This window comes from Anaerococcus sp. NML200574 (genome assembly GCF_026131665.1).
Classification (GTDB): domain Bacteria; phylum Bacillota; class Clostridia; order Tissierellales; family Peptoniphilaceae; genus Anaerococcus; species Anaerococcus kampingae.
Genome location: NZ_JAMXSM010000005.1, coordinates 1 through 115,343 on the forward strand (window position 1 = coordinate 1; position 115,343 = coordinate 115,343).

At 37.1% G+C, this 115,343-nt stretch carries 96 protein-coding genes and 1 riboswitch (1 of these 97 running past the window's edge); of the genes, 30 read left to right on the top strand and 66 right to left on the bottom strand.

Annotated elements, in window-relative coordinates; genetic code table 11:
- Positions 1 to 420 precede the first annotated feature (420 nt).
- From NH286_RS03790 to NH286_RS03810, 5 genes are read right to left on the bottom strand one after another with little or no spacing between them, the layout of a single operon-like run.
- Complete coding sequence (locus NH286_RS03790) at positions 421 to 1,506, bottom strand: ABC transporter ATP-binding protein (protein WP_265236997.1); 1,086 nt, start codon at positions 1,504 to 1,506, stop codon at positions 421 to 423.
- Positions 1,507 to 1,515: 9 nt separating this feature from the next.
- A complete protein-coding gene (locus NH286_RS03795; protein ID WP_265236999.1) occupies positions 1,516 to 2,409 on the bottom strand; it encodes a sugar ABC transporter permease in 894 nt (297 codons plus the stop codon).
- Position 2,410: 1 nt separating this feature from the next.
- Positions 2,411 to 4,426 (bottom strand): carbohydrate ABC transporter permease, encoded by a 2,016-nt coding sequence (locus NH286_RS03800; protein WP_265237001.1) that lies wholly within the window; start codon positions 4,424 to 4,426, stop codon positions 2,411 to 2,413.
- Positions 4,427 to 4,432: 6 nt separating this feature from the next.
- Positions 4,433 to 4,837 (bottom strand): hypothetical protein, encoded by a 405-nt coding sequence (locus tag NH286_RS03805; RefSeq protein ID WP_265237003.1) that lies wholly within the window; start codon positions 4,835 to 4,837, stop codon positions 4,433 to 4,435.
- Positions 4,838 to 4,887: 50 nt separating this feature from the next.
- Positions 4,888 to 6,219 (bottom strand): sugar ABC transporter substrate-binding protein, encoded by a 1,332-nt coding sequence (locus NH286_RS03810; RefSeq protein ID WP_265237005.1) that lies wholly within the window; start codon positions 6,217 to 6,219, stop codon positions 4,888 to 4,890.
- A gap of 188 nt (positions 6,220 to 6,407) precedes the next feature.
- Here NH286_RS03810 and NH286_RS03815 point away from each other — a divergent pair, with 188 nt between their 5' ends.
- Entirely contained in the window at positions 6,408 to 7,052 is a 645-nt protein-coding gene (locus tag NH286_RS03815; protein ID WP_265237007.1) for a hypothetical protein, read from the top strand.
- Between the two features lie 94 nt (positions 7,053 to 7,146).
- On the top strand, positions 7,147 to 8,232 hold the full coding sequence (locus NH286_RS03820; protein ID WP_265237009.1) for a DUF4317 domain-containing protein: 1,086 nt from the start codon (positions 7,147 to 7,149) through the stop codon (positions 8,230 to 8,232).
- Between the two features lie 249 nt (positions 8,233 to 8,481).
- Here the strand turns inward: NH286_RS03820 and NH286_RS03825 are convergent, their stop codons facing one another.
- The 10 genes from NH286_RS03825 to NH286_RS03870 all read right to left on the bottom strand — a co-directional run bounded on the left by NH286_RS03825 (position 8,482) and on the right by NH286_RS03870 (position 22,083).
- Positions 8,482 to 9,585, bottom strand: a complete 1,104-nt coding sequence (locus NH286_RS03825) for an ABC transporter ATP-binding protein (protein ID WP_106461394.1) — start codon at positions 9,583 to 9,585, stop codon at positions 8,482 to 8,484.
- Between the two features lie 2 nt (positions 9,586 to 9,587).
- Positions 9,588 to 10,463 (bottom strand): ROK family protein, encoded by an 876-nt coding sequence (locus tag NH286_RS03830; RefSeq protein WP_106461393.1) that lies wholly within the window; start codon positions 10,461 to 10,463, stop codon positions 9,588 to 9,590.
- Entirely contained in the window at positions 10,448 to 11,905 is a 1,458-nt protein-coding gene (locus NH286_RS03835; protein WP_265237013.1) for a glycoside hydrolase family 32 protein, read from the bottom strand. Before NH286_RS03835 ends, NH286_RS03830 begins: the two co-directional genes overlap by 16 nt.
- An 8-nt stretch (positions 11,906 to 11,913) precedes the next feature.
- Positions 11,914 to 13,530: an extracellular solute-binding protein gene (locus NH286_RS03840; RefSeq protein ID WP_265237015.1), complete on the bottom strand. Its 1,617-nt coding sequence runs from the start codon at positions 13,528 to 13,530 to the stop codon at positions 11,914 to 11,916.
- A gap of 3 nt (positions 13,531 to 13,533) precedes the next feature.
- Positions 13,534 to 14,421, bottom strand: a complete 888-nt coding sequence (locus NH286_RS03845) for a carbohydrate ABC transporter permease (RefSeq protein WP_106461390.1) — start codon at positions 14,419 to 14,421, stop codon at positions 13,534 to 13,536.
- Positions 14,422 to 14,423: 2 nt separating this feature from the next.
- Positions 14,424 to 15,365: an ABC transporter permease gene (locus NH286_RS03850; protein ID WP_265237017.1), complete on the bottom strand. Its 942-nt coding sequence runs from the start codon at positions 15,363 to 15,365 to the stop codon at positions 14,424 to 14,426.
- 24 nt (positions 15,366 to 15,389) lie between these two features.
- Positions 15,390 to 16,355 carry a LacI family DNA-binding transcriptional regulator gene (locus NH286_RS03855; protein WP_106461389.1) on the bottom strand — a complete coding sequence of 322 codons (966 nt, stop codon included), beginning with the start codon at positions 16,353 to 16,355 and terminating at the stop codon, positions 15,390 to 15,392.
- 639 nt (positions 16,356 to 16,994) lie between these two features.
- Positions 16,995 to 18,605: a glycoside hydrolase family 13 protein gene (locus NH286_RS03860; protein WP_265237019.1), complete on the bottom strand. Its 1,611-nt coding sequence runs from the start codon at positions 18,603 to 18,605 to the stop codon at positions 16,995 to 16,997.
- A gap of 112 nt (positions 18,606 to 18,717) precedes the next feature.
- The gene (locus tag NH286_RS03865) at positions 18,718 to 19,686 is read right to left on the bottom strand and encodes a 3-hydroxyacyl-CoA dehydrogenase (RefSeq protein ID WP_265237022.1); all 969 of its coding nucleotides are present in this window, start codon (positions 19,684 to 19,686) and stop codon (positions 18,718 to 18,720) included.
- A gap of 132 nt (positions 19,687 to 19,818) precedes the next feature.
- Positions 19,819 to 22,083 carry a phospholipase D family protein gene (locus NH286_RS03870; protein ID WP_265237024.1) on the bottom strand — a complete coding sequence of 755 codons (2,265 nt, stop codon included), beginning with the start codon at positions 22,081 to 22,083 and terminating at the stop codon, positions 19,819 to 19,821.
- Between the two features lie 108 nt (positions 22,084 to 22,191).
- On the opposite strand from NH286_RS03870, the gene NH286_RS03875 reads away from it, so the two are divergent.
- Positions 22,192 to 23,676 (top strand): hypothetical protein, encoded by a 1,485-nt coding sequence (locus tag NH286_RS03875; RefSeq protein ID WP_106461385.1) that lies wholly within the window; start codon positions 22,192 to 22,194, stop codon positions 23,674 to 23,676.
- 82 nt (positions 23,677 to 23,758) lie between these two features.
- On the opposite strand, the gene NH286_RS03880 is transcribed toward NH286_RS03875, so the two are convergent.
- Positions 23,759 to 24,631, bottom strand: coding sequence for a LysR family transcriptional regulator (locus NH286_RS03880; RefSeq protein ID WP_265237027.1), 873 nt, complete (start codon positions 24,629 to 24,631; stop codon positions 23,759 to 23,761).
- 105 nt (positions 24,632 to 24,736) lie between these two features.
- Between NH286_RS03880 and NH286_RS03885 the strand changes: the two genes are divergently transcribed.
- The 5 genes from NH286_RS03885 to NH286_RS03905 all read left to right on the top strand — a co-directional run bounded on the left by NH286_RS03885 (position 24,737) and on the right by NH286_RS03905 (position 32,587).
- Positions 24,737 to 25,771, top strand: a complete 1,035-nt coding sequence (locus tag NH286_RS03885) for a YeiH family protein (protein ID WP_265237029.1) — start codon at positions 24,737 to 24,739, stop codon at positions 25,769 to 25,771.
- Between the two features lie 118 nt (positions 25,772 to 25,889).
- Positions 25,890 to 26,001: riboswitch (SAM riboswitch) on the top strand.
- 30 nt (positions 26,002 to 26,031) lie between these two features.
- On the top strand, positions 26,032 to 26,355 hold the full coding sequence (locus NH286_RS03890) for a hypothetical protein (protein WP_265237032.1): 324 nt from the start codon (positions 26,032 to 26,034) through the stop codon (positions 26,353 to 26,355).
- 345 nt (positions 26,356 to 26,700) lie between these two features.
- A complete protein-coding gene (locus NH286_RS03895) occupies positions 26,701 to 28,299 on the top strand; it encodes a type I restriction-modification system subunit M (RefSeq protein ID WP_265237034.1) in 1,599 nt (532 codons plus the stop codon).
- Entirely contained in the window at positions 28,286 to 29,416 is a 1,131-nt protein-coding gene (locus tag NH286_RS03900; protein ID WP_265237036.1) for a restriction endonuclease subunit S, read from the top strand. The genes NH286_RS03895 and NH286_RS03900 overlap by 14 nt, the downstream gene beginning before the upstream one ends.
- 3 nt (positions 29,417 to 29,419) lie before the next feature.
- Positions 29,420 to 32,587 carry a type I restriction endonuclease subunit R gene (locus tag NH286_RS03905; RefSeq protein ID WP_265237038.1) on the top strand — a complete coding sequence of 1,056 codons (3,168 nt, stop codon included), beginning with the start codon at positions 29,420 to 29,422 and terminating at the stop codon, positions 32,585 to 32,587.
- Between the two features lie 111 nt (positions 32,588 to 32,698).
- Here the strand turns inward: NH286_RS03905 and NH286_RS03910 are convergent, their stop codons facing one another.
- The 4 genes from NH286_RS03910 to NH286_RS03925 form a co-directional block, all read right to left on the bottom strand.
- Positions 32,699 to 33,580, bottom strand: a complete 882-nt coding sequence (locus NH286_RS03910; protein ID WP_265237041.1) for a hypothetical protein — start codon at positions 33,578 to 33,580, stop codon at positions 32,699 to 32,701.
- Positions 33,573 to 36,017: a hypothetical protein gene (locus NH286_RS03915; RefSeq protein ID WP_265237043.1), complete on the bottom strand. Its 2,445-nt coding sequence runs from the start codon at positions 36,015 to 36,017 to the stop codon at positions 33,573 to 33,575. The genes NH286_RS03910 and NH286_RS03915 overlap by 8 nt, the downstream gene beginning before the upstream one ends.
- A 593-nt stretch (positions 36,018 to 36,610) precedes the next feature.
- Positions 36,611 to 37,051, bottom strand: a complete 441-nt coding sequence (locus tag NH286_RS03920) for a S41 family peptidase (RefSeq protein WP_265237045.1) — start codon at positions 37,049 to 37,051, stop codon at positions 36,611 to 36,613.
- 187 nt (positions 37,052 to 37,238) lie between these two features.
- Positions 37,239 to 37,943 (bottom strand): DUF4145 domain-containing protein, encoded by a 705-nt coding sequence (locus tag NH286_RS03925; protein ID WP_265237047.1) that lies wholly within the window; start codon positions 37,941 to 37,943, stop codon positions 37,239 to 37,241.
- A 239-nt stretch (positions 37,944 to 38,182) separates the two neighbouring features.
- Here NH286_RS03925 and NH286_RS03930 point away from each other — a divergent pair, with 239 nt between their 5' ends.
- The 3 genes from NH286_RS03930 to NH286_RS03940 all read left to right on the top strand — a co-directional run bounded on the left by NH286_RS03930 (position 38,183) and on the right by NH286_RS03940 (position 41,544).
- Complete coding sequence (locus NH286_RS03930; RefSeq protein ID WP_265237049.1) at positions 38,183 to 38,962, top strand: helix-turn-helix domain-containing protein; 780 nt, start codon at positions 38,183 to 38,185, stop codon at positions 38,960 to 38,962.
- Positions 38,963 to 39,020: 58 nt separating this feature from the next.
- The gene (locus NH286_RS03935) at positions 39,021 to 40,082 is read left to right on the top strand and encodes a virulence RhuM family protein (RefSeq protein WP_265237051.1); all 1,062 of its coding nucleotides are present in this window, start codon (positions 39,021 to 39,023) and stop codon (positions 40,080 to 40,082) included.
- 160 nt (positions 40,083 to 40,242) lie between these two features.
- On the top strand, positions 40,243 to 41,544 hold the full coding sequence (locus tag NH286_RS03940) for a hypothetical protein (protein ID WP_265237053.1): 1,302 nt from the start codon (positions 40,243 to 40,245) through the stop codon (positions 41,542 to 41,544).
- An 851-nt stretch (positions 41,545 to 42,395) separates the two neighbouring features.
- On the opposite strand, the gene NH286_RS03945 is transcribed toward NH286_RS03940, so the two are convergent.
- The 13 genes from NH286_RS03945 to NH286_RS04005 all read right to left on the bottom strand — a co-directional run bounded on the left by NH286_RS03945 (position 42,396) and on the right by NH286_RS04005 (position 53,452).
- A complete protein-coding gene (locus NH286_RS03945; RefSeq protein ID WP_265237055.1) occupies positions 42,396 to 43,787 on the bottom strand; it encodes a S41 family peptidase in 1,392 nt (463 codons plus the stop codon).
- Positions 43,774 to 44,121 (bottom strand): hypothetical protein, encoded by a 348-nt coding sequence (locus NH286_RS03950; protein WP_106461376.1) that lies wholly within the window; start codon positions 44,119 to 44,121, stop codon positions 43,774 to 43,776. Before NH286_RS03950 ends, NH286_RS03945 begins: the two co-directional genes overlap by 14 nt.
- Before the next feature lies 1 nt (position 44,122).
- On the bottom strand, positions 44,123 to 45,133 hold the full coding sequence (gene tsaD / locus NH286_RS03955; RefSeq protein WP_106461375.1) for a tRNA (adenosine(37)-N6)-threonylcarbamoyltransferase complex transferase subunit TsaD: 1,011 nt from the start codon (positions 45,131 to 45,133) through the stop codon (positions 44,123 to 44,125).
- Complete coding sequence (gene rimI / locus NH286_RS03960) at positions 45,126 to 45,566, bottom strand: ribosomal protein S18-alanine N-acetyltransferase (protein WP_106461374.1); 441 nt, start codon at positions 45,564 to 45,566, stop codon at positions 45,126 to 45,128. The genes tsaD and rimI overlap by 8 nt, the downstream gene beginning before the upstream one ends.
- A complete protein-coding gene (tsaB, locus tag NH286_RS03965) occupies positions 45,541 to 46,224 on the bottom strand; it encodes a tRNA (adenosine(37)-N6)-threonylcarbamoyltransferase complex dimerization subunit type 1 TsaB (RefSeq protein ID WP_106461373.1) in 684 nt (227 codons plus the stop codon). The genes rimI and tsaB overlap by 26 nt, the downstream gene beginning before the upstream one ends.
- Positions 46,205 to 46,651: a tRNA (adenosine(37)-N6)-threonylcarbamoyltransferase complex ATPase subunit type 1 TsaE gene (tsaE, locus tag NH286_RS03970; RefSeq protein ID WP_106461372.1), complete on the bottom strand. Its 447-nt coding sequence runs from the start codon at positions 46,649 to 46,651 to the stop codon at positions 46,205 to 46,207. The genes tsaB and tsaE overlap by 20 nt, the downstream gene beginning before the upstream one ends.
- Before the next feature lie 113 nt (positions 46,652 to 46,764).
- A complete protein-coding gene (locus tag NH286_RS03975) occupies positions 46,765 to 49,203 on the bottom strand; it encodes an ATP-dependent Clp protease ATP-binding subunit (protein ID WP_106461371.1) in 2,439 nt (812 codons plus the stop codon).
- The gene (locus tag NH286_RS03980) at positions 49,190 to 50,170 is read right to left on the bottom strand and encodes an ATP--guanido phosphotransferase (RefSeq protein WP_106461370.1); all 981 of its coding nucleotides are present in this window, start codon (positions 50,168 to 50,170) and stop codon (positions 49,190 to 49,192) included. Before NH286_RS03980 ends, NH286_RS03975 begins: the two co-directional genes overlap by 14 nt.
- The gene (locus tag NH286_RS03985) at positions 50,167 to 50,751 is read right to left on the bottom strand and encodes a UvrB/UvrC motif-containing protein (RefSeq protein WP_106461369.1); all 585 of its coding nucleotides are present in this window, start codon (positions 50,749 to 50,751) and stop codon (positions 50,167 to 50,169) included. Before NH286_RS03985 ends, NH286_RS03980 begins: the two co-directional genes overlap by 4 nt.
- Before the next feature lie 2 nt (positions 50,752 to 50,753).
- Positions 50,754 to 51,215: a CtsR family transcriptional regulator gene (locus NH286_RS03990; protein ID WP_106461368.1), complete on the bottom strand. Its 462-nt coding sequence runs from the start codon at positions 51,213 to 51,215 to the stop codon at positions 50,754 to 50,756.
- A 170-nt stretch (positions 51,216 to 51,385) separates the two neighbouring features.
- Positions 51,386 to 51,583 (bottom strand): hypothetical protein, encoded by a 198-nt coding sequence (locus NH286_RS03995; RefSeq protein ID WP_106461367.1) that lies wholly within the window; start codon positions 51,581 to 51,583, stop codon positions 51,386 to 51,388.
- 834 nt (positions 51,584 to 52,417) lie between these two features.
- Positions 52,418 to 53,119: a zinc metallopeptidase gene (locus tag NH286_RS04000; RefSeq protein WP_265237064.1), complete on the bottom strand. Its 702-nt coding sequence runs from the start codon at positions 53,117 to 53,119 to the stop codon at positions 52,418 to 52,420.
- Between the two features lie 36 nt (positions 53,120 to 53,155).
- Positions 53,156 to 53,452 (bottom strand): type II toxin-antitoxin system RelB/DinJ family antitoxin, encoded by a 297-nt coding sequence (locus tag NH286_RS04005; RefSeq protein WP_265237066.1) that lies wholly within the window; start codon positions 53,450 to 53,452, stop codon positions 53,156 to 53,158.
- Positions 53,453 to 53,581: 129 nt separating this feature from the next.
- On the opposite strand from NH286_RS04005, the gene NH286_RS04010 reads away from it, so the two are divergent.
- Positions 53,582 to 54,457, top strand: coding sequence for an acetamidase/formamidase family protein (locus NH286_RS04010; RefSeq protein ID WP_265213463.1), 876 nt, complete (start codon positions 53,582 to 53,584; stop codon positions 54,455 to 54,457).
- Between the two features lie 46 nt (positions 54,458 to 54,503).
- Here NH286_RS04010 and NH286_RS04015 read toward each other — a convergent pair whose 3' ends face one another.
- The 15 genes from NH286_RS04015 to NH286_RS04085 all read right to left on the bottom strand — a co-directional run bounded on the left by NH286_RS04015 (position 54,504) and on the right by NH286_RS04085 (position 71,345).
- A complete protein-coding gene (locus NH286_RS04015) occupies positions 54,504 to 55,148 on the bottom strand; it encodes a hypothetical protein (protein ID WP_265237068.1) in 645 nt (214 codons plus the stop codon).
- Between the two features lie 52 nt (positions 55,149 to 55,200).
- Positions 55,201 to 56,595 carry a glycoside hydrolase family 32 protein gene (locus NH286_RS04020; RefSeq protein WP_265237070.1) on the bottom strand — a complete coding sequence of 465 codons (1,395 nt, stop codon included), beginning with the start codon at positions 56,593 to 56,595 and terminating at the stop codon, positions 55,201 to 55,203.
- The gene (locus NH286_RS04025) at positions 56,588 to 58,543 is read right to left on the bottom strand and encodes a sucrose-specific PTS transporter subunit IIBC (protein ID WP_265237072.1); all 1,956 of its coding nucleotides are present in this window, start codon (positions 58,541 to 58,543) and stop codon (positions 56,588 to 56,590) included. The genes NH286_RS04020 and NH286_RS04025 overlap by 8 nt, the downstream gene beginning before the upstream one ends.
- A 382-nt stretch (positions 58,544 to 58,925) precedes the next feature.
- A complete protein-coding gene (locus NH286_RS04030; RefSeq protein WP_106461361.1) occupies positions 58,926 to 60,020 on the bottom strand; it encodes a hypothetical protein in 1,095 nt (364 codons plus the stop codon).
- Positions 60,020 to 61,126: a hypothetical protein gene (locus NH286_RS04035; RefSeq protein ID WP_265237074.1), complete on the bottom strand. Its 1,107-nt coding sequence runs from the start codon at positions 61,124 to 61,126 to the stop codon at positions 60,020 to 60,022. Before NH286_RS04035 ends, NH286_RS04030 begins: the two co-directional genes overlap by 1 nt.
- A 37-nt stretch (positions 61,127 to 61,163) precedes the next feature.
- Positions 61,164 to 62,324: a hypothetical protein gene (locus tag NH286_RS04040; protein WP_106461360.1), complete on the bottom strand. Its 1,161-nt coding sequence runs from the start codon at positions 62,322 to 62,324 to the stop codon at positions 61,164 to 61,166.
- Between the two features lie 187 nt (positions 62,325 to 62,511).
- Positions 62,512 to 63,504, bottom strand: a complete 993-nt coding sequence (gene argF, locus NH286_RS04045) for an ornithine carbamoyltransferase (RefSeq protein WP_106461359.1) — start codon at positions 63,502 to 63,504, stop codon at positions 62,512 to 62,514.
- Positions 63,505 to 63,617: 113 nt separating this feature from the next.
- Complete coding sequence (locus NH286_RS04050; RefSeq protein WP_106461358.1) at positions 63,618 to 64,244, bottom strand: ABC transporter ATP-binding protein; 627 nt, start codon at positions 64,242 to 64,244, stop codon at positions 63,618 to 63,620.
- Entirely contained in the window at positions 64,237 to 65,028 is a 792-nt protein-coding gene (locus tag NH286_RS04055) for an ATP-binding cassette domain-containing protein (protein ID WP_265237078.1), read from the bottom strand. The genes NH286_RS04050 and NH286_RS04055 overlap by 8 nt, the downstream gene beginning before the upstream one ends.
- 4 nt (positions 65,029 to 65,032) lie before the next feature.
- Entirely contained in the window at positions 65,033 to 65,878 is an 846-nt protein-coding gene (locus tag NH286_RS04060; RefSeq protein ID WP_265237080.1) for an ABC transporter permease, read from the bottom strand.
- Positions 65,871 to 66,845 carry an ABC transporter permease gene (locus tag NH286_RS04065; protein WP_265237082.1) on the bottom strand — a complete coding sequence of 325 codons (975 nt, stop codon included), beginning with the start codon at positions 66,843 to 66,845 and terminating at the stop codon, positions 65,871 to 65,873. The genes NH286_RS04060 and NH286_RS04065 overlap by 8 nt, the downstream gene beginning before the upstream one ends.
- Before the next feature lies 1 nt (position 66,846).
- Positions 66,847 to 68,493, bottom strand: a complete 1,647-nt coding sequence (locus tag NH286_RS04070) for an ABC transporter substrate-binding protein (RefSeq protein ID WP_265237084.1) — start codon at positions 68,491 to 68,493, stop codon at positions 66,847 to 66,849.
- Positions 68,494 to 68,648: 155 nt separating this feature from the next.
- Entirely contained in the window at positions 68,649 to 69,053 is a 405-nt protein-coding gene (locus tag NH286_RS04075) for a DUF3842 family protein (protein WP_265237086.1), read from the bottom strand.
- Positions 69,054 to 69,334: 281 nt separating this feature from the next.
- A complete protein-coding gene (locus NH286_RS04080) occupies positions 69,335 to 69,988 on the bottom strand; it encodes a potassium channel family protein (RefSeq protein WP_265237088.1) in 654 nt (217 codons plus the stop codon).
- Positions 69,989 to 69,998: 10 nt separating this feature from the next.
- Positions 69,999 to 71,345, bottom strand: a complete 1,347-nt coding sequence (locus NH286_RS04085) for a TrkH family potassium uptake protein (RefSeq protein ID WP_265237090.1) — start codon at positions 71,343 to 71,345, stop codon at positions 69,999 to 70,001.
- A 162-nt stretch (positions 71,346 to 71,507) separates the two neighbouring features.
- Here NH286_RS04085 and NH286_RS04090 point away from each other — a divergent pair, with 162 nt between their 5' ends.
- The gene (locus NH286_RS04090; protein WP_265237116.1) at positions 71,508 to 73,211 is read left to right on the top strand and encodes a DUF2207 domain-containing protein; all 1,704 of its coding nucleotides are present in this window, start codon (positions 71,508 to 71,510) and stop codon (positions 73,209 to 73,211) included.
- 57 nt (positions 73,212 to 73,268) lie between these two features.
- Here the strand turns inward: NH286_RS04090 and NH286_RS04095 are convergent, their stop codons facing one another.
- Positions 73,269 to 73,724, bottom strand: a complete 456-nt coding sequence (locus tag NH286_RS04095) for a hypothetical protein (protein WP_265237118.1) — start codon at positions 73,722 to 73,724, stop codon at positions 73,269 to 73,271.
- 8 nt (positions 73,725 to 73,732) lie between these two features.
- Entirely contained in the window at positions 73,733 to 74,239 is a 507-nt protein-coding gene (locus NH286_RS04100) for an LURP-one-related/scramblase family protein (protein WP_265237120.1), read from the bottom strand.
- A 78-nt stretch (positions 74,240 to 74,317) separates the two neighbouring features.
- On the opposite strand from NH286_RS04100, the gene NH286_RS04105 reads away from it, so the two are divergent.
- Both NH286_RS04105 and lepB read left to right on the top strand, forming a co-directional pair.
- A complete protein-coding gene (locus NH286_RS04105; RefSeq protein ID WP_265237122.1) occupies positions 74,318 to 75,337 on the top strand; it encodes a M42 family metallopeptidase in 1,020 nt (339 codons plus the stop codon).
- A 9-nt stretch (positions 75,338 to 75,346) separates the two neighbouring features.
- Positions 75,347 to 75,901 carry a signal peptidase I gene (gene lepB / locus NH286_RS04110; protein WP_265237124.1) on the top strand — a complete coding sequence of 185 codons (555 nt, stop codon included), beginning with the start codon at positions 75,347 to 75,349 and terminating at the stop codon, positions 75,899 to 75,901.
- Between the two features lie 223 nt (positions 75,902 to 76,124).
- Here the strand turns inward: lepB and NH286_RS04115 are convergent, their stop codons facing one another.
- Positions 76,125 to 81,857: a G5 domain-containing protein gene (locus NH286_RS04115; protein WP_265237126.1), complete on the bottom strand. Its 5,733-nt coding sequence runs from the start codon at positions 81,855 to 81,857 to the stop codon at positions 76,125 to 76,127.
- A gap of 914 nt (positions 81,858 to 82,771) precedes the next feature.
- Positions 82,772 to 84,571, bottom strand: coding sequence for an oligoendopeptidase F (gene pepF, locus NH286_RS04120; protein ID WP_265237128.1), 1,800 nt, complete (start codon positions 84,569 to 84,571; stop codon positions 82,772 to 82,774).
- An 848-nt stretch (positions 84,572 to 85,419) separates the two neighbouring features.
- On the opposite strand from pepF, the gene NH286_RS04125 reads away from it, so the two are divergent.
- The 5 genes from NH286_RS04125 (at position 85,420) to NH286_RS04145 (ending at position 92,710) form a co-directional block, all read left to right on the top strand.
- Positions 85,420 to 86,649, top strand: coding sequence for an aminopeptidase (locus tag NH286_RS04125; protein ID WP_265237130.1), 1,230 nt, complete (start codon positions 85,420 to 85,422; stop codon positions 86,647 to 86,649).
- A gap of 348 nt (positions 86,650 to 86,997) precedes the next feature.
- Positions 86,998 to 87,498: a complex I 24 kDa subunit family protein gene (locus NH286_RS04130; RefSeq protein WP_106461342.1), complete on the top strand. Its 501-nt coding sequence runs from the start codon at positions 86,998 to 87,000 to the stop codon at positions 87,496 to 87,498.
- Entirely contained in the window at positions 87,488 to 89,065 is a 1,578-nt protein-coding gene (locus tag NH286_RS04135; protein ID WP_265237132.1) for an NADH-ubiquinone oxidoreductase-F iron-sulfur binding region domain-containing protein, read from the top strand. Before NH286_RS04130 ends, NH286_RS04135 begins: the two co-directional genes overlap by 11 nt.
- 8 nt (positions 89,066 to 89,073) lie before the next feature.
- Positions 89,074 to 90,816 (top strand): NADH-dependent [FeFe] hydrogenase, group A6, encoded by a 1,743-nt coding sequence (locus NH286_RS04140; RefSeq protein ID WP_265237134.1) that lies wholly within the window; start codon positions 89,074 to 89,076, stop codon positions 90,814 to 90,816.
- Between the two features lie 352 nt (positions 90,817 to 91,168).
- Positions 91,169 to 92,710: an AbgT family transporter gene (locus NH286_RS04145; protein WP_265237136.1), complete on the top strand. Its 1,542-nt coding sequence runs from the start codon at positions 91,169 to 91,171 to the stop codon at positions 92,708 to 92,710.
- Between the two features lie 32 nt (positions 92,711 to 92,742).
- Here the strand turns inward: NH286_RS04145 and NH286_RS04150 are convergent, their stop codons facing one another.
- Together NH286_RS04150 and NH286_RS04155 are read right to left on the bottom strand one after the other, a co-directional pair.
- On the bottom strand, positions 92,743 to 92,934 hold the full coding sequence (locus NH286_RS04150; RefSeq protein WP_265237139.1) for a 2-keto-3-deoxygluconate permease: 192 nt from the start codon (positions 92,932 to 92,934) through the stop codon (positions 92,743 to 92,745).
- Positions 92,935 to 92,964: 30 nt separating this feature from the next.
- Positions 92,965 to 93,282, bottom strand: coding sequence for a hypothetical protein (locus tag NH286_RS04155; protein WP_265237141.1), 318 nt, complete (start codon positions 93,280 to 93,282; stop codon positions 92,965 to 92,967).
- Positions 93,283 to 93,377: 95 nt separating this feature from the next.
- Between NH286_RS04155 and NH286_RS04160 the strand changes: the two genes are divergently transcribed.
- The 7 genes from NH286_RS04160 to NH286_RS04190 all read left to right on the top strand — a co-directional run bounded on the left by NH286_RS04160 (position 93,378) and on the right by NH286_RS04190 (position 101,927).
- Positions 93,378 to 94,385: a potassium channel family protein gene (locus NH286_RS04160; protein ID WP_265237143.1), complete on the top strand. Its 1,008-nt coding sequence runs from the start codon at positions 93,378 to 93,380 to the stop codon at positions 94,383 to 94,385.
- A 479-nt stretch (positions 94,386 to 94,864) separates the two neighbouring features.
- Complete coding sequence (locus NH286_RS04165) at positions 94,865 to 96,610, top strand: ABC transporter ATP-binding protein (protein WP_265237145.1); 1,746 nt, start codon at positions 94,865 to 94,867, stop codon at positions 96,608 to 96,610.
- Complete coding sequence (locus NH286_RS04170) at positions 96,610 to 98,331, top strand: ABC transporter ATP-binding protein (protein WP_265237147.1); 1,722 nt, start codon at positions 96,610 to 96,612, stop codon at positions 98,329 to 98,331. Before NH286_RS04165 ends, NH286_RS04170 begins: the two co-directional genes overlap by 1 nt.
- A gap of 9 nt (positions 98,332 to 98,340) precedes the next feature.
- Entirely contained in the window at positions 98,341 to 98,922 is a 582-nt protein-coding gene (locus NH286_RS04175; protein WP_106461333.1) for an MptD family putative ECF transporter S component, read from the top strand.
- Entirely contained in the window at positions 98,922 to 99,617 is a 696-nt protein-coding gene (locus NH286_RS04180) for an energy-coupling factor transporter transmembrane component T (RefSeq protein WP_265237150.1), read from the top strand. The genes NH286_RS04175 and NH286_RS04180 overlap by 1 nt, the downstream gene beginning before the upstream one ends.
- Positions 99,611 to 101,014: an ATP-binding cassette domain-containing protein gene (locus NH286_RS04185; RefSeq protein ID WP_265237152.1), complete on the top strand. Its 1,404-nt coding sequence runs from the start codon at positions 99,611 to 99,613 to the stop codon at positions 101,012 to 101,014. Before NH286_RS04180 ends, NH286_RS04185 begins: the two co-directional genes overlap by 7 nt.
- Positions 101,001 to 101,927 carry a helix-turn-helix domain-containing protein gene (locus NH286_RS04190; protein WP_106461330.1) on the top strand — a complete coding sequence of 309 codons (927 nt, stop codon included), beginning with the start codon at positions 101,001 to 101,003 and terminating at the stop codon, positions 101,925 to 101,927. Before NH286_RS04185 ends, NH286_RS04190 begins: the two co-directional genes overlap by 14 nt.
- Before the next feature lie 118 nt (positions 101,928 to 102,045).
- Here NH286_RS04190 and nagB read toward each other — a convergent pair whose 3' ends face one another.
- On the bottom strand, positions 102,046 to 102,768 hold the full coding sequence (gene nagB / locus NH286_RS04195; RefSeq protein ID WP_106461329.1) for a glucosamine-6-phosphate deaminase: 723 nt from the start codon (positions 102,766 to 102,768) through the stop codon (positions 102,046 to 102,048).
- Between the two features lie 608 nt (positions 102,769 to 103,376).
- The gene (gene rbr / locus NH286_RS04200) at positions 103,377 to 103,970 is read right to left on the bottom strand and encodes a rubrerythrin (protein WP_106461328.1); all 594 of its coding nucleotides are present in this window, start codon (positions 103,968 to 103,970) and stop codon (positions 103,377 to 103,379) included.
- Positions 103,971 to 104,330: 360 nt separating this feature from the next.
- On the opposite strand from rbr, the gene NH286_RS04205 reads away from it, so the two are divergent.
- Positions 104,331 to 105,602 (top strand): glucose-6-phosphate isomerase, encoded by a 1,272-nt coding sequence (locus NH286_RS04205; protein ID WP_265237155.1) that lies wholly within the window; start codon positions 104,331 to 104,333, stop codon positions 105,600 to 105,602.
- 213 nt (positions 105,603 to 105,815) lie between these two features.
- On the opposite strand, the gene NH286_RS04210 is transcribed toward NH286_RS04205, so the two are convergent.
- The 4 genes from NH286_RS04210 to NH286_RS04225 form a co-directional block, all read right to left on the bottom strand.
- On the bottom strand, positions 105,816 to 107,288 hold the full coding sequence (locus NH286_RS04210) for an ABC transporter ATP-binding protein (RefSeq protein ID WP_265237158.1): 1,473 nt from the start codon (positions 107,286 to 107,288) through the stop codon (positions 105,816 to 105,818).
- Between the two features lie 78 nt (positions 107,289 to 107,366).
- Entirely contained in the window at positions 107,367 to 108,245 is an 879-nt protein-coding gene (locus NH286_RS04215) for a helix-turn-helix domain-containing protein (protein WP_106461325.1), read from the bottom strand.
- Positions 108,246 to 108,497: 252 nt separating this feature from the next.
- The gene (locus NH286_RS04220) at positions 108,498 to 108,764 is read right to left on the bottom strand and encodes a hypothetical protein (RefSeq protein WP_106461324.1); all 267 of its coding nucleotides are present in this window, start codon (positions 108,762 to 108,764) and stop codon (positions 108,498 to 108,500) included.
- Positions 108,765 to 108,792: 28 nt separating this feature from the next.
- Complete coding sequence (locus tag NH286_RS04225) at positions 108,793 to 109,437, bottom strand: hypothetical protein (protein ID WP_106461323.1); 645 nt, start codon at positions 109,435 to 109,437, stop codon at positions 108,793 to 108,795.
- A 139-nt stretch (positions 109,438 to 109,576) separates the two neighbouring features.
- Here NH286_RS04225 and NH286_RS04230 point away from each other — a divergent pair, with 139 nt between their 5' ends.
- Complete coding sequence (locus NH286_RS04230) at positions 109,577 to 109,699, top strand: hypothetical protein (RefSeq protein ID WP_265213392.1); 123 nt, start codon at positions 109,577 to 109,579, stop codon at positions 109,697 to 109,699.
- A gap of 118 nt (positions 109,700 to 109,817) precedes the next feature.
- Here NH286_RS04230 and NH286_RS04235 read toward each other — a convergent pair whose 3' ends face one another.
- From NH286_RS04235 to NH286_RS04245, 3 genes are read right to left on the bottom strand one after another with little or no spacing between them, the layout of a single operon-like run.
- Positions 109,818 to 110,693 carry a helix-turn-helix domain-containing protein gene (locus tag NH286_RS04235; RefSeq protein ID WP_265237160.1) on the bottom strand — a complete coding sequence of 292 codons (876 nt, stop codon included), beginning with the start codon at positions 110,691 to 110,693 and terminating at the stop codon, positions 109,818 to 109,820.
- Positions 110,694 to 110,723: 30 nt separating this feature from the next.
- Positions 110,724 to 111,620 (bottom strand): CPBP family intramembrane glutamic endopeptidase, encoded by an 897-nt coding sequence (locus tag NH286_RS04240; RefSeq protein WP_265237162.1) that lies wholly within the window; start codon positions 111,618 to 111,620, stop codon positions 110,724 to 110,726.
- A complete protein-coding gene (locus tag NH286_RS04245) occupies positions 111,607 to 112,257 on the bottom strand; it encodes a hypothetical protein (protein WP_265237164.1) in 651 nt (216 codons plus the stop codon). The genes NH286_RS04240 and NH286_RS04245 overlap by 14 nt, the downstream gene beginning before the upstream one ends.
- A 57-nt stretch (positions 112,258 to 112,314) precedes the next feature.
- Here NH286_RS04245 and NH286_RS04250 point away from each other — a divergent pair, with 57 nt between their 5' ends.
- Entirely contained in the window at positions 112,315 to 113,172 is an 858-nt protein-coding gene (locus NH286_RS04250) for a hypothetical protein (RefSeq protein WP_265237166.1), read from the top strand.
- Positions 113,173 to 113,199: 27 nt separating this feature from the next.
- Here NH286_RS04250 and NH286_RS04255 read toward each other — a convergent pair whose 3' ends face one another.
- From NH286_RS04255 to NH286_RS04265, 3 genes are all read right to left on the bottom strand, one after another.
- Positions 113,200 to 114,480 carry a C39 family peptidase gene (locus NH286_RS04255; protein WP_265237168.1) on the bottom strand — a complete coding sequence of 427 codons (1,281 nt, stop codon included), beginning with the start codon at positions 114,478 to 114,480 and terminating at the stop codon, positions 113,200 to 113,202.
- Positions 114,481 to 114,629: 149 nt separating this feature from the next.
- A complete protein-coding gene (locus NH286_RS04260; RefSeq protein ID WP_106461317.1) occupies positions 114,630 to 115,304 on the bottom strand; it encodes a TlpA family protein disulfide reductase in 675 nt (224 codons plus the stop codon).
- A protein-coding gene (locus tag NH286_RS04265; protein ID WP_106461316.1) for a 4Fe-4S binding protein crosses the window boundary here: on the bottom strand, positions 115,294 to 115,343 show its 3' end. It continues 820 nt past the right edge of the window; only the last 50 of its 870 coding nucleotides appear in the window; its start codon lies off the right edge, out of view — the gene reads right to left on this strand; the stop codon is at positions 115,294 to 115,296. The genes NH286_RS04260 and NH286_RS04265 overlap by 11 nt, the downstream gene beginning before the upstream one ends.

Below are 115,343 nucleotides of genomic sequence, written 5' to 3' on the forward strand. Positions count from 1 at the left end.
TATTCTTTTATTACTTTTTTCTTTAATTCTAAACTATATTTTTTCATTGCAGCCTCTTTTCTAGCTACAACTTTTGGGGAGTCCTACAGACCATGCGGAAGGTCCCTTGGGGCTCCCCCTTGAGACGAAGATTCAATAGTATATAATTATAATTTATTAGAAGATAAAATTACGAAGAAAAATACTACATAATATTATTAATTCTGGTAATAAAGCAAATATTTTATCTTGGATAAAAAAAAGAGGGTTTTTGGGGGATGCCCCCTAAAACCTTCTTTCAAAAATTAATTATTTATCATATTTAGCCAACATAGCCTCTTTATACATTTTATCTTTTTACTTATCAGTTTCAAGTTATTTAACTTACTATCTATGTTTGATAAAAATATTACCGAGACTTATATCCCGGTAATATCTTTTCTAGTTTATTCTTTCTGTTGTTTCTCCATCGAAGAAATGTAGGGCTTCTGGATCTAGGGAGAATTTTGTGTCATCTCCTATATTGTATTCTAGGTGGCCTGGTTGGCTTATTACTAAGTTTGTGCCATCTGCCATCTTTGAATAGATTATTTGTTCTTTTCCTAGCATTTCTATTACTTCGATGTTGGATTCTACTGTATTGTAGTCTCTATCTTCTGCTATAAATCTCTCGCTTCTGATGCCGAGGTAGACTTTTTTGCCTTCGTAGTTTTTAAGGACTGCTGCATCTTTGTCGTTGGCTTTTATTTTCATTTGGCCAGAGTTATTTACGAACATTCCATTTTCTACTTTTCCTTCTATGATGTTCATGGTTGGAGAACCGATGAAGCCTGCTACGAAGAGGTTTTGTGGTCTTTCGTAGAATTCTACTGGGGCTCCTACTTGTTGGATGATTCCCTTATCTAGAAGGACGATTTTTGTGGCCATGGTCATGGCTTCTGTTTGGTCGTGGGTTACATAGACACTGGTTGTATCTAGTTGGTTATGGATTCTTACTATTTCTACCCTCATGTGCTCTCTTAGTTTGGCATCTAGGTTTGATAGGGGCTCATCCATTAGGAATACTGATGGTTTCCTTACTATAGCACGGCCTAGGGCTACCCTTTGTCTTTGACCACCTGAGATATCACTTGGTCTTGAGTAGAGGTAGTCTTTTAGCTGTAGGATTTCTGCAGCTTCTTGAACTCTCTTGTCAATTACTTCTTTTCTCTCATTTTTCATTTTTAATGAGAAGGCCATGTTATCATATACTGTCATGTGTGGATAAAGAGCATAAGATTGGAATACCATGGCTATGTCCCTATCTTTTGGCTCTACTGTGTTCATTATCTTATCGTTGAATGATAGGGTTCCTTCTGTTATTGAGTTTAGTCCTGCTATCATTCTGATTAAGGTTGATTTACCACAACCTGAAGGACCTAGGATTACACAAAAGTCCTTATCGTCTATTTCAAGATTTATATTTCTGATGGTAAATTTATCTCTACCTTCGTATTTTTTTCCTAAATTATCTAATGTTACGCGCATTTTTCTCTCCTATCCCTTAACTGCACCTGATGACAATCCACCTACTAGCTCATCTTGTAAGAACAAGAACAAGAGCATGACTGGTATAGCTGATAAGAATCCACCTGCTGCGAAGGCTGGCTGATTCATATTTCTCATATCGCTTATTAGTGTAAATAAGCCTGTTGCCAAGGTGTAGTCAGCTGGATTTGTTAGAAGTATCTTTGGCATCATGTAATCTAGGAATGGTCCTATGAAACATTGAAGGGCTATGATTGCAAGCATTGGTCTTGCAAGTGGCATGATTATTAGCCTGTAGACCTGGAAGTTTGAACAACCATCTATTCTTGCTGCCTCGTCTAGCTCTGGTGAAATTGAGTCTAGGTAGCCCTTTAGGATAAAGGTGTTACCTGCTATTGCTCCACCTGAATAAATCAATATCAGCATCATTGAGCGGGAGAATACTGGCACTATACCTGATATGATTGTGTGGATGGCATAGAAGGCAGTAATTCCTGCAAAGGCTGGGATTATTTGTACTAGCATGATTGTGATTAATGATGCCTTCTTACCCTTAAATCTGAATCTTGAGTAGGCATAGCCTGTAAAGGATACAAAGATTAGGGTTAAGGCTGTTGTTGCTGTTGCTATCTTTAGTGTATTTACTACCCATCTGACAAATTGAGTTTTTTCAAATAAATACTTAAAGTTGTCAAGTGAGAATACGAACTTACTAGTCATAGAAATATATTGGCCTTGGTTGCCGTTAAATGATGAAATTACCATTATGGCAAGGGGTACAAGAATGATGGCCGCCCATATAAATAAGACTAAATATGATATACCTAAGGCTAGCTTACCTGCAGCTGATAAGGGCTGGAGGTCAGATAAATATAGGTCTTTGTTTTTATTTTTCTTTGCCATATTAATACTCCTTAAAGGCTGATGATTTCATGTAACCTATGAAGGAAATAACTATAAGTAAGATTGAAATAAATACAGTTATGGCAGCACCTATAGCTTGGTACTGACTATTCATAGTTAAGTTATAAATGTATGAAATCAAAATATCACTTGATCCCGCTAAGTTACCATAAACCTGTGGATTGAAAGGTCCACCGCCGTTAAATAGGTAAATTATTGAGAAGTTGTTGAAGTTAAATGTATATTGGTTAATTAGCATTGGTGCTATTTGGAAGAGTACAAGTGGAATTGTAATCTTGGCTGTAGCTTGCCAACCTGTTGCTCCATCTATACTTGCAGCTTCGTAGAGGTCTTTTGGAATGGCTTGTAATACTCCTGTTGTGAGTAGGAAGATGTAGGAATGACCCAACCATCCTTGGAGGAGTATGAGGGCAGTTCTAGTTTGAACTGTGTTATTTTTGATATCTAAGCTTACATTAAAGACCGAGTTTATCGCCTCTGTTATTACACCACCACGGCTTGTCATGATTGAGAAGAACATGATTGTGATGAAGGCTGGTATTGCCCATGGCAATAGGTAAACTGTCCTAAATACCTTTTTAGCCTTAATTCTTTCGTTATTTACCATTAGAGCAAAGACAAAGCCTAGGACTATTGCTAGGGTTGATGCACCTAGTGTCCAAATTATTGTCCAAGCAAAGATATGCCAGAAGGCCTTTCCTGCTATACCTTGACCCTTTGCTATGGTTAGGTAGTTGTTTAGTCCTATCCATTCAAATTTGTTTTGGTGTTGTGGGTCCATGTTGGTAAAGGAAATTAGGATGGCTGTGATAATTGGCACCATTACTATAAATATTATTACTAGTAGGGCTGGTGTTGAAATCAAATATGGGAAGCCATCTGTTCTCATCATCTTCTTTGTTTCAAAAAATGAGTTTGGTCTGATACCCTTAAGCTGGTCTTTTTCTGTCTTGTGGGCATCTTTAAAAGAAAATACGTATATTGCCATAGCAAGTACTACAAATACTATAGCAAGTACACCCTCAATCATAAAGATGATTGACCTATCTAGTCTCTTTCCGCCTTGGGCTAAAGATACTAGACCTGCTATACCTTGACCTTGGTAGTTACCGAAGCCTAGGGCATATGGTAGGGCTATTAGATAGATAAATAAAGCTCCAAGGAAAAACATTATTGCCTTTTGCCATTGGCCGTTTAACAATTGGCCAAGCCCTGGAATAGGTGCTGATAGTATGGATTTGATTGCACTTTGGTTTTCTACTTCGACTGGTGTCCTACGTCTGATGTCAGACCTATCTTCTTCCAAAATCTTCATTGAGTGCTTGTAATCTTGTTTAATCTTGTACTTTAGAGAATCTATTTCTTCTTTGATAGATTTTTCTGGATTTCTGTAGTCAATTTTTAGATTTTGGTCTTTGAATTTTTGTTTTAATTGTTCTTTGGTTGCCTTGTAGGCTTTCTTTGAAATCAGACCTTCTTTGAAAGATTTTTCTAAATCTTTTAGGTCTTTGTCATATTTTTCCTTAAGGGTAGCTCTATCTTCTTCGATTAGTTTAGATTCAGCTTTGATCCTATCATCGGTTAGGTTTGCTAATCTTTCGTTAGCATTTGCTAGTTGGTCCTTTAGGTATGAATCATGTTTGATTATCTCTGGAATAGAAACAAGGTCTAGTTCATTTAATTTGTAATCAAGAAGTGAGTCATAAGAAAGTTCCTTATTTGCCTCATAGAAGTCTTTCATCTTACTAGCAATCTGACTTTTTTGATGAAGAACATTTAGGTATTTCTCCCCATGAGAACTATTATCTTTGACTGCTTCTTTGATAGCTGTATCTAAGAGTTTTTTCTTCTCTTCTTTATATTCCTTAACTTTTTTATTATAAGGGTGGTCAGCCTTTGAGTACTTATTATTGCCTTCGATTTGATCAATTATATATTGATTCTTTCTTGGATAAGTCTGGCCCCTCCTATCATAAAGGTTTTTTTCATAAGTCATATTCTTTTACCTTTCTTGCCTTGTGATTACTATTAATAGGGCTATATCGAGTATTAGGCCTATATAATAAAATACTGAGCCAAATGAGAATTGTAGGAGGTGATTAATTATTCCAATTAAAGTCATTCCTCCAAAAAATATCTTATAAAACATATTTATGCCGTATTTTTTAATAGTAAAAAAGGTGTATAGGGATATTACTATTGGATTGATTACCTTTATAAATAAGTTAAATATCAGTGCATTGAGGTAATCTCCATAAGTAAGCTCCTGCTTTACTTTTGCGATTGTACTATAAATATCTGGGTCTTTTGCCATCATCATTGTCTCAAACGAGAAGTTTAGAATCAAAAGAGCTGATATTATCAGTATCTGGTAGAGAAATCTTTCTCTTTTTTTTGCTATATCCATAATACTTGAATAAAGGGCAATCCCTAAGGATTACCCTCTATTTAATTTAATTATTTGTTAAAGTTAGCCATCATTGAATCAAATGAAGCTTTTATTTCTGCATATGCTGCCTTTTCGTCTGCTGGTTTTACAGAGTTCCAAGATAGGATTGCGTTTTTGTAGGTATCCCAAACATCGCCCCACTCTTTGAATAGTGGTCTAGCTGGAGCTTCTTTGTAAGAAGCGATTGCAGCTTCAATGATGTTCTTGTCTGTATCTGAAAGATCCATTTCTTTATATTTTTCTACTGGTACGTTTTCAAGAATCTTACCTGAAGCCTTGTATAGGTCTGCTGCAAATTCTGGGTTAACAATTTCTTTGATCATAGCTTCTGCAAGAGCTACCTTGTCAGCATCTTCTTCTATTCTAGCGTTCATTGCAAGTCCCCAACCACCTTGCCAGTGTGTTAGTGGTTTGCCTGCCAATGTTAGTTGACCGATTGGATGAATTTCTAGGTTGCCTTCGCCTGCTTGTTCGCCTATAGCAGCTGCATCCCATGGTCCACCAAGTCTAGCAACACCGCCGTTGCCTGGTTTGAATGTATCATCTATATAACCCCAACCTGCATCAGCATCAAATAATTGTGTGCCAGCTTCGTTGTGTTTTTTCCAATAATCGAAAAGTGCCTTAACTGTAGCTTGTTTTTCTGGTTCAAGCTCATCCCATTCTTTAGTAAAGTCTGAGTAAAGTGTTCCGTCTTCTTTTTTGCCAAGAAGTTCGATATTTGAAGAGTTAGTAGCAGCAACGCCGTACCAAGCATCAAATAATGGGAATAAAACTGTAGATTCATCTGCAACATCTTCAATTTCGATAGGTTTAGATAGGTCTACGTTCTTTTCTTTAGCATTTGCTGAGTTTACATAAGTGATAAGTGTTTCTATATTGAATGGGAAAGCAAAATATTCACCATCTATATTGAAGTTTCCACCTAATCCCTTATCAAAGTCATCCCAACCACCGATTTCTTCAGCAAGTTTTTTAGAATCAATTGCGCCAAGTACGTCATTACCATGTAAACCGTAAAGTCTATCTGCAGGAATTGCAAAAAGATCAGCAACGTCTTCATTTGTAGCATCTGTAGAATCGATAATATCTAAGTTGTCAAAAGAACCAACTGTTTTAATCTCGATATCTGCATTAGGGAATTGTTTTTTAACACGTTCTGCTGCAGCTTTGTAATAATCTACCCAACCTTCTTCAGCTTGAACTGTTAACTTTGTAGCAGCATCGGTATTAGCAGCTTCTTTAGTATCTGCTCCCTTGTCCGCTTCTTTAGCTCCACCACAAGCTGTAAGAACTACAGCTAAAGATAAAGCCATGAGTGACTTAAACTTATTTTTCATGTATTCCTCCTGTGATTTCAAGTGAAATCGTATTCTTTATATCCATATTATAGCTTATATTTTTTAAATTGTCAAAAATTTGTCTTAAGTATATTAGTTTGTTAACTCACTCAAAAAATAAATTCCGCTTGAATCTTTATAGATTCAAACTTATAATATAAAAGCAAAGAAAAATCAAAGGAGAAAATATGTCAAAAACACTCGGACCCATCCATTATATGATGTATGAAAAAATAAAATTCCAAGATAAAATTACAGACTACCTAATGGATGGTCAAATTCAAGATATAAAACCAGATCCAGTTTCAACAAAGCCCCTAGAAGAAATTCTAGATCAAGAAAATATCCACGGATATTTGCAAGAAAAAATAGATATAGTAGAAACAAGGCTAGCAAAGGCCTTAAAATTAGCCAAAGACCCTGATGAAAAATTATACAAATTAGGACAGGAGTGTGGCAAGGACAAAGACTTTTCAAGCTTTGAACAAGTATTTAAAGCCCTAAACACCTATCTCCTAGATGGGATGCCATGCGATCAGGGCCTAGCAGCCATGGTAGATGGAGAAAGCCTCTACCTAATCACAAATAACAACCTCCACTCTAAATACGATGAGGAAATAGACATGGAAAAATCAAAAGAAGCGACATGTGCGGGAGGCCACGGCCACGATCACCACGAATCATTCGAAATCCAAGAAGGAAATCTTAACCTAAAAGAAGAACAATCCACCTACCACACCCACCGCCTAGCCTTCCTTAAAGGCTACTTCAGCGATAGCCCTTATGAGGTAAGCCTTGTAAATGGTATAAATTACAAAATATCACCAAGATAGAAAAATCGCCCCTAAATTAAATTCTGGGGCGATTTTTCTTATTCCAGATGATCAGATCGGACTAGAAATAGTATAATTAATCCTGAGGTGAAACATGCAGAAAAAAGAAATAAACGAAATCAGAAAAATAATCAGGCCAGACCAGTCAAGGCTTGATACCATCTATACTTACTATATCAATGCAGAAGGCGAGATAATCTTTGAAGATGCCTTCGCTTATGGCCTTTTAACCATCAGAGAAAAAGACCTTTATGATGAAATCTTCAAAAAAACCCTGTCAGGATCCCTTGAGAAAAATCTCCTAAACCTAGAATTTACTGGCAAATACGAAACAAATTCCCAGCAAGAACTCTTCTACCAAATCTCAAAAAATAACGAAGAGACAGATATAAATAAACTCGTAGAAAAAATAAGAGGGACCTATCAGACAGATGGCAACTACGCCATAATCCTAGGCCACGGAGTCTATGATGTAATAGAAAAGGCCCAGGACGGATCTTATTCAGGCGATAGCGAAGAGACATATTCCTTCTTCATCCTAGCCATCTGCCCGACAGCAAATCCAAAAGCTAAGCTAATCTATGACCAAGAAGAAAAGAAATTTTCCGAAAGCGAAAACAAGTCTACAGTCAAGGCCCCAGACTTTGGCCTCCTATACCCATCCTTCACAGATAGGCAGGCCCACATCTACGAATGCCTCTACTATGTCAAAAACAACAGCAAAAGAGACGAGGCCTTCGAAGAGGAAATCCTAGCCTGTACTATGCCAAGCAAGGTAGACTACCAACAAGACTATTACAAAATCCTAGTCGAAGAATCCCTAGAAGATAAGAAAACCATCAAAAACCTGGTAATCCTCAATGACAAGCTCAAAGAAATGTCTGAAGAGGCCAAGGAAAGCGAGATAATCCCAACACTCGAAAAAGAGGAAATCAAAGAAATCCTAGAATCCCTAGGCGGCAAGGAAGTCGAAATAGAAGAAGACACCAAGCTGATAGTAGATAACATCCTAGCCAAGGACTACAAGCTAGTCTCAGATACAGGCATAAAAATCACCATCCCAGAAGATGAAATCACAACAATCAAAGAAGAAAAAATAGACGGCAAATCCTACATCCTAATACCAGCCACAGGCATGGATTTAAATGGGATAAGGCTATCTAAACCGTTAGAATTTTAATAATTTGAAAATAAAGCAAAAGCCTGCCTTAAGTATCTTTTAACCCCCTACAAAATCTTTAAGCTTCTCGACTAGGCTCGAAGCAAGGGAGTTTGGAAGCTTTTACGAGCTTTCTTCTTTACCCCTTATCGTAAACAAAGTTGTCATATCTATTACGTACACTCAAATACTATAAAGTTATCTAAATAAAAAAAATCCCCTTGAATCAATAATAAATCTTAGGGGATTTCGGGAGGGATACATATATTTTTATTCTTCTACTAGGTGTCTAATCAAAGAATGTCCGTCTTCCTTATCAAAATATTTTATTTTCTCAGCATTAAAACTGATATTTATAAAGCTATCCTTAGTATAGGATTCCTTATCGCCTTTTATGATGAATTCCTCATCTCCTATGCTTGCATAAAAGATTGTGTCAGAGCCTAAAAGTTCTGATAATTTCATATCAGCGTGGTACTTATTACCATAGTCAACTTCTGTGCTTATATCTTCTGGCCTAATTCCAAATATCAATTCTTTTCCATCATAACCAAGGTCTTTTAGTTTTTGATATTGATTTTCTGGAATCTTTATGGCTAAGTCTTCGCCTTTTCTTAAATAGCCATCTTCAAGCCTTGCTTCTACCAAGTTCATAGCAGGTGATCCTATAAAGCTTGCCACAAAGGTATTGGCCGGGTCATCATAAAGTTCTATTGGGCTTCCAATTTGCTGGATGAGTCCTTCATTCATTATGACTATCCTGTCAGCCATGGTCATGGCTTCTGTCTGATCGTGGGTTACATATATTGTTGTGGCATCTAATTGGTCATGGAGCTTTGATATTTCAGCCCTCATTTGCATACGAAGTTTTGCATCAAGGTTTGATAGGGGTTCATCCATTAAAAATACCTTGGCATCCCTTACTATAGCACGACCTAGGGCCACCCTTTGTCTTTGACCACCAGATAGGTCTGCAGGTTTCCTGTCTAAATATTCATCAAGACCTAGGACTGCACTTGCTCCCCTTACTTTCTTGTCTATCTCATCTTTTTTATATTTTCTTAGCTTTAAACCAAAGGCCATATTGTCATAGACATTCTTGTGTGGGTAGAGGGCGTAGGATTGAAATACCATTGCAATTCCACGGTCCTTTGAAGGAACCATATTCATAAGCTTGCCATCTATATATAATTTTCCCTTTGTAATATGCTCAAGTCCTGCAATCATCCTAAGTGTTGTAGACTTACCACATCCTGATGGACCTACAAAGACTATAAATTCCCCATCTTTTATGTCTAGATTAAAGTCTTTTACAGAATAATCAGTCGCCTTGTCGTATTTTTTATAAACATTTTCTAATTTTATATCTACCATAATTATCCAACCTTTTCTCTTGCCTTATCTCTTGCCAGGAGGAGTGCTCCGATTATTGCAGACTCGCCATTTCTATCAGGTTTCACGATGTATTTATCTACATTTTCAACTGAGATATAGTCATTCATTAGTTTTTTATAATTATCTCTAACCTTTTCTATTAGGCCTTCTTTTTGAATAACACCACCACCTAGGACTATCACGTCTGGGTTAAAGGCTAGGACTGTATTATAAACGCATTGACCTATATAGTAGGCTTCTATATCCCAAAACTTATCTTCTATAGGTAGGTCCTTGCCTGGGATTCCAAATCTCTTTTCGATGGATGGACCAGATGCAAGACCTTCAAGGCATGTCCCATGAGCATAACATATTCCTTCAAACTTATCATCTGGATGCTTATTTACAATCATGTGTCCAAGTTCTTGGTGGCCCCTTCCTCCTATAAAGTCCTTATTTTGTATAACTCCTCCGCCTACTCCTGTACCAAAGGTGTAATAGGCTAGAGAATTTTGTCCCTTGCCTGCACCTTCTTTTAGTTCACCATAGGCTGCTGCATTGACATCTGTTGTAAGATATACATCTATACCAAGTCCCTTTTCTAAGGAACCTACAAAATCAAAGTTTTGCCATCCTTTTTTTGGAGTGTTTAAGATGTAACCATAGGTCTTAGATTCTGGATTTATATCTACTGGACCAAAAGTTCCAAGGCCTATAGCTTTTAAAGCCTTATCATATTTGCCAAAGAAGTCTATCATTTCTTTGATATTTTCTTCAGGAAGTGTGGTAGGAAATTGAATTTTTTCTATAATATTAAAATTTTCATCACTTACGGCACAAATCATCTTTGTGCCGCCAGCTTCTATTGCTCCATACATTTATTCTCTCCCAGCAGGTCATAAATTCTTATCTCGTCAAGCAAATCTTTTTCTTCTATTATTATCCTATCCAATTCACTATCAGAATAATAGGTATTAGATATGGAATAATCATCATTGATATATACTTGAATTGATGACCTATCCACTATGATTTTAAATTTGTTCTCATCATTAAAGTCTAGATCAAAGGATTTTTTATTGATATCAAAACCATGTTCTGTCTTTATCTTATAGGCCATCTTTGACCTATCAAAACTTGCCTTATTATTTGCTAAGTCAAAGTTAAAATCAAAGGCTTCTTTATCATTTGCAAGGCTTAATTTTAAAAGCCCTCTTTGCTTTGTTTCAAACTCTATGAAATTGCCATTTTCTAAGCTAATTGGCCCTTCGCTTATTTTTTCTTTTTTAACTAGGGTCTTTTTTGCTAGGGCTTTTGGGTGGATGGTTCTTTTTATCTTGCCATCTTCTTCAAAAATTAATTGAGGAATTGTCATCTGTCCCATCCATTTATGGCCTTCTTCTCCTGGTATTAGGCTTGAGCCCCAGGCTTGGTTCCAAGCTATGGCAAAGTAGTCACCATCTTCCTTGGCACTTTGAGGAGCATAATAGTCAAAGCCAAAGTCCATCTCTCTAGTAGATTCTGCCAGGAATTTGTAATTATCCCAATCCATCCTTCCTTCTATTAACATCGTCTTATGTGGATGTTTTTTGCCTTGGTAATTGTAATTCATGGCACTTACTAAGAGGACCGCCTTATTATCTTCAAAGAGTAAAAGGTCTGGGCATTCTGCCATATCCCCTAGATAGGCTTCATCTGATATGAGTATAGACTTATAGGTCCAAGCTAGCATATCTTCTGATTCATAAAGGAGAACTGTACCTATTTTATCATCTGTCTTTGTTCCTATCACTGCATAATACTTGCCATCTTTCTTGAAGACTTTAGGGTCTCTGAAGTCTTCTTTTGAGATATTAGCTGGCAGATCTTTTTCATCAAGAACAGGATTATTGGCATATTTTTCAAAGTTTATATAATCTTTTGACTTAGCTATATTTTGATTTTGTCTTACCTGACCGTGGTCAGTTTCTGTAAGGTGGCCTGTATACATTAGGTAGAGCTCATCTTCTACAAAGATTGCAGATCCGGAAAATACTCCATTTTTGTCATAGGCCATATCAGGGGCTAGGGCTACTGGTAGGTTTTCCCATACTAGTCCATCCTTAGTCCTTGCATGACCCCAATGCATAGGGCCGTGGCAAGCATCATAAGGATAGTGTTGGTAGAATAAATGATAATATTCATCTTTTACACTGACCCCATTTGGATCATTAATCCAACCTATAGGTGCGGCGTAATTTATTTTTGGGAAAAACTTTTTATTAATGGACTCTTTATTCTTTTCTATAAATTCATTTGCGTTTTTCAAGTTAAATTCCATTATTACCCCTACTTTTTCTTGTAATCGTCGAAGTTTCTTTGTTTGATTTCTAGCCATTCTTCTAGGCCAAGTCGTTTTAATTCTTCCTTATAAGCATTCCAGCTTTCATCTGTTATTCCATTTTGGATAAACTCTGCACGACTTCTTTGGATGTATGGTTTAAGATCTGCTTCAATTTGAGCTAGTCTTTCTAGGTCCTCTTTGCTTGCAAATAATTTTGGATAAATTTCATCCTTTTCTGCATAAGGAGTATATTTTTCTTTTAATATATCTAGTCTCCATTTAGCATCATCTGGCATGGTTGTATATTTATCATAGTATTCATCTAGAATTGCAAGTGGGCCACCTACTTCTGTCTTTTGTCTTAATTCTCCAGGAGCTGTTCCATTTAGTGGAAGATGCTTAAGCATTGGCTCTCCTGCATCATTTTTAGACATTTCGAAGATGTTTTGTTGGTCTTCATCACCATAGGTTCCCCAGTTGTTTTGTACTGATTGAAGAGGCTCATACATTTTGTCAATCCATTTTGCTGTTAGCTCTAGATTTTTGTTTGCTGATGTAATTACTAGCCTATCTCTTGAAAAGCCCATGTTATTTGTCCTTGTTACTCTCTTTACTCCATCTGGACCTTCCATTACATCCATGGCATCGTAGGAATCATTCATTCCACTTACATTTCCCTTATCCCAGGTGAAATACATACCATATCTCATATCCTTACCCTTGGCTATATAGGTGTTCCAATCATGTTCAAAGGCTTCAGGGTCTATTAATCCTTCATTATATAGGTCATTCATATATTCAATTCCTGCCCTATATTCATCATCATCTGTTGTAAAGTTTAGCTTTCCATCATTGCCTACTACTAGGTGTTGGTCATTGTCCCCATCTCCTCCAAAGGCTGCCATGATAAATTTAAAGTCTTCATTGCCATCGGCATCTATAAAGGAGAATGGAATCTCATCTTTTTCGCCATTACCATTTGGATCTTTATCCCTAAAGGCTATGAGGGCTTCTTTAAGTTCTTGTGGATTTTTAGGCATTTCTAGACCTAATTTTTTTAGCCATTCTACATTTATCCATGGAATATCATTTACAGTATGGATTGATTCCTTATCATTACCTAATTCTTCTATCCATGGGAAGGAATACATCTTGCCATCAGGAGCTACCATCATGGCCTTATATTCTGGATATTTATCATAAATTTCCTTTAGATTTGGCATATATTTTTCAACAAGCTCATCAACTGGCACTATTACACCTGAATCTGCCCAAGTCATTAGGTCAGCATCACTTGCTTCTGAGTTCCAAATAAAGTCTGGCAAATCACCTGCAGCTATATCTAGATTTCTCTTTTCTGCAAAGTCACTGTTATAATTTGTCCAGTCTATGTGAACATTTGTATCTTCTTCTAATCTCTTATAAATTAGTTTTTCATTTGGGTCTTCTGGTGCTAGAGGTGAACTAGATGTGATACCTTTTAGGCTCACCTTATCTTTTAGCGGAAGGCTTACATCTGTAAGGCCGTAGTCTTCACTACTTGTTGTCTTAGATTCTTTAGATCCACAACCTACTAGTAAGGCTGGTATTGTTAAAGCTATAATACATTTTTTAATATTCATAATTTATCCTTTCACTGCTCCTACTGAAATTCCTTTTTCAAAATATTTTTGGAAGAATGGGAACATAACTATTAATGGTACACTGGAAACAACGATAGTAGAATACTTAACTAATTCTGCTATTTTCTTTAGTTCAGCCATAGCTGTTTGCTGGCCAATCATATTCATGTTTGGTTGGTTTTGAACCAAAATTTTTCTTAAAACTATTTGCAAAGGCTCTAATTCTGGTGATTTAATATAAATCATTGCATCAAAGTAACTATTCCACATTCCAACAAAGGAATATAAGAATATTACAAACATAATTGACTTAGATAAAGGCACTATAATTTTTGTAAAGACTTGGATCTCACTTGCTCCATCTACCTTAGCTGCCTCAATCATCTCTTTTGGCAAAGTTTTTATATAAACCTGAGCCAAAAACAAGTTAAAGACTGATAAGCATCCTGGCAAGATCAAAGCCCAAACAGTATCAAGCATGCCGAGATTTTTTACAAGCAAGTAGGTTGGAACGAGACCTCCACCAAAAAACATGGTTATTACAAAAAATACATAAATTCCCTTTTTAAAAACAAGGTCATCCCTGCTCATTGGATAAGCAGCCATCATTGTTACAACAACATTTAAGGTCGCAAAGCCAAATGAGTAGATTAAAGAGTTGAAAAATCCCCTTAAGATACTCTTATCACTAAAGACCCTCCTATAGCCTTCTACAGTCCAGTCTGCTGGATTAAGACTAACTCCCTTGCTAAGCAAGGTATCAGGTGCCATAAAACTTGCCAGCAAGACATAAATCATAGGCACAAGGATCAAAAGCAAGATGATTACTAAGCAGATAATATTTATTCTTCTGATATTCTTATCAACCCTAGTCATAGAATTAACATTCATATTTACCCCTTCTTCTTTTCAATCTTATTCACAAACAAGTAAGTAACTGCCAATAAAATCAAGTTAATAACTGAGTTAAAAAGTCCTACAGCTGTTGAATAAGAATAATTTCCTTGCTGTAAACCAATCTTATATACATAGGTAGAGATAATCTCTGAAGTAGGTAGGTTAAGAGAAGTCTGCATTAAGTAAGCCTTTTCATAGCCGATACCCATGATTCCACCCACAGCCAAAACAAAGTTTACAATCATAATTGGCTTTAAGGCAGGTAATTCTATATTTATAATCTTTTGGAAAAGATTTGCCCCATCAAGTTCAGCAGCCTCATACAAATCTGGTGGAATACTAATTAAGGCACTGGTATATAGGATAGATGCCCATCCCATGCCCTGCCAAATTCCAGAAGCAATATACAAGGACCTAAAAGACTCTGGATCAGTTAGAAATTGTGGTGGCGTAATCCCCATACTCGTAAGAATCCTAACAATAGGACCATTAGCTGAGAAGAACAAAAACACCATACCAACTATAATAACAGTAGAGATAAAGTTAGGTGTATAGAGGATAGTTTGAGCATATTGCTTAATCCTATCAGACATCAATTGATTTATCATCAAAGCTAAAATAATTGGAGGGAAAAATCCCCACAAGAGTCCATAAATAGAAAGCTTCAAAGTATTTACAAGCAATACATTAAAGTTTGGTGAAGTTAGGAAATTTCTAAAGTGTTCAAAGCCAATCCATTGACTTCCCAAAATCCCCTTCAATGGGTTATATTGCTTAAAGGCAATCAAGATTCCATACATAGGTATGTATTTAAAGATAAAAGTAATCAGCAAAGCCGGTAAAAGCAGCAAAAATAACTGATATTGATCTTTAAGTCGTTGCCAAATAGTCAGTTCTATTTCATCGTCTGCATTAATCATATTTTTATTTTTTTTCATAAAAGCCTCCTTCCATAAGTTTAATCATTTAGTCGTTCCACCCTCCTCGAACCTAACTTCTACATAAGAATTAGCGTAATAATTCTCATCTTCAATATTTTTAAGCAAGATATCCACACTCCTTGTCGCAATCTTTTCAACATCTTGGACAATAGTAGAAACCATATAAGATCTCTCTTCGCTAAGCTTGATTCCATCAAAACCAATCATCTGGTAATCGTCTAAAACTTCCTTACCAATCGCTTTTAAAATCTCAATAACATCCATGCCCACAAAGTCATTAATAGTAAAAATTCCATCAATATCAGGATTTTCCTTAAAAATTGCATAAATCTGATCATCAAGTCCCTCATAAGGCTCAAGCATATCAATAATGTGATAAGATATCTTATTATCCTTACAAAAATCTTCAAAACCTCTTCTTCTGTCCATGGTAGCATTCATAAATTTATTATGACTTCCCACATACAAAAGCTCTTTACACCCCTTACTATCCAAGGTTTTAGCAGCTAAAAGGCCACCCTCGTAGTTTTGACTAGCCACAAAATTAATATTCTTATCAAACTTTCTGTCGATACTTACGAAAGGTAAGTTGGAATTAATATAAACTTCAATATCAGAATAGGAAATCGCTATTATCCCATCGATCATATTCTTCCTAAGCATCTGCAAATATTGGATTTCACTATCTTCACATCCATTGCTATTGCACAAAAGAAGCTTATAACCCCTCTTTTGTAAAAGTTGTTCTACATGAAAAGTCATCTCTGAAAAAAACGGGTGCCAAATAGTAGGAATAATTAGACCAATAGTATTAGTTTTATTATTCTTAAGACCACTAGCTAGGTCATTTTTTTCATAATTAAGCTTCTCAATAGCATCCATCACCCTCCTATAAGTCTCAGGCTTAACCTCCCTTCCATTAATAACATTACTCACACTTCCTAAGCTAACCTTTGCCTCGTTAGCAACATCCTTCATAGTAGCCATCTTATAACTCCTTTATTTTATCTTGAATAAAATTTAATAATTGAAACGTTTCAATTATATCATAAAAAAATATATCTTGCACTTAAATTTTTAAAATAATAATTTGTAACGTTTCAAAATTTATCCAAAATAAAAATCCTAGCTTAAACTATATGAGAATTTATTTTTGTAACGTTTCATTTATTACAAGTCCATTATATGATAACATTTTCATCTTGTCAAGAGTTTTTTTGAAAAATCTTAAGTTTTATGGTGGGAAGCTTTTCAAGCTTCATTCTTTACCCCTTGTCTCGAGCCTAGCCGAGAGACCTATTACGGACACTCAAATTTCAAAATAAGCCTAAGAACGATAATTTGAAACATCCGAAGGCTTGTGAAAATTAAACAAAATCCTGCCCTAAGTATTTTTTAACACCTTGCAAAACTTTTAGGCTTGTCTCCTAGAGCCGACGGGCTTGTCACTGGGCTCGAAGCAAGGGTGTGGTGGTCGAAGATAAGGAAGTTTCCCTTGGAATGAAAATAGTGAGTAATTAAAAAATTTAACATTAAAAAATCTCTTCTATATATAGCCTACATATTGTCCCAAAATCTCCATCAAAAAAACTAGTCAAGATTTTACCTTGACTAGTCTTTTTTTGCTTATTTAATTTTCACACAGAAGGCGTCCCATGGGGCTAGGGTTTTTCTTTCTTTTACTTCTTCCACATCTGTGTTTGCTATTATTATTTCTTGGTAGGTATCCTTTAGTTCGAAGTTTTGCTCTTCTCCTGATAGGTTTACTACTACCAAATATTTCTCATTTTCTGTGCTTCTGTAGTAGGCAAATACCTTTTCTGCTGTTTCTATTAGATCAAAGTCAGCATCTATTAGCCAATCCTTGGTTTTTCTTAAATCTACTAGCTTTTTGTAAGTGTAGTAGATTGAATCCTTATCTGCTAGGGCTTTTTCTACGTTTATTTCCTTATAATTTGGATTTACTGCTAGCCAAGTCTTGTCTGCGCTTGAAAATCCAGCGTTTTTGCTAGCATCCCACTGCATTGGTGTTCTGGCGTTGTCCCTGCCTATTACTGATATCCTGTCAAGGATTGCCGCCATGTCCTCGCCCTTGTCTAGGCACTCATTGGCATAATTTATTGACTCTATGTCTTCAAAATCGCTTAAGCCCTTGAATGGGTAATTGGTCATGCCAATTTCTTCTCCCTGGTAAATGTAAGGAGTTCCTCTCATTAGGTGGAGGAGAATGGCGAAGGCCTTGGCTGATTTGACTCGGTTTACTCCCTCATCTCCCCATAGGGATAGGACTCTTGGTAGGTCGTGGTTTTCCCAAAATAGGGAGTTCCAGCCCTCACCTGGAGCTAGTTTATTCTGCCATTTGGCAAATATTTCCTTTAATTTCTTCACATCTAGGTCCTTTTTGTAGAACCATTTTGCTTTTCCCTCTTCGTGGGATAGGCCGATGTGTTCAAATTGGAAGACCATTGATAGTTCTTTATTGTCTGGATTTGAATATTGTTGGGCAATTTCTGGGCTTGCTCCCCAGGTTTCGCCTACTGTTAGCAAGTCGTACTTGCCAAAGGTAGATGCGTTCATTTCCTTTAGATAGGTGTGGAGCATTGGGCCATTTTCCCTGATTTCCTTATCAGGTACCTTTCCCAGAAGGTCGATTACATCCATCCTAAAGCCACCGATGCCCTTGTCTATCCAGAAATTCATCATGTCGTAGATTTCGTGGCGGAGGTCCTCATTTTCCCAGTTGAGGTCTGGTTGCTTTTTGGAGAATAAATGGAGGTAATATTGACCAGATTTTTCGTCATATTGCCAAGCTGATCCTGAAAAAGCTGATTCTAATGAGTTTGGCTCATCTCTCCATATATAGAAGTCTCTCTTTGGGCTGTCTGGATTATCCCTTGCTTCTATAAACCAAGCGTGCTCATCTGATGTGTGGTTTACAACTAGGTCCATGATTATCTTGATGTCCCTCTTGTTTGCCTCGGCTAGGAGGGTGTCCATGTCATCCATATTGCCAAAAATATCTGCTATATCCCTGTAGTCTGAAATATCATAGCCATTATCATCCATCGGGCTCTTGTAGACTGGAGATAGCCAGATTGCCCCGATGCCTAGGTCCTTGAGGTAGTCAAGCTTGGAGATTATTCCCTTAAGATCTCCCATGCCGTCCCCATTTGAATCCATGAAGGACCTTGGATATATTTGATAAATTGTAGTCTTATGCCACCAATGTTTTTTCATATTCATCTCCTTTGTTTTTTCTTTCCTTTTCATTGTAATCGATTCAGGGTCAAAGTTCTAGTTTTATATTTAGATTAAAAAACGAGGATAGAAATCCTCGCCTTTTAAGCTTTTATTTGATTTTTCTACCCTTTTCGTCATATTTGTAGAAGCCTTCGCCTGCTGCCACGCCAGTTTTACCTGCTTCTATCTTTTCCTCAAGCATTTTTACAATCTTGCCTGCCATTGTAGATGGGTCATCTGCCCCTTCCTTGTATTTTGCAAGGTTGTATGGTGTCATAAGGCCTATAATATCTAGGATTTCGAAAGGTCCTCTTGGGGCTCCTGCACCGACTTTCCAAGCCATGTCTACATCTTCAAAGCTCGCATATTCGCCTGCTACTAGCTCTTGGGCTGCACTTAATAGTGGTACTAGGAGGGAATTTAGAAGATAGCCTGGCCTTTCCTTTTTGATTACTACTGGAATCATGGTGATTTCTCCGGCATAGACTTCCACAGCTTCTCTTACCTTATCAGATGTTTCTGGTGTTACCATAATCTCTGCAAGGTTATTTCTCCAGATGTGGTTGGCAAAGTGGAAGTGAAGATAATTTTCAGGTCTGCCTGCATCATCCTTAAAGGTTGATGGGAGCATGGTTGATGAGTTGGATGCTAGGATTGTATCATCTCCCAAATAGTCCTTAATCTTTTTAAAGAAGTCGTGTTTTACATCTGCCACCTCAGCTATAGCCTCGATTACAAAGTCTGCCCCTTCCATGGCCTTTGCCAAGTCTGTTTCGTATTTGATTGATTCGTAGGCTTTTTTTACATCCTCTTTTAGCTTATCAATCTCTTCTGGGCTGATATTTTCAAAATCTTCTATCAAAGCCCTTGCATAATCTGGATTTTCCTTTCCAATTTGAGCCTTGGCATGGTCTAGCTCTGCCAGATAGGTCATATATAATTTTTCTATTTTTGGCTTAGCTCTACCGATTGATTCCTCGCTTCTTAGCCAAAAAGTAACATTTTTTCCTCTATAGGCTGATTGAAATCCGATTTGACTACCTAGGACTCCACCGCCTGCAATTACAATATTTTTCATCGTATCTCCTCTCTTTTCTCTTATAAAATTACCCCAGAATATTCCTTCTAAACACTTTTTGCCATAAAATAAATATCTATAAAAGCTTCTTGCTTTTAATTTTCATAATAATTTACAAGGCTCTTATAAAAGTCAAAGACGGAAGCTTTCCTGATTTCTAAATAACCTCTCAAAAAAGGACTTTTTCCTGGCAAATGGGTTTTCAACTTCAATCCAGGCCAAAAACTTAGCCGTATCAAGCTCTATATTTACAACTCCGTGCACGCTTCCCACACAGACTTCCTGAGGGAGGGCATCTGCATAAATTTGCCCTGTGGATGCCCCGTAGGTCCTGTAGGATTCGTTAAGTTGGCTGATATTGACAAAAAGATTGCCAGTTTCTTCATCGTAGACAAAAAGATCCCTAGAACCACGGTATAAATTCTTCCACTTTTCCTTATTAGCTTCTGTATCGTCGTTGTATTTCTTTTCTGGGAAATATCTAGGCAAGGGCAGGTCGGCCTCTTCGTAATATTCTTTTAAAATTTCCCTAGAATTGTATAAAAAGTCAAAATTATTGTCTTCATTATAGATGTCCCGCTTGTAGGCATCTTCACTTTCAAGCCTTAGGGCCATCCTATAGCAAAAATCCAAAAAGAGAGTGTTGTCAATGCTTTCGTAAATATTTTTATAAAGACTAGCCGATTCTTTTGATTTTTTGAGAACCCTATCAATTATCAAGTAATAAGACCTCCTCCTAGCCTCTTTAGGAAGGGCATAGGACTTTGTATTAGTAGTTCCAATCATAATCGGATAGGGGTTATTGTTCCTAATACATAGGTTAGAAGTTGTAACAATAAATTCCCTACCGTATTTTTCATTGGTAAAAAACTCATTGTCAATCTCATCAATTAGGATTGGATTGACATTTTCCCCGCTAATCCATCCTTGCAAAGTATTAATTCTATCTACTTTTTGGCCATTTTTCTTAATTCCTAAGAGGTCCTTCCACTGATAAAAGCCACCCTCATTAATTCCAGTAAGCTTAGACATTATCGCAAGCAGAGAAGATTTACCAGAACCAGCTTCCCCTCCAATAAAAATAAATTGGGGAATATCCAGCCTATTTTCAACGATTTCTATTTGATCTCTAAGCTCATAAATAAAAGGAGCAGTAAATATACAAAGAATACTTTCAAAAATCCTCTTTCCATAATCATCAGTATAAGAATTGGCATAAGATTCAAAGCCCTTCATATAATCATTTAAATATTTTAAGGACCTAGCAAGGTCCTCTGGGCTTGCCTTCTTGCCAAAGGATATAAATTTTTTGGAATTAATACTAGACCTTACAAGTAGTCCTGTTTTATCCTTTTTAGAATTTCTCAAATCCCTTTTGCTATAAAGCTCAACCCTTTCAATATCAGACCTTACCTCAGCTTCCTTAACACTAATCTTTTCCACCCTCTTTCTGACTTTTTTTCTAATATCCTCCTTAGAATAAAGAGTAGGTTTCTTCGTTCTCTTATTAATCAATTCCTTGCTAATTTCAAAAGCCTCTTGCTCTGCCTCGGCCTCTCTTTTTTCAGCCTTCTTTTTCATAGACCTATCACTTTCAATATCATCAAGCTCGCCAATGACAGAATCTTTACAAATACCTATGGCAATCTTATCTTTCACATCCTCGATTATATCAAGTACAGCTTTTTGTTTGATATTTGCAAGGTCTTCGTTAGAAATGATAAAGACCTCATCAGACGTAATCTCATCAATTGAAGAAATATTTTTAAAATTCCTTGCATTAATCTTTTTAATCTCTTTTGGAATATAATCAGTCAAAACCTTAGACAGACTTTCTCTATAATAAGCCATATAGGAATCAAAATAAGAAGAATCATCAAGGATAAGGATATTTTCAAATTGCATAGAATCCTTATCAAAGGCCCTATTAGAAAGATTAGCAGAACCAAGAATAAGCCTCTTATCGCCCTTATCATTCCACAAAAGATAAAATTTCGAATGGATTATATAACTTGGAGAAATCCAAACTTTAAGCGCACCCCTATTCAGATTAAACTTAGATCTAATATCCAAATCATCAAAAAATTTGATAGGATCACCCTGAATTTGCTTAAGGATATTTTCTTTCAGATGCTTGGCAAGTCTATTAATAGAATCCTTGATATAGTCATTATCAATGCCAATAACCAGCTCAGAAGACGTAAAATCTTTTAAATATTTATTAACAAAACCAGGAGAAATCGAATAAGTAACACCAATAAAATAATCAAATTTTTCCTTATCGAAAATATCCTCTATAGCAAAGTCCGCCTCCTTTCCATCCTTTAAAATATGTATAGTGTTAATTCTGTAATCATTGCTAAAATCATCTAAAAAGCTCAAATTCTTAGAATCCATGGTCCCTCCTTTTCACAACTTATATCTTAGTAAATAGATACCCCAATAAAAGTTTTTAAACAAAGTCGCAATATGATATAATAGAATAAAATAAACTAAGGAGCCACCATGAAAAAGAAAATATTTGGTATACTTGCCCTAGCCTTTATCCTGTCATCATGCAGTATGGTGAAAAATGACATAGATTTTCTCCTAAGACAAGGTAAAATCCGTGCAGGCAAGGCCAGCGAAGACTACGCCAAGGACATCCTAGGCGATGACTACTTTGATTATGAAAATGAAGATGAAGATATGCTCGAAGATGAAGACTTGGATGAAATTGATAATGACGAAGACATCCTAGAAAAGGATGAAAATGGCAATGCTACTATAAAAGATGGCCAAGATACTATCAAAAAGAACAACCAGTTCGACCTTTTTGCAGACCTTCAGGGTAAAATCCTCTACGATTGCCTGGTAGACAGCGGTGAAAAAATATATTTCCGCAAGGATGGCAATTTTGATGGTTCATGCTACTATGGCGATGGTCAAAATATGTCCTATGCCCTCTTTAAGGGCCAATTTGCTAACCCTAAAAAAATCGACGATAACACATACACGGTAAGGCTAACAAAATTCTCCTACCAAACCCCAAAATCAGGCAGCTTTGAAGAAAATGGCGTCACAACCAAATATGTGGATGCACACAACTTTAACCAAGGCATGCTAGGAGAAGAATTCACCTTCCATTTGCCAGCTTCAAAGATTACAGACCTAGAAAATAAAGGCTACACAGTAGATTTATACTACAAACCAGACTATCCAGATGGCAAGGCAGGAGCCTACATGCTATCCAAAAAGCACCACAAAGAATACACCGACATCAAAGACCTAGTATTCATGAAAGAATATCCAGATGTAAAAAAAGGAAACATAGACGAAAATAACTCAAACGTCTTTGAACTAGGCAAGCAATTCCCGAAAATAAGCAACGAAGAGCCAACAAGCCAGGCCAATGCCCCAAAGAAAACACAAGGCATAAACGACAAAACAGAAGTATTCTTCAGCCACTCTGACCAAATATGCATGTCAGAAATGATTCTAGAAAATTACAAAGAAGAGAAAAAACAAGCCATAGGCGGGGTCAAAGACCTAGAAGGAAGCCTAAAATTCCTAGACACCGGCTCACATGTCCTATACAACCTCGAGCAATCAAAAAACTTCAAAGATATGTTCGAAAATAAAACCCTATCAGACATAGATCTAGATAGCAAAGACAAACAGCCTATCATCAAGGTCTTAGGCAACATAAGAGACAAAAAAGAAATAAAACCAAAATCTGACACAGACATCAAAATCACAACCTACACCCTCCTAGCCTCCAAAAGAACAGGAGAGAAAATCCTAATCAGCCTAGACTTCTGCGGAGACATAGACACAGCCACCTTCATCCAAGAAGATGGAAGTGAACTAGTCAAAACCTGGGCCATCCCAATGGGAGTCTACAAAATAAAAGACAAAGACCTAGGAGAAGTCACAGTCTACAAATTCGCCGCCGGCGAAGGCACCCAACAAGCAGCCTATGAGATATACGGGGATACTTACGGGTTCTAAATTTATGCACTAAAAGAGGGAGCTTATTTAAGCTTCCCTTTTTTAATACTAATTACTCAAAACAAGAACACACATCTTTTTCTTACAATTTTTCAGCTATTTCTAAATACAAATCCAAAAATATGGAGTTCTTGCTGGCCACAATGGACATATCATGGGTCAGATTAAAATCCTCTAGATCTACAATCCTAAGCTCCTTTTCCCTTAATTCCTTTTCAACACAAGACTCAAACAAGAAGCTAATACCGCAGTCTGCCTTAAGAAGCTCAACAATAGCGTGCATATTATTAATCTCAATAATATTTGCAAAATCCTTTGTATCTATATTATCCATATAGAGGAAATTTTTGAGAATGGCAAGAGTACCAGACCCCTCTTCTCTTATAATAATCCTCTCATCTAGCAAATCAGTCAGCTTTGTGATAGGTCTTTGAAAAACATGGTCCCTGTGGCAAATACACTGGACCCTATCGCTCTTATATTTTTTGACAAAATAATCCTTGCCATCCAAAAACCCCTCAATAATTGCAAAATCAATCTTCCCACTATCAATATCCCTCAAAATCTCATCGGTATTTTCATAATAAATATGAAAATCACAAGCCGCCTTCTCCTTAATCAAGGCAATTAGTTTATCAAGGACTATATACTCACCAACCGACCTCGTAAAACCAAGAGAAATCTTCTCCCCCTGGGATTTTTTCTTGCCAAGAAGCTTCCTTAGCCTATGCTCATCATTTGACATAGAAAGGAGCGCCGCCCTTAAAATCTTACCCTGGTCAGTCAAAGATAAACTTTTCTTATTCCTAGAAAAAAGCTTACAATTATAATAATTTTCCAAATATTTAATATGCTGAGATATGGCAGGCTGGGTAATATTCAGACTCTCCGCCGCCTTAGTAAAATTAAGATACTCACACACCGCCAAGAAACTTTCAATTCTAAAATCCAACATAAAATCCTCCCTAATAATCATAACAAAAATTTATAATATAGTAAATAATTATAATTTTACATTATGATAATCCCCTGCTATAATAAAAAAACGGAAGGAGAAAACATGACAAAATCAATAGAAAAAAATATAAGGGGAATCATACTCTGCCTCATAATAGCAAGTATATCTCAATTCATAGGCAAAAAAGTGCCCCTAGTAGGACCAGCAGTATTTGCAATACTCATAGGCATGGTCCTCGGTCAAATAATCAAAAACAAAACACCCTACATGGACGGAGTAAGATTCACCTCCAAAAAAATCCTACAATACGCCGTAATCCTCCTAGGATTCGGACTAGATTTAGGCCTAGTATTAAAAACAGGAAGAGAATCACTACCAATCATCCTATCAACCATATCAAGCTCACTATTAGTAGCATTCATAGCCAGCAAAACAGGCCTCATCAAAGACCACATAGCAACACTAGTTGGAGTAGGTTCATCAATTTGTGGAGGATCCGCCATAGCAGCCGCCGCACCAGTAATAGATGCAGACGAAGATGAAATCGCCCAAGCCATATCAGTAATATTCTTTTTCAACATCCTAGCCGCTCTTCTTTTCCCAAGCCTAGGACAGCTAATCGGCTTTAGCCATGCCAACGGTCACGCCTTTGGAATATTTGCTGGATCAGCAGTAAACGACACATCATCAGTCACAGCCACAGCATCCACATGGGACACAATATTCAACCTAGGAAGTCAAACCCTAGATGAAGCAGTCACCGTCAAGCTAACCAGGACCCTCGCCATAATCCCAATATGCCTAGGCCTAGCCTTCATAAGAATGAAAAAAACAGACACAGATGATAGCAAAAAAATATCCATCAAACAAATATTTCCATTTTTCATAATATATTTCATAATAGCAAGCCTAATCACAACCATAGCCCTCGCCAAGGGAGTAGACATAGGATACTTCAAACCCTTCAAAGACCTATCCAAATTTTTCATAGTAATGGCAATGTCAGCCATAGGCTTCAACAGCGACATAGTAAAACTAGTAAAATCAGGCTCCAAACCCCTAGCCCTAGGAGGAACATGCTTCATAATCATCACATCAATAACCCTAATAGGAGAAAAACTCATCGGGCTGTTATAGAAAAAATATAGAAAGAAAAGCAAAACACCCACTCATATAAAAAATTGAGTAGGTGTTTTTGATTGTAGATTTGACAAAGAAATAATTTGAATATAAATAAACAAATAATATAATGAAACTACCATAAAGAGAAGGTTAGAGACAAGCTCGACGATCCTTCAGCAACCTGGTCATGACTAAGGTGCTAAAGCTTGAATGATGGGGCAGACTGCATCCATCGTCGATGGGTGTTTTTTTCTTCTCAAAAAAAGGAGGAAATTATGGAAAATAGAACAGTAAAAATAAGTTTCTTAGTAGCAGATGACGACCTAAAAAATGGAGACGCTAAATTAGTAGAATTCTTAGAAAAAGAAGGCTTCAGCCATCATAAACACACAGGCTATAGCCCTTATTGCCCACGGATCTTTATAGACCTAAACCAAAAACTCTACGGAAGAAGCAAGGTAGGAGTAGGCTTTGGAACCATAATAGGAAACCACGCCATCAGAGAAGAAGAATTCTACACCATCTACAAAATATACAAACAATACGAAGGCAAAGAACTCTTCACCTTCAAAAAAGAAAGATTTGACTATAATGATTAAAAAAAGTCCTAATTAATAAATTAAATAAAACCATCAAAAAAGCCAGGAGATGTATAAAATACTCTCCTGGCTTTTCTGTGGTGGGCAACCATCTTGTTGCCCCGGCATGTTTATATTTTATTTTTGTTTTTTAGTATTTCAAGTTTGGGGGGGGGATGTTCGCCCTATAAAAATTTAAGTTCATTTTATTAAGTTTAATTATCTTGTTAATTATCTTTCATTTAAATTCTAAAAATGATACAATAATAGTAATAATATGATTGCTTATTTAGTATTTTAACCTATAAAATGCTCTACTTATAATGAGTATTTATTTAGTATATAAAAAATTAGATTGGGGAAATTATGACTCTAAAAGTTAGCAAAAATACCAAAAAAGAAGAATTATCTTTAGAAACAGTTTTATTGAATTGTAGAGTAGCTCTTAGGGGCTATGGTAGTAGTGAAAAAAATAGGGATGCTGTAATTGGCCTTGTTTTTCTTAAGTTTGCTGGGGAAAAGTTTGAAGCTAGAAGAAAGGAAATCTTAGCTGAACAACCTGATATCCCTTTACTTATGGAGATGCCTGCTTCATATAATGCCAAAAACGTTTATTACCTTAAAGAAAATGCTAGATGGGACTATATTGTCAAAAATGCCGCATCAAATGATATAGCAGTAATCCTTGATACAGCCATGAAAGATATCGAAGAAGACAACGAATCCCTAAGAGGCGCCTTGCCACAAAACCTCTATGCTACTTTGGGTGCAAGTTCTAGCAAACTTAAAAGTCTAATTGATGAAATCAACAAGATAAACAAAGATAGATTTCACGAAGATGACCTAATCGGCAGGGTCTATGAATACTTTCTTCAAATCTATGCTGCATCAGGCACCAAGGAAGATGGAGAATTTTATACACCAGCTAGTGTTGTAAAGCTAATAGCTGAGTTAATCGAACCTTACGATGGCGTGGTATATGATCCTTGTTGTGGTTCAGGGGGAATGTTTGTCCAAAGTATGAAATTTATCGATAGGCACCAAGGAAACAGACAAAAAGTATCCATCATCGGCCAGGAGTCAGTACCTGATACACGGAAACTTTGCAAGATGAACCTATCTATAAGAGGTATAGCCCATGACCTAGGAGATAGAAACGCATCTACCTTCCAAAATGACCTATTTAAAAATAGGAAGGTTGACTATATCATGGCTAACCCACCCTTCAACCTCAAAAATTGGCGAGATGAAGACGAGCTCTTAGATGACCCTAGATTTGATGGTTATCCTATGCCACCAGTAGCCAATGCCAACTACGCATGGATTCTTCACATGATATCAAAACTAGACGAGACTGATGGTATAGCTGGATTCCTCCTTGCCAACGGTGCCCTAAACGCAGGCGGTGATGAAGGGAAAATCCGAAAAGAAATCCTCGAAAAAGACCTAGTTGAAGCCATCATAGTCCTACCAAGGGATATGTTTTATACAACAGACATCTCTGTCACCCTTTGGATAATAAATAAAAATAAAAAATCTAAGCTTGCTGACAACAGGACCTTAAGAGACAGGCAAAATCAAGTCTTATTTATGGACCTAAGGACCTGGAATAAAAATATAGAAACCATCAACTTAGACAAGGGCAAGAAAAAAAGAAAAGTCGCCTTCACAGACCATGACATAAAAAAGGTCAGAGAAATCTATCAAGCTTGGCAAAGTGAAGATGCATACTACACAGATATAGCAGAACTTTGCAAATCTGTCACCCTTGATGATATAAGGAAAGAAGACTACTCCCTTACCCCAAGCAAGTATATAGACTTTATAGACCACGACCTAGACATAGACTATGAGAAAGAAATGGCAAGAATCCAAGAGGAAATGCAAGAAGTACTCAAAAAAGAAAAAGAATCTCAAAAAATGCTAGAAGAAGCCTTCAGGGGGATAGGTTATGACCTTGACTAGATACAAACTTGGTGACCTAATAGAAAAATATGATAAAAAATGTGGAGAACCAAATTTAACCGTTCATGATGTATCAGGTATTAATAGGGATAAAGAATTTTTTGAACCAAGTAGACAAGTAGGAAAAAATACAAGCAATTATAAAAATGTACCTATTGGATTTTTTGCTACTAATCTAATGCACGTTGGTAGAGATGTTGTATTACCAGTAGCTTACAATCATTCTTCTAAAAATAAGATTGTGAGTCCAGCTTATACAGTTTTTAAAGTTAAGGATAATGTTGGTTTAATTGATCAATTTTTATTCATATATTTTAATTCAAAAGAAAGAGATAGATATTTCTGGTTTTCAACAGATGCATCTATAAGGGATGGATTGTCATGGGAGGATTTTTGTGACATCAAAATCGACCTCCCTCCCCTTGATATCCAAAAGAAATGTGTCGCCATCTACAAGGCCATGTTAGAAAACCAAGCAGCCTACGAAAAAGGCTTAGAAGATTTGAAATTAGCTTGTGATGCTAGCATGGATAAATTAAAAGAAAATTATAAACTAATCAGAATAAACGAAGTCCTAAAAATAGTAGATATCAGAAATAAGAATTTGGATATAAAAGAAATCAGTGGACTAAATATAGAAAAAAGATTTATAAAATCAAATTCAAATATTAATGAAAACGGATTGAAAAATTACAAAATAGTTAAGCAAGATGAACTTGTATTTAGTGGTATGCAAACCGGAAGAGATAAGTGTATAAGAATCGCTCTTAATACTACTAATAATAATTTGATTGTTTCACCTGCCTACAATGTTTTTAGTATTAATAAAAATATAATAAATCCTAAATACTTGATGTTATGGTTTTCTAGAGCCGAAGTAGATAGGTATGGATGGTTTATAAGTGATTCTAGTATTAGGTCTAACTTAGACTTAGATAGATTTTATGAAATAGAAATTCCAATACCACCAATTGAAGTACAAAATTCCATTGCCGACATCTACAAAGTTTACACAGAGCGCAAGGAAATAAACGAGAAACTCAAAGAAAGACTCAAGAATATCTGCCCTATCCTTATCAAGGGAGCTGTTGAGGAGGCAAAGCGAAAGGAGGCTTAAGGAATGGAAGATAAGGTTATGAATAAAAAGTTTACCGAAGCCCAGCTTGAAGAAGCTATAATTGAGCTTTTTATAGACCAAGGCTATGATTATGTGAATGGAGAAGAAATTCACAGAAAATATACAGATATACTTTTAGAAGATGATCTTAAATCATTTTTAGAAAGAAGGTATAGCAAAGATAATATTACCAGCCTTGAAATCCAAATGATTATTAACAAGCTTAAATTTATCCCGTCCTTTCCTCTTTATGAGGGAAATAAAGAAGCTTTTTCTCTTATAAATAATGGTTTTGACCTCCAAAGAGAGGATAAATCCAAGCTTGCCCTCCACATTTCCTATATAGATTTTGAAAATCCATATAATAATATTTTTAAGGTGGTAAACCAGTATGAAGTTATAGATAAAAAGCAAAGAAGGCCTGATGTTTTACTCTTTATCAATGGTATACCAATAGCCATCTTTGAGTTTAAGACTGCTATTGAAGAAGATACAACAATCTATGATGCCTGGGAGCAAATCCATAAGAGATACAGAAGGGATATAGCAGCTCTTTTGAAATATAATTTCTTATCTGTGATTTGTGATGGGGTTAATACTAGGCTTGCCAGCATCTTTACCCCTTATCCGTTCTACTATGCATGGAATAAAGTCAATGCTCACGAAGAAGCAAAGGACGGTATCTCTTCCCTTAATACAATGATAAAGGGTGCTTTTTCTAAGGAAAGAATTCTTGCAATCTTAAGAGATTTTATCTTTTATCCTGATGATAGCAAAGAAGAAAAAGTAATAGTTTGTAGGTATCCACAGTTTTTCGCAGCGACTCAAGTTTTTGATAATATTAAAAAAGAGATGAAGCCAAATGGTTCAGGCAAGGGCGGCACTTATTTTGGGGCAACAGGTTCTGGTAAGACCTATGCTATGTTATATCTTTGCCGCTTACTTATGAATAGAAATCAAGATATTTTATCTAACCCAACTATTTTAATTATTACAGACAGAGAAGATTTGGATACCCAATCTTCAGAACTTTTTGTAACTGCCAAAAATTTCTTCCATGACGATAATGTTAGGAGTATAGAATCTAGAAAAGACCTTAAAAATACCTTAGACAACAGACCTTCAGGTGGTATATATCTAACAACTATCCAAAAATTTAGTGAAGATATAGGGCTTTTGTCCCAAAGAGAAAATATTATTTGTATTTCTGATGAGGCACACAGGACCCAAACAGGTGTAGGTTCAAAACTTATAAAGAATGAAAAGGGCGTCTTTACCAGATATGGATTTGCTAAATATTTACGAGATTCCTTTCCTAATGCGACTTATGTAGGCTTTACTGGTACTCCTATCGATGAAACAATAGCTGTATTTGGTCCAGTTGTAGATGCCTATACTATGAAGGAAGCTACAGATGATGGGATTACCGAACAGATATCCTATGAACCAAGACTTGCTAGAGTTGTTCTTTCTGATGAGAAAACCAAGGAAATTGAAAAATATTACGACCAATGTCTAGAAGAAGGCTCTAACGAAGAACAGGTTGAAGCTAGCAAAAAGGCTATGTCTCAAATGTCTATCATCCTTGGTGATCCAGACAGACTTAAGATGATGGCCGCTGATATAGTAGACCATTACGAAAATTTAGTAAATGAAAAACCAAAAGTTGTCCAAAAGGCTATGATTGTTTGTTCCTCAAGAGAAATTGCCTTTAGACTACTTAAAGAGATTACAAAGTTAAGACCAGAATGGGCCGAAGCTAAAAAAGCTGATGATGAAAGTCTCCTTGATAAAAGCGAGCTTGATAAGCTTGTCAGTCTTCCAAATATAAACTTAGTTGCTACTAGGGGCGCCAACGACGATGAAGACTTGTACGAAGCTTGTGGCACAAAAGAATACCGCAAGATGCTAGATAGGCAATTTAAAAACAATAATTCCAACTTCAAGATAGCTGTAGTGGTAGATATGTGGATTACGGGATTTGATGTGCCTTCACTTGCTGTAATGTATATAGATAAGCCACTTCAAAAGCATACCCTAATCCAAACTATTTCTAGAGTTAATAGAGTCTTTGAAGGCAAAGACATGGGTCTCGTTGTCGATTATATAGGAATCAAGAAAAGCATGCTAGAGGCCTTAAAACAATATGGCAATGCAGGTGGAAATCCTATAGATGACATCGATGCAAGTATGAGAATTTTTAAAAACTATATGGATTTAATTAATAATTTATTTGTTGGTTTTAACATGAATGCCTACCTCTATGGCAAACCACTCGAAAGGCTGATGTGCCTTAACGAAGCAGCTGAATTCATCCAAAAAAGTAAGGATAAACTAAGTAATTTCATGGGATTTTCAAAGAGGCTTAAGGCTGCCTATAACATTGTATTTCCATCCGGTTTATTGACTGATGAAGAAATAAGTCTTGCTCAATTTTATTTGGCAGTGAGATCTATTATCTTTAAACAAACCAAGGGTCATGCTCCAGATGCTGAAACTATGAATATGATAGTAGAAAAAATGGTCGCAGATGCTATCCAGTGCACTGGGGTCGAAAACATAATTGATGCCGATAAGTCTTTGGATTTATTTGGAGATGAGGCTTTAGAAGAACTTGAAAAAGTTGAACTCCCAATAACTAAATATAATGCTCTTGTATTATTATTGGAAAAAACTATCAAAGAATATGGCCTAACCAATAAAATCAAAGCTATAGAATTTTCTGAAAGACTAAAGAAAGTAGTTGAAGAATATAACGATAGAGATAATCTAGCATTTGTAAATGAAGTTACAGAAGATTTTGTAAATGATCTTTCAGAAGAGCTAATAAAAATAATGAAGGACTTGGAAAAGGACAAGAAATCCTTTGAAGATATGGGCATATCTTATGAAGAAAAGGCCTTTTATGATATCTTAGTAAATATAAGAGATAAGCATAATTTCCCATATGAAGATGAAAAATGCATCATCCTAGCCCAAAAAATAAGAGAATTAGTAGACGATAAAGCCCAGTACACAGACTGGTCAAACAGAGCAGATATAAAAGCCCAACTAAACTACGACATAGTAATTCTCCTAAGTAAAAACGGCTATCCACCTCAATGGAATGAAGAAGTGTTCGAAAAGGTGATGGAACAGACTGAAAATTATAAAAAATATACAAGTGTATAAGATAGAATGTGCACTGATAAGAAAACCTGGCATTTAAGCTAGTATCCTTCAAGGATTACGAGACTGTGCCAGGTTTTTGTTTGATATTAAATTTTGATTATAGATTCATCCCTAAACAATTTTACTAAGCTCTGATTTTGTAATTTCTCCAGTTTGAAACTTACCCCGAGTATCCTCATAATTTAAATTATCTATTGATGCTTCTATTTTAAAATCCTTATTGTCTATATATTTATCTACCAATGCTTTATTAATTTTTTCAAGCACATAATTAAGCATTTTAATTTTAAATAATTTCATCTGTATTTGATTATACAATATATAGCTGTCAGAAAGTCCTTCCATTCTTAAACTCCAACCTAAGCCTTTTACTAATTTAAGAGTTGTATTTGTATTTTTCTCTAGATGTACATTAAAATCATATGTTGGTTCATTTTTAATTAATTCCCAAGATATAGATGTTAGATCATTTTCGCCAATTTTTTTTGCTATCTTTTTAAAAAAATTTCTTTTATAACCCATTTCCTTTAAATCAAATGTAATAAAAGTACCTTCGCTTATATTTATTTCATGTATCCCATCATCAAACGGCATATAATAAAATTTTTCTTTCTGGAGCACCCCTTTTACTTCATCCATTTTTAAAGCATTAACTACCTTATTAACATTCCCTTCCTCATCAATTTTTTCTATATATTCTGGTTTTATAAATATATATGACTTACCATGAACAGCCATACTATAAAGGACTCTGTCGATGATCTGTCCTAATTTATAAGAAAAATTATAAGTATCTTGATTTATAAATAATTCCAAAATTTCTTTATCATTTGGTATAATTTGAAAGAAATCTATTCTGTTATTCGAATCTTTGCTTAATGAATACGAGTAACCAGTAAATAAATCAGTTAAAAATCTACTTGAATAAATATTTTTAATCGGAGTTCCGTACAACTTTTTAATTTTTCTTTTTATACTTCTCATATTATTCATTAATGTAAGACTCCCATGAATATTTAGAATGGAATTTTTCTTTTTCAGAAAGCAATGGATTTACACAAATAACCCAAAACACTTCAGAAGGATCACTTGAAAAACCTATACTCAAAAAATTAGGGCAGAATGCTTTTATTAATTTGCTATCAGTTTTTATTCTAGACCCAAACTTTACATATTCAGTTTCTATGACATTAGCTTCCAGTATTGCATTTTGAACACTAAGATTCCAGCTTGTTTTTAAAATTCCTCTATTTCCGATACTAAATATAAATTTTTCTCTCTGTGATGCAAATTCAATCATCTGGGAAGCTAAGGATTTCGCTTTTTCTTCGCTTTTTTCTATATTAAATATTATTTTTGAGGCCCCCTTTACAATGCCGCTCCACTGTTTATCTTTAAAAAATTCTCCCCACAATATTCCAAGTCCACCTATTTGTGCCCATTCAACAATAGGAGATGTGAACGCATAAAACGCATGTTCTATTCTATATAAATCTTTATTTTTGATAAAATCAGATCTTATATATTCCTGATATAAAAGTATCATCCTAGTAAGATTATTATAAGTCTTTTCAAATTGTTCTATATCATTATTGATAATAGATTCAACTGTATTCTCTGCTATGTGATTATAACTCTCACCTAAAAAGTCTGGATATTCTTCCCTCCTGTCCCAATTTTTTATCGCAAAATAACTTGAGCATTTAACAAGTTTATCAGGTATTTCCTTTTTATAATATAAGAATTTTTCTTTCACCAATTCTAATCTACTATCATCCCACTTATCTTCATTATCCTTATGATATTTTTTTAAACTTTTCTCAATGTCACTAGAGCATATATAAAAATATGATAACTTTGATTCATATTCATAGAATCTTGTAAATAAAATACAAGCTTCATAATACATTTGATTGTCTACAAAAAATTCTCCCAATGAATATGCATGATCAATACTTTCCCTAACTACATCAAATAGTGAATTTACATAAATAAATTCTTCATTAGTTATAAATTGTTTCATTAACCAGTCTGGGGTAAGTCGATGTCCTTCAACTTGTACCTCTGTTAATATTTTTTTATAAATTTCTATGTTCTCTCGTCCTCTAATTGCACTTATAGAATCGTATGCTTTTCCAGTATCAATGCCTTTTATTACTGACTTAAATACTTCATCAATATTAAAATTTTTAAAATACTTGCTCGATTCTACTATTATATCTAGATATAATAAAGAAATTAGTTCAACTAATCCTGCGAATATTAAGTTATCATCTGAATTAATGTTATTTACCGAATTTTGGATTGTTGTCTTTAACCAATCTATTTCTTTTATATAATAATTAGCTTCTCTATTTGCAATTGCAGATTTACAAACTGACCTTAAGGTATCAAAATAATTATACAATGTGCCAAAGTCATTCTTCTTTATCAAATAATTAATACAATTATGATTTATAGACATTAACTCATCTTCAAGCCAATAATTATCTGGTTTTTCTTTACGTCTTAGTGCAGTCTTTGAGCTTAATGCCGTTAATGCTTCTTCATAATTTATAAAATGCCACTGTTGATATACTCCTTTTCTTTTAAACCAAAATGAATCTTTAATAAGCTCATTTTTTATTAACCAGTACTGTTCCATTAGTGCTAGATTAGAACACATAAATTCAAGCACAGAGGAACTGTTCACTAATTCAGGATTACATCCATATTTTTGAATAGATTTTAACAATTCAATTTTATCTGAAGTAATCTTCATAAAGTGATTCTGATAATTAGCATCAGAAATATATATTTCTTGTTTAAGTTGTTTAGAAACCACCCTATTTAGAATGACATAAGCATCATCTGCAACTCTAAATACATCCGATAATTGATAGATCCTATTTCCCGTTATACCTAAAGAAATTACAACAAGTATTGCCCAAACTATTAACAAACTCCCTGGTAATAAGCCAACTTTGTATCCTAGTAACAATCTAGACAGGATTATTGTTCCATAAATAATAAAATTAGTGATGAAGTTTAAACCTCTAACCGTTAACCCATCATATTGAAAAGCAATCGCGATTTTCTTAGGGGCACTAGCATATCTTGTAGAGTATATATTGGAAATATTAGAAGAATACAATCCTAAAATTACTCCAGCAACACCCAACTGTCCTATTATGACATTAATCAATATTTCACTACTAATATTCTTTGTAATACCATGTTTATAAAGAATGCTATCACCAAATTCTAAAATCCCAAATAATACTATTGCCTTAATAATTCTATAGACAAACTTTTCTAAAAGAAATTTAAGAAATGAACTATATTCTTTTGATGAATGTCTCCTAGTACTAACTTTATAAATCGTCTTTTTAATTATAAAAATCAGATTAAGTATCCTCTTTCGTATATTCCAGTATAATCTTGTTTTCAAATTTTACCGCCTATTTCAAATTATATATCAATTCTTTTGTACAACGTTATTATATAGTCTATTAAATTTCTATCATTCTTGACTTCATCTAATTTATTTTATAGCTTAAACCATTTATACTAGTATAGCTATTGTAATTATAACACAAAAGGATTGATTTGGGTAATAGCTGGGCTTGTAGGATTTCTTCGGCATGGTTGATCCTTGCTTTGTGAAATCCCCCTCTGCCTGCGGCATAGTTCGACGGCAGTTTACGGGCTCACTCTTATCCGTTCCAGATAAGAGTTCACCTCGAAAAGCCTCGATTAAGGGCTTCCATCAGTTCGCTTCGCTCACTGTGGCCAGACCCATTAGGGACGTCGCATGGAGATTCTTCGGTCATTCTGGTCACTGATTTTTGGGATTCCTCGCTTTGGTCTAAATGACATTTGTGATAAAGCGTAATCTTACATTTTTAAGCAGGCGGAATTTTTCCCCAAGCAAAAAAGCCCCATTCCTGGAGCTTTAGTTTTTTACCATATTTTCAATTATTTCTATAGACTTCCTATAGGAGGCGGATTCTATGTCGGGGTGGTTGGATTTTCTTCGTTGATTTAGCCTGTTGGGCCGTAGCCTAGGGTGTTGGTGTAGGTAAAAACTAGGCCTGAGTTTAGGAAAACTAAGTTTATTACTCCGAGGGTGATCCCGTCACCTCCGGTTTTAATTCCAACAATAGTTGCAAATTCAGTATTTTTGACAAAGTATGCAAAACCTTCTGCTGCAGAAAATACATCTTCGTCGACTAGGAGGAAGATTTTTCCCTCATAGCCATTGTCCCTTTTGGATTCGTCTGGATTTATAGTGATTGTATCCTTGATATAAAAGGCAAAGTCCTTCAAATCTTCGGCATGGTCAAGCCTTATCCCTGTAATATCAACATTTGACAGATTTTCCATGTTTAGAGTATCATCCTGGAGCAAAAGCCTAGTTTTTGGCGAATCCTTGAAAAACATGTAATTTACAACTTGTTTTGGGTTTTTGGATAATTTTGGCATGAGAAATCTCTGCCATTATTCCATATTTCCCCTAAGCTTATCTTCTGCAGCAAAAATTTCCTTTTCAAAACCAAGATTGGCTCCAGTAACATTATCCATTATGTGCTCCTATTTTTATTATCTTCTACTTATTATATCATAAAGTATTTTTCATACTTATAGCTTAATAATCATTTTAAAATAATATTTACTTTTCACTTCGTAATTTTTCTTTAGAATCTTTTATACTAACTATATCTTTAAATAATTTTTCTCTCTCGTACACATCTATATACCAAGACTTAATAAGTACCTCTATAAGTAATATTAATTTTTCAGCTTCCCAAGGCTCTATATCTATAATAAGGCTTGTATCCTTTTGCATATGAGCTCCAATATTTCCTATTTTACGCAAGGCATCTATGGCATTCCAAGTTTTGGTATCTACTTTATCACTTATAGCATCAATTTCCTTATATAAATTTTTCTCATTTATATCCCACCTATCTCTGATCATACTTTGTAGGCATCTTCTTGATAGGGTAGCTGAAGCCTTTGGGCTTAATTCTAATATATCATAGGCTTCAGTATAATCTTTCAATATATGGCTTGGTATGTAATTTGGATATTGTTTGGCTTGAGATGCTGGGAATATTCTTCGTCTGAATCCTTCAAGAAATTGTGAACCTGCTCCTATTATATCTATGGTTACTTTTTTGCAAGCTGGGCATTTATTAAATTGTATAATTAATTCAGATGTATCTAAATATAGATTTCCAATCTTATCTTCTGAATTTTTCTTGCTATAATATTTCCAATTATAAGAACCAAACTCAGGATAGGTTTCATAAAAAGTATCTTCAGTCAAAGGAAATATCTTCTTACAAAATGGACACTCTAAGTAATCGTTCATTTATTATCCTTTCTAAAATAATCAAAGGTCTAACTAACATTTTTTTATTTATTATCTCAATTATTATTATATCATATAGGCTCCGAATTCTTAATATTTTATAATAATACAAGGTAGGAATTTATAAGTAATAAAACTAAGTATAAATCTAGAAATTTTTTAAAATCTGATTGACTTTATTTTAAAATAGTGGCATAATGTATATAAGTGGCAAGTCATATTTAGAATGGAGGAATATCATGAATTCAATAGAAAATAATAACAACATGTCTAAGCTAATAAAAAACAGAAGAGAAGAATTGGGCTTAACTATTGAACAAGCTGCAAAAAAAGCTAATGTCGGTACTAGAACATGGAGTAGATATGAGTCTGGTAATCCAATTAGACAGGATAAAATTAAGGGTATATTAGTAGCTTTAAGGTGGTCAAAATTTCCTAATGATGAAGAAACAGATGTCGAAAATTATCTAGATAAGTATAGGACTCATGATGCATGGTCAGAAACGATAAACGACTTATACGGTAAATACGCAGCTATAGCATTTTGCATAGGTTCTGATATCTTATCAGATGATATAATGATGGATCTAGAAGAATTATCAAGCTTGCCTAAAGGTTCACACATTGGCCAATTAAATGCTTCTAGCCTTCAGCTATCCTTACCAGAAGAATTCCTAATGGAGTATGATTATAATTTCTTAATAAAATTAAAAAGAGCTTTAAATCAATTAATAATAAAAGCTGTGAAGGGTGATGACTTTATAGCTCATAAGCCTATTGAAGAGATAATATTAAAATCAATCATTGACGAGGCAGAGTTATTAATGCAAGAAATGTTAATCAATCTTAATAAAGATGACTTTGAAGATTTCCAGTATTGGGATGAGTGGATATACGATATGTTTGGAGATAATGATGTTGAAATATTTTTATATTCAGATATGTCATTCCTTATAGCTGATGATTATAAGTTTGATAATTGGTTTGAAGATAGGTTTTATGTAAATGATGATGAATAATGTTTTTTATATTATTTTAAGATTAGGATAAAATAAAAAATAAATACCTGGAGGTATTATGAGCGGAGAATTAAATAAAGATGAAAAGCAAATTAGATCTTCTGCTGCTGAATATTTGACCTATATAGCTGCCACAGGAAATGATGAAGATGCTATTGAAATAAGATATGAAGATGAAAATATTTGGCTGACTCAAAAGATGATGGCTACTCTCTACAATGTGAGTGTTTCTACTATAAATGAACATTTAAAAAATATATTTGAAGACAAGGAACTGCAAGAAAAAGCAACTATTAGGAATTTCCTAATAGTTCAAAAAGAAGGTAATAGGAACGTTTCAAGAGAAACAAAGCATTATAATTTACAGGCAATTATTGCCGTAGGATTTAAAGTTAACGATGAACGTGCGGTTCAATTTAGAAAATGGGCTAACCAAATAATAAAAGATTATACTATTAAAGGATGGGCCATTGATGATGAAAGGCTCAAGAATTCTGGGACTAGACTAACTGAAGACTACTTCGATAAGTTATTAGCAAAGATACGTGAAATCAGACTATCCGAAAGAAGATTTTACCAAAAAATCACCGATATTTATGCTACTTCTTTAGATTATGATCCATCTGCCAAGGCTACAAGAAGATTTTTTGCAGCTGTTCAAAATAAATTACACTATGCTATCCATGGAAAAACCGCGGCTGAATTAATATATGATAGAGCCAATCATAAGAAGGATAATATGGGACTTACAAACTGGGATGGCTCTCCTGACTCTAAAATCCACAAGTATGATGTATCTGTTGCCAAAAATTACTTAAGTGAAAAAGAACTAGGCCAGATGCAAAGAATTGTATCAGCTTATTTGGATATGGCAGAAATGCAAGCAGAAAGACATATTCCAATGACTATGGAAGATTGGGAAAAAAGACTCAATGGATTTCTAATGATTTGGGATTCGAAAGTATTGCAAGATGCCGGAAAGGTGAGTGCTATACTTGCTAGAAAACATGCTGAAAGCGAGTTTGAAAAATATAGAATAATTCAAGATAAATTATATAAGAGCGATTTCGATAAGTTCTTGGAGCTAGAAAATAAAGCGGATGATGTAAAAGATAAATAATAGTTTAAAAATATAATGATGCAGGCTCAAGGGTCTGCTCTTTTTATACTTCTTTACAAAAGGTCCAATTTTCCACAAATCCTCCCCGTTTTAAGGCTTTTCTTGTTGATTTTTCCCTATATTTCTATATAATATATCTATATGAGTAAAGGAAGATATTATGAGAATTAATTTTAAGAAAACTCTAGCGACTTTTATGGCTTTGGGGCTCTTTGTGGGGCTTTGTGGCCAATCTTTTGCTAGTGATGATGATAAAGTGGCTAATTCATTATTTCAAATTCTTGCAAGTGATGTGGTTAGCGATGATGAAGATACTGAACTTACGGTGGATTTTGCTAAGGATCCTCTCTATATTGAGGAGTTTGATGCTAGGTTTGCCCTTCTTTCTAAGATTGAAGAGGCTAGAAATATCCCAAGCCTTGATTTAACTGATTATGTCAAGCTTGTAAATACCAAATCCGCTGATAAGGAGGCTCTTGCGGCTGGGCTTGATTCTTTAACCAAGCTTATGGATGCTAGTGGAGAGAAGGTCGCAGTGGACCTTGATATTGCAGCTATCAAGGCTAGGGTCAATGATTATATCATTAAGGGCGAGCTTTTCTATGCTGATAAGCTAGATAAGACCGACCTTAACACCCTTCATGCCTATTATGAAGCAGCTATAAATTCGCTTTATTACAAGAATACATCTGGCGAAGCAAGAAAATCCTATGATGATATTTTTAAGGAAGTCTATGAATATTTGACCTCTGCCAATGAGAAGATTAAAAATGGCGAGGCTTTAAGTGAAGCTGATAAGGCAAGTATAGAGGACTTATACAAAAAGCTTGACCAAGTAGTTAAAACAAATACCGCCAAGCCTCTCAAACACGAGTCTACATCTCTTAGAAACCCTAGCTACCTATCTAGCGGCAATGAGATGAAGGTGGGCGAAGATAAGATTAACGAGAATTCCGCCTTCTACAAGTCTAGCAATCCTAAGATTAAGGAGGCTTACGAAAAATTATCAGCTGATCAAAGAAAAGAGCTTGATAATATGAACACTGACAACAACGACTATATCAGTGAAGATGAACTCAAGAATGACGGAAGATTTACCCTACCTCTAGATGATAATAACTTTATCAAGCAATTCCTAGAAAGCGAGGTCAAATCCTCTGACTCAAGCCAAACAACTAGTACAGATCAAACAAGCTCCACACCTGCAACCACCACAGTCACAGACAATAGCCAGACTGCTAGCACCGCCCAAAACCCAATCAGCGGCACACCAGAAACAGTGACCATAGGCGGAGCAGAAGACAAGTCATCAGATGCAGATGACAAAAAAGACGCCCCAACCAATACCTCATCCACATCCTACGTAAAAACAGGTATAAAAAGCATCGCTTATGTCGGCATAATCTTAGTAGTGGCTATAGGAGCCTTTGCAATCCTAAATAAAAATAAAGACAAGAAATAAAACCAAAGCCCGACAACCTAAACTCGGGCTTTTTGCATGGGTGATTTTTCTAAGACCTATAGAAATTTGTTAAAATAAAGAATGTAGACATTTACAATTTAAAATACATCCCAAAAGATAAAATTATTAGCTAAATATTATTATATAAAGAGCTTCCAATATTGTATTCATTATATAAAGTCCACCAGTAAACACCAATTGATAATGATAATTAGTATTTTGTCATTTGAATAGAGGAAAGAAATAAAACCAAAGCCTGCGGCTTTTGCTTGGAGAAATTTGTAGATATATTATCCAAATTTTTAACAAAACCCTTAGACCAATCATTATAAACTATGGTAAATCCTATATATTCGATCTACTATATAAAGAATTTCCAATATAGTATTCATTATATAAAGTCCACTAGTAGACACCCATTGATAATGATAATTAGTATTGTGAGTTCTCCTGTTTTTAAGTTTTTAATAATATAGCTTCACTTTTGTTATGGTTAGGGCTTATAAGATTAGTGATTCTAATAGGCTTCTCCACAAGGTCGAAGCAAGGGTAACTGGGAGATTTACATGAGGACGATGTAGATACAGGTTGCTTGATATACAGGTCCCAGGAGGTCCTCTTTGAGCCGGACAGGCTTGCACTCATATTTGCTCGAAATGGGTGCTTTGATAATGGGTTTGGTTTTCTTATTGGTAGGGCTTTTTAGCATAGCAGGACTAATAGGCTTCTCGACTTCAGTTCCCTCGACTTCGCTCGGGATAAACTCCGCAAGGGGAGTAGGGAAATTTAGGTGAAAACAATGTAAATTCAGGGCCCTCAATATAGATAAAAAAGAGACCCTTTTGGGTCTCTTAATTTTGTATTTGGCTTTCTATGCTTTGTAGGGATTGTCTATAGGTACCTGTTTCTATGTCTGGGGTGGTTGGGTTTTCTTCGTTGATGGTGCCATCTGGAGCGTAGCCTAGGGTGTTGGTGTAGGTGTAGACTAGACCTGAATTTGGGAGGACTGAGTTTATTACTCCAAGTGTTATCCCGTCGCCTCCTGTTTGGCTGCCTACTATGGTGGCTAGCTCTGTGTGCTTGATGAAGGATGCGAAGCCTTCGGCTGCTGAGAAGACGTCTTTGTCGACTAGGAGGAAGATTTTGCCTTCGTAGCCGTTGTCTTTTTTGCTTTCGTCTGGGTTTATAGCTACGATGTCTTTGATGTAGTAGGCGAAGTCTTTTAAATCTTCTGCATGGTCTAGTTTTATGCCTGTGATGTCGACGTTTAAGAGTTTTTCGACATTTATGGTGTCATCTGATAAGAGAAGTCTGGTCTTGGCTGAGTCTTTGAAGAACATGTGGTTTGTGACTTGTTTTGGCTCTGTGACTAGCTTTGGCAAGAGGAAGTTTTTCCAATATTCCATGTTGCCGCCTACATTGTCTCTTATGTCTATGACTAGGCCCTTGTACATGTGTTTGTTTCTTAAGAATTCGTCTAGGATTTCCTCATCCTTTTCGATAGACTTATCATCTAGCATCTGGCTTACTTTGAGGATGGCTAGGTCACCTTCGCTGGTTAGGCTGAGGTTAGCAGCTGTTTTGGCATCGCCTGATTTTTTCCTTCTTATTTTGCCTGAGTTGGCCCTGGATTGAAAGCCTTCTAGGTCATACCTGTTTCTGACTGCTTGCCTATTTAGGTTGATAAATTCATAGTAGATCGATGGTTGGTTCCAATTTTGTGAATAATAGCTGAGGGTGGTCTGTACATAGGCCCTGTCGGCGATTTTGGCGTGGTAATTATGAAGCTCTCCCATGATGTCTGTTATGGCATCGATGAAGTCTTGGTCGTTTTCGCAGGCCTTTATCCTTGCTAAGTAGATATCGTGATTGGCTAGAAAGTCTATATCATATTTCCTATCTAGGACACCAAAGAAAGGATAATTTTCCTTTAATTCTGCAAATAGGTATTCGAAGTCTTCGACCATTTCGGCCTTGGTGAGTTTTTTGGGCTCTTGTGGGGCTGGGAGTTTGAGCTTGGCTGGACCTTTTAGGGCTTTGAACCACTTTAGGTATTTTTCTTCGCTAAATTCTGCGATTTTGTCTGGATAGAAGCTTTCTGTTAAAGGGCCTATATTTTCTTGCATGTCTCTTTCCACCCTTGATTTTTCAAGGCTTGCCAGTCTTCTTTTGACGCAAGATGTGGATGATAGGCCTATTAATATTAAGAGAGCTAGAAAGATTAGCTTTTTACTTTTTCTCATCTAGGCCTCCTCTTATGACCCAGTCTCTCTTGTAGATGTCAAAGAGGATGGCTATATTTCCCAGTGGGTTGACTAGGGAATAGATTATTAGAAGAAGACCTAAAAAGGCAAGTCTTCCTTGCTCGGATTTTTTGATTGCAGCTGGGCTCTTGCTTGTGGATAAGCTGACAAGTCCATAAATCGCCGCTAAGACTCCAAATATTTTCTCAAAGATTTCCATATAATATATTCCAAAGCCAAATATGCCTAAACCGGCTAGGACCCAGATTAGGCTTGAAATTTTGTTTAGTTTATTATATTTTTTTAATGACGAATTTTTCTTTCTTCTTTTCATATCATAAGTCTAGGTTGGGATATACTTTCATAAAGTTGTCATCCCTTATGCCTGCCTGGTAGTCCAGGTAGCCTGCCATTGCGATCATGGCTGCATTGTCTGTACATAATATCGGATCTGGATAATAAAATCCGATCTCTCTCTTGCCTAGCTCTTCTTCAAATCTCTGTCTTAGTCTAGAATTGGCTGCAACTCCCCCTGATATGGCGAAGTTTTTATAGCCTGTTTCTTCTAGAAGCCTTAGAGATTTGGCGACTAGGACATCTACTACTGCTTCTTGGAAGCTTGCCGCAAGGTCTGCCTTGTTGACTTCTCTTCCCTTTTGCTCTTCTTGGTTGGCATAGTTTAGAACTGCTGTCTTTAGGCCTGAGAAGGAGAAGTCGTAGGAGTCTTTTTCCAGCATGACTCTTGGAAAATCAATTGCTGCTCCATTGCCTTCTTTGGCTAGCTTATCAATTTTTGGGCCGCCTGGATAGCCTAATCCAATCTTTCTTGCTATCTTATCGTAAGATTCGCCGGCTGCATCATCTCTGGTGGTACCGACTACTTCTATATCTGTGTAATCTTTGACCTTGCAAAGATAGGTGTGACCGCCTGATACGACTAGGCAGATGAAAGGTGGCTTAAGGTCTGGGTTTGATAGATAGTTAGCACAGATGTGGCCTTTCATGTGGTTGGCTCCTACAAGTGGGGCACCAGTGGCTAAGGCTAGGGCCTTGGCTGCTGATATTCCAACAAGGAGAGAGCCTATTAGACCTGGACCCTTGGTTACAGTAATCAAGTCTATATCATCGTAGGAAAGTTCTGCATCTCTTAGAGCCTTTTCTATAAGGGGATTTATGGCTTCTAGGTGCTTTCTAGAGGCAATCTCCGGCACAACCCCACCAAAGAGCGCATGGATATCTATCTGGCTTGAGATGAGGTTGGTTAATAATTCTCTTTCGTTTTTTAGGATGGCTACAGAGGAATCATCGCAAGATGTCTCTATGGCCAAGGTATAAAAATCACTCATGTATCTTCCTTATCATGTTGTAGGCATCTTCGCCTGTCTTTTGGTAGTAATTTTTTCTAATCTTTTGGCTTACAAAGCCGAATTTCTTGTAAAGCTTGATGGCGGCTGTATTTTTGGTAGACACTTCTAGCCAAATCTCATTTACATCGCTCGCTTCGCTTCTTTTTATAATATCGTCTAAAAGGATTGTTCCAATCCCCTCTGCCCTGAAATCCTTATCAACCGCAATGGTGAAGATTTCAACCACATCAAGGATATGGCTAACTATATAAAAACCTACCACTTCCCCGTCCTTTTCATAGACTATGTGTTTTAGAAATGAGTTGTCTTCAAATTCTTTGAGGAGCTGTTTCTTGGTCCATGGTTCAAAAAAGGAGTCATTTTCTATTTGATAAACCCTATCTGTATCATTTACAGTCATTTCTCTTATCATTTTTCAAAAATTCCCTTTCCGCCTGGCTCTTTCTAAGGTAATTTGGACCTATCTCAAAAAGAGGCCTTGGCTTATAATCTCCTGTCTGGGCCAGTCTTATCAGGCCGCCACCAATGCAGGTATTAAGGTTGATTGGAGCCTTAACTGCCCTTTCAAATTTATCAAAGTATTTATCATTAAGAAGGCCAATGAGTTCTACCTCAAGGCCCTTGTCATTGACAAGCCTTGCAAAATCATCGATTTCGTAAAGGTCTTCCTTGATGATTTCATTGAGATTTTCATCAAAAAGACCTGCATAAACCCTGGTAGACCTGGCATCTATCATCGGTGCCCTAAATTTATTTGAAGTAGAGCCAGCTGCCATGGCTCTTAGGGTTGAAATTGTAAGTAGGTCCTTATTTTCCACCTGGGCTAGGGTCTTGGCAATGGTCATGCCTATCCTAAGGCCTGTGAAAGAGCCTGGACCATGGGCGATGATAAAGGTGTCTATATCTGAAACCTTCATACCAAGAAGATTAAGAAGGGTCTCAATCATTGGGACCAAGCTTTCTGAGTGGGTCTTTAGTTGGTTGACATTAAAGTCCCCCAAGATTTCCTTATCATCGGCTATGGTCACAGTTGAAATCATTGTGGATGTATCAATTGCTAAGTAATTCATTAATCTTCCTCGCCCTTTCTGTCGAATCAGCTATCTTTATCTCTCGTCTATTTTCATCAAGCTTTTTAATCTCTATATCAATCATATCATCTGGCAGGTATCCGCTTACATTTTCTGCCCATTCTAGGAAGGTGATAGCGCCTTCTGGATAAAAATAAGTTTCAAAATCTATATCTAAAATCTCATCAGGATCCTCAAACCTGTAAAGGTCTAGGTGGTAGACTGTTCTATCGCCCTCATAAATATTTACTAAGGCAAAGGTTGGTGATGAGGTGTCGTAGATTCCGTAATTATTGCAAATGGCTGTAACTAGGGTAGTCTTGCCAGCTCCCATATCAGCCTTCAAATTTATAACATCCCCATCCTCAAGGATTGGGGCAAGCTTATCTGCAAATTTCTTTAATTCTTCTAAGTTATTAATAATCATAAAAGCCTCTCATTCTAATTATTATACCACAAGTAGGGCCCATAACTAAAGGATTTGGCCCTTATATTGGCAAAATAAAAGCAGTCCCGAAATTTTAGGGCTGCTTTTAAAATTTATTTGACTTTTAAGGCCTCTTTTTTGATTTTTTCTGCGACCTTGGTATTGCTTATATTTATAAAGACTAGACTGTCATTTCTGACTGATATTCTGATTGTCATGTCCTTATCTAGCTTATTATCTAGGATATCTTCTGCTAGTCTATCGTCAATCATCTTTGTGATGTGGCGCTCTAGTGGTCTTGCTCCGTATTCGCTGTTAAAGCCCTCCTTGGCTAGAAGGTCGACTAATTTCTCGTCATAGACGATTTCTATGCCGATTTCCCTGAGTCTTTCCCTGTTTTTTTCTAGCATGAGGCCTGTGATTTCCTTGATGTCCTTCTTGCCTAGGGCATTGAACATGATTACTTCATCTAATCTATTTAAAAACTCTGGAGCGAAGGAATCTTTTATTGCCTGGCCTATTACTTCCTTGGCCTTTTCATTGTCAGCTGCCTCTTCATCTTCTGCTAGGCTAAAGCCTATGGATGTGGACTTGTTAAGGCTTGCTACACCGACATTTGAGGTCATGATTATAATTGTATTTTTGAAATCTACTGTCCTGCCTTGACCGTCTGTGAGCCTTCCGTCATCTAGGATTTGGAGGAGGAGATTGAAGACATCTGGGTGGGCCTTTTCGATTTCATCAAAGAGGATTACTGAGTATGGGTGGGTCCTGACTGCTTCTGTAAGCTGGCCGCCTTCCTCATAGCCTACATAGCCTGGAGGAGAGCCGACTAGTCTTGAGACTGCGAATTTCTCCATGTATTCACTCATGTCCATCCTGATTAGGTTTTCTTCAGAACCGAAGAGCTCCTTGGCTAGGCTTTTGGCTAGGTAGGTTTTACCGACTCCGGTTGGGCCTACAAAGATGAAAGATCCTATTGGTTTGTTTGGATTTTTAAGGCCGACTCTTGCCCTTTTTATGGCGTGGGCTACAGATTCTATGGCATCATTTTGGCCGATGACTCTTCCTTCTAGGTTTGTATCAAGCTTTGCATATTTGGCCTTTTCATCTTCTGTTAGCCTTTCTACTGGGACTTTGGACCAGCTAGCGACTATATTTGCTATATCTTCATAGCCTATGGCTAGGGCCTCTGAGACTTCTTCTTCCTCTTTATTTTCTAGGTCGAATTTCTTTTGGTTGATTATATCACGAAGCTTGGCTGCCTTTTCAAAATCTTGGTCAGCTACTGCTTGGTCCTTTTGATTTTTGAGTTCTTCTAGGGTATCTTCTGGGTCTTCCTCTTGAGGATTTTCCTTAAAGGCTGCAATCCTCACCTTTGAGCTTGCCTCATCTATGAGGTCGATGGCCTTATCTGGGAGGAACCTGTCAGTGATATACCTATCTGATAGGTCCACTGCCGCATCTACTGCCTCATCTGTGATTTTGACATCGTGGTGGTCTTCGTACTTATCCTTTAGCCCAAGGATTATCTTTTTAGCATCTTCCACGCTTGGCTCATCGACTTGGATTGGCTGCATACGACGGGTAAGGGCTGAGTCTTTTTCGACGTGTTTTCTGTATTCTTCAATGGTTGTAGCCCCTATTATCTGGATATCGCCCTTGGCAAGGATTGGCTTTAGGATATTGGCTGCATCCATTGATCCTTCTGCGGCTCCTGCCCCTAGGACCATGTGAAACTCATCTATAAAGAGGATGAGATTGTCAGATTGGGCAGCTTCTTCGAAGAGCTTTTTAAGCCTATCTTCAAAGTCTCCCCTGTATTTGGTGCCTGCGATCATGCTTGCCATATCAAGTGATAGGATGGTCTTATCCTTCATGATGGCTGGAAGCTTGCCTTCGACAATCTGGGCTGCAAGGCCTTCTGCGATTGCTGTTTTTCCTACACCTGGCTCGCCGATTAGGATTGGGTTATTTTTGGTCCTTCTCATTAGGATTTGGACAATTCTTTTTATTTCATCATCCCTGCCTATAACCGGGTCAATCCTTCCATTTTCTGCCATCTCATTGAGATTTGTGGTAAATTTAGTTATATTTTCGCTAAAGGCTGAATTTGATTTTTCACCTTGCTTGGCCTGTTTGCTTAAGTCCCTTAGGTTTTTCTTGATTTCTTCCTTATCCACTCCAGATAGGAGGAACATGATATTGGTGAAGGAATCCTCATCATTTATGATGGCTAGGAGGACATCTTCCTCGCTTGTGGTCAAATCCCTTCTTTGCTTGGCATAAAACCTCGCAGTTTCCAAGGTTTTTCTTACCTTTTTGCTATATTCTGTGGCTGGCCTTATGGCTGTGCCCTTGCCTATATTATTTATGACTATTGAGCGAAGGAGCTCGTAATTAGCGCCAGCCGCCTCTAGGGCCTTGCTAGCCTCTGAACCTGTCTTCATTAGGGCAAGCAAGAGGTGTTCAGTGCCTATATAATCATGGTTTAGGCCATAAGACTCACGTCTTGCTTGCTGGGTAAGTCTATTAAGTCTATTGTTTTCCATAATGCTCTCCCATATATTTCTTTAAAAATGCTGACCTTTCCTGGTCGAAATTATCCTTGTACTTGTGACTATTTATATTTGCTAGCAAATAGTCGATTTGGTCATTGTCAAGAGATGTATCATACTCTAAAATCCTGTATTTCTTAAGGTCATAGAGGTTTTGAGCTAGATTTTCCCTTGATTCTACTAAATTATTTGCTAGTTGGTTTTCAATTATTTTTATTTCTTCTCTTACTTTTCTATCGTCTATATTGTTTAAAATCTTGTAATCTCTTCTAAATCTTCTCTCATTTTTGACAATGCTAGCCAAGTCATTTTCCACACTTGCTAGATATGAATAGACATCTTCCCTATAATTGCCATAGTTTTTAAGCAGATAGACCTTATCTGCGTATGATTTTAGGCCCTTAGGGATGTAATGTCTTGGGAACATGCCAGCATAGACCATGGCTTGCTTAAAACCAAAGTAGGTCTTTGAATTGTCAATAAGGCCAAAAAGGAAGGCCTTTATGGCTATTTCTAGACCATTTCCAGAATTTCTCGCCCCACTGGTAAGGTAGCCATATTCGCCAGAAAAGGCGAAATCCAAATGTTCATCAAGGACCTTTTCAATCTCATTTGCCCTCATATAGGCTGAGTTAAGATCCAAGTCAAAGCCTGAAATATTTATAGAAAGATGGTCCCTGTCATTAATAACCAGGGTCGTATCTCCCTCAAAAACCACTCCGATTTGGGCAAGCTTGTCTGTGGCATCCTCGCTTAAGATCATCTGGTCAATTAAACTATCGATTGTTTCATCGTCAAGGTCGCTTAGGAGAAGGAGCTTGTCATAAAAGATATTTTTAAAGATATCAAGAATAACCAGGCTCTCGTCATAGGTCATAGTTGTTGGAAAATCATAACCTTTGAGATTTCTCCTTAGAGAAAGATTGGAAGAAATTATTATATCTTTGCTAAATTCTTTCAATTTTTCACCTTCATATTTAGTTGTTCAATTTCTTCTTTTATATTGGCTGCAAGCTCGTAATCCTCTGTTTCAACCGATTCGGCAAGCTTTTGGGAAAGGTCTTTAATCCTTTCAGCGACCTGTCTAAATTCTCTTTCTGCCTTAGGAAAGCGGCCCTTGTATTCTGATAAATTATTGTAGGTCTTAAGGACCTTTTCAGTTAAATTTTTATTCAGATTATAGCAATGAGGGCAACCAAAGATTCCCTCCCTGATATTTGACTCAAGATTGCCACAATAAGGGCAGGCCTTGTCATCAAGGTTCATAATATATTCTAAATCTTTGTTATTTTGATTAAATTTATATTCATAATAAGAATTAATCACTTCATCAAGACTAGGAACGAAATTTTTGATAAGGCCTTCAAGAGCCTTGGGATCAAAATTAAGATTTTCAGCAGGAATCTGGCTCACATCCTCATCCTTAGGAAGCTTGGCGTATTTTTTAACGCAATCCTGGCAGAGGTGGATGTCATGACTATTGCCATTAAAAATCACCTTAAGGCTTACAGTCGCATCTTTTCCGCATTTATCACATTTCATAATTAACTCCTCGCAAGTATACTTAGAAGAAGGCTTCTTACAATACTTGATCTAACTTTATTTCTACCCCTTGGCTCTATATCGACCAAAGATTTATCGCTAGTGGCATATTTTGCCATCAAAAGTTCATTTTCAGTCAAATACTCCCTCTCAAAAAGATCATCAAACAAGCTATAAGCATTGGATTGACTCATTTCCTTCTTAAGATTCTTTGACAAATAACTTATATAATCATCCTCTTCGACAATGGTTATAATCTTAATAAAACCATTACCACCACGCTTACTTTCGATAAGATAGCCATTATAAGGGGTAAATCTAGTAGATAAGACATAATTTATCTGACTAGGCGAGCAATCAAACCTACTAGCCAAGTCATTTCGCCCAATCTCAAGAGCCCCATCGACGCTATCTTCAAGCATGAGTTTCAAAAATCTTTCAATCTGATTAGTAAGACCAGCCATAAAATCACCTTCAATCTTTCTAATATTATAAATAAAATCTTAATCATGGCAAAATTAAGATCCTAGTAAAGGCCAAAAGATACTGACTATCCCTGACCATCATCTGTTAAATAAAAGAAGCACTTGCTTCTTAGGTAAATTATACTAGATAAGTAGGAATTTACAATTTTTTATCCAAGATAAAAATATTTTAGGGGTGTTTCCCCTAAAACCCCCTTTTTATTATCCAAGATAATATTATTATTTACTTTAATTCTTCGTATTGTCATCTCATGATGAATTGTTGTCATCAAGCTGATGACTTCGACTAAAGGAGGGGCGAAGGGGGCGGCCGATGCCCCCTCATGCCCCTCCTTAAACCTCCCCATTTCACCCCCTCTCGGCTCCTAAAGCGGAGTGCAGAATAGGAAGATTTTTTTCAAAAATCTTCTTTAGTATGACGGATTACTTCGTATTTAACTATCCTTATTCTTACAGATTTAAAATCATAAGTCCCCTAAAAATCACAATCTAGTCCAACTAAGCTTTTTATACTTACTTACTGTCTTAGTAACTACAATATTTTTATTTAAGTATGGTTGTCAGTGTGATTTTCTTAACGGTGACTTCTGCTTTTAAATCTACCCATAGATTAGTATCTTATACCAACTCATCGCGATGTTTGCAAAGGCAAACGAGCCTTAGGTCTACCTTGACGTCCAGATTCTCTCAGAATACAGAATAATTCTCCCAAGGTCGGGAGATTTTGTAAATGGAGATGCCGTTAAGAAAATTTCCTGACGCACGAGTACAAATAAAGAGTCTGTAACTACTGAGATGTAGAGTGTATACAAAATAAATATTTGGGCTAGATTGAGATTTTTAGACATCGGAATGTCAAAATCAGCTTGAATTGGTCTAGCTTTTACGAAGAGATCTGTCTACAAAGAGTGGCTTGCCGAAGGCAAACTTCTGTTTATGCTCCCCGCTTTAGGGGCCGCCTGGGGGTGTAACGGGGAGGGGGTGCAAGGGGGAGCCCGATGAGGGACCATGCGGAAGGTCCCTTGGGGCTCCCCCTTGAGACGAAGATTCAATAGTAAATAAAAATATTAATTACATGATAAGATAACGAAGAAATAAAGTCTATAATACCATTATCTTGGATAATAAAGAAAATATTATTATCTAGGATAAAAAAAGGGATTATTAAGGGAGCCACTCCCTTAATCCCTTCTTCTATTATTACCAAACAATAATATCAATCTTAAAAACTGCAAGGCAGTTGTTATAGTAGCTGCCACATAGGTAAGCGCAGCTGCCCCTAGCATTTCTTTTGCTCCTGGTATTTCGCTTGCTTCTAGGATGTTTGCCCTTTCTAATACTGCTAGGGCCCTTTTGCTGGCGTTAAATTCTACCGGTAGGGTTATCAGTTGAAATATGAGGGTTAATGAAAATAATACTAGGCCTATGCTTACTAGTTTTGGCATGGATAGGATTAAGCCTCCTATTAAAACTGGCATGGATAGTCTTGATCCTAGGTTTACTGCTGGGACTATGAAGGATTTTATTTGTAAAGGCAAATAGCCTTCCTTATATTGGATAACGTGGCCTATTTCGTGTAGGCTTACGGCAAGGCTTGCTATTGATGAATCGGTAAAGGACCCATCTGATAAGGCTACTTCCTTTGTGACTGGGTTGAAGTAATCAGAAAGTGATCCCCTCACCCTTTTGATTGTGATATCATTGTAATTATTATAATCTAGGACCATCTGTGCAGCCCTTGCTCCAGTTATGCCCCTTTTTGATTTAATTTTCTCGTATTTTCTATATTTGCTTTGTATGTTTGCCTGGGCAAGCATTGATATGACAAAACCTATGAGGACTAAGATCATAGTCTTGTCAAAATAAAATCCATATGGATACATAATTATCTCCCTTTCTATTTTTTATAATTAATTAACTTATTTAGTCTGTTCGAAGATTTCTTCAAAAGCTGTGTCTAAATCTGTAAGCTCTCCCTTTTCAGCTAATCTTACGCCATCAAGAAGAAATTCACCTAACTGATCCCTACTAAGGTCAGCTAGGTCTACCGGCTTTTTGACCTTGGCTGCAAAGGGCATGCCCCCATCTACTATTACCTGCCTGTAGAACATGTCGACTGCTGTGGATGCAGAAATTCCCATCTTTTTAAAGATGGCCTCAGCCTTTTCTTTTATTTCTGGTTCAAGTCTTACAACTAGGTTTGATGTCTTGGCCATGATTTCCTCCTTTTTTCTTATTATATGACAAAAGGGATTTTTGTAAAACATTTGTATATATATTTTCTTCTTTGTTTTTGTTCTTTAATGTGGTATAATATTTACAATATTATTTTCAAAGGAGAAAGCATGATTAAAATAGATACTAACATGGTAATTTATGCCATGGATAAGGATAATAAGGAAGCTGCTAGGGCTAAAAGTGGAGACAGGGTTCGTTTTGAAACTCTTGATTGTTTCTCATGCGAGGTAACTAGCGAAGACCAAGAGCTTAGTGGGGTTGATTTTGACAAGGTAAATCCTGCCACAGGTCCACTTTTTGTTGAAGGAGCCATGCCAGGTGATGTCTTAAAGGTGACTATTGAAAAAATCGAAGTGGTGGACCAAGGTCTTTCCATGGTTGAAAAGGGTCTTGGTAGACTTGGTGATAAGATTGACATGCCTAAGGCTAGGATGGTCGATGTGAAGGGAGATAGGGCTTATTTTAGGGGACTAGAGTTTCCTCTAAATAAGATGGTTGGTGTAATTGGAACAGCTCCAGCAGGAGAAGCCATACCAACAGGTGCACCACACGATCACGGTGGAAATATGGACTGTACCCAGGTTAAGGAAGGGGCTATTTTATACCTTCCAGTAAATGTAGAAGGAGCTCTCCTTGCCCTAGGCGACCTCCACGCTGCTATGGGTGATGGAGAAGTAGGCGGTTGTGCCCTTGAAATCAATGGGGCAGTTGAGCTTAAGGTGGAAGTTGTGAAGGATTTTGCCTACAAGACTCCAATGATAGATGTAGACAATAAATATATCACCATAGGCTCAAGAAAGTCTATTGATGAGGCAAGTGACCTTGCCCTAGCTAATATGGCTGACCTAATCATGAAAAAAACTGACCTAGATTTCTATGACACAAATATGCTCATGACCATGGCAGTGGACCTAATCTCTTGCCAGGTGGTAAACCCAAATATGACCATGAGAGCAGAAATATCTAAAGATATCTTTAAATAAAATAATCTCCAAGCTGAAATTATTGAAAATCTAGCTTGGAGATTTTTTATTTGGATTTTATATAAGTTTCATAGCTAGGCTTTGAGTTAACTATAAAAAAGTCTTTCATCATGCTTGCCAAGGGGTCTGTCGTGTCTGCCTCAAAGTAGATTTTATCATTTGTTTTGTAAGCTTCTAGAAGGGTGGCCCCTATTAAATTTTTTGGATTTTTAAGGTCAAAGCCTGATATATAGGCTATTTCGTCAGCTTCTAGGAAGGCTGCAAAGATAATTTGACCTTTTTCTTCATAATATAGGGCATTTTCTGGGATTGTACATGCAAATTCTTCTAGGCCCAGGCTTAGGGGGTTTATGCTTTGGTGGGTTTTTTTGTAATAATCATAAAGAAGCTTTAGACAAGTATGGTAGGATTTTTGGCCCTTTGTGGTCTTTTTAAGCTTTAGATCCTTATCGATGAGGGGGTTTTTTAGGTCGGCTTTTCCTACTTCTAATTCGTAGGTTACTCGCCTTAGTCTAAAGCCGCACTTTTTTATAAAAGCTATGACATCTTCCTGATCCGAATAAATGCCTATTTGTAAAGCCTTGCCGGATTTTTTTATTAGCTTATCAAAGTCTTCTGGCTTTATTTGACTCATGTCTTTTATTTTTATGTAGAGGTTCTTTGAGTGAAATTTATTTGTGTAGGTTTCCATAGCTTTCCTTTAAAAAATTAAAGCTCCCAGCTGAGAGCTTTTTGCTTTATTTTTATGAAAATGTAAATGAGCCTAGTGGGTAGATTTCAAAATCTAGGTCTTCTGATTTAAAGTATCCTTCTTTGGCATAGACCCTATTTGTCATGACGTAGGCGCCATCGTTTATGAAGATTTCTAGAGATGACCTGTCTGAAAATATTCTTAAGCTTGTGATTTTGTCTATTTTTATGAGCCTTTCATCTCTTCCTGAGCCAGATTCGCCCATTTTTAGGGCTAGGATACCGTCTTTGTAGGCTAGAGTCACATCTTTTCTTAAATTTATTTTAAAATCGCCCTTTATATTGTAAGCGAATCCTTCAAAGGTCAATTCTTCATATACTTTGCCTTTTTCTAGGTCTATTTTTGAGCCTCTTAGGGCCTCTAATTCCTTGATTGGTTCTTGGACTAGTCTTTGGTTTTTAATTTTTAGCTCTCTTGGTATAGTCAGGGCATGTTGCCATTTGTATTTGACTGATGGGTTGGTGTAGTCTGCATCTGGGATTCCCATCCAGCCTACAAGAATCCTTCTGCCAGCTTCATCCTCAAAGGTCTGTGGGGCGTAGAAGTCAAAACCGTAGTCAAGCTCTTCAAAATCTCCCAGCTTGTAGGTCTTATTTTCTAAATCTAGGTCTATGAAAAAATATCCTGACTGGTAAATGTTTTGAAATTTATATTTTTCACTTGCAAGACCCTGTGGGCAGCAAATTAGGATTTGATTTTCACATAGGTCAAAAAAGTCTGGGCACTCCCACATAAAGCCAAAATCATAATCTGTCTCTATCCTCATGTGGTAGGTAAAATCTTTTAAATTTTCTGATTTGAAAACTAGTACCATGCCCTTATCAGCCTTGGACCTGGCTCCCAAAAACATATAGTAGGTCCCATCTTTCTTGTAGATTTTAGGGTCTCTTACGTGCTTGGTCATGTCTGCTGGATAATCATCATTATCCATTATGAGGATTTTTTCACCATAGCTGTAGGCATCAGAATCTATCTTTAAGGTGTTGTGTTCTCTACCTTCGTTGATGCCATCAAAGTCGCCCGGGTATTTTACATTGCCTGTATAAAAGAATGAAAGCTTATTATCTTCTATGAAGGCTGAACCTGAGTAGGCACCATTCTTGTCATACTTACTATCTGGAAAGATAAAAAAATCTTCTCTCTTATAATTTATAAGGTCAGGACTTGAAACATGGCCCCAGCCTATATCTCCCCTATTTTCATCAAGGGGTGAGGCTTGGTAATAAAAATGATAGGTCCCATCTTTCTGGCAGAGACCGTTTGGGTCATTTAGCCAACCTGTCTCTGGATAGATGTGATAAGCTAGAAGAAGCGGATCTTTTTCCACTTCTTCCTTCATTTTTTGTAATTTCCCGTAATTTTCTTGGTAGATTTTCCTATCAAGCATTTTTTATCTCCATTATCTTGGCAGCCTTATCTCTTAGGCCCTGTTTAAATTTGATATCCATATCATCTGAATCCATTATAATTACCATGGTTTGGTCAGATAGGCCCTTGGATTTGATAAGGTCTGGGTCAAATTCGATTAGTAGGTCGCCTGTTTTTACCTTATCGCCATCTTTTACATGTTTAGTGAAACCCTGACCATCTAGGGAAACTGTGTCTACGCCAATGTGGATTAGGACATTGATGCCATCAGCGGAAGTTAGGGTTACGGCGTGGCCTGTTGGGAAAATTGATGCAACTTCACCGTCAAATGGGGCATATACTCTTCCCTCGCTTGGATTGATGCAAACCCCATCGCCCATCATCTTTGATGCGAAGGTTTGGTCAACTGATTGGCTGACATTAAAGACCTCTCCCTTTACAGGGTTAAAGATTTCGATTATTTCCTTTTTAGCTGGTGCGGCTTTAACTTCTTCTTTTTCTACTAGTTTTTCTTCTGTTTTTTCATCCTTTTTAGGCTCAGCTTTTGGGGCTGGCTTTTCCTTTGCTGCAAACATATTTGACTTGCCAAAGAAAATTGTAAGACCAAAGGCAACAACCATTGCAATTACAAGGCCGATTATAAAGTCTAGCCAATTTTCTGGTCTAATTGAGATGATACCAGGGATACCTGCAGCTCCTAGGGCAATGGCAAGTACATGTCTTAGGGCAATATAGGCAGATCCTGCTGCAGAACCAATGATTGCAGCAATAAATGGATATCTTAGCCTTAAGGTAATACCAAACATAGCAGGCTCTGTGATTCCAAGCATGGCTGATACACCTGATGCGGCAGCGGTTGATTTCATTTTTTCATTCTTTGTTGTAAGAAGAACAGCTATAACAGCAGCTCCTTGGGCAACGTTATTCATTGATGCTGTTGGGAAGATAAAGGATCCGCCTGACACAGCCTGATTTGCAATAAGTTGGGTCTCAATTGGTATAAAGGAGTGGTGCATACCTGTAAGGGTAATTGGTGCATAAAGAAGACCAAAGATTGCCCCGCCCACAAAACCAAGTTTGGTGTAAATAAAGGTGATGGCATTTGTAAGCATATCACCAGCGTTTCTCATGATTGGACCTACTAGGATAAAGGTAATAAAACCTGTAATTAGGGTCGCTAGAAGTGGGGTTGTTAGGTTATCTAGCCAGATTGGGGTCTTATCGTGGAGGAAGTTTTCAATCTTTGCTAGTATCCAAGATACGGCAAGAACTGGTAAAACTGTTCCTTGATAGCCAACTGCTGGTATAGCAAGGCCTAAAATATTCCAAACAGGCACATCAGCAGGGGCTGTTGTACCTAGGGCATAGGCATTTAAAAGCTCTGGGTGGACCATAATCATACCCATGGCAGCTCCTAAAAATGGATTGCCTCCAAATTTCTTAGTTGCAGAAAAGCCTATAAGAACTGGTAGGAAGGCAAAGGCTGCTGATGAGAAGACGTTGATCATATTAGCAAGGTCTGCTATTTGTGGATATAGGCTAATAATCGAATCTGTCCTGCCATTAAAAAATGGACTGGTTAAGATATTATTGATACCCATCAAAAGACCGGCAGCAACGATAGCTGGAATGATTGGAACAAATATATCTGATAAAACCTTGACCCCTCTTTGGAGGATATTGCCCTTAGGCTCATCGCTATCCTGGGCCGATCCGCTTTCTCCAACGATTTTTCCAACCTCTCCTGTAACTAGGTTGACCTTGCCAGGTCCTAAGATGACTTGGTATTGGCCATTTGCAATGTTTGTGCCTTGAACACCTTCTAGGTCATCGATAAAATCTCTGTCAATCTTATCAAAGTCCCTTAAGACTAGCCTAAGTCTTGTGGCGCAGTGCTGGTAGGATATTATATTATCCTTGCCGCCAACCTTGTCGACGATAATTTTCGCCAATTCTTGATTGTTCATAATAATTCCTTTCGTAAAAGTTGAACAATATTTATAAATCTTAATAATGATAAAAATTTATAAATATTATCTCTTGTAATAATTATAGCATTAATTACCATGATAATGCAAAAGTTTTCAAGGAAGTTTAAGGCAAAAGAAAGGCCGGATTATACCGGCTTAGATTATTGATAAAGTGACAAAATCCAAAAGGAAGCGTTCCGTTCGGAAGAAATTTCAAGAAATTCAAATTGAAATAATCCGCCCGTAAATCGCACTGTTTGAGCGTAAGCGAGTTTGCGATTTACAGGATTATGAAATTTAGAATTTCTAAATTTCTGTAGTCGGATAAGCGTTTTTGGATTTTGTCTATTGTCTGAATTAGATTATCCTAGCTAATTTTCTATAAATTAAGGGCCCTGTCCACGTTTCTGATGAAATCTTGGACGTTTGTTACCATGGATACTGCTGTGACTGTACCCCTGTCTGAGAGTTTGTTTACAGCAAATTCTTGGATATCGATGGTATACATATAAACAGGTCTGACCTTTTCATCAAAGATATTATAAGATGGGGTCATGTTGCCTGTGGCGATTGTATAAAGAATCGCAGACATCATTATGATTGTAGATGTCTTTCTGGCGTGCTTTCTCATCTCATTTTGGGCCTGGTAGACATTGTTAATTGTCTCAGGTAGACCAAGCCTATCCCTGATGGTGCCTGCAATTACAACAGGTATATCCATCTCCACACTTGCCTTCATAAAGCCATCCTTGACAAGTCCGCTTTCTACAAGGGCCTTGGTTGACCCATATTTTCTGGCAAGGTTGATTGTCTCAAAGAGGTTTCTGGTTGTATTTTGTTCTTTTTCAAAATGTTCTTGGCCCCAAGATGTGCCATAGATTCCCTTTTCTAGGTCAAAGGCTGCTGTTTCTGTGCCGCAAAAGATGGCATTTACATAGCCATTTCTTATTAGTCTTTCTAGGGCAAGTCTTGAATCGCGGTCTAAGGCTAGGGCAGCGCCGACAATTAGGGTCACATAGCCCCCATTTTCCTTTTCGTGTTTTAGGACTTCATAAAGATTGTCATAATCCATGGAGAAGGCTGTTTCACGAGACCTACCAGCCCTAAAGGCGAAGGTATCAACGTGCTCATCTGGCTCTAAAAAGCCCTCTGTCCACACATAAATTCCCTCAGAAGCGTCTTCAGTGCGGCCGATAACCACCTTATCGCCTTTTTTAAGATTTCTAAATTCGACTATATCCACGCTCTCCCCGCCCTCTGTGTCATTTGCTACACAGACTGTATCCATTCTTGATTGGCCGGCTAGAACCCACTTGCCATTTATCTTGAAATATTCTGGATAAACTGATAGGGCGTGGTAGTTTCTAGGACTTAGGCCATCAACTGTAACTTCCTCTAGGGTCACATTTGGAGCATTTTTTAGAAAATCCTGATCAAAATCTGGATGATGGTATTTTGGCATTTCTAGGCTCATTACTTTTCTCCTTCCTGGCTATTTTTATCATCTACTAGGGCCTTTTGGAGGTTGACTACAAAGTCTTGGACATTGGTCACCATTGGCACTACTGCGAGGTTTTCCCTGGCTGCTTCTACCTTGTGAACGACATTTTCAGTAACATCGACAGAGTATAGGTAGACTGGAGAAACCGTACCGTCGGCTCTTTTCCTATAGGATGAGGCCATATTTGCCACTGAAAGTGAGTGGAGCATGGTTGCTATACAAATTATAACTGTGGCCTTATCTAGCTCTTTTTTAGTCTCTGTAAGGGCCTTATCTGTATCACCGATGACCTCTGGAAGTGGGCCGTCATCTCTAATTGAACCTGAAAGGACAAATGGTACATCCATGGCTGATAGGGTTTTGATGATGCCGTCTTTGACATGGCCTTCTTTGATAAATTCTTTGATAGAGCCTGCTATCCTTACTTCATTTAAGAGGTCTAGGTGGTTGTAGTGGCCCATTGGTTGGTTTTCTTGGGTGTAGATATTTTGGCCAAGGGCTGTATTTAAATAACCACCCTCAAGGTCGTGGGTTGCCATGGCATTGCCGCCTAAGAGGCAATCTATGAAGCCCTCTTTAGCCAAGGCATTTAAGGCATTTCTTGTATCATAGTCAAAGACTACTGCAGGGCCAAGGACCCAAACTATATAGCCATCTTCAGAATCTCTTTCATGCTTTAAAAGTTCAAATAAATAGTCATAGTCTCTTGAAGAAGAAGTCTCAACAGATCTGCCTGGCTTGGAGTAGGCATCGGCTCCAAAGGCATTTTTATCGACAAAAATCCCTTCATCTAGATTTCCATCCCTGCCTAAAACTATTTTATCGCCCTTTTTTATTTCCCTGATTTCCTTAATTAAAATTTTTCCATCAACAAGACTTGCCACACAGTTGAGGCTGTTGTGGTCTGGTAGGATAAACTTGCCATCTACCTTATAAAATGTAGGCTTGTGGTGGGTAAGGTAAAAGCCATCTGGGGCTATGCCATCAGCTTCTGCTGGGCATGTTTTAATATTTTCTGCCTTGGTAAATTCTTCCTTAGAAAAATCTGGCAAGGCAAGTTCTGCTAGTTTAAATTCCATGTCTACTCCTTTTTATTTTTAAAATTTAACGTCAATCTTACAAGAAGGCAAGCAAAGTCCAAAGCAAATGGGCAAAAAATCCTGCACATAGACCGCCTATGGTGTGACAAATTATGGCATTGCCTGTCATTTCCTTGGTATCTAGAGCATCCATCATGGCTATGTGGGTTGATAGATAGCCTGACCAGCACATGCATATAGATGTGAAAACTGCTATGTCATTGCCTGAAATTATTCCCCTGCCTGCCATATCTGCTACAAGACCTATGGCAGCACCGGCTGAGCCTAGGGCTGTGATTGGAACGGCTATGGCTTCTGGGCTTTTAAAGCCAAAAATTGGATTTATTATAAAGGATAATTTCTCACCGATTACTGGCAAGAGGGCTATGCCTTGGTTGGCCTCGCCTGTATAGCCATTTGCTCCTGCCCCATTTGTTAGCATAATTACTAGGGTACAGATTAGGCAAACTCCAGGAATTATAGCCACTCCCATGTCTACTCCGACCCTGCCCCCATCAAGGAGGGCTGTGATAAATCTAGAGCCGACAGAGCCCTCTCTTACCTGCCTAAAGCCAGCAGGGATGGCTTTGACCGACTTGGTTTCTACCATCTCTTCTGTCCCGTAATATTTTTTGGTCTTTCTAATCATAAGCCTTACCGATACAACTGATCCGCAAACTGCCCCCAGTAGGCCTACCATGGCCGCCTTTAGGGAGGCCTCAACAGGCAGTGCCATCATAGATGTGACTGTGATAAGGCCCATGCCAAAGGCTGTGCCTAGGTTGGTTAGGGCTGGCATCTGGTATTTTTTAAAATACATCCTAAAATTATCATCCCTAGCCAAGGTGAGGATGGCTGGGTTATCAGACATAAAGCAGGATAAAACTCCTAGAGAGCTTGCTCCTGGTAGGTCATAAATAGGACCCATGAGCTTAGAAAGGATTTTATTTACCAGGGCAATTACCCCAAATTCTGAAAAAATTGCTGATAGGCCCCCTGCAAGTACTGCCACCGCCATCAGGTAGAAGCATACATTCATCAAGAGGTCAAAGGAGGTGAGCATCATGGTCTTGACCATGTTTGTCCCACCCATTATATTTGCCATATAGATAAAAAGTCCCAGAAAGAGGCCCAAAAATATAAAGACCTCGGCGCTTATATCTTTTTTTATATTTTTATTTACATCAAGCTTGTCCATCTTATTTCCTTATGTAGAGGTTTAATTAACGATTATTATCGTCTATTCTCTTTTAAATTTATTAGACTACTTCTACCATACCAATCATATGGCCAAAAACTAGGAAAATTAGCTAAAGACTCTTCCTAAGTTTCTTAAAACAAAACCCAGCTCTAGGATCATCCTAGGGCCAGGTGATTTTTGCTAGCTAGCAAAGTGTTGCATACATTACTGCTTTTATGGTGTGCATCCTGTTTTCTGCTTCGTCAAAGACTAGGGATTGTTTTGATTCAAAGACTTCATCTGTAACTTCGATTGAGTCAAGACCATATTTTTCAAAGATTTCCTTGCCGACCTTGGTTTCCTTGTCGTGGAAGGCTGGTAGGCAGTGGAGGAAGATGGCTTCTTTGTTTGCCATGGCCATGATCTCTTTAGTGACTTGGTAAGGTTTAAGGATTTTGATTCTCTTTTCCCATTCTTCAGCTGGCTCACCCATTGATACCCAGACATCTGTGTATATTACATCAGCATTTGTAGCTGCTTCTTTGACATCTTCTGTAAGGGTAACTGTTGAGAAGTTTTCTTTCGCAATTTTCTTGCATTCTTCAACTAGCCATTCTTCTGGGAAGAGCTCTTTTGGAGCGCAGGCTACAAAATTTATACCTAGTTTTGCACAAACTACCATTAGGGAATTTGCCATATTATTTCTAGCATCGCCGAAATATACGAACTTAAGGCCCTTAGAATAACCAAAATGCTCTTCGATTGTTAGGACATCGGCTAGCATTTGGGTTGGGTGCCACTGGTCAGTAAGACCGTTCCATACTGGGACTCCTGAGTATTTTGCAAGCTCTTCGACGTGTTCTTGCTTAAAGCCCCTAAATTCTATACCGTCATAGATTCTGCCTAGGACTCTGGCTGTATCGGCAACAGATTCCTTGTGGCCCATTTGTGAACCTGTTGGATCAAGGTAGGTTACTCCCATGCCTAGGTCATAAGCCCCTACTTCGAAAGAACATCTGGTCCTTGTAGATGTTTTTTCAAAGATGATTGCTATATTTTTGCCCTCAAGATATCTGTGAGGAACTCCAGCTCTTTTCATGTCTTTGAAGTTTTTTGCTAGGTCTAAAAGGTATCTGATATCTGCTGATGAGAAATCAAGAAGTTTTAGAAATGATTTGCCTCTGAAATTTTTTGCCATAATTTACTCCTTTTGTGTCCATAAAGTTTTATTAACTATATTTTAACATATTTTTTAAAACTTTGCAGTATTTTTTTAATTGCCTTTTAAATCATAAAAAAAGCCACAACATCTTATTTTCTGTCGTAGCTTTCCTTATTTATATCTCTAAGGTCGATTATCCTGTCGGCAATTAGGTCTAGAAGGGCCTTATTATGGGAAATGAAGAGGATTCCAACCTTTTTATTTTTAGCAAAGTCTAGCAAAATCCTGCAAATTTCAGCCTGGTTTATAGTATCTAGCATACTTGTGACTTCATCTGCTATTAGGTACTTACAAGAATCTCCCATGACTCTTGACAGGCAAATCCTTTGGAGTTCGCCGCCTGATAGCTCTACGGGAAACTTGTCTAGAAACTGTTCCCTGATGCCAAAGGCCTCTTTTATTTCGCCAGTCACTTGCCAGCCTTCATTTAAAATCTTTCCCACCTTCCAAGTGACATTTACATTTTTCTCTGGATTTTGGTGGACCATCTGGACTGGCAGAAAGCCCTTAAGGTCTCTGATGTCCTTGCCATCCACAAGAACAGTCCCCCTTGGGGCTTTTATGTAGCCTGCCATAAGTTTACCAAGAGTCGACTTGCCATAACCTGATGGGGCCACAAGGCCCAAGACCTCACCCCTCTCTAGCGTGAGGCTACAGTTTTTTATAATATCCCTCTTCCCATCATAGGAAAAGGACAAATTCTTTACTTCAATCATTTTCTATCCTATCTAAGTCCATGCCATTTTCAGGCAGGGCCCTTATGAGCCTTTTAGAATAGGGATTGGCTAGACCTGCCCCCTTATTAGCAAAGGCGGACCTATCCCCAACTTCTATAATCTCTCCATCATAAAAAATCCCAATCCTATCGGCACATGACAAAGCCATATTTATGTCGTGGCTTATAAGAAGGATGGTCTTGCCAGCTTCCTTCATCTTTTTAAAATAGCTGACAATCTCATCAGTAGCCTCCTTATCCATGCCAGGGGTCGGCTCATCTGCAATTATAAAATCTGCCCCGCTTAAGATCGCATCACTTACAAGAACCCTCCTAGCCATGCCACCAGAAAGCTCTCTTGGATACATATCATCAACATCACTCCCCAGGCCAAAGGACTGGTAGACCTGTCTTTGTTTATGATAATCATCCCTTGCTAGGGTCATCCTTGCCTGGTCCTTGGTTTTTAAAAGTGGGTTAAGGGATGTGATTGACTGGGGAATGAAAAATATTTCCCTGCCCCTGACTTTTTCCAAAAGATCTTGGTCTAAGATTTGCCCCTTATAAAAGATTTCTCCCTCGCTTAAGCCATTGTAGGGCAAAAGTCCGAGGATGGCGGAAGCTAAGAGGCTTTTCCCAGAGCCTGATGCCCCAAAAATTGCCATAATCTCTCCTTCCCTTACATCTAGGCTCAGATTTTTTATTATATCAAGCCTTCTTCGCCTAAGGCCCCTGGTGTATTGGTCAAAGGCTACATTTAAATTTTTAACTTCTAATATATTCATAAAATCACCTGTGATATGAGTAAGGATCTAGCAAATGTTTGACATCTTCACCCAGCCTATTTATGGCAAAAACCAAAAAGCAAAGCAAAAGCCCTGGGAAAAAGGCCAGATGCCATGACCCACCTATAAGGTATTTCATCGATTCTGATAAGATTATACCTATGGATGGACTGGATAGGGAAAGGCCAAAGCCCAGAAAGGAAATGGCTGACTCATGAAGGATGGCGTGGGGAAATAGCAAAATAAGTCCTACAAGCATCTGCGGGAAAATCTTTGGCAGGATGTGGTTTTTAAAAATATAAAGCCTCGACTTACCCATTGCCCTTGATATCTTTATATAATTTTCATCCTTAAGAGCAAGGATTTCTCCCCTCAAAAGCCTGGTAAGGCCTGTCCAGTGAGTAAGACCAATTCCTAAAATCACGCCCCTAAGGCCCCTGCCTGCGGCGATTGCCACAAGGATTAGGACCATCATGTGGGGAATGGACAGGCTTAGGTCAATTATAAAGTTAATGACCTTATCCAGATACTTATTGCCAAAGCTTAAGAAAAGAGCAAAGACACTTGCCACAAGAAGAGCTGAAAGAGAACCCAAAAAGCCAATCTGTATGGAAGTAGCAAGGCCCTTGATTGTCCTTAAATACATGTCCCTGCCAGTTTGGTCTGTCCCAAAAATGTGGGAAAGGCTCGGCCCTTGTAATTTATTTGCAAAATCAATTGATAGGTCTCCTTCATTAATCATTGCCCCTCTGATAAAGATAAAGGCCACAAATAATATGGCAAGGCCAATCTCTATCAAGGTCTTTTTTCTAAGGCTCATTGGAGATTTTCCGATTAATTTCCTATTCATAGGCCCCTCCTAGTCTTACGTCTAGCCTTGGCAAAATTAAATCCCAAAGCCTATTACCCAGATAGACAAATATCGAAGAAAAAAGGACCAGACCCAAAAGAAGTGGTGCATCAGACCTAAGGCCAGCTTCTACAGTCAAAGACCCGATGCCTGGATAGTTGAAGACATTTTCAACAAGTATGGTCCCAGAAAAAAGCTCCGAAAAATAAGTAAAGAGCAGGCTAAGGCCCGGCAAGATCAAATTCTTAAGGGCATACTTGTTAATAATTTCTCTCTTTCTCATCCCACGAGCCCTGGCGTAGGTGATATAATCCTCATTTAAGATATCTTCAGTCTTGGCCCTGGTGTGGAGGATTATGTTTGAAGTCCCAACCAAACTTAAGCAAAGACAAGGCAAAACCATATGGTAGAGCCTATCTGCAAATGATATATCTTCTGTCAAAACTCCCACAGGAGAGCCCATAGAAGCTGGGAAAAGCTTAAGCTTGAGGGAAAAAATCATAATAAGGACCAGGCCCAGCCAAAAGCTAGGGGTAGATGCAAAAATAATGGCATAGGCCTTGATAAATTTATCCCTAAGGCTACCTATATTTGCCCCTGCCACAAGACCTAGGAAAATACCCAAGACCCCTTGCAAAATCCAAGCTAGGGCCATCAGCACAAAAGAATTGGCAAAGCCCTCTTTTATTATGGCAATAACCTCTCTATTATAAATATTTGAAATCCCCAAATCTCCCCTAACAAGATTGGCAAGCCAGCTTAGGTATCTTTCAAAAAGGGGCTTATCAAGGCCCCACTTGGCAATTAGGGCTGCCTTTTGACTTTGATCAAGCCCACTTCCCTTAGCCCTGGCAAAGGAGGCTATGGGGTCAATTGGCGATAGGTCCAAAAGCAAAAAACTTATAAAGGATACTGCCAGAATGAAAAGAATAAAGGTGACAAGCTCCCTTAAAATTTTCTTCCCCATCTTATTCCCATTTCCAATTGGCTATAGAATCTATAAGGGTGTAGCGAGATGAATGTGGCTCAATCTTTGTCTTTCCAAGCTCTAGCCCATCTCTTACAAGATATAAGTGGTTTTCATTTACCAGCCATACCCAAGGACAATCACCCTTCCAAGAAAATCCATTCTCTCCATCCCATTGGGCCTTTTTGAAATTGTCATAAAAGTCTTCCAAGTTATCTGCTGAAAGGCCATCTTCAAAATATTTATCAACCCTTTCATTAGCATAGAAATTAGTATTGTAATAGTCATAGCCCCTAAATTTAGAAGCGTAGGAGTAATACATATCTAGTGGGTCGTAGCCGCCCCAACCAAAGAGGACTGCCTGGCTATACATCTTATCTGCAAAAAAGTCCCAGTCTCCATAGATTGGATTTACATCGATGCCAATTTCCTTAGCCTTTTCAGCGAAATATACCGCGAGATTTTCCCTATCTTGGTAGGCATAGTAGAGGTCAAATTTGGCTTTCACTCCGTCCTTTTCCCTGATGCCGTCAGCGCCCTCTTTCCAACCTGCCTCGTCTAGGATTTGCTTGGCAGCTTCTGTATCTCCATCTTTTATATCAGCAGTCTCCTCATTATACCAAGGAAGACCATCTGCTATGGATGTAGCCTTGGTAGCTTCGCCATTTAGGACATGATCTATTATCTCTTGCCTATCCATGGCTATATTTAAAGCCTTTCTTATAGCTATATCGCTTGTAACGTCATTTCCAATTGGTGCACCTGGGGCTAGGGTCTTATCGTCTGTGACATCTCCTGTATCTTTTACAACTGGAAGGGAGATTCCCCTATTATCTACGGTTTTGACTGAAAGCTGGTGGAAGCCTTCTGCTTCCATATCCTTGGCTGTGTAAGGGATTCTAATAATATCGCAAAGGCCCTCCTTGGCTGTAGCAAGGGCTGCGTCATCATCCTTAAAGAAAATGAAGGTCACTTTCTTAAATGGGACCGCATCACCATAATAATATTCATTTGGCGCTACTATCATCTCTTGGCCCTTTTTCCATTCGACAAGCTTAAAAGGACCAGAGCCTACAGGATTTTCCCCATAGCCTTCCTTGTATTTGTCCTTGCCTACAATTCCAAGAGATGCCATGGTGGTTGTAAAGGAAATGTCTGGCTTTTCTAGGATAAGATTTACCGTCTTATCGTCGACTTTTTCAGCCTTTATGAAACGGGTGAGGTTGATGCCAGCTGTATTTTCTTCCTTGGCCTTGTTATAGGAAAATACTACATCATCAGCTGTTAGATCTGTGCCGTCAGAAAATTTAAGACCGTCTTTGAGGGTGACTGTGTATGTAAGCTTATCATCTGAGATTTTATAATCTTCTGCCAAATCATTTACTATATTTAAATCCAAGTCTCTCTTAAGTAGGGATGAGTGGAAAAGTAAGCTTGATGAATGGCTTGCCTCATGGATTGGGTCAAAGCCCTTTTCCGGCTCAGAGCCGATGCCAAGTATTAGTTCATCCTTTGGATGGCTTGTTTCTACTTGTGTCTTTGTTTCTGTCTTTGTCTCAGTCTTACTTTCATCTTTAGAAGCCCCACAAGCTGTGAGTGCAAGGCTTAGGGCCAAAAGACCAACGACTTTTCCTAGTATTTTCTTCATAAATTCTCCTTTTACAATAAAAATAGGCATAGGTAGCCCGTCTGAGTTTCCTATACCTTCTTAGTATAATTGCTTAAATATTTGCCCCTCTTTAGCGAGGGAGTTTGGATATTCTTATCCCGGCCACTTCTGCGACCTAAAATGCTTCCTGCATTTTATAAATTCTTTTCAACTTCTATCATGGCAAGGTCGACAAGTTTTTTAATCGAATAGTCAGTAATTCCGACTATGATATTGTCATCATGCCTAAAGGGAATTAAGATTTTGATAGCAGGCGATAAGGATACAGCCTGGCTTATCTTTTCTGTGATTTCTCCATATAGGGAATTGGTGAGCATAATCCCGATCGGTCCTAGGATTATATCAGCCTTAGCTGCATTTACCACTACTGGGTTTTCTCCAGTAGCTCCCCTATTTGCCCCAGCCTTTAGCATGGCGCTTGTGGCTAGAGAATTTGTCCCAACACAAGTTATATCAAGGTCTTTGTGGCGGGCCCTTAATTTTGTTATAAGCTCTTTGCCAAGACCTCCGCCCTGGGCATCTATTACAAGTATTTTCATAAATTCCCCCTAATAGAAGATTACGATATTATTATAACATAAGAAAATGTTTTTTAAAAGATTTATTCAATATGAAAAGGGCCCCATAAGGGACCCTTCACATAGAAAAGAATAAGTTAGTCCTTGTTTTCATAAGGGAAAACATAAAGGAATTAATAATGAAAAACCTAGCTAATTTGATAGCTGCTATTATTATAACACAAATTTTATCTTATGCAAACTATTTCATGAATTTTTTTTCATATTTAATCCATGCTCTTTGCATAAAAGCTTTCGTTTTCCTAATTATCACATTCTTCGATTTTTTCTATGTCTTTATTTTCTCCAATTATTACAAGGAGGTCGTATTCTTCTATAACCTCATCAGGGCGAGGAGATACGATCATATCGCCATTTCTCTCAAAGGCCACCACATTTAGGTCAAACTTATTTCTAAAGTCCAAATCCTTTAGACTCTTGCCAACCCAAGTCTCGTGAGCCTTGACCTCGGCCATAGAAAATTTATTTGAAAATTGGATAAATTCCATAAGATTTGATCCAGAAATAAGCCTTGCAAGCCTTTCCCCACTATCTCTTTCCGGGAAAATTATCCTGTCTGCCCCAATTTTCTTAAGAATTCTAGCCTGAACAAGGGATGTAGCCTTAGAAATTACAGTTTCAATACCGGCATCCTTGCAAAGAAGGGTCGCCTCTATACTTGATTCAAGATTTGATCCTGTAGCAATTATAGCTATATCAAAGTTTTTGATTCCCAATTCATTTAGGGCATCAGGGTCTGTGATGTCTGCTTGGGCGGTATAGGCCACATCGTCTGCTAGCTTTTGGATCTTGTTATAGTCCATATCTACAGCCATGACCTCTATATTTTTTTCTGATAGCTTGCGGGCTAGGGCAGAGCCAAACCTGCCTAGACCTAGTACGATAACATTTTTCATATTTACTCCTTTATCCTATAGATATAAAACTTTCTGGATATCTGATTAGTGATTTTCTAGTCTTCATACCAAAGGCAAAGGCCATGGTCATTGGGCCAATCCTGCCTAGGTACATACAAATGGTTATTAAAATCTTGCCAATATTTGAAAGATTCGAGGTTATTCCCATGCTGGCTCCTACTGTGGCAAGGGCTGATACGGTCTCATAGAAAATTTCCACAAGGCCTGCCTTTTCTGTAATGGTAAGGATAAAGCTTACAGAAATGATAATTGTCACAGAAACAGCAAAGATAGCAAGGGCCTTTCTTACTGTTTCTTCTCCTATGTGTCTTTTAAATAAAACCGGCTCATCTTCACCCCTAATAACGGCAATAGTTGAAAGGATGAGGACGCCAAAGGTTGTAGTCTTGATCCCCCCTGCAGTAGATCCTGGAGATCCACCTATAAACATAAGGCCTGCCAAAAGAAGCGCTGTAGAATCCTTGATATTTTCAAGCTTAACCGAATAAAATCCTGCCGTCCTTGCTACAGTGGATTGGAAGAAGGATTCTGTAAGAGAAGCTTTAAAGCTTTCCCCGACAAGGACTCCCCCGTCCTTTTCAAGTATGAAAAATCCAAGGGTACCCACAGCTAGAAGGATAGCTGTAAGGCTTAGGACAAGCTTAGAGTGGGTTGAAATCTTTTCAAAAGACCTCCTCCTAAAAAGCTCACTTGTCACCACAAAGCCAAGACCACCGATAATAACCAGGCCACAAAGGGTGGAATTTACAAGCAAATCATCCCTAAAAGGATAAATACTATCGCCCAAAATATCAAAGCCAGCATTACAAAAGGCTGATATAGAGTGAAAAATCGCATACCATAGACCCTTAGCTATACCAAAAATCGGCACAAATCTGATAGCTAAAATCATAGCCCCGATTAGCTCCACCCCAAAAGAGAAGAAAAGCACATACTTAAATAAGGCAATCATGCCCTCCAGACTTTCGACATTGAGCTGTTCTTTTAGAATTTGCCTAGAACTTAGGCCAATTTTCTTGCCCAAAATTAGAGGAATCATTGAAGTAATACTCATCACCCCAAGGCCCCCGATTTGGATAAGGACAATAAGTAGAAGATGACCGTAAGAATTCCAATGCTCTAAGGTATTGACAGGGGTAAGCCCTGTAACACAAGAAGCAGAAGCTGCCACGAATAAGGCATCAATAAGGCTCGTTTCATTACCACTACGAGAAAAAAATGGCATCCTTAATAGCAAAGCTCCGATTGTAATCACAATGGCAAAGCCCAGGGTAAGGACCATAGGCGGGTTGTGGGTTATATTGTCATATATTTTGGATAAAAAATTCTTTTCCATATTAACTCCTAAACAAAGCCCTTTTTATAAAAAGAAAAGGGAGTAACTAGCTAAATTCTACAGTTTTTTAGCGATTTGTCAAAGGCTATTTGTTAAAAATTAATACAAAAATTTTCATTCTGGGTAAAATAATATATAAGAAGACACAAAGAAAGGATGACCATGAAAAAGATACTCACAATTTTAGCCCTAAGCCTAATGATTTTCCTGCCCAAAGAGGCCTTGGCAGATGAATTTAAGGAAATAAATATAGAGGCAAAGCTCGATGAAAAGGGAATCGGCTCTATAAAAGAAACTTGGCATATAGATGAAAATGACACAGACTATACAGAAAGATACAAGGCCATAAATAACTTAAGGGGCCTTAAAATCGAAGATTTTTCCGTCTCAGCCTTTGGCAAGGATTTTGAAAAAGCCGATCCTTGGGATGTGGACAAGTCCTTTGAAGAAAAGGCCTTCCGCTACGGCACAGTCCAAAAAGACGATGGATACGAGCTTTGCTGGGGCATAAGCAAGTATGAGGATAATGTCTACGACTTAAAATATAAGATAAGCCCCCTAGCTATCGGCCTAAATGATGCTGACATGGTCTTTTTCAAATTTGTGGGAGATGATTTTGATCCCATGCCAGAAAAAGTAAATATCAAAATCGCCTCCTACAAGCCAATAGAAAGGGATGTGAAGTTTTGGGGCTTTGGCCTTAAGGGCAATATAGAAAATAAGGACGGGGTCATAGAACTTAATTCTACTGGAGGCATTGACTATGCCACAGTCATGATCAAATTTCCAAAGGGGACCTTTGCTACTTCCTACAGGGAAGATAAGAATTTCAAAGATTATGCCGACCAGGCTGTGAAGGGCTCTAAATGGGAAGAAAACCAAGGCAAGGCCTACAAGCCACCAATGCCAGTTTGGGCCAAAATTCTAATAGGTCTTGCTAGTGCCCTTGGATTAGCAGGAGCCTTTGCAGGAATCCGTGCCGCTAAGTTATCATTTTCTGAAAAAAGAATAACAAATCTCAAAGATTTAAGAAAGCCAAAGGACTTTGGCAGGGAATATTTAAAAGATATCCCTTATGATGGCCACATCGAAGACTTGGCCTTTATTATAGAAAAGACCTACATCAATTCCATAAGTCTAGCCGAAGACTATGTAAATGCCTTCATCCTCAAATGGGCCCTTGCTAAAAAAATCGACCTGGGAGAGGATAAGTATGGCCTAGTGTCTGAAAAGAAAATTAAAATCCTAGAAAAACCCGACAATATGGGAGCCCTTGAGGGCAAATATTTCGACACCCTCTATAAGGCAAGTCTAAGAAGTCATGATGGCTATCTAACAGACTATGCATATCAAAAATATCTAGAAAAAAACAAGGACGCCCTCGATAATTTCTATGAGGACCTAGAAGACCTTTCTCTTGCGACCCTCAAGGAAAAAGGCTACATCGAAGACTATGAGTACGAAAAGAGCTTCCTATCTTCATCAAGGACAGGGACAGAGCTAAGGTTAACACAAAAGGGCATCGCTCTTTATGAAGACCTATGCAAGTTTAAAAATTACCTTGCATCTTACGAGCTTGTTGGAGAAAAAAGCCAAGAAGAGATGCCTAAGTGGAAGGACTTTCTAATCTATGCCCAAATCCTAGGGCTTGGAGAAAGCTTTGAAAAAATAGTAGAAAGAGATGACTATTATATGAATAATTTCATCTACTACCCATATTTATTTACAAACTCCAGAGGTTTTTCAAAATCCATCAACCAATCTTATGGTGAGGCCACCGGCTTTTCAAATGCCGGCTTTGGCGGTGCCACATCAGTAGGCGGAGGCGGCGGATCCTTCGGTGGTGGAGGTGGCGGCGGCCGCTAAAATTTAAAACAAAAACACCTAGCTAAGGACTTTGCTCCTTCTAGGTGTTTTGTTTTTCTAATTAATCACATTTACTTTTTGCCCCTTGAGAAGTTTAATAAGGTCCTTTTCCTTCTTATAGGCAAATCTCATATTATCCTGGGCGTTGGCCTCCTTGAAATTTACTATCAATAGGAGGTTTTTCTCAGCTCTTGACAGGGTCACAGACTTAATCTCATCAAGGCTTACTTTTTTATTTAAAAAGGGATTTAGCTTATTGGTATAAAGAAAATCCTTGCTAAAGCCCCTGGCAATTATGCCCGAATAGTTCCAAAAAATTATAGCAAGGCCAATGGCTAAGGTGTTTATAATATAAGGCTTAAAAACCCATTGGTAGATGGCAAACATGACTAGCATCATTAGATATACAGCCAAGTCTACCTTGGTAAATTTAACCCTAATTTCAATCCCTGAAAAAAGATAGAGGTTATAAAGACCTAAGAGGGCAAAAACCCCCGCTAAGATAAATATCATAAGTCCTCCTAGTTGTTAGCAGAATTTGCAGCTGCAGCCGCTTCGCTGTCCTTGATATTATTTAAACATATTACAAGGGCAAGCATGGCTTCAGTATAGTCCTCATCTAGGACCCTTAGCTCGTACTGGTCAGTCATGGCGAAAAATACCTTAGAAATCTCCCCAATCTTTTTCCCATCAAGGCTTATATCAAAATTATAATCCCAAATAGATCCCTTAAGATTAATGGTCCCAAAATCTGTCTCTATATCAACCTTTCTTCTCAAAAAACTTAGCCTAGACTTGATAGTCATTTGGCCGCCATCCTTAAAATCTACATAATAAGTAGGCAAAAAGGCTAGGATTTTTCTCTCAACCTTAAAGGCCTCCTTCATATCCCTATCATAAACCCTTGACCTGTAGCCAAAAAAGGTAAAATCCTGGTCTAGATAAAAGGCCTTGTCATTATTTTCATCCATAATCCAATATTTGTCAGTTATTTTGAAAAATTTTTCCTTAAAATAGTATTTTTTCATATAAAACTCCTTTGGTTTTATCGCAATTTATAATATAGTATTTATATTAGATTATACCCGAGAAAAGAAAGGAAGAATATGAATACAATCACTAATTATATAAAAGATTTAGTAAATACCCCATCACCAACAGGCTTTACCATGAAGGCCACAAAATACCTTTGTGACGAGTTTGAAAAGCTAGGCTATAAGCCTTACACAAATAATAAGGGCAATGTCATAGTCCCAATAAATGAAATGGAAGGAAATAATGGCCTACTTTTATCAGCCCATGTCGATACTTTAGGCCTTATGGTTAGGTCAATAAAGGCCAATGGCGCCCTAAAGCTTACCACAATAGGTGGTTTTCCTTATAATTTTGTAGAATTTGAAAATGTCACCATCCACACCAGATCTGGCAAGGAATACACAGGAGTATGCAGGCTAAATAATCCAGCAGTCCACGGCTCATCCGACCCAAGAGAGGCCAAACGTGATGACACAACCATGGAAGTAGTAATAGATGCCATCACCCATTCTGCGGAAGAAACTCAGGCCCTAGGCATAGAAAATGGTGACTTCATCTCCCTTGACCCTAGATTTAGGATAGACAATGGCTTTGTCAAAAGCCGCCACCTAGATGATAAGGCCTCAGCAGGCATCCTCCTTGCCCTAGCCAAGGAAATTAAGGATAAGGATATAAAGATAAACCGTCCTTTATACATGATGTTTACAGTCTATGAAGAAGTAGGCCATGGGGCAAGTGCTGGACACCCTGCTGGCATTTCTGATATGGTCGCAGTCGATATGGGAGTAGTCCATGATGACCTAACCTGCGATGAGCTTAAGGTATCAATTTGTGCCAAGGATTCGTCAGGTCCTTATAATTATGACCTAACAAATGATTTAATAGCCACTGCCAAAAAGGTCGGCATAGACTACGGAGTAGATATTTACCCATTCTACGGATCTGATGCATCAGCTGCTGTAGCAAGTGATTATGACTATAGGCACGCCCTAGTGGGATGCGGTGTAGCAGCAAGCCACGGCTATGAGAGGACTCACGAGAAGGCAATCAAGGGCCTATTTGACCTCTTAGTTGACTTCATCCAAAGATAGGAGACAAATATGGAAAATAATAAAGATAATAAAAATAAACAAGGCTTACTTAGCAGAATTTGGGAATTTTACAAAAGCTTTGCGGCAATCTTTCTAATAGTCTTTGCCATCAAATTCTTCGTCCTAGGCCTTACAGCAGTATCAGGTCATTCCATGGACCACACACTCGCCACAGGTGATATCATGGTCGTAAATAAGCTACCACAAAGCCTAAATAAAGGCTATAAGAGAGGTGAAATAGTCATCTTCCACTCCCCAACCGAGCCTTGGAAGCTTTTTATCAAAAGGGTAATCGGCCTACCAGGAGATATGGTCGAAATCAAAGACGGAAGCTTTTATATAAATGACGAAAAGCTAGAAGAAGACTACCTAGATGAGGGCATGGAAACAGAAGCTACAAGCGAAATGACAAGTTGGTTTGTAGGAGATGATGAATATTTCCTCGTAGGAGATAATAGAGTTAAATCAAACGACTCCAGAAACTTTGGCCCGGTATCCAAAGATAGCTTCCTAGGCGAGGCCATAATGAGAATCTACCCACTTAACAAAATAAAAACCTATTAAAGAAAAATCAGCTCCAGGCAAGTGCTTGGTAGCTGATTTTTTGTGGGCAAATTTGGGATTGTTGATATATTTTATAATTAGAAAACTTGTATTTGTGAGAGTTTTAGTCATGGCCTGGCGAATTTTCTATCGGAATGACAGGGGCTCTTAGCTTTTTAATTAAATATTTTCCAAGAAAAAAGTAGGAGGCTTTTGCCTACCTACTTTTTAAATCGAAAACTTATTAGTCTTCTTTTTTCTTTTTCTTAGTTGCTAGAAGTCCAGCTATTGATATGCCCATGCTTGTGACTATTGGTGCAACTGAGCCTATACCAGTTTTTGGATTTGTTGACTTGTTTTCTTTCTTAGCAAGTTTTTCATCAGCAACTGGAGTACTTACTTCTCCTTTTTCCTCAGTCTTTGGATTTTCCTTTGGACTTTCTGGAGTCTTAGGATCTTCACCTGGCTTACCTGGCTTACCTGGCTCATTTGGTCTATTTGGTGTCTCGCCTGGTGTGCCTGGTTCATTTGGCTTATTTGGTTTTTCACCTGGTGTGCCTGGCTCATTTGGTTTTGGATCTTTTGGATTCTTTGGTCCTTCTGGTTGAGGATCCTTTGGATCTGGATTCTCTGGATCTGGATTCTTTGGATCTGGATTCTTTGGATCTGGATTCTTTGGATCCGGATTCTTTGGATCCGGATTCTTTGGATCTGGATTCTTTGGATCCGGATTCTTTGGATCTGGATTCTTTGGATCTGGATTCTTTGGATCTACTGGTGGGATTTCACAGACATTTTTAGTTCCGATTTCTATAATCTTATCTTGTTTTTCTGTGATTGTCTTAGTATCCCTAGAGACTTCCTTGCTGTTTTCTATCTTAACAGTAGTTTCTGTCTTACCTGGCTTACCTTCTTGGATGACCTTAGTTTTTCCAGCTTCAAGGTTTGGATTTTCTTTAATGATGATATCGTAAGCTTTTTCGCTTTCATAAGTGAACTCGCCATCAGTCTTAGAACCATATTCTACGACCTTGTTCTTTGGCTCTGTTCTTTCTTCTTTTACTTCAAGCTTACCAGTTTCCTTGTTGAAGGTTGTGGTGTATTTTACAGATCCCTTAGAGCCTTCTTCGATGACTTTTTCTTCACCAGCTTTAAGCTCTGGGTTGTGTCTGTACACAGTATTATTACCAAGTTCAGTTTCTTTCACAACTGGTTTAACACCGATTCTTACTACCCTATCTTCTTTTTCTGTGATAGTTTTTATAGTCTCTGTAGCTTCCCCAACTGGCTTAGAATCTTTTATCTTTTGAGTTATTGTAACTTCTTCCTTGCCTGGTTTTCCTTCATTTTCGATTTTTTGGAAGCCAGCTTCAAGATTTTCGTCATAGATTACCTTAGTTTCGTAAGGAATTTCTCTTTCGATAGTCTTTGTAGTTTCACCTTCAGATGGTTTCTTACCTACTCTTACAATTCTCTTTTCTGGAGCTTTTGTTTGTATTGGTTTACTTTCTTCTGATTTAGTTACTTTTCCATTTACGATAGTATGAGTTACAGTTATTTCTTCTTCACCAAGTTTTCCTTCTTTATCGACTACTGTTTTACCTGGTTCTAGAGTTTCATCTACGATATATTCTGTTTCAAATTCAACTGCTTTAGTTTTCTTAGTTTCAAAAGTACCTGTAAAGTCATCACTACCCACTTCGATAATTTCTTTAACTGGTGCTTTTGTTTCTTTTGGTTCTGAAGTTTTTGTTACTTTAGAGTTTTCGATAGTTACTGTAAATTCTTCTTCACCTTCAACACCTTTTTGAACTACCTTGTGTTCACCCTTCTTAAGTTCAGGGTTTACCCTTACTTCTACTTCAAATGGTTTCTTATTGGTGTAAGTGTGAGTTCCATCAGATTTTGCACCAACTCTAATTTTTCTTGTAACTGGTTCTTTTGTTCGTTTTGTTTCTCCACGAACTTCTTCACCAGCTGTACCATTTTTAATTTCTCTTGTTAGCTCAGTTTCTTGTTCGCCTAGCTCTCCCTTTTGATCTTCTACAATTTCACCTGGTTTTAGGCTAGGGTCAACTGTTACTTCAGTTTCAAATGGAATTGGGTCTTTGTCAACAGATTTAATCTTGCCTGTGAAGTCTTCATCACCGACTAGGATTACTGCCTTCTTAGCCTTCTTTGTTACACTTGGTTCAGATGTTTCTGTTACCTTTGAATTAACGATAGTTAGGGTCTTTTCTTGTTCGCCCTTTTCACCCTTTAGTTCATTGCCTTCATCATCTGTGGCGTATTTCCATTCACCTTTCTTAAGTGATGGGTCTTTTCTAACTTCTACTTCAAATGGAATTTCTTCCTTAACTTTTTCAGTTCCATTAGTCTTACCACCGATTTTAACAACTCTATTTTGACCAGCCTCTTCTGTTTCGGAAGTTACAACCTTCTTTTGATCTTTGTCATAAGTTGTTGTGATAGTAACTTTACCATTTTTACCTGGGGTAACTTCTTCTGTCTTTCCAGATTGGAGGTTTTCGTCATAGACATATTCTGTGTTAAATGGTTTTTCTACAACTTTTGTAACTGGTTTTGTACCAATTTTTACAACTCTATCAGTTGCTTCTTTAGTTGTTTTAAATTCGCCTTCTTTAGTTTCAGTTACTTGGCCATCCTTGATAACAAGTGTGTTTGTTCTTTCTTGTTCGCCTGGATTTCCTTCTTTAACAACTTCTTGTTGACCAGCATCAAGATTTTCATCGTATTCGATTACAGTTTTATAATCTATATTTTTCTTTTCAACTATTTCGTGAGTGCCATCATTTGTTCCCTTACCTACTTGGATAAGTGCATCTTCTGCGGCAACTTCTGTTACAGTTGGGTCGCCTTCGACTTTGGAGTTTTTGATTGTCCAAGTTGTAGTTTTTGTTCCAACTTTACCTGGTTTTACAATCTTGTATTCGCCTTTTTTAAGTGTATCTACTTCTTCAACCTTATATTTAAATGGCAATTCTTCCTTGTGTTCTACCTTGCCTTCGGTATTTCTACCTACTTTGATAATCTTTTTAACAGGCTCTTTTTTAACTATATAGTCCCCAACTACAGTACTTGTGACATTACCATCTTGAATATTTATTATTGTAGTCCTAGTTTTCTTTCCTAGCTCACCTTCCTGCTCAACTTTTGTTTCACCTGGAGCTAAGGAGTCATCAAATTGGATTTCTGTTTCAAATGCAATTTCTGAACTTTCTTTTATTTCATGGTTGCCATCTGCTACACCTTCACCTACATGGATTAAGCGTTCTTGTGGTGCTTTTAATTCTTCTTTAGTATCTGTAATTTTTGAATCTTCGATAGTGTAGGTTACTTTCTTAGATCCTTTTTCACCCTCGGTTATGACTTTTATTTCGCCTTTTTTAAGATTTGGATCTTTTTCTACCTTGGTTTCGAAAGGAATTTCTTCTGTTTTTACTACTTTTCCATTTGTACCATAGGCCATAAATTGAGCTTCTGTCTTCTTTGTGCCTACTTCTAGCTTACCGTCTTCTTCATAATAGTGAGCTGTTACTGGTACATTTAGGAGGGCTCCGTCTACTGACTTACCTTCTTCGGCATTTGGTACTGTGGCAGTAACCTTACCAGTTTTTTCATCGATTGAAACATTCCAAGTATTGCCCTTATCATCTGTATATGTTGGTGAATCAATTGTAAACTTACCTGGTCTTCTGTTGTAGTGATCTTCTGTATTTAGGATAACATCTGAAGATAGCTTATCTCCTGACTTACCAGCCTTAGCATTGTAGCGGGCAGTCATATTTGCCTTTTCTTCGATTACGAAGTAGGCATTGACTTCTTCTTTTATGTCCTCATTTGGTTTTTGTTCATCAACATAGTGAGCAACAACTGGTACTGTAAGTTTTTCTCCACCGTTAAATGCTGTAGGGTCTACTGGTTTTGCAGAAACTTGTCCTGTTTTTTCATCAACTTTTACAGTCCATTTATTTCCCTTATCATCTGTAGCAATTTTATTTCCTGTTTCGTCAGTTTCTAGAGTATCTGGAAGACTATAGTGGTCTGGTGTTATTCTCTTACCATCTTCTGTAACTGTTGCAGGTGATGTTTGCTCATTTACTGGGAAGTTAACTTGAGCGTCATATTCTGGCTTGATGTAGGATGATTCTTGGACTACAAAGTGGAACCAGTGGACGTCCTTTGACCCGTTGGTATAGGTGTACTCAAGCGGAATTGCAATAAAGTCACCTGCCTTGGCTGATTTTGGAGGAGTTATTGTAAACTTAGAAATATCTTTAGGGTCTACATCTACCTTCCATTGGTCTTCTGGTGCCTTACCCTTGTTTTCACGGTTGATAAAGTCCATGATAAGCTTACCAGAAGCTTCACCCCTTTCATCAGCTGCATTCATTTCATCAGCTGACTTACCAGTACCACCTGGTTTTTCCGGATCTACAATTCCTACCTTAAATGGCTCGCCTGGTTTTACTGCTGATGATGTTACCTTAGATGTATCATCACCATTGCCATCTTCAAACTTTTGGTCGTAATAGCGTGTATCATCGAGGTTTAGCTTGAAATTACCTATTAGGTTGTAGTGGTCGTAGCGGTCGATGCCTTGCTTGTCAATTGTTATATTAGATCCCTTATGGTTTATGTCGGCAGTACCTGCACCTGTTTCTACATAGGTTCCTGTTTCACCAGAATCATCAGGTGTTTCAGCTATAGTCTTAAATTCTTCAGCTGTTCTTGGACGGGCAAAGAATTTGACATCTAAGTTTTGAAGAGCTTTAAAGTCAGGTGTATTGAAGATTGAGTCTTCATTGATGACAGTCTTGCCGTTTTCGTCTTTTTTTAGGGCTCCTTCTGGCATCTTGATGTGGATATTGCCATCATCTCCTATATAGGCACTTGCTCCTGGTACAACTTTGCCTGTAATAGGGTTATAGACTTGGCCCACTAGCCTTTCTCTTGCATTTTCATCCACATTATCTACCTTGATGCCTGTGTCGATATCTTGACCTTGGACAAAGAATTTCTTTTTAGGATCATAGTTATTTGTATTTAGCTTTAATTCTTGTAATTGGTCATTTTCATTTGGCCATGGGTTTACCTTGTAACCTAAGGCGAAGCTATCCCCAAAAAACTTAATACCTGGGTTGTCTTGAGTGTAATTATCCTTCATACCAAAAGAAGTAGAAGGATTGTCCTTATTATTAATGTGCTTTAGAGTATCTTCGCTGGCTACGTAGTTTAAATTTCTTTGTGTTCTAACACCGCCCATAGTACTATTCTCTGTTGGTTTATATGTTACATCAGGAGATCCAGGAGTTAACTTATCTCCCTCTTCCATCATTGATTTATCACCTTTATCTACAGGAGTACGACCGGAATCAGTAACATAAATCTTAGTATAAGTTCTTTGCCCAGTCTTTTTGTCTATGGTAATTTGGTAACCGTATTCAGTCTTACTTGGTGATGTTGCGGATGGGTTTTTAAGTTCAAATTTAAATCCGTCTTTTTCTACATTTTCATCAGTTTTACCGAGCACCTGATTTGTATCTCCCGGCTGTAAATCCGTTTCTTTATAACGTTCAGATCCACTGTAATCCTTTATTTCTTTTTCATCTTTACCATAGTTTAGGTCATCTGCTTTTTGAGCTTGGCTTCCAGCTTCTCCAGCTCCTTGGGCAGTTGCTGTTCTAGCTTGACCAATTTCAAGCTTTGCTGGCTCGGCCTTTGCATTATTTGTTAATGAAGTTTGCTTTTCTTCTTCCTCTTTTTCATCCTTTGTTTGAGAATTAGGATTTGCCGGATTGTTTTGATTAACATCATTAGAAGCAGGCTCACTACTTATATGTTCTTCTTCAACAACCGGGGCTGTCGTATTGTCACTAGCTTGAGCCACATTTGCTCCCCCTATAATAAAGGAGGCAGATAGGGCTATGGCTAGGAGGTTTTGTTTCTTATTCATAGAATTCCTTTCTTTTATTTACATTTAATTATTACAATATATATTAAAATAATTCTAAATTTACATGTTAAATATCATACCGGAATAGGGAAAACAATTCAAGGACCAAACCCTCTTAATTTCAATACTTAACACGAATTTAACAATTGCTTTAATTCACTAATTCAATATCTTTTTAGTTTTATTGAACATCTTTACCAAAAAGCAAGAAAAAGAGCTAAACACACCATTTTCAAATTTTAAAGATATTGACAAGTTTTTTATCATACTACTCTAAGTTTTGTTGTAGAGAATTAAAAGAAATAAAAAGATTTTAAAAAACCAAAACCTCCCAAAAAAGGGAGGCAAGATTTTGATAGTATTTATTTTACTGATAGCTTACATGACTAGCCTATACGGAATTCTTACTCATCCCATTCGTCAGAAAGACAGGAAGATATGAGTATTCTTATTAATTAAACACTTTCAAATATAAGTAAAACTCAAAAAATAAATCGAAATACCCCGTCAGACGTCATAATAAACTCAAAATAAAGCATTGCCAATCAATCGAAGTTTGCCAAAGGCAAACTTACAACTCACGCCCCCCGCTAAGGGGCCGCTTGTGGGGTGTAACGGGGAGGGGGTGCAAGGGGGACATAAACGCCCCTTGATTTGGGGCGTTTATGCCGGAAACATAGTGAGGTAGCACGAAGAAGTTTGCGTAGCAAACGGGTTTCCGTCCGATGAGAACCCATGCGGAAGGGTCCTTGGGGCTCCCCCTTGAGACGAAGATTCAATTGTAAATAACCAATATTCATTAAAATACAAGGCTATCTTTATAGCTAAAACATTATAATGTGTATTAAAATTAAACTATATTGCATAAAAACAACTAAAAACTAAACCTGATACCCCATCTCGGATGGGAAAACTTATTTATACATATCAAGCTTACCCATCAATTCATCTATCTGATCAACAATTTCCCCGATAAAGTCGATGGCATCTTCTATTGGCTTGGTGGTAGACATATCTACTCCAGCTGCTTTGGCTAGGTCTATTGGACCACGTGATCCGCCCATTTTTAGGACTTCTAGCCAAGTTTTTCTGTCTTCTTCTGTGCCGTGGACTATTTTTTCTGAGATAGCTGTTCCTACTGTAAGGCCTGCTTGGTAGGTGAAGGAGTAAAGGCCCATGTAATAGTGAGGTTGTCTCATCCAGGTGAGTTCTGCTCCTTCGTTTAATTTTACAGCATCTCCCCAGAATTCCTCTAGTTTTTCTCTAAAGATGGCATTAAAGTCTTCTGCTCCTAGGCTTTCACCCCTATCTACTCTCCTATAGACTTCTCTTTGGAAGGCTGCCTCGAGGTAGTGGGTTACGAAATTGTGGTAGTAGGTCTTACCTATCATTGTGGCTAAGACCCAAAGTTTTTCCCTATCGTCTTCTGCCTTCTTTAGAAGGTATCTTTCCATGGTTATTTCATTGGCAGTAGATGGTGCTTCTACAAAGTACATGGACATGTCATTTGATAGGGCATTTTGATTGTCATTTGACAAAATTCCTTGGCCTGCGTGACCTAGTTCGTGGGCGAGGGTCATGACTTGGCTCATGGAATTGTTGTAAGTGGTCATGATAAATGGATGGGATCCATAAGGGGATGCACAGAAGGCACCGGTTCTCTTGCCTATGTTTTGTGAATAATCTATCCACTTGTCGGCAAAGGCATTTTTCATGTAGCCGATATATTCTTCACCTAGTGGTGATAGGCCATCTACTATATAATCTCTAGCCTGGTCAATTGATACCTGTGGCTCATATTCTGGGTCTATGGCTAGTTTTAGGTCTGCATAGGTCATTTCATCTAGGCCGTAGTGGTTTTTGATGATTGTAGCATATTTTCTCATGATTGGGGCAAGTTTTTCCATGATTATGTCAATGTGATTTTCATAAATATCAAAGTCCACATCTTGGCGGGCTAAGAGATAATGGAAAACTGACTTGTAACCACGAAGGTCTGCCATGATTTTTTCGTTTTGGATTAGGGTATTGTAGACTGATGCGTCTGCGTTTTGATAGGCTCCTAGGACCTCGTGATAATCTGCAAAAGCTTTACGTCTAAGCTCTGTGTCGGTCTCGCCTTCTAAGTATTCCTCAAAGGTGTTGTGGTTTAGAACAACTTCCTCGCCCTTGTACTTTATATTTTCAAATTTCATATCCCCATAGCGCATGTCATTGTAGTTAACATATGGGGCATCAAAAGTTGGGGCAAGAGCTGCTAGGGCTGCTTCTGTCTTCTCATCTAATAGGTATTTAGCTTCATCCTTTACCCTTTTTAGGTAATATTCATATCCTGGGTTCTCTTTAGCCACTGCATCTAGGATTTGTGGGTCAACCTTGACTAGGGCTGAATCATAAAAAGATAGAGTGGCTGCAATTTTTGCATATTCGCTGCCAAATTTGGCATCTCTTTTGGCCATGGCATCGTCTGTGGCGTCTGTTTCCTTGGCTATGCCAGAAAAGGTGCCAAGCCTATCTGTAAGACCAGAAATCTCAGCATAGGCCTCAAGGGACTTATAGACATCATCAGCAGTCTTTAGGTCTTTAAAATCTTCCTTGAATTTATCAGCCATATCGCCAAGTTTTTTTATATCAGCATAAAAAGCTTCATCAGTAGCATATAAATCTTCTATAGCCCAAATTTCCTTTGGGTCAACTTCGTTTCTTTTTTTCATGTTAATCCTCCTTAATGGTAATAAAAATTTTATAGATAAAATTTTTATGGTTCTCACAGTTTATCAAGCACGAAGTGCGAAGAAAAACAAATGAGAAACCTTATGTAATTTTTTGCTAATGACGCGACGAATAGGAGCATTATTAGCAAAAAGATTACCTTCCTTTTAAAATTTACCTAATAAATTTAAAATTTACCTAATAAATCTTTTCTAAGTTATTTATATTATATCCCTTTCTTGGCTTTGATAAAGATTTTTACTATTAAAAGGTTTTTTGTAGGAAGTAGTGAGCTAATGACGATGTAATTGCAAAACCCTTGATATAAAAAACCATGAGATCTCTCACTTCGTTCGAGATGGGTGGACGGGCTTTGGGCTTTGTTTTGGGAGATAGGGTTTGATTATTGATTGAGGATAATTTTTAGAATTTTCGATATATTCCTAATGACGATGTAATTACAAAACCCTTAATATAGATAACCATGAGATCTCTCACTTCGTTCGAGATGGGTGGGCGGGCTTTGGGCTTTGTCTGGGAGATGGGGATGGTTTTTCTAATCGACTTTGTTATTTAATTTTTCTTAAATGTTGGTATATTAACATCAACCATGAATTCCAAGAATATTGCATGGTCTCAACCAAAAAAAGACGAGCCCCTACGCTCGTCTTTTTTGTGTGATAGGACATTGCTAATGACGATGAACTTACAAAACCTTTGATATAGATACCCATAAGTTCTCTCACTTCGTTCGAGATGAGTGGGATGGATTTGGGCTTTGTCTTGAGGCATCCCATATCCATGTTAGAAAAGGTATAGTTAGATTAGATTAATATGTTAGGAGAAGATTATGAATAAAAGAATTGAAAATTTTGCCAAGCTTGCTGTTGAGTTTGGTGTTAATGTGCAAGAGGGTGAGGATGTTTTAATTACTAGCCCTGTGGAAGCACCTGAACTTGCACGTCTTATGACTAAGGCTGCTTATGAAAAGGGAGCTCGCAAGGTGTCTATAAATTGGGTTGATGATACCCTTACTAGACTTTCCTACGAATATGAAAGCCAGGAGACTCTTAACGAAGTGCCTGACTGGGTAGTTGAAAAGAGCCGCTACCAAATAGCTGAGAAGAAGTCAAATAGGATCTCTATAGTTTCTGAGGACCCAGACCTCTTGGCTGGCCTTGATGAGGCAAAGATTTCTGAGGCTATCAGGTCTCGTTCCCTAAAGATGAAGGACTTTGTAAAATACACCATGAATGACATTGTATCTTGGCTTGTTATCTCTGTTCCATCAGTAAAATGGGCAGAAAAGGTCTTTGCTGACCTTAAGGGAGAAGATGCTGTAAATAAGCTTTGGGAAGTTATCCTTGATGTGTCTAGAGTAGCTGATTCTTGGGAAGAAACAAAGGCCAATTGGGAAAATCACATAAAAACCCTAAATGAAAAGGCAGAATTTTTAAATAGCCACCAATTTGACTATGTGATCTATAAGGCAGCCAATGGCACAGACCTTAAGGTTAAATTACCAAAAGACCACATCTGGATGAGTGCAGGATCTACCAATGCCAAGGGAGATGCCTTCATACCAAATATGCCAACAGAAGAAGTCTTTACAGCCCCACAATACGATGGAGTAGACGGTAGACTTGTTGCATCTAAGCCACTCGTCTATAATGGCGTAGTTATAAATAACTTTGAATTTACCTTCAAAGATGGAAAGGTTATTGATTTTGATGCTAAGGAAGGCAAGGATACCCTAGCTAAGATGCTAGATTCTGATGAGGGCTCAAAATACCTAGGTGAAATCGCCCTAGTGCCTTATGATAGCCCAATTTCTAACTCAAATATCTTATTTTACAACACCCTATTTGACGAAAATGCCTCCTGCCACTTCGCCCTAGGCAAGGCCTACCCTACCTGCGTTAAGGGAGGAACAGAATTAGCTGATAATGAGGTAAAAAGCGCCGGCCTAAATGATTCCCTAATCCACGAAGACTTCATGGTAGGAACAAGCGATCTAGAAATAAAAGGATACAAGGACGGAAAAGAATATCCTATCTTTGTGAATGGTAATTTTGCTTAAATATATTGAAATAAAAATTTGATTAAAACTAAGGAAATTTATATTCTATCCTTCGCATAAACAAAAATACCACAAGTAGTAGGTAGTAGAATTTAAGTGTCCGTAATAGGTCCCTCGACTTCGCTCGAGACAAGGGATTGTAGGTCCTAAGCATTGGATTATAATAAAAGCAGGAGTCATCCTGCTTTTTCTTTTCCTTTTATGAAATCGTTATTTATTTATCTATATATTCTAAGATTCTATTATAATAACAATCCTGGTGATTAAAATAATATATAATGAAATAGTTTTCATAAGGCTTTTTATATGATACAATGAAATTAAGAATATGATGAAAGGAGTTTGTCTATGGGATTTTGTTTAAAAAAAGATCAGGCTAAGCTCGATGAGTTTTTGACCTTCTTAGAAGATAACAAAGATAGGAAGGGAGCTATTATGCCAATCCTTCAAAAGGCCCAGGAGCTTTTTACCTACATACCTGAAGAAATCGTTGACATGATGGCCCTTAAGATGGGGGTCCACTCTTCAGAAATCTACGGAGTTGCAACCTTCTATTCTCAATTTTCTCTAATCCCTAAGGGAGACCATGAGATTTGTGTATGCCTAGGCACAGCCTGCTATGTCAAAGGTTCTGATAAGATTTTGGCAGAGCTTTCTAAAAAACTTGGCATAGGAGTGGGCGAGACTACACCTGATGGCAAGATTTCGCTTGTGGAGGCCAGATGTATTGGCGAATGCGGCAAGGCACCTGTTGTTAGCATCGACAATGACAGGATTATTAGCCAGGCTGACCCATCTATGGCAGATGAAATAATTGCGGAGACCTTGGGGGAAGTTTATGAAAGTTGACCTTAATAAAATAAAAGAAAGAGGCCTTGCTAGGCTTATTTCCAGGATAAAAGACGATGACTCTTACGAAATAAATGGCGAAGATATAAGGCTTAGGGGAGATTTTTACGAAAAACAAGTAAGGCTTGTCCTTAGAAACTGCGGCATAATCAATCCTGCTGACATTGAAGAATACATAGGCCGTGATGGCTATTTTGCCCTTGCCAAGGCACTTTTTGAAATGGATAGGAAGGAAATTATCCAGGTCATTACAGATTCTGGCCTAAGGGGTCGTGGTGGGGCTGGTTTTCCAGCTGGTCGCAAATGGGATACAGCCTTTAGGCAAGATAACCCTACCAAATACATAATATGCAATGCCGATGAGGGCGATCCTGGTGCCTTTATGGATAGGTCTGTCCTTGAATATGACCCCCACTCCATCCTTGAAGCTATGGCCATAGCAGGCTACGCAGTCGGGGCAAATAAGGGATTTATCTATGTCAGGGCCGAATATCCAAAGGCTGTCAAAGCTCTAGATATAGCCATCAAGGCTGCTAAAGACTTAAATCTCTTGGGCGAAAATATAATGGGAACTGATTTCTCCTTTGATATAGAACTAAGATTAGGGGCTGGAGCCTTTGTTTGTGGCGAGGGTACCGCCCTTATGGAATCTATCGAAGGTAAACGTGGCCAGCCTAGAAATAAGGAATATAGGACCACTGTCAGGGGCCTTCGGGGCAAGCCAACTGTAATCAACAACGTCGAAACCCTGGCCAATGTGGCCCAAATTATCCTAAGGGGTCCTGATTATTTCAGGGCCTACGGCACAGAAAAATCTCCAGGCACCAAGGTCTTTGCCCTTTCAGGCAAGGTCAAAAATTCTGGCCTTGTAGAAGTAGCCATGGGCACCCCTATTAGGACCATTGTCTATGATATAGGCTGTGGAATCACCGATGACAGGGAGGCTAAGGCTGTTCAAACCGGCGGCCCATCTGGAGGCTGCATACCAAAAAGACTTTTTGATACAGCTTGTGACTTTGAATCTCTCAAGGCTATCGGCTCAATAATGGGCTCTGGTGGCATGGTTGTAATGGATGAGACCGACTGTATGGTCGATGTGGCAAGGTTCTTCCTAGAATTTTCTTGTGATGAATCTTGCGGCAAGTGCACCCCTTGTAGGATTGGAAACAAAAGACTCCTTGAAATGCTTGATTTGGTCACATCTGGAAAGGCAAGTGTCGAAACCCTAGATAAGCTTAGGGAATTATCAGAAATTATCTCTGATGCTAGCCTTTGCGGCCTTGGCCAAGCTAGTCCAAATCCAGTCTTATCTACCCTCCATTATTTTTACGATGAATACCTTGCCCATGTTACGGGACATAAAACTTGCCCTGCTGGCAGGTGCAAAGACCTTTTAAACTACCAGATCACAGATAAGTGTATAGGTTGTGGCAAGTGTGCTAGGCTTTGTCCAGTAGGAGCTATTAGTGGAGAGAAAAAGACTAAGCATGTAATCAACCAAGATGTCTGCATCAAGTGTGGAACTTGTATGGCCTCTTGCCCAGTTTCTGCCATTAGCCTAGGATAGGAGGAAATATGCCAAAGATTTTAATAAATAATAAAGAAATAGAAGTCAGAGAAAAAACTACCATCTTAGAGGCCGCTAGAAGGCTAAATATAAAGATTCCTACCCTTTGCCACATGGATTTATCCGGGGTAAATTTTGTAAATAAAATCGCCTCCTGCAGGGTATGTTTGGTAGAAGATTTGAAAAAAGATAAGCTAGTACCTTCCTGTGCGACCTTTGTTAAGGACGGGATGGAAATTTCTACAGATTCAAGCAGAGTTGTCAGGGCTAGGAGGGTAATTGTCGAGCTTTTACTTTCTGACCATCCAAATGATTGCCTAAAATGTGCCAAAAACCTCAACTGCCAGCTCCAAAAGCTTGCTAGCGACTTAAATATTAGGGAAATAAAATATCCAGGCGAGAAGAAAAATCTTCCAATAGATGCCTCTTCCTATTCCCTAGTCAGGGACCCAAACAAGTGCATCCTTTGCAAGCGCTGCGAAACCATGTGCAACGAGGTCCAAACTGTAGGTGCCCTTGCCGAAATCGGCCGTGGTTTTAAGACCCATGTGGGCTCTGCCTTTAACAGACCAATGTTTGAGACAACCTGCACCTTCTGCGGCCAGTGCCTAGCAGTCTGCCCAACAGGTGCCCTTACAGAAAAGTCAAATGTGGCCGACCTCTGGAAAATCTTACATAAGAAGGATGATGAGAAAATGGTCATTGTCCAGGTGGCTCCAGCTGTTAGGGTGGCCCTTGGCGAAGAATTTGGAGAAGAAGCCGGCAGACCTATGACAGGTAAAATGGTCACAGCCCTCAGAAAACTAGGCTTTGACAAGGTCTTTGATACAAATTTCGCAGCAGACTTAACCATAATGGAAGAAGCCAACGAGCTTGTCGAAAGGCTTCATGGTCATGGCAAGCTCCCAATCCTTACCTCCTGCTGTCCAGGCTGGGTAAATTTCATGGAAAGTCAATTTTCAGACCTCATTGACATCCCATCTTCCTGCAAGAGCCCGCACGAGATGTTTGGGGCCATTGCCAAATCCTACTATGCCCAGAAAGTCGGCATAAAGCCTGAAAATATGACCGTTGTCTCAGTTATGCCATGTATAGCCAAAAAATACGAGGCAAAGAGGGATGAGCTTTATAACGAAGGCCTTTCTGATGTTGATATAGTTATAAGCACCAGGGAGCTTGCTGGCATGATCAAGGAAAGCGGAATCGACCTTGTAAATCTCGATGATGATGACTTTGACAACCCTTTAGGAGAGTCAACAGGAGCAGGCACCATCTTTGGGGCAAGCGGCGGTGTAATAGAAGCAGCCCTAAGAACTGCTGCCGACACCCTCACAGGCGAATCTCTTGAAGAAGTCGAATTTAAAGACCTCAGGGGTCTTAGGGGAAGTAAGAAGGCTACTGTAAAAATCGGCGAAAAAGAGCTTAACATAGCGGTAGTAAGCGGTCTGGGCAATACCAGAAGGCTTTTAGAAAAGATAAGAAGCGGCGAGGAAAATATCCATGCCATCGAAGTTATGGCTTGTCCTGGAGGATGCGTAGCAGGCGGTGGCCAGCCATTCCACAAGGGTGACCTCACAATTATCAAAAAACGAGCCGAGGGCCTTTATGGAATCGATAGGAAAAAGACCCTAAGAAAGTCTCACGAAAACCCATCCATAAAAATCCTCTACCAAGAATTCTTAGAAAAGCCAGGCTCAGAAAAGGCCCACAAGCTTTTACACACTTCTTATAAGGCTAGGCCAAAATATTAAATCTCAAAGAAAGGGGCGAGCATAGACTCGCTCTTTTTTGATATAATAAATATATAAATATTTTACATAGATTGATTTAATTAAAAAAAATTTATAAATGCAGTAATTTATGGCCATGAGGATGCTAGTGAAATCCTTGTGGAAGATGGTGTCTTTGTAGACTTTGGCAAGGATTTGTGAGAGGCTGACCAAATATGCCTAAATTTATAAGATGACAAGCTCCATTCGGGGCTTGTTTTTTATTAACTAAATTTACCAAACATTCTAATAGATTGACATAAAGGCTAATAACTGGTATAAAGAAGGGTATGAATTTATTCAATAATTTTTATAATAATAGAAAGGAAATAATATGACTAAAATAAAAAATACACCCGAAAAGAAATCGGGCGGGATTTTAGCTAGGATAGAAAGAGTGGGCAACGCTCTTCCCCATCCGGCTATTATCTTTGTAATCATGATTGCAATTCTTGCAGTGATTGCACAAATTTGTGCATCTGCGGGAGTTACCGTGAATTATTATGATGCCAAGGCAGAAAGCGAGGCAACTATTGCAGCTGTAAGCCTCTTAACTCCTGAGGGCATCCGCTATATGTTCTCATCACTTGTGCCAAACTTCACATCCTTTGCACCCCTTGGAATTGTCCTTGTGGCTATGCTTGGGGTAGGTGTGGCTGAAGATGCAGGATTTTTTGATGCAGGTCTTAGAAGGATGCTATCAAATGTCCCATCCCTCATCCTTACAGGGGCTGTTGTTTTTGCAGGAATAGTATCAAATATCGCATCTGATGCAGGATATGTAGTTGTAATCCCTCTTGGAGCTATGATCTTTGCCCAAGCTGGCAAGCACCCAATTGCAGGTCTTGCTGCTGCCTTTGCAGGTGTTTCTGGAGGCTTTTCAGCCAACCTCATCTTTGGACCAACCGATGCCCTTCTTTCAGGCATCACCAACGAGGCCCTAAGGGCGGCCAATATTTCTGCAAGCGTGGATGTGGCTGGCAACTGGTATTTCCTTCTTGTTTCAACCTTTATCCTAACTATAGTAGGAACTGTCGTTACAGAAAAAATCGTAATACCAAACTTGGGCACCTACACAGGAGACTATGTCCACGAAGATGCCCCTCTTACAGACCTTGAAAAAAAGGCACTCAAAAATTCTCTTATAGGCCTTGGGGTTTTCTTGTTAGTCCTTGGATTTTTGACAATCCCACAAGGGGCTATCTTAAGAGAAGCTGACGCTCATGGCAAGATGACCCTAGATGCCTTCCTATCAAAGGGGCTAATTGCTGCGATCTTCCTAATGTTTTTAATACCTGGTTATATCTTTGGTAAGACTGTAGGAAAAATCAACAACTCAAAAGACCTAGTGGCATCAATGAGTAAGTCCATGGAATCTATGGGAAGCTTCTTGGTACTCTCCTTCTTTGCAGCTCAATTTGTGGCATTTTTCGCCTACACCAACCTTGGCACAATCCTATCAGTCAAGGGTGCAGAATTTTTGGAATCAATCGGCCTATCAGGTATTGGACTTATAATTTTATTTATAATCCTATCAGCCTTTATCAACCTCTTCATAGGTTCGGCCTCAGCCAAGTGGGCGATCATGGCTCCAATCTTTGTGCCAATGTTTTATGGCCTGGGCCTATCACCAGAGCTTAGCCAGATGGCCTACAGGATTGCAGACTCATCAACCAACATCATAAGCCCACTTATGAGCTACTTTGCAATGATAGTAGTCTTCATGCAAAAATACGATAAGGAAAGAGGCCTTGGTACCTTGATATCAACCATGCTTCCTTACTCCATAACATTTTTAATCTGCTGGACCCTCCTATTGATAGGATGGATGATCTTCAAATTCCCACTAGGCCCAGGGGCAAGCTTATTTGTATAAAAATACCTCTAGCTTTAAGCTAGAGGCTTTTTTTATTTATGGAGTTTTTTGGCTAGACTTGGGCTAATTATAGCCGATAAGACCACGCAAAGGCTCACTATGGCAGCAGCTGATCCTGCGTAAGGGACAAGTTCTGGGTTTGACCCTGTCATAAGCATTGGCACAGAAGCTGATACTCCTGCTAGGGTAGACATGGCTACAGCTGATATGCCCTTTCTTTTCATAAAAACTCTCTAATTTACCATCCTTATGTATTATTTATACCTATTAAAAAGCTTGCCAATAAATGAACCGATCAGACTTATTGCCCCAAATATAAAAGTATAGATAAAGGCGCTGTCATTATAATCAATAAAGACTGATGGGACAAAAAGCACCATGACAAGGATTGGATATGCCCAAGAAAAATTATTTTTGTAGCTATAAATTAGAGCTGTAAAAAGACAAATTAGCGGTATTACTAAAAGCAAGAGAAACATAGCAGATCCCGTATCAATCATAAGCTTTGGTGATATATAAAATGCCACAGCATCGATTAATAAATATGGAAGCATCTTTTTAAAATTTTTCATAAATGAACCTCTCTTTTACTAATTAATACCCAAGAATTTCCTCCTCTAGCTTTTTGTTTAAAAATATACTATAATCAAATAAAGGAGAGGTTCTTATGGATGAGAAAAGGAAATTCAAGCTTATAATAATAGCTTTCATAAGCTTGTTAATTGTAGGGGTTACAGGCTATATGTCCCTGGCCAATATAGACATGATAGATGCCCTCTACATGACAGTTATAACCATATCGACAGTAGGCTTTGGCGAGGTAGGCACGACAAATGATGCCTCAGAACTATTTTCGATATTTATGATTTTTATGGGAGTAGGTATAGTCGGTTACACCTTCACAACAGTTGTAGCCATGTTTGTAGAAGGAAAAATCGGAGATTTATGGAAGGGAAATAAGATGGAAAAGAAAATCAAGGCCCTAAAGGACCACTACATAATATGCGGTTCAGGGGAGCTAGCAGAAGTTATCATAGATAATTTTATAAAGAAAAATAAGGATTTCGTTGTAATAACAAATGATCATGCGGACCTAGACGATTACAGTCACCACGATATCCTCGTAATCGAGGGCCAATCTACAGAAGAAGACATCCTTGACCAGGCAGGGATAGCTAGGGCCAAGGGCCTAATTTCAACCCTTGATACAGAGGTAGATAATATTGTAACAGTCCTTACAGCTAGACACATGAATAAGGATATCTATATAATCTCAAATGCCATCACAAAATCAGGCAGCAAGAAGCTAATGAAAGTCGGTGCAAACAAGACCATCTCAGCCATAGAAATAAGCGGAAAGAGGATGGCCTCTCTCATAACCAAGCCAAATATAATGGCCTTTTTGGATGTAGTAACCAAGGTGGGCGATCTAGAGCTAGACCTAGAAGAAGTAATAGTCCACAAGGGATCCTACCTAGAAAATAAAAATCTCCTTGAAGCCCAAATCCCAAACAAAACAGGCCTTACCATCCTTGCTATAAAAAAGAAAGAAGACAATAAAATGCTCTTTAATCCACCTATAGACTATAGCTTTAAGATTGGCGATGTCCTAATAGTCCTAGGCCACGAAGAGCAAGTAGAAAAACTAAGGCACTTGGGAGATGAGATAAAATAGAAAATAAAATTATTATTTTAAAAACCCATATTAGAATTTGTATCTACGAGCTTATTTTCAATTGCTTAATACAAGATGAGCCTTGAATAAAATTTAATAATCAATTCAAAGAGAACATATCTTCTCTCGAGCCATCGACAAAATCATTTTCTGATGTCATTCAGACGAACGAAGTGAGGAAGAATGACATGAATTCAGGATTCCAAATTTAAGTATTTAAAAATATATTAATAAGTCTACACTCTGAGAGAACATTTGTTCTCTTTTTTTAAGTCTTAAAAACTAAAATTTACTTAGAAATTACTAGGTTCACTATATTCTTCTTACAAGTGTAAATTAAGAATACTTGCACTTAGTCTTATTTTCTTTAACTAATCCTATATTCTTTGAAATTTATGACATTTTTATTTTTTATGATAAGACAAAACTTTTAATTTCTTATATAACGATATTGATTATCAGTATGAAAGGAGCTTGATATGACCTTATATAAAAAATTATTTTCATATATGCCTGAGCGAAAATTCCACGGATTATTAGCTGTGATATTATCAGCTTTTGGCATAGTCTTAGAATTTTACGCTTATTACCTCATTTGGATTTTGCTAAAAAACGTTTTTATTGGACAAGATTTGAAAAACTTAGCAAATTTTCCTACTAAAATCTTAATCCTATTTATCAGCTATGGAATTTTTTATTTTTCCGGTACATGGATGAGTCATTTAGCTGGTTTTAGGCTTGAAACTCGCCTTCGTGAAAAGGGAATAAGACATTTGTTAAAGGCTTCAAATAGCTTTTTTGACACCCACGATTCTGGCCAGGTCAGAAAAATCATTGACAACAATGTCGAGCAGACCCATATGATTGTTGCCCACCTTATACCAGATCAGACTTGTGCAATACTCACTCCCATCTTTATGATTATTTTAACTTTTATTATCGATATGTATTTGGGAATATTTTTCCTAATCATTATAGCCATATCCTTAGTTTTAATCAAAAATATGATGGGTGACCAATCTTTTATGAAGATTTATATGGATAAGCTTGATCAAATGAATGCCGGAGCTGTGGAATATGTTAGAAATATGCCAGTTGTCAAAATTTTTAACGCCCCTCTTGTAGGTTTTAAGAAACTTCACCAATCAATCCTTACTTACAAGGATATGGTCTACAAATATTCTATGTCTTGCAGGATTCCCTTCGTCTTATTCCAATGGATTTTAAATATTTTCATCATAAGTCCAGTTTTTCTTGCAATTTTTATGGTAAGCAAGGGAGCAGATCCTCATATATGGGCGGCTAAAATTTTATTTTTCACCCTTTTTATGGGGATGTATTTTGCTAACACTATGAAAATTATGTATGTATCCATGTACATATTCCAAGCAAATTCTGCAGTTGACAATCTTGAGAGTTTATTTGAAGAAATGAAAATCAAAGAAATCTCTTTTGGCAAGGAAGAAAACTTTTCATCCTACGATATAGAATTTAAAAATGTAGATTTTTCTTATGACGGCTCTCATAAAATCCTCGAGGATTTTTCTGTCAAATTTGACCAAGATAATGTCTATGCACTGGTTGGTTCTTCTGGATCTGGTAAGTCTACAATAGCTAAGCTTATTTCAGGCCTATATCCAGTTGATTGCGGGGAAATTCTTATAGGAGGCAAAAATATTTCTTCTTATAAAAAAGATGCCTTAATGGATAAGATAGGCATAGTTTTTCAAAATCCTCAACTTTTTTCTGGCATTTCAATTTTTGATAATGTAAGGCTAGCAAAAAAAGATGCTAGTAAGGATGAAGTTTATGAGGCTTTAAGGCTTGCAAGATGCGATGATTTTATAGAAAAATTTAAGGATAAGTATGATGCAGTTATTGGTGCAGATGGGATAAACTTATCTGGTGGTGAAAAACAAAGAATATCTATTGCAAGGATTTTCCTAAAAAACCCTAAAATTATTATCCTAGATGAGGCATCAGCTGCTGCCGACCCAGAAAATGAATACGAACTTCAAATCGCTTTTAAATCTCTAATTAAAAACAGGACTACAATCATGATTGCCCATAGGCTTTCTTCTATTAGAGGAGCTTCCGAAATTCTCCTTGTAGAAGATGGCAAGATTGTAGAAAGAGCTAGTCATGATAACTTGCTAAAAGAAAATGGTAAATACAAGAACTTCGTAGACCTATATGAGACTGCAAACGAATGGAGGGTAAACTAATGAAAAAATATCTTAAAAACCGCTTCGCTCTAACAGATAAGGGCGCAGAAGGAGCTATAGTTGCAATTAAATATTCAACACTCAAAAGCCTTTCCTACATGCTACCTATTATGCTTTTGATGTATGTCCTCCAGGGCTTGCTTGGTCTTGGTGATATGAAGCTAGCAATTTCAATTCTAGCATTTTTCATAATAGGCCTAGTGATGCTTTTTATAATTAATAAGGACTATATCACAACCTACAACGAAACCTACAAGGAATCAGCTAATCTAAGGATAGAGCTTATAGAAATCATCAAGGAATTGCCCCTTTCCTTCTACTCAAGAAGAGATATTACCGATCTTTCCCAAACCATTATGAAGGATGTAGATACAATTGAGCATGGCCTTAGTCATTCTCTACCTAGTTTTTATGGATTTTTAATCAATTTTGCTCTTATTTCCATATTACTTTTACTTGGCAATTTCAAACTAGGCCTTGCTGTTATTATTCCTATTGGCCTTTCAATTATTTTAAATTTGTTTTCAAGAAAGATGCAAATAAAGGCGACCGGGACCTATTACCAAGAGCAAAGAAAGTCCTCAAAAATTTTTCAAGAATTAATCGATTTGTCTACAGAAATCAAATCCTACAAGCTATCAGATGAAAAGGAAAAACAGGCAACAACCTTTGTAAAAGACCTTGAAAAGAAGCATATAAAGACTGAACTAGGACAAATTATACCGATAGTATCAGCTACTATTATTGCAAACTTATCCATAGCCCTTGTAATATTTGTCGGACTTGGACAGCTTATGGCAGGAGAAATTAATATTTTATACTTTGCAGGCTACTTGTTTGCAGGAGCAAGACTTATTGACGGAGTGGCAGCCTTTAACCAAGCCTACGGGGAATTAATGTATATGGATAGCCCTATAGAAAAAATTAAGGCCCTTAGGAATGAAAAAATCAAAAAAGGAAATAGGGCTGATATAAAATCATTTGATATTGAAGGAAAAGATGTGGAATTTTCCTACCTTGATGATAAAAAGGTAATAGATAAGATTTCCTTTAATGCCCTTCAATCTAAGACAAGCGCCCTAGTTGGCCCATCTGGTTGTGGTAAATCTACCCTAATAAAGCTAATAGCTAGACTCTACGACTATGATAAAGGAATAATTTCTATTGGTAATAAGGATATAAAAACTACAGATACAGCTGATTTATTCAAGCATATTTCAATGGTCTTTCAAGATGTAATTCTCTTTAATGGTTCTGTCATGGATAATATTAGAATCGGAAAAGCTGATGCTAGTGATGAAGAAGTATTAAAAGCCGCTAAGCTTGCAAATTGTGATGAATTTGTAAACAAGCTTAAGGATGGTTACCAAACAGAAATAGGGGAAAATGGAAGCAAGCTATCTGGAGGAGAAAGGCAAAGAATATCAATAGCAAGAGCATTTCTAAAAAACGCAGAAATAATTCTTTTAGATGAAATAGCAGCAAGCCTTGATGTAGAAAATGAAAAATATATCCAAGAATCCCTTAACAAATTGACAAAAAATAAGACAGTAATAATTATATCTCACAGGATGAAATCAATAGAAAATGTCGATCAGATAATTGTTATGAATGATGGCAAAATAGAAGCATTCGGCAAGCACGATGAGCTTCTTAAAAACAGCAAAACTTATAAAAAAATGATAGAATCTTCCAAAAAATCAGAAGAATTTATCTACTAGGAGGAAATAATGAATAAATTTGGAATACGTGATTTAGTAAATGCAGGAGTTTTTTCACTCCTTACTGTAATGGCCACTTGGTGCGGAGGTATGATTGGCTTTGTGCCAGTCTTAATGCCTCTTGTCCCTTTTGCTTGTGGCTTAGTCTCAGGTCCTGTCTTTATGCTTTATTCTACAAAGATAAATAAGTTTGGCATGGTTTTGATTATGGGTATAATTTTTGGCCTTGTATTTTCTATGTCTGGCCATGGTGCAATTGTTCTACCAGCCATAATTATCTTATCAATAATCTGTGAATTTATCTTAAAAACTGGCTCCTATAAGTCAATCAAAACCGCAAGAGTTACCTATACAGTCTTTATGATGTTTGCAGCCGCAAATCTAATTCCTATGTATCTAGCTAGAGATTCTTATGCTAAATCCCTAATAGACCAAGGATATGGAGAAGCTTATGTAGAAAAATTACTCTCAGTAATGCCTACATGGTCCTTCCTACCTGTTGTAATCTTAGGAATGATTGGTGGCTATCTGGGTTGCACCATAGGAATAAAGGTATTAAATAAACATTTCAAAAAAGCAGGTATGGCTTAATGAAAATTGATTTTAGGACCAAGTTCTTTTTGACCTTAATAATAGGTATAAGCACTATGGAAGGCTCACTAGCTAGGAGATACTACTATCTGGGTATCTTCCTAGCGCTCCTTCCCTATCTTTTTGCCCTATATGATAGAAAAATATCCCTTGTCTCCAAGGGTATTTTTTATACTGGCTTGGCCTTTCTTGGGCAAAATATCATGGAAAAATTCCCAAATAGCTTTTGGGCAATGATTTTAAATCTCTATGCCGGCATAGTAATTAAGATACTCCCAGGTCTTATTATGGGTTATTATACTATGACCACCACAAAGATGAGTGACCTTGTTTACTCCCTTCAAAAGATAAAATTTCCAAATACAATCATAATCCCCATTTCTGTCATGTTTAGGTTTTTCTACTCCATCAAGCAAGATTACAAAATCATAGGAGAAGCCATGTATATGCACGATTTAACCCTAAAAAGTTTTTTCAAAAACCCATCAAGGTTTATCGAATACAAGTTTGTTCCGCTGCTTATGATTACATCCCAAACTGCCGACAATGTCGCTATATCAGCCATGACCAGGGGAATGAAAGTAGATGGCGAGAGATCATCAATTTCAAGTGCTCAGCTAAGAAGCATAGACTATATACTTCTTGCCTTTGGAATATTTATAATAAGCTTATTTATAAGGATAAAATTATGCTAGAATTTAAAAATTTTTCCCTAAGCTTTAGTGAAAATGGCAAGGAAAATAAGATACTCGAACAAATAAATATTAAATTTGAAAAAGGAACAATAAACATCATCACCGGAAAATCAGGTGCTGGCAAATCCTCATTAATTAAAAGCATAAATGGAATAATACCAGAAATTGATAAGGCAAAAATTGCTGGAGACTTACTCTTAAATGGCAAGTCACTTTTGGATAAGGATATAAGTAGTAGATCAAATTTCATAGCAACAGTTTTTCAAAATCCTAAAAACCAGTTTTATGCTGTTAATTCTCTTGATGAAATAGCCTTTGCTCTGGAAAATAGAAACGAGCCTAGGGATAATATATATAAGAAGATTTCTTACTATAGCAAGCTTCTTTCAAGTGATAGCCTACTTGATAAAGATTTATTCACCCTATCAGGTGGTCAGAAACAGCTAATTGCAATAACTTCTGTAGCTGTTATGGATAATGAGATCTATATCTTTGATGAGCCTTCAGCATCCCTTGATAAAGAGTCGATAAAAAAACTTTCCTCATGCTTAGAGGTCCTAAAAAGCATGGGCAAAATTATAATCATAGCTGAGCATAGGCTATATTATCTTAAAAACATTTTGAATAAGCTAATAGTAATAGAAAATAAAAAGTCCATCACATACACGAAAAACCAACTGACTCCTAAAGTCATAAAAGACCACAAATTAAGGACTCTTGATGAAATAAGAAAAGAAGACCTAAAGTCTGATAAGTACCAAATAAAAAATCTCTTTGACAAAAATTGTGATAATACGCAAGATCTATTATGCAAGGATTTTTCTTGTGCCTACAAAGACACTCCCCAAATTTTTGATTTTTCCATTTCTTTTGAGCCTGGTATATATTTTATAATTGGGGCTAATGGTATAGGCAAAAGCTCATTTATTAGAAACCTATGCGGTCTAAATAAAAAACAAAATGGAAAAATCTATTATAAAAATAAGCTTATAAAAAATCATGGAGCCTATATTTCCCTTGTCATGCAAGATGTAAACTATCAGCTTTTTACAGAATCAGTTGAAATGGAGATGGCAATTGTAAGCGATGATAAGAGTCTAATAGAAAAAAGCCTATTAGCTTTAAACTTAGCCGATAAAAAAGACAGCCATCCCCAAAGGCTATCTGGAGGAGAAAAACAAAGGCTCGCCCTAGGTCTTGCTATGGCAAGTCCCAAAGAAATAGTCATCCTAGACGAACCAACATCTGGTCTTTGCTATGAAAATATGCAAAGGCTTATTGAAATAATAAAGCAAATGAAAAATGCTGGAAAAACTATAATAATCATAAGCCACGATTATGAATTTATAAAAAATACTGACGAAAATATAGTGGAGTTTATAAATGAAAGATACTAGATTAAAATCTTGGGGTTTTGAATCCTTCCCAACAAGTGATCCTAGGATTATAAAATACATGGGCATAGAAAATGCCGAAAATAAGATGACTTCTTATGAGCTTATACCTGGCGTCTTTGTCTTATATATTAGCCTTGACAAAAAATATGAAGCCAAAAATTCAGCCTCAAAAGGCAGCTTAGGTTATAGGATAGGCTATTGCTATGAGGGAAACTACTTTACCTATATAAAAGATTCAAAGGTCTTAATAACAACTAATGAACTCTTTATAGGAAGATCTATACCAGAATCGAAATTTTCCTTCACAACTAGCCACAGAACTAGGGCCTTTAATATTATAATCTTAGATAAAGTCCTAGATAAAAACTCCAAGCTCTTCCCTTACATTGGCAAATTCCTCTATAACTTTAAAAATATTAAGAATATGGGTTATGTAATGAGAGAAAAAAGCCTAATAAATCTTGCCAACAACTTAATTCTAGCCCTAAAAAGTGAAGATTTTTTACTAATAAAATTGCTAACCCTAGAGCTAATTTATAGGATTGGAAAAATAGGAATGAATCCAAATAAGATGAACTATTTTAAGATAAATCATACTGAACTCGTTAATGAAATTGAAATATATATGAGAGAAAATCTTGATAATGATATAAGCTTAGAAGAAATCTCAAAGAAATTTAAAATTTCAAAATCAAGTCTAAATGATAAATTTACCAAAACCTTTCAATACACACCTATGAAATATATACAAAGACTAAGATTAATAAAGGCCCAAGAACTACTTCTAAAAAGTAACTTAAGCATTATTGAAATAAGCAATGACCTTAATTTCAAAAATCCATCCAACTTTACCAGAGCCTTCAAGGATTTCACAGGCCTAAGCCCAAGTTCCTACAGAAAAACTAATCAGTAGTAAACCATCTAAAAATTATAAAGAAAAGCAAATAAAAATGAAAAAAACGCCCCTATTAGCAAATGGAAAAATAAGCATCAGCTAATAGAGGTGATTTTTTAAATAAAACTATAAAGTTTTAGCCATTATAAGCTTCTTCATCTACAAATAGATAAACATTTGGGTGAAGGTTTAGAAGAGAGCATGGAAGCTCTGTTGAAATTGTATCATCATTTAAGAGTCTTTTTACAGCTTCATGTTTGCTCTTGCCACTAGCAAGTACTATTAGGGTCTTGGCATCAAATACTTCTTCAACCCCCATTGAAAGGGCGTATTTTGGAACTTCATCCTCATTTTCAAAAAATCTTGAGTTGGCTTCGATAGTAGAATCTGTTAATTTTATAATAGATGCGCGTCTATTTAATTTATCAGCAGGCTCATTAAAGGCTATATGGCCATTTGGTCCAAGACCTAGGATTTGAATATCTCTTTGGCCAAAATCATCTAAGATTTTTCTGTATTCGATAGCATATTTCTCATCATTTTCTGGAGCATATGGTAGGTGGGTGTTTTCTTTATTGATATTTACATGATCAAAAAGATTCTCATCCATAAAATAAGAATAGGATTGTTCATTAGCCTTATCAATTCCTACATATTCATCTAAGTTCACACTCTTAGCATATTTAAAAGAAATCTCCCCTTCTTTTTGGGCAGCTATCAGGTTTTTATAAAGACCAATAGGACTAGAACCTGTCGCAAAACCAAACTTTATTTGAGGCTTTTCAATCATATTGCTAATAACAAGCTCACTAGCCTTCTTGCTCATATCATCATAATCTTTGCATACTATAACTTTCATATATAACTCCTTTAATGGTAATAAAAATTTTATAGATAAAATTTTTATGGTTCTCACAGTTTTTCAAGCACGAAGTGCAAAGAAAAACGAACTGGAAGCCTTACTTTCCTTATAGTTATATAGATACCCATTTTAAATATTTTTACCATCATAGGCAAAATAAAAAACCCGACCGAGGCCGGGTTTGATATTTATTTTAGTCTTGCTAATATTGCAAAATTTAACAAGTTAAATTTTGTGCTAAAGCATCAGACCTTCATGCAATCCGATTTCATCGGATTGTGATAGGTCTTCATAAGGAACGTAATCTTTTTATTTATAATGCTCAGTGATTTTTATTTAAATTACTCCTATTCGTCGTAATTAAAATAAAAAGTCACATAAGGTTTCTCATCAGTTTTAACTTCGCAAGCTGTGCTTGCTTGAAAAACTGTGAGAATCGCAAAAATCGCTTACGATTTTTTTACTACCATTATATTCGTCGCATGTCCTCAAAGAGCCGGGCAGGCTTGCTTAAAATTACATAAATTTTTTCATCAATCTAACCTTCGTGCTACGCACTCGGTTATATTGTGAAAACCATAAAAATTTCGCTTGCGAAATTTTTATTAATAGTTAAATGCTGCTACTTCGAACCATTCTTGTGGGTGGTGGCATGCTGGGCATATTTTTGGTGCTTTTTTGCCTTCATATAGGAAGCCACAGTTTCCACATTTCCAGATTACTGATTCTTCTTTTTCAAATACTGTGCCATTTTCTACATTGTCGTGTAGTTTTTGGTATCTATCTCTGTGAGCGCCTTCAGCTTTTGCTATGTTTCTGAATGCTCTAGCGATTTCGTCGAATCCTTCTTCTTCTGCTACGTCAGCAAATGCTGGATACATATCTTCGCATTCTTCGTTTTCACCATCGATAGCGCCTTGTAGGTTTGTTAATGTGTCATGCCAAATTACTGGCCAAGCTGTATAGCCTTCTGTTAATTCAATTGTTTCTAGTTTGTATTCTTCTTTTAGGAATTTGTAGAATCTTGCAGCGTGTTCTCTTTCGTTCATTGCTGTTTCTCTAAAGATTGCTGCGATTTGTCTATAGCCTTCTTTTTCTGCAGTTTTTGCAGCATATGTATATCTCATGTTAGCTTGTGATTCACCAACGAATGATGTAATTAAGTTTTGTGCTGTTTTTGTTCCTTTTAGTTCTGCCATAATAATCTCCTTTATATTTTTTGTGACTTCATATCACCTGTTATTCATACTATATTATTAATTATACAAATGTCAAGAATGATTCTAAAGTTTTATTCTTTCTAAGCATGATATATATAATCATTATCATTAGCAGGCATTAATTCCAAAATTCTTTTAAAATACATATTTACATAGATTGCCTAGATGTGAGTAGAAGATTTGTTTTTATAATGGATCCTACTCTTGTGATATTGATAATGATTTTCATTTTGAAATATTATGCAGACTAGTGATTAAAGGTTGTTTTTTAATAAATATAATTTATTATAAGAAATTTCCTTTAAGGGTATAATCATATAAAGAAGGATAGGAGGCAATATGAAATTAGATTTAAATAATGTTAACTTAGAAAATTTAAAAGACTATGAAGGAAGGGCTCTGGATGCTTTTGACACTCTTATTAGCAGGTCTGGAGCTGGCAATGACTTTTTAGGCTGGATTGATAGGCCAGTTGACTATGACAAGGACGAATTTGAAAGAATTAAAAAGGCAGCTAAAAAAATCAGAGCAAACTCTGATGTATTCGTATCAGTTGGTATAGGTGGGTCCTACCTAGGTATCAAGGCAATAGATGTGGCATGCGACACTTACTTTGACTCAAAAAGAGAAATAGAAGTAATCTATGCCGGTAATCAAATTTCCAGCCAATATATGGTAGAGCTTCTTGACTACCTCAAGGATAAGGATTATTCAGTAAATGTAATCTCAAAATCTGGTACAACCACAGAGCCTGCCATAGCCTTTAGGTTTTTAAAAGAAGCTCTTGAGGAAAAATATGGCAAGGAAGGTGCAAGAGAAAGAATTTTTGCCACAACAGACAGGGCCAAGGGTGCCTTAAAAGAGCTTGCAACAAATGAAGGCTATGAAACCTTTGTAGTGCCAGATGATATAGGCGGAAGATTTTCTGTAATTTCTGCAGTAGGCCTACTCCCACTAGCTGTAGCAGGCATTGATATAGACGAATTTATGGCAGGTTTTGCTGATGGTAGAGAAAAATACACTCTTAAATCAATGGAAAATGATGCTATAAAATATGCAGCAATAAGAAATATGCTCCATGAAAATGGTAAAGAAATCGAAGTCCTTGTAAATTACGAACCAAAGCTAAAATATGTAGCAGAATGGTGGAAACAACTTTACGGCGAATCTGAAGGAAAAGATGGCAAAGGAATCTTCCCAGCAAGTGTAAATAACACAACAGACCTCCACTCTGTAGGCCAAATGATCCAAGATGGCAAGAGAAACCTATTTGAAACAGTAATAGAAGTCGAAAATGTAGACAAAGACATAGAAATCAAAACAGACGCCGACAACCTAGATGGCCTAAACTACCTAGCAGGCAAAAAAATGTCCTTCGTCAACAAACAAGCCATGGAAGGTACAGCAATGGCCCACGTAGAAGGAAATGTACCAAATATTAGGATTAAACTAGAAAAGGTAAACGAAAGAACTCTAGCAGAACTCTTCTACTTCTTCGAAATAGCAGTAGGAGTATCAGGCTACATCCTAGGAGTAAACCCATTCGACCAACCAGGAGTAGAAGCATATAAGAAAGCAATGTTTAAACTACTAGGTAAACCTGGATACTAAAGGTAGAAAAAAAATCGTAAGCGATTTTTTTGCGGTTCTCACAATATATCAAACACGAAGTGTGAAGATAGATTGATGAGAAACCTTATGTAATTTTTTCATAAGAACGCGACGTATAGGAGCGTTCGTTGAAAAAGATTACGTTCTCTACACCCCAGCCCTAGCTGGGGTGCTTTAAATCATACAAAAGACCTCAGCCGAGGTCTTTTTACTTTACTTATTAATCCTAATCAAATTCACATCACTTGCATCCATAAATACTTGGTCATGGCTTATTACTATTACTAGCTTTCCCTTGCTGGTAAGTCCTCTAATTAAATCCAAGACCCTTCCCTTAACTTCCTTATCCAAAAAGTTTGTCGGCTCGTCAAAGATATAAAGGGACTTGTCAGTTCTTGTGGCAAATTCTACTTGGGCTAGTTTTTTCTGACCTGATGAGCCCTTAAGCTTATCTTTTAAATTGCCATACTCGCTTATAAGAGGGTTGACCGGGATATAAACTAAATCGTCAAATAATATACCTGATGACTTATCTACAGGTTTTCCATTTATTAATATTTCTCCCTCATATCTTCTCGTTAGGTTCATTATGGCCTCTACTAGAGTAGTTTTTCCTATGCCATTATCCCCTACAATGAGGTTTATTTTCCCCTTTTCTATATTTTGGCTAAAAGGCAAATGGAGCCTTTCTCCCTTGCTTCCTAAGCTTATGTAATCTTTTATTTCTAAAGATTTTATCTTTGCCTTATCAAATTTTACAGGGGTCATATTTATAAATTCATAAAAAGAGTCCATGGCAGGCTTACCTGAGACATATTCCCTTCTTGTGTTAAAGGTATCAAGCATAGGATCCCAAAGGGAGCTGATGTAGATTGACACCGCAGCATAAGAGCCTGGGGTCATCTTGCCCTTTATGATAAGGATAATTGAAATAATGGTTGTAAGGGTGATGGCCATATTTAGGGTTCCATAGACAAAAATATTATAAATCACACTTTCATATCGAACCTTTGTTATTAGATTTTTAAAAAATCCCTTAAAGAAATCCCTAATTTCCGGTAATTGCTTTTCCTCCAAAAACCTCTCTTCCTTGCTAAGACTATTAGAATCAAGCAAATAACCCTTGATATTTTTCATATCATCCAAATGATTTGAGGAATAATCCGAAATCTTCTCCTCACTCTTGTAGGAGACAAGGGCTGCAATTGGAGCAATAATCACAAAGGCTATCAAAAGATAAGGTGAGATAAAAAATACAATTATACAAATTGCCACAAACTTTAGGGCGTTTAAAAATATTCTCAAGGTATTTTTGTAGATAAAGGGCTGGACTATTTCAAAATTTTGGCCAAGTTCTTGGTTTATCCTAGCCTGGTCGATATTATAAACCTTACTGTCATAGGATTTTAGCGCCTGATCAAGCCTTTGAAATTGATTAAGGTAGGCCTTGGCGTCGTTTTTCCCAAAAAAATAATCTTCTAGGACATAAAAAATATGGATGCCAATATCAAGTAAAACCATAATCCCAATATGCTTAAGGGTCTGGTCCAAGTCCTTAGCAATAGCAAAGTCAATGGCCCTGGCAGTATTAATAGGAATTAACAATCCCAAACCGATTACTATTAGCCTAATTATCAAAAGTTTTACAAATTCTTTCTTATCAGTCAAATAAAAAAATCTCAACATAGGCTACCTCCTTTATTTTTATATAGGGTCAATATACTTAAGTCTAGTAAATTAAAAAGGGACATGGCTGTCCCAATTTTAATTATTTCCCAAAACATCTCCTATGCCTTGATTTATTGACTTTAGTGCCCCATCTTTGTCAAGGTGGCTTGCAAAAATTCTCGATAATTTTATTGAATTTCTATAGTTTTCATCTCCCAATTCATGTTGGCATAAAAATTTCAGATAATATAAAAATGCAAACATCTCGCTATGATTAGAATATTTTGCAAAAGATATAGCTTCGTTAATTTTTTCTAAGCCATTAAGAGAATCCCTCTCTATATCCATGACATTAACAAGTGAGTAGTAGGCAATTAATTTTATAAGACTTTCGTCGTTTTTATCTATTATGGATGATAAAATCTCTTTCCTATCAATATTTTTAAAATAAGCTTTATTATTACAAACATTTATAAGAAGTCTTGCTTCTAAAAAGCTCAAATCTCTAGTTAGTATATTGTTTTTATTTATCCTAGCGCTCGTGATATCCTCAAACTCCTCTGTTAAACTAAGTAAAATTGGAGTTTTTAAGGATTTTATAAAAAGCTTCATTAAGGCTAGTTCATAGTCTTTTCCCTTAAAATTATGATCCTTTTCTAAAATATCGACTTTCTTTTCTAATAATAGGATTTCCTCCCTGGATTTAAAGCTAGAAAGAATGTCAAAACTTGATAGAAGTTCCCTATATAAATATTGGGATTCATAGATATCTTTTATGTATAAATCAACTATGTCAGCATCAAGACTTGCTGATAATTTTAGGAGAGTGTCAATGCTCGGTTCCTTTATTAGGCCATTTTCTATCCTTGATATGGACCTGCGGCTGATTCCTGATAAAAATGCCAAGTCTTCCTGGCTAATTCTTTTGTTTTCCCTGATTTTTGTAAGGTCATTTCCAAATTTATATATAGACATAGAACCTCCTTTCGTTTTGACTTATATCATACCACCTTAACTTGATAGCTACATTAAAATTAGTCATATAAAAAGACCTCATTTTATCCGAGGTCTCCTTAAATTTCTCTTATAAGCTTTTTATCATCACCTATTTTAGAGTATTCACCTAATCATAGAGCTTCTTAACTTAGTAAAATTGATCCTTATTTACTACAAGCTCAAGCAACATGCATTTATATAGTAACTATTAAATCTATAAATCCCCTTATTTTACAAAACCCATAGATAGGAAAACTTAACAAATATAAAAACAAAAATTATTGCTATTATCACTAAAGCTACCAGTGAATAAATTTTCTCCTTTTTGTTTAAATCAGACAATAAGATTTTTAAAAATAACGTCACTAAAAAAGCTCCTACAAAAACTGACCTATACTCTTTTAATTTAAATATATCAAATATAGATAAAAGAATAAGTGCTGTTAATGCTATAGATATTATGTTGACTATCTTTAATTTATTTGTATTTTCTTGCATAATTTTGCTCCGTATAAATATTTACTTTTTAGAACTTAGTCACACCCACAATTGTTTTTGAAGTTCTATACGCTACATTATGTTTTGATCCCCTACGCCTTATATGTCTTACCTTTTTTATCTTAAATATAAGACCATGCTCAGTTGACTTATTGGCCAGATGATTATTATAATACCTTACAATTTCACTAATCACAACAGTTACACCACCAGCTCCTTCTAGTCCTGGTACATAAGACATAACAAGACCAACTAGGCTAGCAACATCAATCTTATCACCTAGGGAATCACTTATCTGCTTATAGGTAAGCCTTTTTGTCTCATAAGTTGTTTCTACCCTATAAAATGATAAATCAGCTGGCAAATCTATTGTTTTATTGGTGATTGTAGAATAGAGGGTATTATCTTTAAAATTCGCAATTAATTGATTTTTTTCTCCAGTTTTACTATCAGTTATTGTTACGATTCTTTTATCACCTTCATCTTTAATTTCTATATTATTTAATATACTCTGGTTTGTAACTTTTGTTGAGCTTTGAGTTATCGAATTGATTTTTATATCATCTTTATTCATTCCAATATTACATTGGCTAGCAAAAGCTTGGCCAATTGGGCTAGCTAATATGCTAGCACTTAATAAGCAGGCAAAATATTTTGTTTTTTTATTTTTCATAAGTTTCTCCTTTACTATTCAAATAATTTGCATATAAACTTTACAAGCAAATTAAAATATTCAAAGTGACATCCATGTCACTTTTTTATAATTAATTCAACTATATAATATTACAAACGATATTAAAAGGAGTTGCTTTATGAAAAAAAATATATTACTTCTAATTGCAATATTATTAACACTAAACGTTAGTACTTCTTATGCTAATGATAAAAAAGAGTCTACTATAATAGAAATTAAGTCATATAAAAATTTAAAATAAATCTTTTATAAAAACCCATTAAAACAATAATTAAATGTTTTAAATTACTTCAAATTTTTATTTTGAAAAAATTTATTAAATTTAGGATTTATTGATTTAGTTATATAAATTTATATAATTAATCTCCAAAAACAATTTTGGATTTCTTGTCAATAATTTTTGATAACATACAATTATCTAAATGTGATGAAAACATATTTGCACAATTAAGTGAATTAATATATCTGTCATCTCCTATTTCATAAAAACACAAAAATTTTAAGTAATATAAAAGAGCATATGAATTAATAATATGATTATCTATAGCATACTGTATCGATTTATCCGCCAATTCTAAGGCTTCCTTAGATGTCCCATTTACATACATTCTATTTATAAGAATATTATATGCCATTATAACTATAATAGGTTTGTCTCTTTTTGTAATTAAATTATTCAGAATATCTTCTCTTTCTATTTCCTTATAAGATTTATTTTTATTACAAATATTAAGCAGCAATCTAGCTTCTAAAAAACTCAAATCCTTAGTCAGCAAATTATTTTTGTTAAGCCTAGTAGATGTAAGGTCTTCAAATTCTTCCTGTAGGCTAATCAGGATGGGTGTTTTTAAGTTTTTTATAAAAAGCCTCATTAGAGCTAGTTCATAGTCTTTTCCCTTGAAATTTGGGTCAGCTTCTAATATATTTAACTTTTTTTCTAAAAGAAGGATTTCTTCCTTAGGTTTAAAACCGCATAGAATGTCAAAGCTTGATAGAAGGTCCTTATATAAGTAATGGGATTCATAGATATCTTTTATGTATAAATCAACTAGATCAACTTCTAGGCTTGCTGATAATTTTAGGAGGCTGTCGATGGTCGGCTCTTTTATTAGGCCATTTTCTAGCCTTAATACGGACCTGCGGTTTACTCCTGAAAGATGCGCCAAGTCTTCCTGGCTAAGTTTTTTATTTTCTCTAATTTTTCTTAAATTATTTGCAAATTTATATATAGACATAGTGTCCGTCCTTACGAAAAGAAATCCTGCCTACTTTGGGCAAGATTTCTTTCTTATATTACTTATTAAAATTATCAGTACAATGGCTAAGATAAGACTTGTTACAATTGAGCCTTCTAGGCCAAAGTCTGCTCCTGAGATTAGGTCCCTTCCCTTAAGGGTGGTTTTAAGTATGTTTGCTCCGCTTTGGCTAAAGCCTGAGACAGCTACACCGTAGATATTGGCCATGGTCATGTTCCAGAAGGAGTGGGCCCCAGCTGAAATATATATTGAGTCTTCTTTATAAAATAATAGGGAAAATATCATTCCAATTAAAAATATATTTATAAAGGCCATAGGGCTAAAGCCCAAGTTTCCCAAGTGGAGGATGGAAAATATTAGGGAGTTTGCGACCATTGCAAGGATGATTTTGCCCCTTCCTGCCATTTGGTTCATTAGGATTGCCCTCATTAGAAATTCTTCTTCAAAACCTTGGATCATCCAGGCTGGGATGAAGATTAAAAAGAGCTTTATATTAAGGTCTGTCTTGTTTGTTACTATTTCTGCAAAGCCTAATGATTTTAAGATTAGGGCTATGAGGCTTAAAAGTGAAAATCCCAGCAGGATGCCCTTGGCATAGGAGATAAATTTCTTATCATCTACGAGGCCTAGGGAAATTTTATCTCTTTTTAAGACTTTCCTTGCAAATATATAGGCTAAAAATAGGGTGAGTGCGGTTGAATAAATTATTAGCAAGAAGGACATGTTATTTGTGTCCATGTAGGTGAAAAAATCATCTATGACCTTGATATTTTTCCCAAGACCTCCTATAAGACCTAGGATGTATTGGGGAATTATGATAAGAATTGACAAAATTAGGGTGATTAGGACCGGATTTAGGTCACGGGCTTCTTCTTTTGTTCTCTTAATTGATCTATTTGCTTTCATTGACTAAATCCAAGGCTCCGCCTATTATCCCATTTATAAATTCTCTTGATTCGTAGATATCATAGCCAAAGAGTTTTTTCTTTAGAAATATCTTGGCATCGGTGTTTTTAAGCTTGGCATCTGATGCTGAGAGCTTTCTCATATATTCTTCGTGCTGGTTGGCTTCTTCTATGTTTTTGACCTTGTCAAATTCCTCTACATAGTTCACATTTGATATCCTTAGACTTATTTCCTTGCCCCCGTCTATGTCTAATTTATTTAAAACTTTTATATCAAGATTTTTGAAATTATTTTTTATAAAGTCTTCTTGCTTGATTTCATCTTCTGAATAAGATTTTTTGAGCACGTCAAAAATCAGATCGATCCTATCCATGTTTTCTTTCATGAAGACCTCATCGTCGCCTTTGATTGCTGATTCAATTCTTGCCACAGTCCTATCTACATTGTGGCTTATGGACCTTGATATAAAAAGCACACTTGCTATTAGGAGGATAAATATTAGGATATAAGGGCCAAAGGTCCTTCTTTTTCTTTTCTTCTCCCTAGCTTTTCTACGCCTGGTCCTGTCTACTCTTTCCCTAGAAGGGGAAGGTCTTTCACGTCTGTCATGTCTTTGTCTTGTTGTATCTCTTGCCATAATTCCTTCCTTTTATTTATTATACCATTTACGATGAATTTATGATATGATAATAGTATGAAGTATTTTAAAAATAATTTTGCAGCAAGCCTTACGATTCTTGCCCTTATCGGGCTAATTTTTAAGGCTTTTCTTGCAAAAGCTCTTGTAATTGATGAAAATTTAATAGAAAGGTCTCTCACATCCCTAATTATTGCCTATCTGGCCTTTAAGATTTCTTTTATTGACACAAAAAAGGTCTTTATCATGTTTATCCCAGCGATTTTTTATAGCTTGATTATGGCTTTTGTTGTTAATGGGAGTAATTTTGCGAAAGTTCCTTACGATATAGTTGAAATTATCACAAATATTTACAGGTTAATCCTTATGGTGAGTGGATTTTTTATCCTGGAGCTTATCATAAACCAAATTCTTGGAAGTCGCATAGTCCCAATTCTTGCAGGCCTTTCTCTTTTAATCTTTTTTGCCATAATTTTTATAAAAAGACTAAGCCCTCTTGGTCCTTTTAAGGATTATTTCCTTTATTTTAGCTTTTATCTGATGGCTATTAAGGTCAGATCTGCGGCAAGTATAAAGCCAATCCTCTTAGTCTTTGCCCTTTGCCTTGTGGCAGGCGAGATTTATCTTAGGGAGAAATATATAAGTTTTGATTACGGTTTTATCCTTTCAATTTTCCCTCTGACCTATCTTAGCCTTAAAACTATTGATCAAGAAACAAATATGGGCTTTGCCGACTATCTTATCTTTGGATTAATTTATATATATCCAGCCCTCTTTGTGATAATTAAGGCAAGGATGCCTATAGAGGATATTGGAATTCTAATAATTTCAATCCTTGCCTCCTACATTATTGCTGAAGCTATTTACAAGATAAAAAATAAATACCTTTCCTATTTGCTTTTAGGAATTGATTGACATTGCAAGCTTTATAGGCTTGCTTTTTTATTTTATCTCCCAGGCTACTGTCACTTCTCCCCTTAATCTTCTCCATGAAATATTATCAAGGGTATTTCTTCTCATATTATAAGGGTCATTTATGAGGAAATGGTCCTTTTGGTAGGAATCTACAACCATGTAATGGCCTGTATTTATAAAGGATCCTGCCCCTACCCTTACAACTATAGGATTATTTTTAAGGGCCTGAACGAAGGCATCTTTTTGGACTGGTATGTCGTAGGATTTAAGGCCGTAGGCTTCGACTCCTTCTATGAAATATTGCCAATCAGTCCCATCCCAAGATGAGTAGTCACGGGCTACTGCCATGGTGTTGGTTGGGTAGATGTCGTTGGTATTAAGCTTTCTATTTAGAACCATGGCCATGGCTGTTGGCCCACATCCAAAACCTCCTATGGTACCTGTTGCGTAGGCTCTTTTTGACCAACGCCCATCTTTCTGGTAAAAATAAGGGGTCTTTCTCATAAGATTTTGAGAAAAGCCTGGCTTAAATTCACCATTAGTCCCCCTACTTAGGTTGGCATGAGCCACATCGTATTGATATATAGCCTCGCCCTTATCATTTATTTTATAAAGCTTATGATTAAAGACCTTCTCTGTATTTCTAAGTAGCCTTAGACTTCTTTCGTGGAAGGCATATTTTTTGCCAGAAATTTCTACCAAGCCCTCAGCAGGCTTGCCATCTTCAAAAAAATACCTATCCCCAACCCAGCCCCTGGCATAAGACCCATCAGTCTTAGTCGCTTCGCCAAATTTATTGAAATAATAATTTTGCCCATTAAAGACCCTATTTTGCTTTCTAAAAATCGCCCCATCCTCATCAAAACCATAGGTGATATTTCCAATAGTTTTTAGGCCCTTGGCATAGCCTGTTTGAGGGTCGTAATAGCCGAGCTTACCATTAAAATAATCCCAACCTATGTAATGGGCCTTTCCATTTTTATCAACATGGATATTTTCGCTGGCGATTGTCATATTTTTGACCATTTGGCCGGTCTTCTTGTCAAAATACCTGCGGAGTTCGCCTGTATCTGTCAAGCCCTTGGCAAGAGTCCCGTCTGGGTTTTTATAATAAATATCTTCTCTTGTAGGTTCTTCTTCCTTTAGAGTAGGCTCCTGTTCTTTTTCATCACTTGTGCCTGCCTGACATTCCTCAAGAAAAGCATCTAAATCAGAATCATCATAATAAATAATATCAGCAGCAAAGGCTGTGTTAACATTCATAATTCCTGCTAATATTAAACTTAACAATAAAACCTTCTTTTTCATTTATTCTCCATTTGTAATTAAAATTTTCACTTATAAAAATAAACCTAATGATTTCATTTTACATAAGTTTATTATATCAAATAAGGCAATCTTTGGGCAAAAAAATCCCGGCTCTTGCCGGGAAAAAAGTTATTAAGGGGTTTGAGTTTTTACTTATTGCTTGCTTCTTTTGCAGCTTCGATGTTTTTCATCAATTTTTCTTGTTGGTCCTTGTTTGCAATTGCTCCTACTACATCATCTCCTATGACATTGCCATTTTTATCTACTACTATTGTTGTTGGGTAGGCAAAAATATTGTCGATGAATTTTTTGATGTCGCCTTCTTGTTTTACGCCTAGAGCTTGGTAGGTTGGCTTATTTTCTTCGATTATTCTCTTGTAGGCTGCCTTTGTTGAGTCATCGTATTCGCTGTCTGTGCAGAGGGTTACGAAGTTTACTTTTTCATCCTTTTTGAATTCATCTGCTAGCTTATTTAGCTCTGGCATTTCTTGTATACAAGCAGAACAACCTGTAAACCATAGGTTGATGACTGTTGCATCATATTTTCCTAAATCTTCATTGGTAAATTTCTTACCTTCTTGGTCTGTCGCTTCAAACTTGCCTAGGTTTGTTGGTCTTTGGCTTGGGTCTACATCTTCGATTTCTGTAGTTGTATCTTTTGTTATTTGAGCTCCTTCTGGCATTTGTCCTTCTGGAACTGCCATTTCTTGGGCTTGTTCAGCTCCCTTATCTTTAGCTTCTTCTTTTGGTGCGCTGTTTCCACATCCTGCAAGTACTAGAACTAGGGCTAAGGCTCCTAGGCCTTTTTTGATATTATTTTTCATCTTTTTCCTCTTTCTTTTTGATATTTAAAAATTCGCTTG

What these genes read in the sequence shown, in the direction of transcription:
- NH286_RS03790 (WP_265236997.1), bottom strand. Translation starts at nt 1,506, where the DNA reads ATGCGCGTAACATTAGATAATTTAGGAAAAAAATACGAAGGTAGAGAT.
- NH286_RS03795 (WP_265236999.1), bottom strand. Translation starts at nt 2,409, where the DNA reads ATGGCAAAGAAAAATAAAAACAAAGACCTATATTTATCTGACCTCCAG.
- NH286_RS03800 (WP_265237001.1), bottom strand. Translation starts at nt 4,426, where the DNA reads ATGACTTATGAAAAAAACCTTTATGATAGGAGGGGCCAGACTTATCCA.
- NH286_RS03805 (WP_265237003.1), bottom strand. Translation starts at nt 4,837, where the DNA reads ATGGATATAGCAAAAAAAAGAGAAAGATTTCTCTACCAGATACTGATA.
- NH286_RS03810 (WP_265237005.1), bottom strand. Translation starts at nt 6,219, where the DNA reads ATGAAAAATAAGTTTAAGTCACTCATGGCTTTATCTTTAGCTGTAGTT.
- NH286_RS03815 (WP_265237007.1), top strand. Translation starts at nt 6,408, where the DNA reads ATGTCAAAAACACTCGGACCCATCCATTATATGATGTATGAAAAAATA.
- NH286_RS03820 (WP_265237009.1), top strand. Translation starts at nt 7,147, where the DNA reads ATGCAGAAAAAAGAAATAAACGAAATCAGAAAAATAATCAGGCCAGAC.
- NH286_RS03825 (WP_106461394.1), bottom strand. Translation starts at nt 9,585, where the DNA reads ATGGTAGATATAAAATTAGAAAATGTTTATAAAAAATACGACAAGGCG.
- NH286_RS03830 (WP_106461393.1), bottom strand. Translation starts at nt 10,463, where the DNA reads ATGTATGGAGCAATAGAAGCTGGCGGCACAAAGATGATTTGTGCCGTA.
- NH286_RS03835 (WP_265237013.1), bottom strand. Translation starts at nt 11,905, where the DNA reads ATGGAATTTAACTTGAAAAACGCAAATGAATTTATAGAAAAGAATAAA.
- NH286_RS03840 (WP_265237015.1), bottom strand. Translation starts at nt 13,530, where the DNA reads ATGAATATTAAAAAATGTATTATAGCTTTAACAATACCAGCCTTACTA.
- NH286_RS03845 (WP_106461390.1), bottom strand. Translation starts at nt 14,421, where the DNA reads ATGAATGTTAATTCTATGACTAGGGTTGATAAGAATATCAGAAGAATA.
- NH286_RS03850 (WP_265237017.1), bottom strand. Translation starts at nt 15,365, where the DNA reads ATGAAAAAAAATAAAAATATGATTAATGCAGACGATGAAATAGAACTG.
- NH286_RS03855 (WP_106461389.1), bottom strand. Translation starts at nt 16,355, where the DNA reads ATGGCTACTATGAAGGATGTTGCTAACGAGGCAAAGGTTAGCTTAGGA.
- NH286_RS03860 (WP_265237019.1), bottom strand. Translation starts at nt 18,605, where the DNA reads ATGAAAAAACATTGGTGGCATAAGACTACAATTTATCAAATATATCCA.
- NH286_RS03865 (WP_265237022.1), bottom strand. Translation starts at nt 19,686, where the DNA reads ATGAAAAATATTGTAATTGCAGGCGGTGGAGTCCTAGGTAGTCAAATC.
- NH286_RS03870 (WP_265237024.1), bottom strand. Translation starts at nt 22,083, where the DNA reads ATGGATTCTAAGAATTTGAGCTTTTTAGATGATTTTAGCAATGATTAC.
- NH286_RS03875 (WP_106461385.1), top strand. Translation starts at nt 22,192, where the DNA reads ATGAAAAAGAAAATATTTGGTATACTTGCCCTAGCCTTTATCCTGTCA.
- NH286_RS03880 (WP_265237027.1), bottom strand. Translation starts at nt 24,631, where the DNA reads ATGTTGGATTTTAGAATTGAAAGTTTCTTGGCGGTGTGTGAGTATCTT.
- NH286_RS03885 (WP_265237029.1), top strand. Translation starts at nt 24,737, where the DNA reads ATGACAAAATCAATAGAAAAAAATATAAGGGGAATCATACTCTGCCTC.
- NH286_RS03890 (WP_265237032.1), top strand. Translation starts at nt 26,032, where the DNA reads ATGGAAAATAGAACAGTAAAAATAAGTTTCTTAGTAGCAGATGACGAC.
- NH286_RS03895 (WP_265237034.1), top strand. Translation starts at nt 26,701, where the DNA reads ATGACTCTAAAAGTTAGCAAAAATACCAAAAAAGAAGAATTATCTTTA.
- NH286_RS03900 (WP_265237036.1), top strand. Translation starts at nt 28,286, where the DNA reads ATGACCTTGACTAGATACAAACTTGGTGACCTAATAGAAAAATATGAT.
- NH286_RS03905 (WP_265237038.1), top strand. Translation starts at nt 29,420, where the DNA reads ATGGAAGATAAGGTTATGAATAAAAAGTTTACCGAAGCCCAGCTTGAA.
- NH286_RS03910 (WP_265237041.1), bottom strand. Translation starts at nt 33,580, where the DNA reads ATGAATAATATGAGAAGTATAAAAAGAAAAATTAAAAAGTTGTACGGA.
- NH286_RS03920 (WP_265237045.1), bottom strand. Translation starts at nt 37,051, where the DNA reads ATGCCAAAATTATCCAAAAACCCAAAACAAGTTGTAAATTACATGTTT.
- NH286_RS03925 (WP_265237047.1), bottom strand. Translation starts at nt 37,943, where the DNA reads ATGAACGATTACTTAGAGTGTCCATTTTGTAAGAAGATATTTCCTTTG.
- NH286_RS03930 (WP_265237049.1), top strand. Translation starts at nt 38,183, where the DNA reads ATGAATTCAATAGAAAATAATAACAACATGTCTAAGCTAATAAAAAAC.
- NH286_RS03935 (WP_265237051.1), top strand. Translation starts at nt 39,021, where the DNA reads ATGAGCGGAGAATTAAATAAAGATGAAAAGCAAATTAGATCTTCTGCT.
- NH286_RS03940 (WP_265237053.1), top strand. Translation starts at nt 40,243, where the DNA reads ATGAGAATTAATTTTAAGAAAACTCTAGCGACTTTTATGGCTTTGGGG.
- NH286_RS03945 (WP_265237055.1), bottom strand. Translation starts at nt 43,787, where the DNA reads ATGAGAAAAAGTAAAAAGCTAATCTTTCTAGCTCTCTTAATATTAATA.
- NH286_RS03950 (WP_106461376.1), bottom strand. Translation starts at nt 44,121, where the DNA reads ATGAAAAGAAGAAAGAAAAATTCGTCATTAAAAAAATATAATAAACTA.
- tsaD (WP_106461375.1), bottom strand. Translation starts at nt 45,133, where the DNA reads ATGAGTGATTTTTATACCTTGGCCATAGAGACATCTTGCGATGATTCC.
- rimI (WP_106461374.1), bottom strand. Translation starts at nt 45,566, where the DNA reads ATGATAAGAGAAATGACTGTAAATGATACAGATAGGGTTTATCAAATA.
- tsaB (WP_106461373.1), bottom strand. Translation starts at nt 46,224, where the DNA reads ATGAATTACTTAGCAATTGATACATCCACAATGATTTCAACTGTGACC.
- tsaE (WP_106461372.1), bottom strand. Translation starts at nt 46,651, where the DNA reads ATGATTATTAATAACTTAGAAGAATTAAAGAAATTTGCAGATAAGCTT.
- NH286_RS03975 (WP_106461371.1), bottom strand. Translation starts at nt 49,203, where the DNA reads ATGGAAAACAATAGACTTAATAGACTTACCCAGCAAGCAAGACGTGAG.
- NH286_RS03985 (WP_106461369.1), bottom strand. Translation starts at nt 50,751, where the DNA reads ATGAAATGTGATAAATGCGGAAAAGATGCGACTGTAAGCCTTAAGGTG.
- NH286_RS03990 (WP_106461368.1), bottom strand. Translation starts at nt 51,215, where the DNA reads ATGGCTGGTCTTACTAATCAGATTGAAAGATTTTTGAAACTCATGCTT.
- NH286_RS03995 (WP_106461367.1), bottom strand. Translation starts at nt 51,583, where the DNA reads ATGGGGAGGTTTAAGGAGGGGCATGAGGGGGCATCGGCCGCCCCCTTC.
- NH286_RS04000 (WP_265237064.1), bottom strand. Translation starts at nt 53,119, where the DNA reads ATGTATCCATATGGATTTTATTTTGACAAGACTATGATCTTAGTCCTC.
- NH286_RS04005 (WP_265237066.1), bottom strand. Translation starts at nt 53,452, where the DNA reads ATGGCCAAGACATCAAACCTAGTTGTAAGACTTGAACCAGAAATAAAA.
- NH286_RS04010 (WP_265213463.1), top strand. Translation starts at nt 53,582, where the DNA reads ATGATTAAAATAGATACTAACATGGTAATTTATGCCATGGATAAGGAT.
- NH286_RS04015 (WP_265237068.1), bottom strand. Translation starts at nt 55,148, where the DNA reads ATGGAAACCTACACAAATAAATTTCACTCAAAGAACCTCTACATAAAA.
- NH286_RS04020 (WP_265237070.1), bottom strand. Translation starts at nt 56,595, where the DNA reads ATGCTTGATAGGAAAATCTACCAAGAAAATTACGGGAAATTACAAAAA.
- NH286_RS04025 (WP_265237072.1), bottom strand. Translation starts at nt 58,543, where the DNA reads ATGAACAATCAAGAATTGGCGAAAATTATCGTCGACAAGGTTGGCGGC.
- NH286_RS04030 (WP_106461361.1), bottom strand. Translation starts at nt 60,020, where the DNA reads ATGAGCCTAGAAATGCCAAAATACCATCATCCAGATTTTGATCAGGAT.
- NH286_RS04035 (WP_265237074.1), bottom strand. Translation starts at nt 61,126, where the DNA reads ATGGAATTTAAACTAGCAGAACTTGCCTTGCCAGATTTTTCTAAGGAA.
- NH286_RS04040 (WP_106461360.1), bottom strand. Translation starts at nt 62,324, where the DNA reads ATGGACAAGCTTGATGTAAATAAAAATATAAAAAAAGATATAAGCGCC.
- argF (WP_106461359.1), bottom strand. Translation starts at nt 63,504, where the DNA reads ATGGCAAAAAATTTCAGAGGCAAATCATTTCTAAAACTTCTTGATTTC.
- NH286_RS04050 (WP_106461358.1), bottom strand. Translation starts at nt 64,244, where the DNA reads ATGATTGAAGTAAAGAATTTGTCCTTTTCCTATGATGGGAAGAGGGAT.
- NH286_RS04055 (WP_265237078.1), bottom strand. Translation starts at nt 65,028, where the DNA reads ATGAATATATTAGAAGTTAAAAATTTAAATGTAGCCTTTGACCAATAC.
- NH286_RS04060 (WP_265237080.1), bottom strand. Translation starts at nt 65,878, where the DNA reads ATGAATAGGAAATTAATCGGAAAATCTCCAATGAGCCTTAGAAAAAAG.
- NH286_RS04065 (WP_265237082.1), bottom strand. Translation starts at nt 66,845, where the DNA reads ATGGGGAAGAAAATTTTAAGGGAGCTTGTCACCTTTATTCTTTTCATT.
- NH286_RS04070 (WP_265237084.1), bottom strand. Translation starts at nt 68,493, where the DNA reads ATGAAGAAAATACTAGGAAAAGTCGTTGGTCTTTTGGCCCTAAGCCTT.
- NH286_RS04075 (WP_265237086.1), bottom strand. Translation starts at nt 69,053, where the DNA reads ATGAAAATACTTGTAATAGATGCCCAGGGCGGAGGTCTTGGCAAAGAG.
- NH286_RS04080 (WP_265237088.1), bottom strand. Translation starts at nt 69,988, where the DNA reads ATGAAAAATGTTATCGTACTAGGTCTAGGCAGGTTTGGCTCTGCCCTA.
- NH286_RS04085 (WP_265237090.1), bottom strand. Translation starts at nt 71,345, where the DNA reads ATGGAAAAGAATTTTTTATCCAAAATATATGACAATATAACCCACAAC.
- NH286_RS04090 (WP_265237116.1), top strand. Translation starts at nt 71,508, where the DNA reads ATGAAAAAGATACTCACAATTTTAGCCCTAAGCCTAATGATTTTCCTG.
- NH286_RS04095 (WP_265237118.1), bottom strand. Translation starts at nt 73,724, where the DNA reads ATGATATTTATCTTAGCGGGGGTTTTTGCCCTCTTAGGTCTTTATAAC.
- NH286_RS04100 (WP_265237120.1), bottom strand. Translation starts at nt 74,239, where the DNA reads ATGAAAAAATACTATTTTAAGGAAAAATTTTTCAAAATAACTGACAAA.
- NH286_RS04105 (WP_265237122.1), top strand. Translation starts at nt 74,318, where the DNA reads ATGAATACAATCACTAATTATATAAAAGATTTAGTAAATACCCCATCA.
- lepB (WP_265237124.1), top strand. Translation starts at nt 75,347, where the DNA reads ATGGAAAATAATAAAGATAATAAAAATAAACAAGGCTTACTTAGCAGA.
- NH286_RS04115 (WP_265237126.1), bottom strand. Translation starts at nt 81,857, where the DNA reads ATGAATAAGAAACAAAACCTCCTAGCCATAGCCCTATCTGCCTCCTTT.
- pepF (WP_265237128.1), bottom strand. Translation starts at nt 84,571, where the DNA reads ATGAAAAAAAGAAACGAAGTTGACCCAAAGGAAATTTGGGCTATAGAA.
- NH286_RS04125 (WP_265237130.1), top strand. Translation starts at nt 85,420, where the DNA reads ATGAATAAAAGAATTGAAAATTTTGCCAAGCTTGCTGTTGAGTTTGGT.
- NH286_RS04130 (WP_106461342.1), top strand. Translation starts at nt 86,998, where the DNA reads ATGGGATTTTGTTTAAAAAAAGATCAGGCTAAGCTCGATGAGTTTTTG.
- NH286_RS04135 (WP_265237132.1), top strand. Translation starts at nt 87,488, where the DNA reads ATGAAAGTTGACCTTAATAAAATAAAAGAAAGAGGCCTTGCTAGGCTT.
- NH286_RS04140 (WP_265237134.1), top strand. Translation starts at nt 89,074, where the DNA reads ATGCCAAAGATTTTAATAAATAATAAAGAAATAGAAGTCAGAGAAAAA.
- NH286_RS04145 (WP_265237136.1), top strand. Translation starts at nt 91,169, where the DNA reads ATGACTAAAATAAAAAATACACCCGAAAAGAAATCGGGCGGGATTTTA.
- NH286_RS04150 (WP_265237139.1), bottom strand. Translation starts at nt 92,934, where the DNA reads ATGAAAAGAAAGGGCATATCAGCTGTAGCCATGTCTACCCTAGCAGGA.
- NH286_RS04155 (WP_265237141.1), bottom strand. Translation starts at nt 93,282, where the DNA reads ATGAAAAATTTTAAAAAGATGCTTCCATATTTATTAATCGATGCTGTG.
- NH286_RS04160 (WP_265237143.1), top strand. Translation starts at nt 93,378, where the DNA reads ATGGATGAGAAAAGGAAATTCAAGCTTATAATAATAGCTTTCATAAGC.
- NH286_RS04165 (WP_265237145.1), top strand. Translation starts at nt 94,865, where the DNA reads ATGACCTTATATAAAAAATTATTTTCATATATGCCTGAGCGAAAATTC.
- NH286_RS04170 (WP_265237147.1), top strand. Translation starts at nt 96,610, where the DNA reads ATGAAAAAATATCTTAAAAACCGCTTCGCTCTAACAGATAAGGGCGCA.
- NH286_RS04175 (WP_106461333.1), top strand. Translation starts at nt 98,341, where the DNA reads ATGAATAAATTTGGAATACGTGATTTAGTAAATGCAGGAGTTTTTTCA.
- NH286_RS04180 (WP_265237150.1), top strand. Translation starts at nt 98,922, where the DNA reads ATGAAAATTGATTTTAGGACCAAGTTCTTTTTGACCTTAATAATAGGT.
- NH286_RS04185 (WP_265237152.1), top strand. Translation starts at nt 99,611, where the DNA reads ATGCTAGAATTTAAAAATTTTTCCCTAAGCTTTAGTGAAAATGGCAAG.
- NH286_RS04190 (WP_106461330.1), top strand. Translation starts at nt 101,001, where the DNA reads ATGAAAGATACTAGATTAAAATCTTGGGGTTTTGAATCCTTCCCAACA.
- nagB (WP_106461329.1), bottom strand. Translation starts at nt 102,768, where the DNA reads ATGAAAGTTATAGTATGCAAAGATTATGATGATATGAGCAAGAAGGCT.
- rbr (WP_106461328.1), bottom strand. Translation starts at nt 103,970, where the DNA reads ATGGCAGAACTAAAAGGAACAAAAACAGCACAAAACTTAATTACATCA.
- NH286_RS04205 (WP_265237155.1), top strand. Translation starts at nt 104,331, where the DNA reads ATGAAATTAGATTTAAATAATGTTAACTTAGAAAATTTAAAAGACTAT.
- NH286_RS04210 (WP_265237158.1), bottom strand. Translation starts at nt 107,288, where the DNA reads ATGTTGAGATTTTTTTATTTGACTGATAAGAAAGAATTTGTAAAACTT.
- NH286_RS04215 (WP_106461325.1), bottom strand. Translation starts at nt 108,245, where the DNA reads ATGTCTATATATAAATTTGGAAATGACCTTACAAAAATCAGGGAAAAC.
- NH286_RS04220 (WP_106461324.1), bottom strand. Translation starts at nt 108,764, where the DNA reads ATGCAAGAAAATACAAATAAATTAAAGATAGTCAACATAATATCTATA.
- NH286_RS04225 (WP_106461323.1), bottom strand. Translation starts at nt 109,437, where the DNA reads ATGAAAAATAAAAAAACAAAATATTTTGCCTGCTTATTAAGTGCTAGC.
- NH286_RS04230 (WP_265213392.1), top strand. Translation starts at nt 109,577, where the DNA reads ATGAAAAAAAATATATTACTTCTAATTGCAATATTATTAACACTAAAC.
- NH286_RS04235 (WP_265237160.1), bottom strand. Translation starts at nt 110,693, where the DNA reads ATGTCTATATATAAATTTGCAAATAATTTAAGAAAAATTAGAGAAAAT.
- NH286_RS04240 (WP_265237162.1), bottom strand. Translation starts at nt 111,620, where the DNA reads ATGAAAGCAAATAGATCAATTAAGAGAACAAAAGAAGAAGCCCGTGAC.
- NH286_RS04245 (WP_265237164.1), bottom strand. Translation starts at nt 112,257, where the DNA reads ATGGCAAGAGATACAACAAGACAAAGACATGACAGACGTGAAAGACCT.
- NH286_RS04250 (WP_265237166.1), top strand. Translation starts at nt 112,315, where the DNA reads ATGAAGTATTTTAAAAATAATTTTGCAGCAAGCCTTACGATTCTTGCC.
- NH286_RS04255 (WP_265237168.1), bottom strand. Translation starts at nt 114,480, where the DNA reads ATGAAAAAGAAGGTTTTATTGTTAAGTTTAATATTAGCAGGAATTATG.
- NH286_RS04260 (WP_106461317.1), bottom strand. Translation starts at nt 115,304, where the DNA reads ATGAAAAATAATATCAAAAAAGGCCTAGGAGCCTTAGCCCTAGTTCTA.